The sequence below is a fragment of the Vibrio sp. TRT 21S02 genome (genome assembly GCF_050113675.1).
Classification (GTDB): Bacteria; Pseudomonadota; Gammaproteobacteria; order Enterobacterales; family Vibrionaceae; genus Vibrio.
This window is the reverse complement of sequence record NZ_JBNJOI010000008.1, coordinates 1-115,343: the sequence shown is the minus strand read 5'-3', so window position 1 is coordinate 115,343 and position 115,343 is coordinate 1. Positions and strand designations below refer to the sequence as shown.

The 115,343-nt window shown below is 45.7% G+C and carries 99 protein-coding genes and 1 tRNA gene (1 of these 100 running past the window's edge); 68 read left to right on the top strand and 32 right to left on the bottom strand.

Annotated features, from left to right (window positions below):
• Positions 1–593, bottom strand: partial view of an O-succinylhomoserine (thiol)-lyase gene (locus tag ACQEXU_RS12545; protein WP_367987907.1) — the 5' portion only. 574 nt of this gene lie to the left of the window's left edge; 593 of the gene's 1,167 nt are visible here — the first part of the coding sequence; its start codon is at positions 591–593; its stop codon lies off the left edge, out of view.
• A gap of 238 nt (positions 594–831) precedes the next feature.
• Here ACQEXU_RS12545 and metJ point away from each other — a divergent pair, with 238 nt between their 5' ends.
• A complete protein-coding gene (gene metJ / locus ACQEXU_RS12540; RefSeq protein WP_004415993.1) occupies positions 832–1,152 on the top strand; it encodes a met regulon transcriptional regulator MetJ in 321 nt (106 codons plus the stop codon).
• Between the two features lie 102 nt (positions 1,153–1,254).
• On the opposite strand, the gene ACQEXU_RS12535 is transcribed toward metJ, so the two are convergent.
• Both ACQEXU_RS12535 and rpmE read right to left on the bottom strand, forming a co-directional pair.
• The gene (locus ACQEXU_RS12535) at positions 1,255–2,529 is read right to left on the bottom strand and encodes a malic enzyme-like NAD(P)-binding protein (protein WP_427011053.1); all 1,275 of its coding nucleotides are present in this window, start codon (positions 2,527–2,529) and stop codon (positions 1,255–1,257) included.
• Between the two features lie 239 nt (positions 2,530–2,768).
• Positions 2,769–2,987, bottom strand: a complete 219-nt coding sequence (rpmE, locus tag ACQEXU_RS12530) for a 50S ribosomal protein L31 (protein ID WP_367987908.1) — start codon at positions 2,985–2,987, stop codon at positions 2,769–2,771.
• A gap of 272 nt (positions 2,988–3,259) precedes the next feature.
• Between rpmE and priA the strand changes: the two genes are divergently transcribed.
• From priA to ACQEXU_RS12500, 6 genes are all read left to right on the top strand, one after another.
• Positions 3,260–5,461, top strand: a complete 2,202-nt coding sequence (gene priA / locus ACQEXU_RS12525; protein WP_427011052.1) for a primosomal protein N' — start codon at positions 3,260–3,262, stop codon at positions 5,459–5,461.
• 283 nt (positions 5,462–5,744) lie between these two features.
• Positions 5,745–6,752 carry a DNA-binding transcriptional regulator CytR gene (gene cytR / locus ACQEXU_RS12520; protein WP_427011051.1) on the top strand — a complete coding sequence of 336 codons (1,008 nt, stop codon included), beginning with the start codon at positions 5,745–5,747 and terminating at the stop codon, positions 6,750–6,752.
• A 112-nt stretch (positions 6,753–6,864) separates the two neighbouring features.
• A complete protein-coding gene (ftsN, locus tag ACQEXU_RS12515; RefSeq protein WP_367987911.1) occupies positions 6,865–7,413 on the top strand; it encodes a cell division protein FtsN in 549 nt (182 codons plus the stop codon).
• 166 nt (positions 7,414–7,579) lie between these two features.
• Positions 7,580–8,122 carry an ATP-dependent protease subunit HslV gene (gene hslV, locus ACQEXU_RS12510; protein WP_004415984.1) on the top strand — a complete coding sequence of 181 codons (543 nt, stop codon included), beginning with the start codon at positions 7,580–7,582 and terminating at the stop codon, positions 8,120–8,122.
• A 51-nt stretch (positions 8,123–8,173) separates the two neighbouring features.
• Positions 8,174–9,508, top strand: a complete 1,335-nt coding sequence (hslU, locus tag ACQEXU_RS12505) for an HslU--HslV peptidase ATPase subunit (RefSeq protein WP_427011050.1) — start codon at positions 8,174–8,176, stop codon at positions 9,506–9,508.
• Positions 9,509–9,791: 283 nt separating this feature from the next.
• A complete protein-coding gene (locus tag ACQEXU_RS12500) occupies positions 9,792–11,390 on the top strand; it encodes a BCCT family transporter (protein ID WP_427011049.1) in 1,599 nt (532 codons plus the stop codon).
• 58 nt (positions 11,391–11,448) lie between these two features.
• On the opposite strand, the gene frdD is transcribed toward ACQEXU_RS12500, so the two are convergent.
• Genes frdD through frdA form a run of 4 tightly spaced genes read right to left on the bottom strand, consistent with a single transcriptional unit; the run spans position 11,449 to position 14,803 of the window.
• Positions 11,449–11,826: a fumarate reductase subunit FrdD gene (gene frdD / locus ACQEXU_RS12495; protein ID WP_367987915.1), complete on the bottom strand. Its 378-nt coding sequence runs from the start codon at positions 11,824–11,826 to the stop codon at positions 11,449–11,451.
• Between the two features lie 12 nt (positions 11,827–11,838).
• Positions 11,839–12,222 carry a fumarate reductase subunit FrdC gene (frdC, locus tag ACQEXU_RS12490; RefSeq protein ID WP_367987916.1) on the bottom strand — a complete coding sequence of 128 codons (384 nt, stop codon included), beginning with the start codon at positions 12,220–12,222 and terminating at the stop codon, positions 11,839–11,841.
• A gap of 2 nt (positions 12,223–12,224) precedes the next feature.
• Positions 12,225–12,983, bottom strand: a complete 759-nt coding sequence (locus tag ACQEXU_RS12485; RefSeq protein ID WP_367987917.1) for a succinate dehydrogenase/fumarate reductase iron-sulfur subunit — start codon at positions 12,981–12,983, stop codon at positions 12,225–12,227.
• Positions 12,983–14,803 (bottom strand): fumarate reductase (quinol) flavoprotein subunit, encoded by a 1,821-nt coding sequence (gene frdA / locus ACQEXU_RS12480; RefSeq protein ID WP_427011048.1) that lies wholly within the window; start codon positions 14,801–14,803, stop codon positions 12,983–12,985. The genes ACQEXU_RS12485 and frdA overlap by 1 nt, the downstream gene beginning before the upstream one ends.
• 392 nt (positions 14,804–15,195) lie before the next feature.
• On the opposite strand from frdA, the gene epmA reads away from it, so the two are divergent.
• The 6 genes from epmA to cysE all read left to right on the top strand — a co-directional run bounded on the left by epmA (position 15,196) and on the right by cysE (position 20,685).
• Complete coding sequence (gene epmA / locus ACQEXU_RS12475) at positions 15,196–16,161, top strand: elongation factor P--(R)-beta-lysine ligase (RefSeq protein WP_427011119.1); 966 nt, start codon at positions 15,196–15,198, stop codon at positions 16,159–16,161.
• Between the two features lie 163 nt (positions 16,162–16,324).
• Positions 16,325–17,287: a DHH family phosphoesterase gene (locus ACQEXU_RS12470; protein WP_427011047.1), complete on the top strand. Its 963-nt coding sequence runs from the start codon at positions 16,325–16,327 to the stop codon at positions 17,285–17,287.
• Positions 17,288–17,473: 186 nt separating this feature from the next.
• Entirely contained in the window at positions 17,474–17,908 is a 435-nt protein-coding gene (locus tag ACQEXU_RS12465) for a rhodanese-like domain-containing protein (protein WP_367987921.1), read from the top strand.
• Positions 17,909–18,067: 159 nt separating this feature from the next.
• Positions 18,068–18,538 carry a protein-export chaperone SecB gene (secB, locus tag ACQEXU_RS12460; RefSeq protein WP_427011046.1) on the top strand — a complete coding sequence of 157 codons (471 nt, stop codon included), beginning with the start codon at positions 18,068–18,070 and terminating at the stop codon, positions 18,536–18,538.
• Positions 18,539–18,768: 230 nt separating this feature from the next.
• Positions 18,769–19,803 (top strand): NAD(P)H-dependent glycerol-3-phosphate dehydrogenase, encoded by a 1,035-nt coding sequence (gene gpsA / locus ACQEXU_RS12455; RefSeq protein WP_427011045.1) that lies wholly within the window; start codon positions 18,769–18,771, stop codon positions 19,801–19,803.
• 60 nt (positions 19,804–19,863) lie between these two features.
• Entirely contained in the window at positions 19,864–20,685 is an 822-nt protein-coding gene (cysE, locus tag ACQEXU_RS12450) for a serine O-acetyltransferase (RefSeq protein WP_427011044.1), read from the top strand.
• 146 nt (positions 20,686–20,831) lie between these two features.
• On the opposite strand, the gene ACQEXU_RS12445 is transcribed toward cysE, so the two are convergent.
• The 3 genes from ACQEXU_RS12445 to argE form a co-directional block, all read right to left on the bottom strand.
• Positions 20,832–21,371 carry a PadR family transcriptional regulator gene (locus tag ACQEXU_RS12445; protein ID WP_367987925.1) on the bottom strand — a complete coding sequence of 180 codons (540 nt, stop codon included), beginning with the start codon at positions 21,369–21,371 and terminating at the stop codon, positions 20,832–20,834.
• Positions 21,372–21,815: 444 nt separating this feature from the next.
• Positions 21,816–24,449 (bottom strand): phosphoenolpyruvate carboxylase, encoded by a 2,634-nt coding sequence (gene ppc / locus ACQEXU_RS12440; RefSeq protein ID WP_367987926.1) that lies wholly within the window; start codon positions 24,447–24,449, stop codon positions 21,816–21,818.
• A gap of 220 nt (positions 24,450–24,669) precedes the next feature.
• Entirely contained in the window at positions 24,670–25,806 is a 1,137-nt protein-coding gene (argE, locus tag ACQEXU_RS12435) for an acetylornithine deacetylase (RefSeq protein ID WP_427011043.1), read from the bottom strand.
• A 153-nt stretch (positions 25,807–25,959) separates the two neighbouring features.
• On the opposite strand from argE, the gene argC reads away from it, so the two are divergent.
• The 4 genes from argC to argH all read left to right on the top strand — a co-directional run bounded on the left by argC (position 25,960) and on the right by argH (position 31,172).
• Complete coding sequence (gene argC, locus ACQEXU_RS12430) at positions 25,960–26,964, top strand: N-acetyl-gamma-glutamyl-phosphate reductase (RefSeq protein ID WP_427011042.1); 1,005 nt, start codon at positions 25,960–25,962, stop codon at positions 26,962–26,964.
• A gap of 20 nt (positions 26,965–26,984) precedes the next feature.
• Entirely contained in the window at positions 26,985–27,776 is a 792-nt protein-coding gene (gene argB / locus ACQEXU_RS12425; RefSeq protein WP_427011041.1) for an acetylglutamate kinase, read from the top strand.
• 80 nt (positions 27,777–27,856) lie between these two features.
• Positions 27,857–29,077: an argininosuccinate synthase gene (locus tag ACQEXU_RS12420; RefSeq protein WP_367987930.1), complete on the top strand. Its 1,221-nt coding sequence runs from the start codon at positions 27,857–27,859 to the stop codon at positions 29,075–29,077.
• A gap of 220 nt (positions 29,078–29,297) precedes the next feature.
• A complete protein-coding gene (argH, locus tag ACQEXU_RS12415; protein ID WP_367987931.1) occupies positions 29,298–31,172 on the top strand; it encodes an argininosuccinate lyase in 1,875 nt (624 codons plus the stop codon).
• Positions 31,173–31,368: 196 nt separating this feature from the next.
• On the opposite strand, the gene ACQEXU_RS12410 is transcribed toward argH, so the two are convergent.
• The 3 genes from ACQEXU_RS12410 to ACQEXU_RS12400 form a co-directional block, all read right to left on the bottom strand.
• Complete coding sequence (locus tag ACQEXU_RS12410; protein WP_427011040.1) at positions 31,369–31,632, bottom strand: DUF3624 domain-containing protein; 264 nt, start codon at positions 31,630–31,632, stop codon at positions 31,369–31,371.
• 375 nt (positions 31,633–32,007) lie between these two features.
• Entirely contained in the window at positions 32,008–33,465 is a 1,458-nt protein-coding gene (locus ACQEXU_RS12405; protein ID WP_427011118.1) for a dihydrolipoyl dehydrogenase, read from the bottom strand.
• A 197-nt stretch (positions 33,466–33,662) separates the two neighbouring features.
• Positions 33,663–34,391: a glutathione peroxidase gene (locus ACQEXU_RS12400; protein ID WP_367987933.1), complete on the bottom strand. Its 729-nt coding sequence runs from the start codon at positions 34,389–34,391 to the stop codon at positions 33,663–33,665.
• Positions 34,392–34,542: 151 nt separating this feature from the next.
• Between ACQEXU_RS12400 and oxyR the strand changes: the two genes are divergently transcribed.
• Positions 34,543–35,433 carry a DNA-binding transcriptional regulator OxyR gene (oxyR, locus tag ACQEXU_RS12395; RefSeq protein WP_367987934.1) on the top strand — a complete coding sequence of 297 codons (891 nt, stop codon included), beginning with the start codon at positions 34,543–34,545 and terminating at the stop codon, positions 35,431–35,433.
• Positions 35,434–35,472: 39 nt separating this feature from the next.
• Here oxyR and ACQEXU_RS12390 read toward each other — a convergent pair whose 3' ends face one another.
• Positions 35,473–37,968 (bottom strand): penicillin-binding protein 1A, encoded by a 2,496-nt coding sequence (locus tag ACQEXU_RS12390; protein ID WP_427011039.1) that lies wholly within the window; start codon positions 37,966–37,968, stop codon positions 35,473–35,475.
• A 142-nt stretch (positions 37,969–38,110) separates the two neighbouring features.
• On the opposite strand from ACQEXU_RS12390, the gene pilM reads away from it, so the two are divergent.
• From pilM to ACQEXU_RS12225, 33 genes are all read left to right on the top strand, one after another.
• On the top strand, positions 38,111–39,106 hold the full coding sequence (gene pilM, locus ACQEXU_RS12385) for a type IV pilus assembly protein PilM (protein ID WP_427011038.1): 996 nt from the start codon (positions 38,111–38,113) through the stop codon (positions 39,104–39,106).
• A complete protein-coding gene (locus ACQEXU_RS12380; RefSeq protein WP_427011037.1) occupies positions 39,096–39,686 on the top strand; it encodes a PilN domain-containing protein in 591 nt (196 codons plus the stop codon). Before pilM ends, ACQEXU_RS12380 begins: the two co-directional genes overlap by 11 nt.
• Entirely contained in the window at positions 39,679–40,269 is a 591-nt protein-coding gene (locus ACQEXU_RS12375; RefSeq protein ID WP_367987938.1) for a type 4a pilus biogenesis protein PilO, read from the top strand. The genes ACQEXU_RS12380 and ACQEXU_RS12375 overlap by 8 nt, the downstream gene beginning before the upstream one ends.
• Positions 40,259–40,777 carry a pilus assembly protein PilP gene (locus ACQEXU_RS12370; protein WP_367987939.1) on the top strand — a complete coding sequence of 173 codons (519 nt, stop codon included), beginning with the start codon at positions 40,259–40,261 and terminating at the stop codon, positions 40,775–40,777. Before ACQEXU_RS12375 ends, ACQEXU_RS12370 begins: the two co-directional genes overlap by 11 nt.
• Before the next feature lie 85 nt (positions 40,778–40,862).
• Positions 40,863–42,533, top strand: coding sequence for a type IV pilus secretin PilQ (locus ACQEXU_RS12365; protein WP_427011117.1), 1,671 nt, complete (start codon positions 40,863–40,865; stop codon positions 42,531–42,533).
• A 175-nt stretch (positions 42,534–42,708) separates the two neighbouring features.
• Positions 42,709–43,227, top strand: a complete 519-nt coding sequence (gene aroK, locus ACQEXU_RS12360) for a shikimate kinase AroK (RefSeq protein ID WP_367987941.1) — start codon at positions 42,709–42,711, stop codon at positions 43,225–43,227.
• Positions 43,228–43,260: 33 nt separating this feature from the next.
• Complete coding sequence (aroB, locus tag ACQEXU_RS12355; protein WP_427011036.1) at positions 43,261–44,355, top strand: 3-dehydroquinate synthase; 1,095 nt, start codon at positions 43,261–43,263, stop codon at positions 44,353–44,355.
• 97 nt (positions 44,356–44,452) lie between these two features.
• On the top strand, positions 44,453–45,970 hold the full coding sequence (locus tag ACQEXU_RS12350) for an SPOR domain-containing protein (RefSeq protein ID WP_427011035.1): 1,518 nt from the start codon (positions 44,453–44,455) through the stop codon (positions 45,968–45,970).
• 69 nt (positions 45,971–46,039) lie between these two features.
• Positions 46,040–46,864, top strand: coding sequence for a Dam family site-specific DNA-(adenine-N6)-methyltransferase (locus ACQEXU_RS12345; protein WP_427011034.1), 825 nt, complete (start codon positions 46,040–46,042; stop codon positions 46,862–46,864).
• Positions 46,865–46,967: 103 nt separating this feature from the next.
• Positions 46,968–47,639 (top strand): ribulose-phosphate 3-epimerase, encoded by a 672-nt coding sequence (rpe, locus tag ACQEXU_RS12340; protein ID WP_367987945.1) that lies wholly within the window; start codon positions 46,968–46,970, stop codon positions 47,637–47,639.
• Between the two features lie 4 nt (positions 47,640–47,643).
• The gene (locus tag ACQEXU_RS12335) at positions 47,644–48,324 is read left to right on the top strand and encodes a phosphoglycolate phosphatase (RefSeq protein WP_427011033.1); all 681 of its coding nucleotides are present in this window, start codon (positions 47,644–47,646) and stop codon (positions 48,322–48,324) included.
• A gap of 123 nt (positions 48,325–48,447) precedes the next feature.
• On the top strand, positions 48,448–49,485 hold the full coding sequence (gene trpS, locus ACQEXU_RS12330; protein ID WP_427011032.1) for a tryptophan--tRNA ligase: 1,038 nt from the start codon (positions 48,448–48,450) through the stop codon (positions 49,483–49,485).
• 324 nt (positions 49,486–49,809) lie between these two features.
• Entirely contained in the window at positions 49,810–52,440 is a 2,631-nt protein-coding gene (locus tag ACQEXU_RS12325) for an ExeM/NucH family extracellular endonuclease (RefSeq protein WP_427011031.1), read from the top strand.
• Positions 52,441–52,884: 444 nt separating this feature from the next.
• Positions 52,885–54,216 carry a cadaverine/lysine antiporter gene (gene cadB / locus ACQEXU_RS12320; RefSeq protein ID WP_367987949.1) on the top strand — a complete coding sequence of 444 codons (1,332 nt, stop codon included), beginning with the start codon at positions 52,885–52,887 and terminating at the stop codon, positions 54,214–54,216.
• A 125-nt stretch (positions 54,217–54,341) separates the two neighbouring features.
• Positions 54,342–56,477 (top strand): lysine decarboxylase CadA, encoded by a 2,136-nt coding sequence (locus ACQEXU_RS12315; protein WP_427011030.1) that lies wholly within the window; start codon positions 54,342–54,344, stop codon positions 56,475–56,477.
• Positions 56,478–57,238: 761 nt separating this feature from the next.
• The gene (locus ACQEXU_RS12310; RefSeq protein WP_367987951.1) at positions 57,239–57,637 is read left to right on the top strand and encodes a hypothetical protein; all 399 of its coding nucleotides are present in this window, start codon (positions 57,239–57,241) and stop codon (positions 57,635–57,637) included.
• Between the two features lie 21 nt (positions 57,638–57,658).
• Entirely contained in the window at positions 57,659–59,389 is a 1,731-nt protein-coding gene (locus tag ACQEXU_RS12305) for a polysaccharide biosynthesis/export family protein (RefSeq protein WP_427011029.1), read from the top strand.
• A gap of 3 nt (positions 59,390–59,392) precedes the next feature.
• The gene (locus tag ACQEXU_RS12300; protein WP_427011028.1) at positions 59,393–60,700 is read left to right on the top strand and encodes a phosphoribosylamine--glycine ligase; all 1,308 of its coding nucleotides are present in this window, start codon (positions 59,393–59,395) and stop codon (positions 60,698–60,700) included.
• The gene (locus ACQEXU_RS12295) at positions 60,697–61,686 is read left to right on the top strand and encodes a KpsF/GutQ family sugar-phosphate isomerase (RefSeq protein WP_427011027.1); all 990 of its coding nucleotides are present in this window, start codon (positions 60,697–60,699) and stop codon (positions 61,684–61,686) included. Before ACQEXU_RS12300 ends, ACQEXU_RS12295 begins: the two co-directional genes overlap by 4 nt.
• Positions 61,686–62,468 carry an ABC transporter permease gene (locus ACQEXU_RS12290; RefSeq protein ID WP_427011026.1) on the top strand — a complete coding sequence of 261 codons (783 nt, stop codon included), beginning with the start codon at positions 61,686–61,688 and terminating at the stop codon, positions 62,466–62,468. Before ACQEXU_RS12295 ends, ACQEXU_RS12290 begins: the two co-directional genes overlap by 1 nt.
• Positions 62,465–63,118 carry an ABC transporter ATP-binding protein gene (locus ACQEXU_RS12285; RefSeq protein WP_427011025.1) on the top strand — a complete coding sequence of 218 codons (654 nt, stop codon included), beginning with the start codon at positions 62,465–62,467 and terminating at the stop codon, positions 63,116–63,118. The genes ACQEXU_RS12290 and ACQEXU_RS12285 overlap by 4 nt, the downstream gene beginning before the upstream one ends.
• Positions 63,115–64,260: a capsule biosynthesis protein gene (locus tag ACQEXU_RS12280; RefSeq protein ID WP_427011024.1), complete on the top strand. Its 1,146-nt coding sequence runs from the start codon at positions 63,115–63,117 to the stop codon at positions 64,258–64,260. Before ACQEXU_RS12285 ends, ACQEXU_RS12280 begins: the two co-directional genes overlap by 4 nt.
• Before the next feature lie 31 nt (positions 64,261–64,291).
• Positions 64,292–65,035 carry a hypothetical protein gene (locus ACQEXU_RS12275; RefSeq protein ID WP_427011023.1) on the top strand — a complete coding sequence of 248 codons (744 nt, stop codon included), beginning with the start codon at positions 64,292–64,294 and terminating at the stop codon, positions 65,033–65,035.
• Entirely contained in the window at positions 65,035–67,338 is a 2,304-nt protein-coding gene (locus ACQEXU_RS12270) for a glycosyltransferase (RefSeq protein WP_427011022.1), read from the top strand. The genes ACQEXU_RS12275 and ACQEXU_RS12270 overlap by 1 nt, the downstream gene beginning before the upstream one ends.
• Before the next feature lie 49 nt (positions 67,339–67,387).
• Positions 67,388–69,292 carry a capsular polysaccharide biosynthesis protein gene (locus ACQEXU_RS12265; protein WP_427011021.1) on the top strand — a complete coding sequence of 635 codons (1,905 nt, stop codon included), beginning with the start codon at positions 67,388–67,390 and terminating at the stop codon, positions 69,290–69,292.
• 21 nt (positions 69,293–69,313) lie between these two features.
• Positions 69,314–70,039 (top strand): HAD family hydrolase, encoded by a 726-nt coding sequence (locus tag ACQEXU_RS12260; protein ID WP_427011020.1) that lies wholly within the window; start codon positions 69,314–69,316, stop codon positions 70,037–70,039.
• A 40-nt stretch (positions 70,040–70,079) separates the two neighbouring features.
• Positions 70,080–70,844, top strand: coding sequence for a 3-deoxy-manno-octulosonate cytidylyltransferase (kdsB, locus tag ACQEXU_RS12255; RefSeq protein ID WP_427011019.1), 765 nt, complete (start codon positions 70,080–70,082; stop codon positions 70,842–70,844).
• A gap of 8 nt (positions 70,845–70,852) precedes the next feature.
• A complete protein-coding gene (gene kdsA / locus ACQEXU_RS12250; protein WP_427011018.1) occupies positions 70,853–71,704 on the top strand; it encodes a 3-deoxy-8-phosphooctulonate synthase in 852 nt (283 codons plus the stop codon).
• An 86-nt stretch (positions 71,705–71,790) separates the two neighbouring features.
• The gene (locus ACQEXU_RS12245; protein ID WP_367987964.1) at positions 71,791–72,024 is read left to right on the top strand and encodes a hypothetical protein; all 234 of its coding nucleotides are present in this window, start codon (positions 71,791–71,793) and stop codon (positions 72,022–72,024) included.
• Between the two features lie 61 nt (positions 72,025–72,085).
• On the top strand, positions 72,086–72,772 hold the full coding sequence (locus tag ACQEXU_RS12240) for a YjbF family lipoprotein (RefSeq protein ID WP_427011017.1): 687 nt from the start codon (positions 72,086–72,088) through the stop codon (positions 72,770–72,772).
• The gene (locus tag ACQEXU_RS12235; RefSeq protein WP_427011016.1) at positions 72,769–73,539 is read left to right on the top strand and encodes a capsule biosynthesis GfcC family protein; all 771 of its coding nucleotides are present in this window, start codon (positions 72,769–72,771) and stop codon (positions 73,537–73,539) included. The genes ACQEXU_RS12240 and ACQEXU_RS12235 overlap by 4 nt, the downstream gene beginning before the upstream one ends.
• Positions 73,536–75,734: a YjbH domain-containing protein gene (locus ACQEXU_RS12230; RefSeq protein WP_427011015.1), complete on the top strand. Its 2,199-nt coding sequence runs from the start codon at positions 73,536–73,538 to the stop codon at positions 75,732–75,734. The genes ACQEXU_RS12235 and ACQEXU_RS12230 overlap by 4 nt, the downstream gene beginning before the upstream one ends.
• Positions 75,735–75,938: 204 nt before the next feature.
• Positions 75,939–77,621 (top strand): mechanosensitive ion channel family protein, encoded by a 1,683-nt coding sequence (locus tag ACQEXU_RS12225; protein WP_427011014.1) that lies wholly within the window; start codon positions 75,939–75,941, stop codon positions 77,619–77,621.
• 60 nt (positions 77,622–77,681) lie between these two features.
• On the opposite strand, the gene ACQEXU_RS12220 is transcribed toward ACQEXU_RS12225, so the two are convergent.
• Both ACQEXU_RS12220 and ACQEXU_RS12215 read right to left on the bottom strand, forming a co-directional pair.
• On the bottom strand, positions 77,682–78,062 hold the full coding sequence (locus ACQEXU_RS12220; protein ID WP_367987968.1) for a hypothetical protein: 381 nt from the start codon (positions 78,060–78,062) through the stop codon (positions 77,682–77,684).
• A gap of 62 nt (positions 78,063–78,124) precedes the next feature.
• A complete protein-coding gene (locus tag ACQEXU_RS12215; RefSeq protein ID WP_427011013.1) occupies positions 78,125–78,493 on the bottom strand; it encodes a hypothetical protein in 369 nt (122 codons plus the stop codon).
• Positions 78,494–78,713: 220 nt separating this feature from the next.
• Between ACQEXU_RS12215 and ACQEXU_RS12210 the strand changes: the two genes are divergently transcribed.
• From ACQEXU_RS12210 to ACQEXU_RS12190, 5 genes are all read left to right on the top strand, one after another.
• Positions 78,714–79,292 carry an aminodeoxychorismate/anthranilate synthase component II gene (locus tag ACQEXU_RS12210; RefSeq protein ID WP_427011012.1) on the top strand — a complete coding sequence of 193 codons (579 nt, stop codon included), beginning with the start codon at positions 78,714–78,716 and terminating at the stop codon, positions 79,290–79,292.
• Positions 79,293–79,661: 369 nt separating this feature from the next.
• On the top strand, positions 79,662–80,873 hold the full coding sequence (locus tag ACQEXU_RS12205) for an aspartate aminotransferase family protein (protein WP_427011011.1): 1,212 nt from the start codon (positions 79,662–79,664) through the stop codon (positions 80,871–80,873).
• 51 nt (positions 80,874–80,924) lie between these two features.
• The gene (gene astA / locus ACQEXU_RS12200; RefSeq protein ID WP_427011010.1) at positions 80,925–81,944 is read left to right on the top strand and encodes an arginine N-succinyltransferase; all 1,020 of its coding nucleotides are present in this window, start codon (positions 80,925–80,927) and stop codon (positions 81,942–81,944) included.
• 13 nt (positions 81,945–81,957) lie between these two features.
• A complete protein-coding gene (gene astD / locus ACQEXU_RS12195) occupies positions 81,958–83,415 on the top strand; it encodes a succinylglutamate-semialdehyde dehydrogenase (protein ID WP_427011009.1) in 1,458 nt (485 codons plus the stop codon).
• Between the two features lie 170 nt (positions 83,416–83,585).
• A complete protein-coding gene (locus ACQEXU_RS12190) occupies positions 83,586–84,377 on the top strand; it encodes a DUF1338 domain-containing protein (protein WP_427011008.1) in 792 nt (263 codons plus the stop codon).
• Between the two features lie 43 nt (positions 84,378–84,420).
• On the opposite strand, the gene ACQEXU_RS12185 is transcribed toward ACQEXU_RS12190, so the two are convergent.
• The 7 genes from ACQEXU_RS12185 to ACQEXU_RS12155 form a co-directional block, all read right to left on the bottom strand.
• Entirely contained in the window at positions 84,421–85,428 is a 1,008-nt protein-coding gene (locus tag ACQEXU_RS12185; protein ID WP_427011007.1) for a sugar-binding protein, read from the bottom strand.
• Between the two features lie 216 nt (positions 85,429–85,644).
• Positions 85,645–86,277, bottom strand: a complete 633-nt coding sequence (gene crp, locus ACQEXU_RS12180) for a cAMP-activated global transcriptional regulator CRP (protein WP_005381432.1) — start codon at positions 86,275–86,277, stop codon at positions 85,645–85,647.
• 242 nt (positions 86,278–86,519) lie between these two features.
• Positions 86,520–87,389, bottom strand: coding sequence for a phosphoribulokinase (locus tag ACQEXU_RS12175; RefSeq protein ID WP_367987976.1), 870 nt, complete (start codon positions 87,387–87,389; stop codon positions 86,520–86,522).
• A gap of 117 nt (positions 87,390–87,506) precedes the next feature.
• Positions 87,507–87,719: a YheU family protein gene (locus ACQEXU_RS12170; RefSeq protein WP_367987977.1), complete on the bottom strand. Its 213-nt coding sequence runs from the start codon at positions 87,717–87,719 to the stop codon at positions 87,507–87,509.
• Between the two features lie 41 nt (positions 87,720–87,760).
• The gene (locus ACQEXU_RS12165; protein ID WP_427011006.1) at positions 87,761–88,735 is read right to left on the bottom strand and encodes a hydrolase; all 975 of its coding nucleotides are present in this window, start codon (positions 88,733–88,735) and stop codon (positions 87,761–87,763) included.
• Positions 88,736–88,747: 12 nt separating this feature from the next.
• On the bottom strand, positions 88,748–89,224 hold the full coding sequence (locus ACQEXU_RS12160) for a TIGR02444 family protein (protein WP_427011005.1): 477 nt from the start codon (positions 89,222–89,224) through the stop codon (positions 88,748–88,750).
• 248 nt (positions 89,225–89,472) lie between these two features.
• Positions 89,473–91,395 (bottom strand): ABC transporter ATP-binding protein, encoded by a 1,923-nt coding sequence (locus ACQEXU_RS12155; RefSeq protein ID WP_427011004.1) that lies wholly within the window; start codon positions 91,393–91,395, stop codon positions 89,473–89,475.
• Positions 91,396–91,543: 148 nt separating this feature from the next.
• Here ACQEXU_RS12155 and kefG point away from each other — a divergent pair, with 148 nt between their 5' ends.
• The 7 genes from kefG (at position 91,544) to motX (ending at position 98,189) form a co-directional block, all read left to right on the top strand.
• The gene (gene kefG, locus ACQEXU_RS12150; RefSeq protein WP_367987981.1) at positions 91,544–92,119 is read left to right on the top strand and encodes a glutathione-regulated potassium-efflux system ancillary protein KefG; all 576 of its coding nucleotides are present in this window, start codon (positions 91,544–91,546) and stop codon (positions 92,117–92,119) included.
• On the top strand, positions 92,103–93,908 hold the full coding sequence (gene kefB / locus ACQEXU_RS12145; protein ID WP_367987982.1) for a glutathione-regulated potassium-efflux system protein KefB: 1,806 nt from the start codon (positions 92,103–92,105) through the stop codon (positions 93,906–93,908). The genes kefG and kefB overlap by 17 nt, the downstream gene beginning before the upstream one ends.
• 38 nt (positions 93,909–93,946) lie before the next feature.
• On the top strand, positions 93,947–94,141 hold the full coding sequence (locus ACQEXU_RS12140) for a YheV family putative zinc ribbon protein (RefSeq protein ID WP_427011003.1): 195 nt from the start codon (positions 93,947–93,949) through the stop codon (positions 94,139–94,141).
• Between the two features lie 89 nt (positions 94,142–94,230).
• Positions 94,231–94,812 carry a peptidylprolyl isomerase gene (slyD, locus tag ACQEXU_RS12135; protein ID WP_367987984.1) on the top strand — a complete coding sequence of 194 codons (582 nt, stop codon included), beginning with the start codon at positions 94,231–94,233 and terminating at the stop codon, positions 94,810–94,812.
• 148 nt (positions 94,813–94,960) lie between these two features.
• Entirely contained in the window at positions 94,961–95,902 is a 942-nt protein-coding gene (locus tag ACQEXU_RS12130; protein WP_427011002.1) for an isoaspartyl peptidase/L-asparaginase family protein, read from the top strand.
• A 137-nt stretch (positions 95,903–96,039) separates the two neighbouring features.
• Complete coding sequence (locus tag ACQEXU_RS12125; protein ID WP_367987986.1) at positions 96,040–97,356, top strand: adenylosuccinate synthase; 1,317 nt, start codon at positions 96,040–96,042, stop codon at positions 97,354–97,356.
• A gap of 197 nt (positions 97,357–97,553) precedes the next feature.
• A complete protein-coding gene (gene motX / locus ACQEXU_RS12120; protein ID WP_367987987.1) occupies positions 97,554–98,189 on the top strand; it encodes a flagellar protein MotX in 636 nt (211 codons plus the stop codon).
• A gap of 56 nt (positions 98,190–98,245) precedes the next feature.
• On the opposite strand, the gene ACQEXU_RS12115 is transcribed toward motX, so the two are convergent.
• Complete coding sequence (locus ACQEXU_RS12115) at positions 98,246–99,655, bottom strand: amidohydrolase (protein WP_427011001.1); 1,410 nt, start codon at positions 99,653–99,655, stop codon at positions 98,246–98,248.
• A 249-nt stretch (positions 99,656–99,904) separates the two neighbouring features.
• Between ACQEXU_RS12115 and rnr the strand changes: the two genes are divergently transcribed.
• The 3 genes from rnr to ACQEXU_RS12100 are packed head-to-tail and all read left to right on the top strand — an operon-like array spanning position 99,905 to position 103,508.
• Complete coding sequence (rnr, locus tag ACQEXU_RS12110; RefSeq protein ID WP_427011000.1) at positions 99,905–102,358, top strand: ribonuclease R; 2,454 nt, start codon at positions 99,905–99,907, stop codon at positions 102,356–102,358.
• 20 nt (positions 102,359–102,378) lie between these two features.
• On the top strand, positions 102,379–103,116 hold the full coding sequence (rlmB, locus tag ACQEXU_RS12105; protein ID WP_427010999.1) for a 23S rRNA (guanosine(2251)-2'-O)-methyltransferase RlmB: 738 nt from the start codon (positions 102,379–102,381) through the stop codon (positions 103,114–103,116).
• 38 nt (positions 103,117–103,154) lie between these two features.
• Positions 103,155–103,508, top strand: coding sequence for a tRNA-binding protein (locus ACQEXU_RS12100; protein ID WP_367987991.1), 354 nt, complete (start codon positions 103,155–103,157; stop codon positions 103,506–103,508).
• Between the two features lie 66 nt (positions 103,509–103,574).
• On the opposite strand, the gene ACQEXU_RS12095 is transcribed toward ACQEXU_RS12100, so the two are convergent.
• The 7 genes from ACQEXU_RS12095 to rsgA all read right to left on the bottom strand — a co-directional run bounded on the left by ACQEXU_RS12095 (position 103,575) and on the right by rsgA (position 113,459).
• Positions 103,575–104,723, bottom strand: a complete 1,149-nt coding sequence (locus ACQEXU_RS12095) for a murein hydrolase activator EnvC family protein (RefSeq protein ID WP_367987992.1) — start codon at positions 104,721–104,723, stop codon at positions 103,575–103,577.
• 146 nt (positions 104,724–104,869) lie between these two features.
• Positions 104,870–106,402, bottom strand: a complete 1,533-nt coding sequence (gene gpmM, locus ACQEXU_RS12090; RefSeq protein ID WP_427010998.1) for a 2,3-bisphosphoglycerate-independent phosphoglycerate mutase — start codon at positions 106,400–106,402, stop codon at positions 104,870–104,872.
• Positions 106,403–106,664: 262 nt separating this feature from the next.
• Entirely contained in the window at positions 106,665–107,552 is an 888-nt protein-coding gene (locus tag ACQEXU_RS12085; protein WP_427010997.1) for a DMT family transporter, read from the bottom strand.
• 115 nt (positions 107,553–107,667) lie between these two features.
• Positions 107,668–109,548 carry a methyl-accepting chemotaxis protein gene (locus tag ACQEXU_RS12080; protein WP_427010996.1) on the bottom strand — a complete coding sequence of 627 codons (1,881 nt, stop codon included), beginning with the start codon at positions 109,546–109,548 and terminating at the stop codon, positions 107,668–107,670.
• Between the two features lie 275 nt (positions 109,549–109,823).
• Entirely contained in the window at positions 109,824–111,239 is a 1,416-nt protein-coding gene (locus tag ACQEXU_RS12075) for an SLC13 family permease (protein ID WP_427010995.1), read from the bottom strand.
• 168 nt (positions 111,240–111,407) lie between these two features.
• On the bottom strand, positions 111,408–112,301 hold the full coding sequence (gene asd / locus ACQEXU_RS12070) for an archaetidylserine decarboxylase (protein ID WP_427010994.1): 894 nt from the start codon (positions 112,299–112,301) through the stop codon (positions 111,408–111,410).
• Between the two features lie 102 nt (positions 112,302–112,403).
• Positions 112,404–113,459, bottom strand: a complete 1,056-nt coding sequence (rsgA, locus tag ACQEXU_RS12065) for a small ribosomal subunit biogenesis GTPase RsgA (protein WP_427010993.1) — start codon at positions 113,457–113,459, stop codon at positions 112,404–112,406.
• A gap of 142 nt (positions 113,460–113,601) precedes the next feature.
• On the opposite strand from rsgA, the gene orn reads away from it, so the two are divergent.
• The gene (gene orn, locus ACQEXU_RS12060; protein ID WP_367987999.1) at positions 113,602–114,147 is read left to right on the top strand and encodes an oligoribonuclease; all 546 of its coding nucleotides are present in this window, start codon (positions 113,602–113,604) and stop codon (positions 114,145–114,147) included.
• A 49-nt stretch (positions 114,148–114,196) separates the two neighbouring features.
• Here the strand turns inward: orn and ACQEXU_RS12055 are convergent, their stop codons facing one another.
• Entirely contained in the window at positions 114,197–114,895 is a 699-nt protein-coding gene (locus ACQEXU_RS12055) for a hypothetical protein (protein ID WP_427011116.1), read from the bottom strand.
• 373 nt (positions 114,896–115,268) lie between these two features.
• Here ACQEXU_RS12055 and ACQEXU_RS12050 point away from each other — a divergent pair.
• A tRNA-Gly gene (locus ACQEXU_RS12050) sits at positions 115,269–115,341 on the top strand.
• Positions 115,342–115,343 lie beyond the last annotated feature (2 nt).

Here is a 115,343-nt window from a genome sequence, read left to right as displayed (position 1 = left end):
GTGGTTGAATGAATAACAAAATCAGCACCTAGCTCGAGGGGCTTTTGGAATACAGGAGTCAAAAAGGTGTTATCGACCGCAACCAATGCGCCAACTTGTTTGGCTTGCTCGCATACTTTCGCGATATCGACAACGCGCACCAAGGGGTTGGAAGGAGTTTCAAGTAAAATCAATTTAGGCTTAAGAGCAATAGCGGCTTCGAATGCTTGTTCATCTGATTGATCAACAAACAAGACCTTAAAGTCGCCTTTTTGTGAGCGTGTATTGAACAGGCGGTATGTGCCACCGTAGCAGTCGTGAGGCGCGACGATCAGATCGTCAGGGCCAAGAAAGGCGGAGACCCACAAGTTTAAGGCAGAGGTTCCACAATTGGTTACCACGGCGCCTTTACCTGACTCCAGCTCAAACAAAGCGGTTTCTAACAGGCCACGATTGGGGTTACCCGAGCGGGTGTAATCGTATGTCGGCACTTCACCAAAGGCGGGAAATCCATAATTTGTCGAGAGGTAAATAGGTGGCACAACGGCATGATGTTGAGTGTCGGACTCGATACCAGTACGTACCGCGATAGTGGCTGGTTTGCGGGTGCTCATAGATGTTTCCTTTCGAACTGTGGTGATTTTTAAACAGTAATACGTTGCAACTTTGCTGAATTTGGTTATACCTGTTAACAGCAAATCACGTATTCTTAATCCTTATCTCACAACTTTACTTCTCAAAAATGAAGACGTCAACACTTCTAGACGTCTATATGTCTTTGCTTATAGCCTTAGATCCCGCTAAAATCTCGGTTTGTGATTTTTATATAACTGATGATAATGAAGGTGCGCAATGGCTGATTGGAATGGGGAATATATAAGCCCATACGCGGAGCATGGTAAGAAAAGTGAACAGGTGAAAAAAATTACTGTTTCTATTCCTTTGAAAGTGCTGAAGGTGCTAACTGATGAGCGTACTCGCCGTCAGATCAATAACTTGCGCCACGCGACAAACAGCGAGTTGTTATGTGAAGCGTTTTTACATGCCTACACGGGTCAGCCACTGCCAACGGACGAAGATTTACGTAAAGATCGCCCAGACGATATTCCGGCAGAAGTGAAGAAACTGATGACCGAGATGGGCATTGAGTTTGAAGCGTTCGATGAAGAATAACTAACAATACGCACCGTTTTTCGCTGGAAGCCGATGTCTTGTCTATCGATAAGAACAATAAAAAACCGCTGAGACTATCAGCGGTTTTTTTATTGAGATAATTTATGCCATGTAGTTTTCTGGCATCTCAATTCGAGCCACACCTGAGTCAACCGCGGCTTGTGCGACGGCTTTAGCTACACGTGGCAGTAGGCGTGGGTCCATTGGTTTTGGAATGATGTAACCCGGACCAAATTCCAGTTTATCAACCCCTGCGGCTTTGAGCACATCAGCAGGAACTGCTTCTTTTGCTAGCTCACGGATCGCATCAACTGCAGCGAGTTTCATCTCATCATTAATTTCACTGGCACGAACATCCAATGCGCCGCGGAAGATGAATGGGAAGCACAATACATTATTCACTTGGTTTGGATAGTCTGAGCGGCCTGTTCCCATAATCAGGTCATCACGTACTTCGTGTGCCAGTTCTGGTTTGATCTCTGGATCTGGGTTTGAGCAGGCGAAGACGACTGGTTTGTCTGCCATTAGCTTCAAAGCTTCGGCTGGAAGCAGATTTGGACCAGATACGCCTAAGAACAGATCGGCACCTTCAATGACATCTTCCAGTGTGCGTTTGTCTGTGTTGTTCGCAAATAGTTGCTTGTATTCGTTCAAGTCATCGCGGCGAGTGTGGATAACACCTTTACGGTCAAGCATGTAGATTTTTTCACGCATTGCACCACATTTTATCAGTAGCTCCATACATGCCACGGCTGCCGCACCAGCACCTAAACAGACGATCGTTGCTTCTTCAAGCTTTTTACCCTGAAGCTCAATTGCATTAAGCATACCTGCTGCCGTAACGATCGCTGTACCGTGCTGGTCGTCATGGAAAACAGGGACATCGCAGCGTTCAATCAAACGCTTTTCAATTTCAAAACAATCTGGTGCTTTGATGTCTTCGAGGTTAATGCCACCAAACGTGTCTGCAATGTTAGCGACGGTATCGACGAACTCATCGATAGTACGGTGCTTAACTTCAATGTCAATCGAGTCTAGACCTGCAAAGCGCTTAAATAATAGCGATTTGCCTTCCATCACTGGTTTTGATGCCAGTGGCCCAAGGTTGCCAAGACCAAGAATCGCAGTACCATTTGAGATCACTGCAACCATGTTACCTTTCGCCGTGTACTTATAAACGTTATCTGCATTTTGTGCGATTTCACGCACTGGCTCAGCAACGCCTGGGCTGTACGCCAATGCCAGATCATTCGCTGTTTCAGCAGGCTTGGTCAGTTCAACGGCAATCTTACCCGCGGTTGGGTAAGCATGGTAATCCAGAGCCTGTTGGCGGAATTGTTCTTCTGGGCTCAGTTCTTGGTGGTTGTCATCGGACATAGATGTGGGTACTCGTTTGACTTTATGATTAACAAGGGAGTTCATTCTAGTAGAAGCCAGTCAAGCTGCAAAGGTAAGAATGCGACTCATATCAGCAAAATGCGCAGACTCTCTACAGATTAGACCAGATTTATTGCGATTGGATGATGGGCGAGGGGAAAGTGAGAAAGAAATGAGTGATATAGGGATCAAAAAAGGACGCCGTAGCGTCCTTTTCAATTTTAGCTATAAAGCAGAAATTATTTCTTGCTTGATAGAGCACCGAAACGCTTGTTGAAGCGATCAACACGGCCGCCTGTATCAACGATACGTTGCTTACCAGTGTAGAATGGGTGACATTTGTCACATACGTCTAGGTGGATAGACTCTTTAGCTAGAGTTGATTTGAACTCAAAAGAGTTACCGCAAGAACAAGTTGCGTTAACTGCTTTGTATTCTGGGTGAATACCTACTTTCATGGGAAAACCTCAAATTCAGGCCGTGTCGCTATCCGAATCTCAGCCGGACACCACACGTAGTTAATAAAAAATAGCATCGTGATACCGCTTTCTGGTTTAAAAAAACAGCAAGCCATATCACTAAGGCGCGATATAGTAATGAATCATGGTGATTCGATCAACCAATTTGCTAATTATTTCGCCACTTTTTTCACCAAATTTTATTTTCACACAGCGCCATCAATCCATTAGACTGTGTTTTCGTAAATATAGTAATGAGTTAAGCGATTCTTATGCGACCAACCATAGCTCGCGTTGCCTTGCCTGTCCCTTTAGATAAGCAATTCGACTACCTGATCCCGCCATCCCAATTTCCTATTATTGGTGGACGTGTATCAGTGCCTTTTGGTCGCCAGACTTTAGTTGGGATCGTTGTATCGCTGGTTCATCAGTCAGATTTTCCTGTTGAACAGCTTAAACCAATCAAACATGTACTGGATAATGCGCCACTTTGGCCTGACGAGCTCTACAGTTTATTGCAATGGTGCAGTTTGTTTTACCAATACCCGCTCGGGGAAACGCTGTGCAATGCGATGCCAGCAGCATTACGGAAAGGGAAACCCGCGGATTTTGCCACCTTGGTTGAATGGCAATTGACGACGATGGGACGCGATCAATTGATGCAAGGGTTTGGTCGTGCGGTAAAGCAAGCGAAAGTGATGCATCTTCTCGAACATGGGCCTGTCGCGCATCAAACTTTTATTAATGAAGAAATTACTACAAGTGTACTGAAAACCTTGCAAGAAAAAGGTTGGATCGAATCGGTAGACAAGAAGCCTACTCGCCAACGCTGGTCCGCTCAGGTGGAAGCTGACGTTGATAAACCTAAGCTGAACCAAGAACAAGCAGTCGCCATTGCCAGCGTAAATAGCCAAGATGGCTTTGGTTGTTACTTGTTGGAAGGGGTGACGGGATCGGGCAAAACCGAAGTCTACCTCAACTTAATCAAACCAGTTTTAGAGAAAGGGCGACAAGCGCTTATTTTGGTACCCGAGATTGGCTTAACGCCCCAAACCATCAACCGCTTTCGAAGCCGCTTTTCTGTTCCCGTGGAAGTGATTCATTCCGGGTTGAATGATACCGAGCGTTTGAATGCTTGGTTATGTGCTCGTGATCGGCAAGCTGGCATCGTGATTGGTACCCGTTCTGCTTTGCTCACCCCTTTTGCTGATTTAGGTATTATCATTGTTGATGAAGAGCATGATGCCTCTTATAAACAGCAAGACAGTCTGCGCTATCACGCCAGAGATGTGGCCGTGATGCGGGCAAACAAAGAGCAAATCCCAATCGTATTGGGCTCTGCCACGCCTGCGTTAGAAACGTTGCACAATGCTTTGAGCGGCAAATACCATCATCTGCACTTAACCCAGCGCGCCGGTGTCGCGGTACCAACCACGAATAAAGTTTTAGACGTTAAAGGCATGTATCTCGAAAGCGGTTTATCAGCGCCGTTGATTGCAGAAATGCGTCGTCATCTCAAGGCGGGTAATCAGGTGATGTTGTTCCTAAACCGCCGGGGGTTCTCTCCCGCTTTAATGTGTCATGAGTGTGGCTGGATTGCAGAATGTAAACGCTGTGATGCTTATTACACCTACCATCAGTACTCAAATGAAATCCGCTGCCATCATTGTGGTTCCCAGCAACCCATTATTCACCAGTGTCAGGGATGTGGTTCTACCAATTTAGTGACGGTTGGGGTGGGAACCGAACAGTTGGAGAATCAACTAGAGAGCTTGTTTCCAGAATACAAAACGGTGCGAATCGATCGTGACAGTACCCGTAGAAAAGGCAGCCTCGAAAGTGCATTGAGTGCGATACGCAAAGGGGAGTATCAAATTTTGATCGGTACTCAGATGCTGGCAAAAGGGCACCATTTTCCCAATGTGACGTTGGTGGCTCTGTTGGATGTCGATGGCTCCTTATACAGCAGTGACTTCAGAGCATCGGAGCGGTTAGCGCAACTGTTTATTCAGGTTGCGGGGCGAGCCGGTCGTGCCAGTAAGCCAGGAGAAGTGGTACTGCAGACGCATCACCCAGAACATAGTTTATTGCAGGCATTGCTGAATAAAAGCTACCGTTCATTTGCTGAAACGGCGTTGCAAGAGCGTCAACTGGCCATGTTACCTCCTTATACTTTCTTAACGCTATTTCGTGCCGAGGCGAACCAGTCGCCATTGGTGGAAGCGTTCCTACGTCAAGTCCGCCATACCTTAGAGTCCCATCCTTTGTTTGATGATGCCTGTATGGTGCTCGGGCCAACGCCAGCCCCACTCGCTAAACGGGCAGGTAAATTCCGCTGGCAATTGTTATTGCAAACGCAAAATCGCTCGTTAATGCAAAAATTACTGACCAGTGCTAGGCCTGTTATCCAGATGCTACCGGACGCAAAGAAAGTGCGTTGGTCATTAGATATTGAACCGCAAGATTTGAGCTAATGAAGTGATGAAAGTCGCTAGGGCTCGATTTCGGGCATTTTTCATTTATTTGTGATTGATATCTCACTTGCGACGCAATTTTTGTTAATCTCCCCGTAACTTTATGTTTCGAAATGAATAAACTAGGGGCGCTAGTACAAAACATGTACGGTATCTCGATAAAGTAAACGATTGCTTATTAGTGGTCGAACACAATTAGAGTGGGTTTGAACTCATCACTTTTCATTGATTAGTTTGGGTGGCAGGTGCTGCCGTATTGGGAAATTAAGAGGGTTATTTTTTTATGGCGACAATGAAGGATGTTGCCCAGCTCGCAGGAGTCTCAACAGCGACAGTATCTAGAGCGCTGATGAATCCGGAAAAAGTCTCTTCTGCTACCAGAAAGCGAGTAGAAGATGCAGTATTAGAAGCTGGCTATTCACCAAACTCTTTGGCGCGTAACTTGCGCCGGAATGAATCAAAAACGATCATCGCTATCATTCCTGATATTTGTGATCCTTATTACACGGAAATTATTCGCGGTATTGAAGATGCTGCCATGGAACACGGCTACATTGTGTTACTTGGTGATAGCGGTCAGCAAAAAAAGCGAGAAAGTTCATTTGTGAACCTCGTCTTTACCAAACAAGCTGATGGCATGCTGCTACTGGGAACCGATCTACCTTTTGATGTCAGCAAACCAGAGCAAAAGAACCTGCCACCAATGGTGATGGCGTGTGAGTTTGCCCCTGAACTGGAGCTGCCTACCGTCCATATTGATAATCTCACATCAGCATTTGAAGCGGTCAATTACTTAACTCAACTTGGCCACAAACGTGTGGCTCAGCTTTCTGGGCCTGAGTCAGCGGTACTATGCCAATTCCGTCATCAGGGATACCAGCAGGCGCTGCGCCGCGCTGGTATTACCATGAATCCAACGTACTGCACGTACGGTAACTTCTCTTTTGAAGACGGTGCCAAAGCGGTGCGTCACTTGTTAGCTTTACCAGAGCCGCCAACGGCTATTTTCTGTCACAATGACGCGATGGCCATTGGTGCGATTCAAGAAGCGAAGAAGTTAGGATTGCGCGTGCCTCAAGATCTTTCAGTGGTGGGCTTTGATGATATTCATTTTGCGCAATATTGCGATCCACCGCTAACCACTATTTCCCAACCTCGTTATGAAATTGGCCGTCAGGCGATGCTGATGATGTTGGAGCTTTTACGTGGTCATGACGTTCGTGCTGGCTCTCGTTTGCTCGAAACCAGTTTAGTGGTGCGCGAAAGTGCAGCACCTCCTCGTGTGATTTAATCAAAAAAGATTCAGCGGCGCATTTTGATGCGCCGCTTCCATATCAGCTCTGTAATCCCTGAGCAATCTGCATTAACATGTGTAGCAGTGTTTTTTACTCAGACGTAAACTAGTGGCAAATAAAGATTATGTAAGGCGCGGTCGCGGTAACAGCAAGCCGCCTGCGAAGAAAAAGAAACAAGCCCCACGTCGCAAACCTTGGCGTAGCGGCCTGTTAGCGATCTCTTTGGTCGGTGTGTTTGGTTATGGTTTATACACCTTAAGTCAGGATCCTGAGCCGCCAGCACCTGTTGCTGAAACCGAGCCTGTTTCAAAACCGAAACCTAAGCCAGAAAAAGTGATCCCACCTCCACCAGAAGAGAAGTGGGATTACGTCGACACCTTGCCAAATCGTCAGGTTGAGGTGAAGGCGAAAGAGCAAGTGGTTTCAGATATCCCATATATCATGCAGTGTGGTGCTTATAAGAATAAGCAGCAAGCTGAAGAGCGAAAAGCATTGATTGCCTTCCAAGGGATCAAGAGCCACATTCGTAAAAAAGAAGACAGCAGCTGGTACCGTGTGGTGCTTGGGCCATATAAATTTAAGCGTGATGCCGAGCGAGATAAGCACAAGCTTCAGCGCGCTAAGATTGAGCCTTGTGCCATTTGGAAAGATCAGTAATCTCCTATTCAAAACGGACTCTTCGGAGTCCGTTTTTTTATTCATCTTATTGCGCGATGCCAGATGACTCCTCTAGAGGCTGCGTATCCTTCCCCCTTGATTTTTTGCGCTGTCATCCTCATATAGTTTTTAACTCCAAAGTGAAAACAAATTAAGAGGTCGACTCGTGACTACTATTGTATCTGTACGTCGAAATAACAAAGTTGTCATCGCAGGTGATGGACAAGTATCGCTGGGTAATACCGTGATGAAAGGTAATGCGCGTAAAGTGCGTCGCTTGTACAACAATAAAGTTCTAGCGGGTTTTGCTGGTGGTACCGCCGATGCTTTCACACTGTTTGAGAAGTTTGAAAGCAAGCTACAAATGCATCAAGGCCACCTAACTAAAGCGGCGGTTGAACTGGCCAAAGATTGGCGTAGTGATCGTGCGCTGCGTAAATTGGAAGCACTACTGGCTGTAGCGGATGAAACGGCATCTTTGATCATTACTGGTAATGGCGATGTGGTTCAGCCTGAAAATGATTTGATTGCAATCGGCTCAGGAGGCAACTTCGCTCAAGCGGCAGCAACTGCATTGCTTGAAAATACAGAATTAGACGCTCGTGAGATCGCCGAGAAATCACTGACCATTGCGGGTGATATCTGTGTATTCACCAACCATCACCACACTATCGAAGAACTAGAAATCCCGGCTGCTCAAGCAGAGTAAGTAACGGCTAAAAAGCAAAGATAGTGCTAACAGAATTTAAGGAATTGAATTATGTCTGAAATGACTCCTCGCGAAATTGTTCACGAGCTTAACCGCCATATCATTGGTCAAGAAAATGCGAAGCGTTCCGTAGCGATCGCGCTGCGTAACCGCTGGCGTCGTATGCAGCTTGAAGAGAGCTTGCGTGTCGAAGTCACGCCAAAGAATATCCTAATGATTGGTCCAACGGGTGTGGGTAAAACCGAAATTGCTCGTCGTTTGGCTAAACTGGCGAATGCTCCGTTTATTAAGGTGGAAGCGACCAAGTTTACAGAAGTCGGTTATGTGGGTAAGGAAGTCGAAACCATCATCCGCGATCTAACTGATGTCGCGATTAAAATGACTCACCAACAAGCGATGGAAAAAGTGAAATTCCGCGCTGAAGAGCAAGCCGAAGAGCGCATTCTTGATGCACTACTGCCGCCAGCACGTGATGCTTGGGGTCAGAATGAGCAACAAGATGAAAGCTCATCAAACACGCGTCAGGTTTTCCGTAAGAAGTTACGTGAAGGTAAGCTAGACGACAAAGAGATTGAAATCGATGTTGCTGCGCCGCAAATGGGCGTAGAGATCATGGCGCCTCCTGGTATGGAAGAAATGACCAACCAGCTTCAAGGTATGTTCCAAAACCTTGCGGGTGATACCAAGAAAAAGCGCAAGATGAAAATCAAAGAAGCCTTTAAGGCTTTGACTGAGGAAGAAGCGGCGAAGCTAGTGAATCAGGAAGAGCTGAAAGAGCAAGCGATTTTCAATGTGGAAAACAACGGTATCGTCTTTATCGATGAAATCGATAAGATCTGTAAGCGCGGTGAAAGCTCGGGTCCTGATGTTTCTCGTGAAGGTGTTCAACGTGACTTACTGCCGTTAATTGAAGGCAGCACGGTATCAACGAAGCACGGTATGGTGAAAACGGATCACATCCTATTTGTTGCATCTGGTGCATTCCAAGTGGCGAAACCGTCTGACTTGATCCCTGAGCTGCAAGGTCGCCTGCCAATTCGTGTTGAACTTGAAGCGCTATCAAGCAATGACTTTAAACGCATTCTGACTGAACCAAAAGCCTCTCTGACTGAGCAATATGTTGCGTTAATGAAGACGGAAGAAGTGGATATCGAATTTACTGAAGAAGGTATCACTCAGATCGCGGAAGCTGCATGGACCGTTAATGAAACGACAGAAAACATCGGTGCGCGTCGTCTGCATACGGTGATGGAGCGCTTAATGGATGAGATCTCATTTGAAGCGACGGATAAAGCGGGTTCTAAGCTAATGATTGATGCTGAGTACGTGAAAGCGAAACTTGGTGACACGATTGAAGATGAAGATTTAAGCCGCTTTATTCTTTAGAGTTCAATGTAATTTTAAAGCCCGCTCAAGTGAGCGGGCTTTTTTATTGCTGTGATATAACACGCTGTTTTTACTATTTTTATTTTGTTTTGCTAGAGCAGGAGTGAATGGTTTTTTGTTTTACATCAGAACTATCTGTATATAAAAACATCGATAATGTAGTGTGCAAGTAGCATTTTTCTCTGTATGATGGCTCGCTTTTATGATCGTCCTCACATTCTTGATAGGTTTGAGAGGTAAATACGCCTAACCCGATTTTCGGGCCATGAAAAGCGAGACTCTAATGTCTAGAGCCAGTTTGGCGGCAGGGACTTCCTGCGTTTCTGATGTCGATAATTCGACAACTCCTTGTGATCCTTCCACGAAAAAAAATATCCGCTCGCAATTAGAGCTCTCTAATCCGGTATTGTGGCTCAGTGGTAGCTTTCTTTCTCTTTTTGTTTTACTTGCCCTGTTTGATGCAGAGCTGCTGACATCACTCGTGAATAGCGGCTTTGGCTATGCGACTCAATATTTCGGTGGTTACTGGCAGATCTTGCTGCTGGTTAATTTTGTGATTGGATTATGTATTGCTTTAGGGCAGACGGGCTACGTGCGCCTTGGGGGGCTTGATACTCCCGAGGTAGAAACCTTTAAATGGCTGTCTATCCTGCTTTGTACGCTTCTGGCTGGAGGCGGTGTTTTTTGGGCAGCAGCTGAGCCGATCGCCCACTATGTCTCTGCACCACCAATTTATGGTAATGATACGCCTCGTGAGATGGCGATTAATGCATTGTCTCAGTCGTTTATGCATTGGGGATTTCTTGCTTGGGCGGTTCTTGGCTCACTTTCTTCCATCGTCTTGATGTACCTTCATTACGAGAAAGGCTTACCTCTAAAACCACGAACTTTACTGTATCCTGTGTTTGGTCAACGTGCGCTGCATGGTTGGCTCGGCAATGCGGTGGATGCGTTAAGTATTATCGCAGTGGCTGCCGGAACCATCGGACCAATCGGCTTTCTTGGCTTACAAATCAGCTACGCTCTGAATGCGTTGTTCGGAATCCCGGATGAGCTAACGACCCAAATCGTGGTGGTGTTGTTTGCAATGGCAATCTATACCTTGTCAGCGCTGAGTGGTTTGAGTAAAGGGATCCAGATTGTTAGTCGTTATAACATCATGCTGTCATTGGCGTTGGTGATCTTTATGCTGATAGCCGGACCGACTAATTTCATTGTTGATGGCTATATTCAAGGCGTTGGGCGTATGATTGATAATTTCGTTCCGATGTCTTTATATCGGGGTGATACGGAATGGCTTGGCTGGTGGACGGTTTTCTTCTGGGGATGGTTCATTGGTTATGCGCCGATGATGGCTATTTTTATCGCAAGAATTTCACGAGGCCGAACCATTCGACAGTTAATTTTAGCCATTAGTATTGCGGCTCCATTGATCACTTGTTTTTGGTTCAGTATTGTTGGTGGCAGTGGGCTAGCATTTGAGTTAGCTAACCCGGGTAGCATTAAAGCTGGCTTTGAAGGTTTTAACTTGCCAGGGGCGCTACTGGCTATCACTCAGCAATTGCCATTTTCACTGTTGATTTCGATCCTATTTCTGATTTTAACCACGACCTTTATTGTCACCACTGGTGACTCGATGACGTACACCATCAGCGTAGTGATGACCGGCACTAGCCGACCAAATGCATTGATCCGCTCATTCTGGGGGATTGTGATGGGGGCGGTTGCCATTGTGTTGATTTCGATGGGAGAGGGAGGGATTTCTGCACTTCAATCGTTTATTGTGATCACGGCAGTGCCTGCGTCTTTCATTATTTTACCGTCATTGTGGATGGCACCTAAAGTTGCTCATCAGATGGCAAAGAAACAGAATTTATTGTAAGCGTGAACAAAAAAGTCCTCCCAATTGGGAGGACTTTTTTTATGCGTGGCACTTGAGCTTAGATCATAAAGATAAAGATCACCGCCAGTGCAGAGATAAGGCCGGCAAATGCGTAGCACGCAATTTTACCTGCAATACCAGTGTGGAACTTAAGATCGTGCATGCCATGGTGTACACGGTGCATCGCATGCCACATTGGTAGCGCGAGCGTACCAATGATAAACAGTGCGCCAATAATGCTCGTAGCAAAATCAGTGACGCGTTCGTAGCTCAACGCCTCAGCATCAATTACACCCATAGGTACTAAGATACCAAGCACCAAAATAGTGACTGGTGTGATCATAGCGAACCAGCTACCGCCAGCCCCAAACAGACCCCACCATACCGGTTCATCAGAGCGTTTAGGAGCTCGGTCTACTTTGTAATTCGTATTCATCGTTCGAACTCCTTACACAACAACAAGAACAATCAGAGAAATGAAAGCAACCGCTGCCCATTGAGCAAGTACGATAAGCTTCTTATCTACTGGTTTACCTTTCAGGCGCATTGGCATTACCTGAGGCATCATGCTGAAGAATGTTTGAGCATGGAACAAACTGCCCGCTAACGCGACGATGTTAATTGCGATCACGATAGGGTTAGCCATGAAGTCTAACCAACCTTGCCACGCTTCAGGACCTTTCACTAACGAGCCTAAACCGAAAGTCAGGAAAATAGTGAATAGGATCAATGGAAGCACGGTTGCTTCACGCAGCATGTAAAAGCGGTAGAATGGATGATCTTTCCACCAAGTACGTTTTACTTCACGAACGTAGGGTTTACGGTTACTCATCCTTATGCCTCCTCTTTTGCTGGTGTGCCGTCAGGCTTAAGCATGGCGATAACAAAGTCCATTGAAGACTCAATCTTGCCTTGGTTAACTGCAGCCGCAGGGTCCACATTTTTCGGGCAGACTTCAGAGCAGTAACCCACAAAGGTACAACCCCAAGCGCCGTTTTCACCGTTGATTAGGTTCATACGCTCAGCTTTACCGTTGTCACGGCTATCAAGGTTGTAACGGTGTGCTAGTGTTAGCGCAGCAGGACCGATGAACTCTGGGTTTAGACCAAACTGAGGACATGCCGCGTAGCACAGGCCACAGTTGATACAACCAGCGAACTGCTTGTATTTCGCCATTTGTTCTGGCGTTTGCAGGTTGGTGCCGTCTTCTGGTTTACGGTCATTACCAATGATGTAAGGCTTGATCGCTTCTAGGCGCTCAATGAATGGCGTCATGTCGACAATTAAGTCTTTCTCAATTGGGAAGTTTGCTAACGGTTCGATCTTCACACCATTTGGGTAATCACGTAGGAAGCTCTTACAAGCAAGCTTAGGCACGCCGTTTACCATAATGCCGCAAGAACCACAGATCGCCATACGACAAGACCAGCGGTAAGACAGATCTTTATCAAGGTTATCTTTGATGTAGCCTAGCGCATCGAGCGTTGACATGGTTTCGTCAAACGGTACTTCAAAGGTTTGAAAATGTGGTTCTGCGTCTTGCTCTGGGTCGTAACGCAGAATCTCCACTTTCTGAATGCGGTTTGCTGACATTATGCTTGCTCCTCTGCGTTATTCTCTTGCGCCGCTTTAGCCGCTTCTTCAGCTGCTGCTTTTTCTGCCGCTTCACCATATAGACGTGCTTTTGGCTGTGACTTAGTGATGGTTACACCGCTGTAGTCAATGCTTGGTGCCGCTTCTGGCTGGTAGAAAGCAAGAGAGTGTTTGAGGAAGTTCACGTCGTCACGTTCGGTACAACCATCATCTAGACGCTGGTGTGCACCACGAGATTCTTTACGTAGAATTGCAGAGTGAACCATTGCTTCTGCCACTTCTAGGCCGTAACCGACTTCGATCGCGTACAAAAGGTCAGTGTTGAATACTTTGCCTTTATCTTTGATGCTGATTTTCTTGTAACGCTCTTTCAGCTCAGTGATTTTCTCGATGGTTGCTTGCATCAAGTCTTCTTGGCGGTAGATACCACAACCCGCTTCCATGGTGTGGCCCATTTCAGTACGGATATCAGCCCAGTTTTCTTCACCTTCTTGGCTCATCAGAGCAGCAATGCGCTCTTCAACGGCTTTCACTTGAGTCGCGATAGACTCTTCGTTCCAACCTTTGAATTCTGCTGCGCGTTTCACGGCTTGTTCACCGGCAACACGACCGAATACCACGAACTCAGCCAGTGAGTTAGAACCTAGACGGTTTGCACCGTGAAGACCAACAGAGGCACATTCGCCCACTGCGAACAGACCTTTAATGCGAGTTTCACATTCGCCATTGGTTTCAATACCACCCATGGTGTAGTGAACCGTTGGACGAATTGGAATCGGCTCTTTTGCAGGGTCAACGTTCACGTATGCTTTCGCAAGCTCACAGATGAACGGTAGACGCTCTTGTAGGTACTCCTCACCAAGGTGGCGAAGGTCTAGATGCACCACATCACCAAGAGGGTGTTTGATGGTGTTGCCTTTCTGCTGTTCATGCCAGAAAGCTTGAGAAACTTTGTCACGAGGACCCAGTTCCATGTATTTGTTCTTAGGTTGACCCACTGGAGTCTCAGGGCCCATGCCGTAATCTTGTAGGTAACGGTAGCCATTTTTGTTGACGATGATACCGCCTTCACCACGACAACCTTCGGTCATCAGAATGCCTGTGCCTGGAAGACCCGTTGGGTGGTACTGAACGAATTCCATATCACGTAGAGGAACGCCGTGGCGGTACGCCATCGCCATGCCGTCGCCCGTTACAATACCGCCGTTGGTGTTACAGTGGTAAACGCGACCTGCGCCACCTGTTGCTAGCACAACCGATTTCGCTTTGATGGTTACCAGCTCACCTTCAGACATATGGATAGCGATAAGGCCTTGAACTTCGCCTTCATCAACCAACAGATCGACCACAAAATATTCATCAAAGCGTTTGATGTTGTCGTACTTCATTGATGTTTGGAACAACGTATGAAGCATGTGGAAACCAGTTTTATCAGCAGCGAACCAAGTACGCTCGACTTTCATACCGCCGAAGCGACGTACGTTGACTTCACCGTTTTCTTTACGGCTCCATGGGCAGCCCCATTGTTCCATCTGGATCATTTCGCGAGTTGCATTCTCAACGAAATATTCAACAACATCCTGTTCACATAGCCAGTCACCACCGCCAACGGTATCGTTGAAGTGATTGTCTAAGCTATCTTCATCCTTGATAACTGCTGCTGAGCCACCTTCCGCTGCGACCGTGTGAGAACGCATTGGGTAAACTTTCGAAATAAGCGCTACTTCTAAGTCCGGGTTTGCTTCAGCCGCTGCAATAGCAGTACGAAGACCAGCGCCGCCTGCGCCGATGACTGCGATATCTGTGGTGATAGTTTGCACAGTTATCCTCCAGTGAGTGTGCGGAATTATCCGCTTGTTATAGTTAGTCGGGGACTCTCCCCAAAAGTGGTAGAACTAGTGTAGAAGAGCTGCTTTTAGGAAAAATTGATGTATTTAGGTTTTTGCAGCGGAAATGCAAACGAGAGCATAGATTTTCTAGGTTATGTGATTGCAGTCACGGCATTGCGACAATAGATGATTCTGCTGTCTACTCTCTGAATCTATAGGGAATTTAACGAATCAATAGCTTGCGTCATGACCACTCATTGGATTTATCAAGTGTAACAATTCAACAACCCAGTTGGTGTTTTTGAGCTGGGATTGTTTCTCCCTTTTCTAGCGCTACAATGTGCGCTTCTTCTCTATGATAAAGATGCATCAAAATGCCTGATATGAACTGGAAACCGACCGCAACGACTGAGCAGCTAAAACAGCGCGCAAGTTTACTTCGCACCATTCGTCAATTTTTCCATGGACGTGATGTATTGGAAGTGGATACGCCAGCGATGAGCCATGCAACCGTGACGGATATTCATCTGCATACTTTTCAGACGGAATTTGTTGGCCCGGGCTATGCTGATGGCAGCAAGCTATTTTTAATGACCAGTCCTGAATTTCATATGAAGCGCTTGCTTGCCGCAGGCAGTGGTTGCATCTACCAAATCAACAAAGCTTTTCGCAATGAAGAGAATGGTCGCCATCATAATCCGGAATTCACCATGCTTGAGTGGTATCGAGTTGGTTTTGACCACCATAAATTGATGGATGAGATGGATGAACTGCTGCAATTGGTGCTGCAATGTGGCGCAGCGCAGCGCATGACTTACCAACAAGCTTTTATTGATGTGCTCGGTGTGTGTCCATTAGAAGGTTCAATGCAAGAGCTAAAATCTGTTGCTGACAAGCTCGGGCTGAGTGATATCGCTGAGCCCGAAGAAGATCGTGATACCTTGCTGCAGTTGCTATTTAGCATGGGTGTTGAAAGCAAGATAGGCCAACAGATGCCGGCATTTGTTTATGATTTTCCAGCATCACAAGCGGCACTCGCGAAAATCAACCCACACGATCATCGCGTAGCGGATCGTTTTGAGGTGTATTTCAAAGGCATTGAACTGGCTAACGGTTTCCATGAGTTAGACAACCCGCAAGAACAGCTCATGCGTTTTGAACAAGACAATAGCAAGCGTCTCGAAATGGGTTTAAAACCTCAGCCGATTGACCATCATTTGATTTCAGCTCTGGAGGCGGGGTTGCCTGAGTGTGCAGGCGTCGCACTAGGTATTGATCGCTTAATTATGTTGGCATTAGATTGTGAACATATTGACCAAGTCACGGCGTTTCCATTTCCAAGAGCATGATTTGTTAGTTAAAAATCAGTAAAGGTGTTATCTGTCATGGGTTACATCTTTTTACCATGGCTTATGCCATAGCGATCTAATTCGTGACTTGGTTTAACGATATGATGCGTAATGCAATCGGCAAGGGATTGTGACCGATAGGAACATAAAACAAGGGATAATCATGCATTACGATGTATTCAATGGAGACGCTGATGGCATCATCGCGCTATTACAACTGCGCTTGGCACAGCCGAGAGAGAGTCAGCTGATCACGGGTGTAAAGCGTGACATTAAGTTGCTTGAGCATGTTGTTGATGCGGGCGATGCCTCCTCAGTGACGGTGCTTGATATTTCGATGGAAAAGAACCGAGAAGCGTTGGATACGTTACTTGCGGGCTCAGTTCCGGTTTTTTATTGCGATCATCACCGTAGTGGTGAGCTGCCGAGTTCTAATTCGCTTGAAGCATTGATCAACCTCGACGCAGAAGTGTGTACGAGTCTCTTGATTAACGAGAAACTGAATAACCAATACGTCCACTGGGCCATCGCCGCGGCTTTTGGTGATAACCTAAATCGTGTGGCAGAGACATTGGCACAAAAGCATCATCTAAGTGAGGCTGATACGGCGTTTTTACAGCAGCTAGGTGTATTGATTAACTACAATGGTTATGGGGCCACACTGGATGATCTGCACATTGCGCCTGCAGAGCTGTTTCTTCAGCTATTGAACTACCCAGACCCATTTGCTCTGCGCTCTGATCAACAGTCGCCGTTTTATCAACTTCAGCGTGGCTACCAAGACGATTACCAACAAGTGGCAGCGTTAAAACCCATTCATCAATCTCAGGCTGCAACGGTTTATGAGCTGCCGTGTGAAGCATGGGCACGTCGCATCAGTGGTGTTTATGGCAATGAACTTGCTAACCAATCGCCATCTCAGGCGCATGCAGTGATGACGCTAAACCCAAGTCAAGCTGACTATACCGTGAGTGTGCGTGCTCCGTTAAATAACCGCATTGGAGCCGATGAAGTGTGCAGCCAATTTGCTACAGGTGGAGGACGTAAAGCTGCTGCTGGGATCAACGCGTTACCTCAATCTGAGAAGAGTACCTTTATTGCAACCTTAGATGCGTTTTATCGCTAGTTTGGCCTCATAGAGCGAAACAAGTCACGGCTATCAATGCATTAACTGAAGCGAGACGCTACTTAGGTCACGAGATTTACATCTAGTTATCATTGACGCTATAGCCTCTGCCGCCTATCCCCGTTATACTTCTTGACTGATTTTATCGTCCGATTTTTAACGACAAACACTGCAAGAGCACAGGATATGCAAGAATACATTGAGTTTTTCCAACAAAATATGATTTTATCTTTGGTATGGGTTGGCCTACTTGTTGCCCTTATCATGAATATTTTCAAATCGTCGACTGCCGCTTACAAAGAAATCGGTGCTTCCGAAACCACTCAGTTGATGAACCGTGAAAATGGTGTTGTTGTGGATATCCGCGCTAAAGATGAGTTCCGCAAAGGACATATTACCGATGCAGTTCACATTTTACCTTCGGATATCAAAGCAGGTAGCTTTGGTGCCCTTGAAAACCGTAAATCTGACCCAATCATTGTGGTATGCAAAACAGGTCAAACAGCTCAAGAAAGCGCTAACCTGCTAGCAAAAGCGGGTTTTGAAAAAGTGAACCTGTTGAAAAATGGTCTAATCGCTTGGAATGAAGCGAACCTGCCACTTGTTCGTGGTAAGAAATAACCATTGATGAGGCGAGAGATTAGGCGCTGAGTAAAAAAGCAGCGCTTAAGTCCAATGAGTTGTGAAACTGAGCACGAAAATTAGTGAACTATTCGTTTCCACCGCCTCTCTCAGTTAGTCTCACATCAGACTGTATTTTACGGAATAAAGGATTCAAAAATGGCTGAAGCAGCACCACAACAAGAAGCACAACAATTTGCAATTCAACGCCTCTTCTTGAAAGACGTTTCTTTCGAAGCACCTAACTCACCAGTAATGTTCCAAAAAGAGTGGAATCCAGATGTGAAACTGGATCTAGACACTCAAAGCCGTGAGCTTGGTGACGGTGTTTACGAAGTGATCCTACGCCTGACAGTGACAGTGAAAAATGCAGAAGAAACTGCATTCCTATGTGAAGTTCAACAAGGCGGTATCTTTACTGCAGAGAAAATGGAAGCGGGTCAGCTAGCGCATTGCCTAGGTGCATTCTGTCCAAACATCCTGTTCCCATATGCACGTGAAACGATTTCTAGCCTAGTGGTTAAGGGTACATTCCCACAATTAAACCTAGCTCCAGTTAACTTTGACGCGCTATTCATGAACTACCTACAGCAACAAGCTGAGCAAGGTGAAAGCCAACCTGAAGCGTAAGCTGAAGGTGGGTCTGACTTCAGTTTATTGAGGTTAGGTAAACAATGATAAAAATGCACAAAGCATCTTCAATAACCGATGCATTGTGCATTTTTTGTTTAATATATAGCTAAGTTACTTCATCTTGCGTAGGTGCTTTAGCTATATACCCATGTGATTTCAAGATGCAGAACTCAGAGCTTTATGAACGAGTTCAATACAAGAACAAATTATTAAATTCGGGCGGAACTATGACAGATTCTCAAACCAATAATGCCTATGGAAAAGAGATTGCGATGACAGTGATCGGGGCGGGCTCATACGGCACGTCTTTGGCGATCTCGTTAGCTCGTAATGGTGCCAATGTGGTTATTTGGGGCCATGAAGCTGATCATATGGCGCGTTTGCAAGCGGATCGTGCTAACCATGAATTTTTGCCGGGCATTGATTTCCCAGAAACGCTGATTGTTGAATCAGACCTTGAGAAAGCAGTTCAAGCAAGCCATGATCTGCTTGTTGTAGTGCCTAGCCACGTTTTTGGTATTGTGCTGAATAACCTCAAGCCTTACCTGCGTGAAGACACTCGAATTTGCTGGGCGACAAAAGGATTAGAGCCGGAAACGGGACGCCTGTTAAAAGACGTCGCACACGATATTATTGGAGATGCTTATTCACTGGCCGTATTGTCAGGCCCAACGTTTGCAAAAGAACTAGCCGTTGGTATGCCGACGGCGATTTCTGTCGCTTCGCCAGACGATAAGTTTGTGAAAGATCTGCAAGAAAAAATCCACTGCAGCAAAACATTCCGCGTTTACGCCAATAGTGACTTTACCGGTATGCAATTGGGCGGTGCAGTGAAAAACGTGATTGCAATTGGAGCCGGGATGTCTGATGGCATTGGTTTTGGTGCAAATGCTCGTACTGCACTAATCACGCGCGGTCTAGCTGAAATGTGCCGCCTCGGCGCCGCTCTTGGCGCTCAACCAGAAACCTTTATGGGCATGGCTGGTTTAGGTGACTTAGTGCTGACATGTACCGATAACCAATCACGTAACCGCCGCTTTGGCCTTGCTCTAGGGCAAGGGAAAGATGTCGATACAGCTCAAGACGAAATTGGTCAGGTGGTCGAAGGTTATCGCAATACCAAAGAAGTATGGTTGCTGGCAGAACGTATGGGTGTAGAGATGCCAATAGTTGATCAAATCTATCAAGTATTGTATCAAGGAAAAGATGCTCGCATGGCAGCGCAAGATTTGCTCGCCCGTGATAAGAAAGCAGAAGGATAATTAACCGGCTTAGCGGTTGGCTGTGTCGAGGTGAATCGCTAGGTATCCAGGGAATTGCACATGAAGAATTGTGAGAAACAGAAAGTCTGGCAAGCGATTGTGAAGGAGGCTCGTGAGCTTTCTGAACAAGAGCCAATGCTAGCGAGCTTCTATCATGCCACCATTATTAAGCATGACAGCCTAGCCGCGGCCTTGAGCTACATACTTGCTAACAAGCTGAATACCGCCTCAATGCCAGCGATGGCAGTACGTGAAGTAGTGGAAGAGGCCTTTAACTCTGACCCCTCTATTACCGAAGCTGCGGCTTGTGATATCTGTGCCACAGTGAATCGAGACCCGGCGGTTGCGATGTATTCAATGCCATTACTTTACCTAAAGGGCTACCATGCGCTACAGGGCTACCGAGTTGCGAACTGGTTGTGGAAGCAGGGACGTATGGCCTTGGCTACCTACCTGCAAAACCAGATCTCAGTCGCCTGTCAGGTAGACATCCACCCAGCTGCCCGTATTGGTCGCGCGATCATGCTCGACCATGCTACTGGGATTGTGATTGGTGAAACGGCTGTTGTCGAAAATGATGTATCAATCCTGCAAGATGTGACCCTAGGTGGTACAGGTAAAGAGTGTGGCGATCGACATCCCAAGATCCGTGAAGGGGTGATGATTGGAGCTGGCGCTAAAATCTTAGGCAATATCGAAGTTGGAGAGGGTGCAAAGATTGGTTCTTGCTCTGTCGTACTTCAGCCAGTCCCTCCTCATACCACTGTGGCAGGTGTCCCAGCTAAGATTGTCGGAAGGCCGAAAACAGATAAGCCTTCTTTGGATATGGACCAGCAATTCAATGGTCGCTCTCAGAGCTTTATTGGTGGTGATGGAATATAGACTTACACCAAAAAATCAATAAACGAACGCCAATTACCTTTGTGATTGGCGTTTTTGTATGCGCTAAAAATAAAAAAACCGATACTAATGTATCGGTTTAAACTTGTTGTTGTGTCTGCAGCATCTTGGCAGAGCGGCACCTGTTATTAAGACAATGCTTCTAGCTCTTCAAGAACTTCTTCTGCCCATGCAATCCATGCTTGGCGTGCAAGGAGATTGCGGCGAAGGGTCAAACGCTCCAAGCGTTGCTGCTTGTCGAGTGTTGCAGGTGTTGAGTAGTACGCTAGTTCAATATCTTTATAGTGATTAACGAGTTTACGGGACTCTTCAACAAGGTCTGCGAGTTGTAGGCGGTATGGTCCAGAATCTTGAACCGAACAAGCCATCAGCTTTGCTGAAAACTCATCGCGTATAGTTGGGTGCGCTGTAGGTTGATCAAACCATTCACCTAGGGCAATGCGGCCTGCGTCGGTGATGGAATAAACTTTACGATCCGGCTTTCCTTCTTGAGGCTCTAAAACGCAAGTGACCAAGCTATTTTGAGCCATTTTATTCAATTCACGGTAAACTTGCTGGTGGCTTGCTTTCCAGAAGTATCCGATTGTTGCGGAAAACTCTTTAGTGATGTCGTATCCAGTTGCATCGCGTGTGCTCAGAACTGTAAGAATAACGTGTGGTAATGACATGTCTTCAATCCAAAAGGTCAATAAACTTTAACAACTGCCTGAGTGTCTGTTGTGCTTCTAAAGGCACTAATCATCAGTTATCACTGGGCATACCAACAAAGTTGGTCATGTCACCTTAAAGCCGTTTATCACCTAATCTCGATCTAGACGTTATCGAGGATATGCGGATTGTTGATTTTATAATGTTCCGCAGAAGTGGATTAGTATATCTAAATAATAAGCACAAAGTAGAATAGAAAAACAGAATAAATCAAAAAACTAACAAAAAGCTCAGTAAGTAATACTTTTGGTATTTTGTTTTTTAGGGGTGGTTTAGTCTGTACCGTTTGTAGGATTATATTCTGACATGTGTAAGCCATTGAATGGCATACTGCTATGATGATATGTGCTACAGGATAGAAAAAAGGCTGGTGACAACACCAGCCTTTTTGATTTACTAGCAGATTATCCGGTATTGCGCATACCTGCTGCGATACCTGCGATTGTCACCATGAGGGCTTCTTCAAGCTCTGGTGAAGGCTCTTCAGTTTGACGTGTCCGGTATAACAATTCTGCTTGTAGCATGTTGAGTGGCTCAACATAGATATTGCGTAGACGGATAGATTCTTTACCCCATGGGTCGCTTTGCATTAAGTTCTCGTTGTTTTCTACATTCAGTACAACTTTAATGTCTTTTTGCAACTGTTCACGCAGGCGATCACCTAATGGAAGCAGTTCTGGTTGTGCGAGACGTTGGTCATAGTAGCGAGATATCTCAATGTTACACTTCGAGTACACCATCTCTAGCATACCAAGGCGAGTTGAGAAGAATGGCCATTCACGACACATTTCTTCCAGTAGTGCTTGGTGGCCTTTATCAATCGAATACTGGATCGCTTCACCTGCGCCAAGCCATGCAGGTAGAACCAAGCGGTTTTGACTCCAAGAGAAAATCCAAGGGATCGCACGCAAACTTTCTACACCACCATTTGGGTTGCGTTTAGCAGGGCGTGAGCCCAGTGGCAGTTTGCCAAGTTCAAGCTCAGGTGTTGCTTGACGGAAATAAGGAACAAAATCCGCTTCACCACGAACCACGCTTCGGTAAGCTTCACAGCTGACTTCAGACAGTACGTTCATGAGATCGCGCCAGTCTTGTTTTGGTTCTGGTGGTGGCAATAAGTTTGCTTCAAGAATCGCACTGGCGTACAGGTTAAAGCTATTAACAGCAACATCCGGTAGACCGAGCTTAAAGCGGATCATTTCCCCTTGCTCAGTAACGCGTAAGCCGCCTTTCAAGCTTTTTGGTGGTTGAGATAATAAGGCTGCATGTGCTGGAGCACCACCTCGGCCAACAGTGCCGCCACGGCCGTGGAATAAGGTGAGCTCAACCCCTTCCTCTTCTGCGACTTTCACCAATGATTCCATCGCATGATATTGGGCCCAGCCAGCTGCCATAACGCCGGCATCTTTCGCTGAATCCGAGTAGCCGATCATGACCATCTGATGATTCTGAATGAAGCCACGATATAAGTCGATGCTCATCAATTGTTTGATCACCGCTTCTGCGTTATTCAGGTCATCAAGGGTTTCAAACAGAGGGCATACATCCATACGGTAAGGGCAACCTGCTTCTTGCAATAGCAGATGGACAGCTAAAACATCAGAGGCAGTACGGGCCATTGAAATCACATACGCTCCAAAGGCTTCACGTGATTGGCTAGCAATGATCTTACAGGTATCTAGAACTTCTTTAACCGGTTCTGATGGTTCCCAGTCGAGAGGAAGCAGTGGACGCTTCGAACTTAGTTCATTAGTTAGGAAAGCGACTTTATCTTGCTCGCTCCATTGATCGTAGTCGCCAATCCCTAGGTAGCGAGTCAGCTCAGACAGTACATCTGAGTGACGTGTACTTTCTTGACGGATGTCGAGACGAACAAGGTGAACACCAAACGCTTTAACGCGACGTAGTGTATCCAGTAGTGAGCCATCAGCAATGACACCCATGCCGCACTCATGCAGAGACTGGTAGCAAGCGTAGAGCGGCTGCCAAAGTTGTTCAACTTGCTGTAAAGGGGCTTTCACTGCCAATTTCTGACCATTGATTTTTGCATCAAGGATCTCTTTCGTGTCGTTAAGTAGCGTACGTAGTTGCTTTAAAATGCCACGATAAGGTTCATGTTGATCATCACCAGCAAGCTCTCGAACCGCGTCGTTGCACTTAGTCATCGACAGTTCACTGATCAACTCATTGATGTCGTTCAGGTACAGATCAGCGGCTTTCCAGCGTGAAAGCAGTAACACTTCACGAGTGACGGTATGAGTGACAAATGGGTTACCATCTCGGTCACCACCCATCCACGAAGAAAAGTGAACAGGGCGCGCATCAATCGGAAGACCTTCACCAAGGTAGTTTTCTAAGCGCTCATCCATTTCACGTAGGAATTCAGGAACGGCTTGCCAAAGTGAGTTTTCAACCACAGCAAAGCCCCATTTCGCTTCATCTAGAGGCGTTGGGCGCTGTTGGCGAATGACATCAGAGTGCCAGCTTTGGGCGATCAATTGCTCTAAACGACGCTCAGTCTTATGGCGCTCTTTAGGTGATAGATCGCTTAACTCAAGTTTTGATAGGCATTCATTGATCTTCACCAATTTGTTGATCATGGTGCGGCGAGTAATTTCTGTCGGGTGTGCAGTCAGTACCAGCTCAATGTTTAAGTCTCGAATGGCTTGTGCTGTATCGAGTTTGCTGACATTGCTTTGGCTGAGCTTAGAAAACAGCGTATTGATCGCATCCGGCTCACACACATGTGACTCACAATGACGTGAGATGGTGTGGTATTGCTCTGCCATATTGGTGAGGTTGAGAAATTGGTTAAATGCACGTGCAACGGGGGTAAGCTGCTCGTTAGGCAGGTTTTTAATTTCTTCGATCAGATTATCTCGATCTGCCTGATTGCCTGCTCGGGCGGATTTGGAGAGTTTACGAATGGTTTCTACTTTATCGAGAATCGCATCCCCATGCGCATCGCGAATGGTGTTACCGAGCAAGTGGCCCAGCATACTTACATTGCTTCTCAGTGCAGAGTATTTCTCGTTCATTGTCATCCTGCCTTGTAAAAAAATTACATCCATTGTTCCTGAATAGGTAAACAATCTAGCGAAAAATATTGCCCCGAGTCAAATGGTGCAGGCTAAGTTTGCAAATATTGTGCAAAGAGATGTAACGAATATAAGATGCCCATTTTTACCGTAAATGTTGAAAATTTATTACAGAATTTCAATGAAAAGTAAAACGAGGTGGCAATGCCACCTCGTGATATTAGAAGCAATACTGACGAATCGATTTTTGCAGAATTTGGATCGTAGGATCGATGAAATCAAATGCAAGGAACTCATCGGGTTGATGAGCTTGGTCAATAGAGCCAGGGCCAAGTACTAAGGTTGGACACAGTGTTTGTAAAAATGGGGCTTCGGTACAGTAATTGACCGTTTGTGATGAGGTTTCACAGATGGTTTCAACACCAGCGATAAAAGGGTGATCATGTTGACACTCGTAACCTGGAATGGGTTCATGTAATGGGGTAATGCAGATCCTGTCCGGCCATTTTGCTTCCACTTCTTTGAGCGCATTTCGCAGCATGTTGTCGAGTCCGTCCAAACTGATCCCTGGAAGAGGGCGAACATCATAGTGAAGTTCACAACAGCCACAAATACGGTTGGCACTATCCCCACCATGAATGTGGCCAAGGTTTAAGGTTGGACTTGGAATCGCAAAGCCGGGGTGGTGATATTCTTTAATCAGTTTGTCACGTAGCTGCATCAACGCGAAAAGTACCTCATGCATGATTTCTATCGCGTTGACACCCAGTGCAGGATCGGAGGAGTGTCCCGATTTTCCGGTAACGCGCACTGCGTTAGCGACGTGTCCCTTATGGCCTCGAATCGGCACTAAACTGGTGGGTTCTCCGATAATGCAATAATCGGGTTTGATTGGCGCATTATCAGTAAAATGACGAGCACCCAGCATGGTCGTTTCTTCATCACAGGTGGCAAGAATATACAATGGCTTGGTTTGCTTACTCCAATCCATGTTCTTGACCGCTTCAATGATAAAGGCAAAGAATCCTTTCATGTCTGCCGTTCCTAAACCATAAAAGCGGTTGTTGTGCTCCGTTAAAGCATGAGGGTTGAAGTTCCATTGCCCCTCGTCATAAGGAACGGTGTCGCTGTGACCCGCCAGCAGTAAACCACCTTCTCCTTGGCCTTTTTTGGCGATCAGGTTGTGCTTGCCGGGCTCAACTTGGGTTATTTCTACTTCAAAGCCGACATCTTTAAGCCAAGTTGCCAACTTTTCTATTACGTTTGCGTTGCCCTCGTCCCAGCTCGGATCGGTAGAGCTTATGGAAGAGGTTGAAATAAGGCCTCGATAGACCTCGAGGAAACTTGGTAACTGCATATTATCTTCGCTTTGCCTGTTGACATGAAAGTTTCAAAAAGGTAAAACACATATTAAATCATTTTTTGTGAATAAAAAATCGATTAAAGCTTGATTTTGTAAATTTATAGTCATCGTGGCTATGTTGTTTCTCTTTGAAATGGATGTCTTGAAATGCTGAAAACCACCATTATTGGAGCTAGCGGATATACCGGAGCAGAACTTGCCTTGATGGTGCATAAACATCCAGAGCTCACGCTAGCAGGTTTATATGTTTCCGCCAACAGTGCTGATGCGGGCAAACCTATTTCTGCGCTGCATGGCAAGTTAGCGGGCGTCATTGATGTGGCGATACAACCTTTGGTTGATGTGACAAAAGCGGCACAGCAGTGTGATGTGGTGTTCTTAGCAACGGCTCATGAAGTCAGCCATGACTTAGCACAGCGCTTTCTTGAACAAGGATGTCAGGTGTTCGATCTCTCGGGTGCCTTTCGGGTCAAAAGCCAAGGTTTTTACGATGAATTTTATGGTTTCACGCATAACTATGAAGATTTGCTCGATAAAGCTGCTTATGGCTTGGCTGAATGGAATAGTGAGGCGGTAAAAAATAGCCAATTAGTCGCGGTGCCTGGTTGTTATCCAACGGCTTCTCAACTTGCTATCAAACCATTGCTCGAGTCAGGTTTGTTGGATGTATCGCAATGGCCAGTGATTAATGCAACCAGCGGTGTTTCCGGTGCAGGGCGTAAAGCGAGCATGGCCAATAGTTTTTGTGAAGTGAGCTTACACCCATACGGTGTATTTAATCATCGTCATCAGCCGGAGATAGCGACACACCTAGGTTGCGATGTCATTTTCACGCCACACCTTGGTAACTTTAAACGTGGCATCTTAGCCACGATAACGATGAAGTTGGCTGAAGGAGTTTCTGCTGAGCAGATCGAACAGGTATTTGAGCACGCTTATGCCAACAAGCCCGCAGTTCGTTTAGTTAAAGGCGCTTTTCCAACCTTACAAAATGTTCAATTTACCCCTTTTTGTGACATTGGCTGGAAGGTTCAAGGAGAGCACATCATCGTGGTCTCAGCGATCGACAATTTATTAAAAGGCGCATCGAGTCAAGCGATGCAATGTTTAAACCTCCACTACGGATTTTCTGAGTTAACGGCACTGCTATAAGCGGTCTGGAAGGAAACGTTATGACAGATAACAAACAAATGCCATTGGTGATCAAGTTAGGCGGTGCAGCACTTTCAAGCACCGATACATTAAGCCAAGTTTTTACGGCCATTGCAGATTATCAAAAGCAAGCTCAGCGACGAATCGTGATCGTTCACGGTGGTGGTTATCTGGTGGACGATCTCATGGCGAAACTGCAACTTCCAACAGTGAAAAAAGAAGGGTTGCGTGTGACGCCTTATGACCAAATCCCGTTGATTGCTGGTGCACTGGCTGGTACAGCCAATAAACAGCTTCAAGGGCAAGCGATCAAAGATGGATTAAATGCTATGGGGTTAAGCCTTGCTGATGGTGGTTTGTGCCAAGTGGAAGAATTGGATCCGGAGTTAGGAGCGGTAGGGAAAGCAATTCCGGGTCAATCTCAAGTGCTGCAAGCTATTTTGGAACAAGGTGCGCTGCCGATCATTAGCTCAATTGGCTTAACGGCAGAAGGCCAGATGATGAACGTCAATGCGGATCAAGCCGCGGTGGCTGTTGCTGGTGCATTAGACGCCGAGTTGGTATTGCTATCGGACGTCAGTGGTGTGCTTGACGGAAAAGGACACTTGCTCACCAGCTTAGATGCGGCTCAAGCCAACAAGCTGATCGAAGGCAAAGTGATCACCGACGGTATGATCGTCAAAGTGAAAGCAGCATTGCAAGCGGCGAATGACTTAGGCAGACCGATTGAGGTTGCCACATGGCGCTACCCAGAAAAACTTGCACAGCTGTTTGCCGGCAACAGCATTGGTACTCAATTTGTACCGCAATAATTATTCAGAATTTTAGTTAAAAAGAATGGAAACCTGAGCACTGACCGCCAAGCGCAGAGCCAGGATCATGGAGAAGTAAAATGAGCAAAGTACAAGTAAATAAAGTGGTTGTCGCATACTCTGGCGGTCTAGATACCTCGGTGATCATCCCTTGGTTAAAAGAAAACTACGATTGTGAAGTAGTGGCGTTTGTTGCTGATGTAGGCCAAGGTGCTGAAGAACTGGAAGGTATTGAAGAAAAAGCCAAAGCTTCAGGAGCATCAGAGTGTTATGTGGCTGACCTAAAAGAAGAAATGGTAGCCGATTACATTTATCCAACGTTAAAAACAGGTGCTTATTATGAAGGTAAATATCTGTTAGGTACTTCGATGGCGCGTCCGATTATCGCCAAAGCACAAGTAGAAGTGGCTCGTAAAGTTGGTGCCGATGCGCTATGTCACGGCTGTACCGGAAAAGGCAATGATCAGGTGCGTTTTGAAGGTGCATTTGCTGCGCTTGCACCAGATCTTCACGTTATCGCACCTTGGCGTGAATGGGACTTAGTCAGCCGTGAGCAATGCCTTGATTACTTGGCTGAACGGAATATCCCATGTAGTGCTTCCCTTACAAAGATCTATTCGCGTGATGCGAATGCATGGCACATTTCCACAGAAGGTGGGGTATTGGAAGACACTTGGAATGCACCAAATGACGATTGTTGGGTATGGACCGCTGATCCTGAACAAGCACCAAATGAAGCGGAATATGTGACGCTAAAAGTAGAGAAAGGTGCCGTTGTTGGTGTCGATGGTGAGCAAATGACACCATACAATGCGTTGGTTTATCTCAATGAAAAAGGCGCAAAGCACGGTGTTGGTCGTATTGATATCGTTGAAAACCGTTTGGTTGGCATGAAGTCTCGTGGCTGTTATGAAACGCCAGGGGGCACTATCATGATGGAAGCACTACGTGCTGTTGAACAATTGGTATTGGATAAGAGTTCATTTGAGTTCCGTGAAGAGCTAGGCGTGAAAGCTTCTCACTTGGTGTACGACGGCCGCTGGTTTACACCGTTATGTAGCTCAATAATGGTTGCAGCTGAAGAGCTTGCACAAGACGTGAATGGTGAAGTGGTCGTGAAGCTATACAAAGGCCAAGCGACGGTGACTCAAAAACGTTCTGATAACAGCTTGTATTCTGAAGAGTTTGCAACATTTGGTGAAGATGAAGTGTATGACCAGAGTCATGCTGGTGGTTTCATCCGTTTATACTCACTGGCGAGCCGGATTCGAGCACTCAACGCAGCTAAGAAAAATCAATAAACACTCATTCATTGTTACTGAAAGCCCGCTGGATAGACAGCGGGCTTTTTTATTAACTGGCGGTAAATATATTTATATAAAATTCCTGAATAATTATGTGAAATAAGTGAATTTTTACTTTATTTTTAAATGGAATTACCGTAACGTTGAAGCATATCAAAAAAGACGCTGAATTCAGTCAAAACACAAGCAGTGATATCGAGCAATTAGGAGAGACGCGATGGCATTATGGGGCGGAAGATTTACCCAAGCGGCAGACACAAGGTTCAAAGATTTCAATGATTCACTTCGCTTTGATTACCGATTGGCTGAACAAGATATCGTGGGCTCTATTGCTTGGTCAAAAGCGTTATTGTCCGTTGATGTGTTGACGGAAGAAGAGCAGCAAAAGCTCGAATTAGCACTGAATGAGCTCAAGCTTGAAGTGATGGAAGATCCGCATCAAATACTGCGTTCTGACGCTGAAGATATCCACTCTTGGGTGGAGCAGCAACTGATTGGTAAAGTAGGGGATCTAGGTAAGAAGCTGCACACTGGTCGCTCGCGGAATGATCAAGTGGCAACCGACCTTAAACTTTGGTGTCGTCAGCAAGGTCAGCAATTGCTGATGGCTTTAGATCGTTTACAGTCACAAATGGTTGATGTTGCCAAAGCGCATCAAGCCACCGTATTACCTGGATACACCCATCTACAACGTGCGCAGCCTGTTACTTTCGCTCACTGGTGCCTAGCTTATGTTGAAATGTTTGAGCGTGACTACTCGCGTTTAAATGATGCAATTAAAAGACTGGATACCTGTCCGTTAGGCTCTGGTGCCTTAGCAGGGACAGCATATCCTATTGATCGTGAAGAGCTGGCCCACAACCTAGGCTTTCGCCGTGCAACAAGAAACTCACTCGATTCAGTGTCCGATCGCGACCATGTGATGGAGCTCATGTCGATTGCATCGATTTCTATGCTGCACCTATCTCGTCTTGCTGAAGATATGATCTTCTACAATTCTGGTGAGTCTAACTTTATTGAGTTAGCTGATACAGTGACTTCCGGCTCTTCATTAATGCCACAAAAGAAAAACCCTGATGCTTTGGAGTTGATCCGGGGTAAAACCGGTCGGGTTTATGGCTCATTGGCTGGCATGATGATGACTGTGAAAGCGCTACCTCTTGCTTACAATAAAGACATGCAAGAAGACAAAGAAGGGTTATTTGACGCGCTGGACACGTGGAATGATTGCATGGAAATGGCTGCGCTCTGCTTTGATGGTATCAAAGTTAATGGCGAGCGTACCCTTGAAGCAGCGAAACAAGGCTATGCCAATGCAACGGAGCTTGCGGATTATTTGGTTGCTAAAGGGATTCCTTTCCGTGAAGCGCACCATATTGTCGGCGTAGCCGTTGTTGGCGCGATTGCGAAAAGTTGTGCATTAGAAGAGCTTAGTATCGCGGAATTGAAAGAGTTCTCACCTGTTATTGAAGACGATGTGTATGACATTCTGACGATTGAATCGTGCCTAGAGAAACGAAGTGCATTGGGTGGGGTGTCGCCTCAACAAGTCGCGTACGCTGTTGAACAAGCAGATCAACGTTTGGCACAACGAGACACATCCACGGTCAAAGTTCGCCCAGCACGTTTGACGGACATTGAAGCATTGGAAGGTATGGTGACTTATTGGGCAAACATGGGTGAGAATTTACCACGTTCACGTAATGAGCTAGTCCGTGATATCGGCTCGTTTGCCATTGCAGAGCATCATGGCGAAGTCACAGGGTGTGCATCACTGTATGTATATGATTCAGGTTTAGCTGAAATTCGTTCTTTGGGGATTGAAGCCGGTTGGCAAGGGCAAGGACAAGGTTCTGCTATCGTAAAATATCTGGTTGATAAAGCCCGCCAAATGGCAATTAAGAAAGTCTTTGTTTTGACTCGTACCCCAGAATTCTTTATGAAGCAGGATTTCTTACCGACGTCGAAATCACTATTACCAGAAAAGGTGTTGAAGGATTGCGATCAATGTCCTCGTCAGCATGCATGCGATGAAGTTGCGCTGGAGGTAAACCTAGCAGAACAGGTGATTGCAAAAGTAAATGTCGCATAACGTTCTGAAAAGAAAAGTGTTTTAAAATTAAGGATAAAAAGATCAAAAAAGATCGATTTGTTTGGGAACAAAGTTGGAAAAGTAGGGTCTATTAAAGTACCACTGCTTTTTCTTAGAAGAATCTAAGAGGGCCCCAGACCGAGATATTGGTTTTGGGGCTTTTTTGTATCTGCACGCCACCCCCAGCCATGTTTGATTAAGGTTTTTGAGCTCTTTTCTCTTTACGCTTGCGCCAAGGCAAAATGACAAAGTGCATCCATAAATGAAGAAACAATAAGCCATTGAAGGCGAAACCAGCAAAGAGCAAGGCGATCGACTCGATCGACTCAGGTGTATTGCGAAATAACCACCACCATATGATCCAGCAAAGTACCGATAATACCGTCAATTGATCCATGCAGCGTTTGCATCGGCCAATCTTTTTCCAAAACCAGTGATCACGACAAGTCTCACATGTCATGTCATCTACTCCATTATTTTGTTCGCTTTAATTATACTCAAGTGCTGTTCAGTGGGGCAATCACATCGTATCTTCATTGCGTGCAGAGCATGCAGATTATGTTTTGATGGTAAAAATGAAAACTTAACGTCATCTTGATTTTGTAGCACGTAATTGCTGTATGGTGGCGCTTGGCTCAAAAGGAATATAATAATGACAACAGAACTTAAGTTTGCTCTTGGGATCGCTGGTACTTTTTTCGTTGTTGGTGCAACGGCCATCGGTTTGGTCAGCCACTATGCAATGATAACGACAATGTGATACCGATTAAGGTGTAAAGTAAAAGCCTCGTTGATGACGAGGCTTTTGTTGTTTATAGGGCAAGCAATATGATGCTTAGCAACCCGGTCCGCAATCGAGACAATGTTTGATCATTTCAGGACCAAGATGCAGTTTTGCGTTCAAGTCTCGTAATGCTGTTCGCACGCCTTCTTCAATCACTGGGTGATAGAAAGGCATATCGAGCATTTCTGATACGGTCATCTTGTTTTGGTGCGCCCATGCAAGTAGATGCGCGAGATGCTCTGCATTCGGACCCATCATTTCGGCGCCAAGGAATCGACCTGTTCCTTGCTCACCATAAACATGCAAAATGCCTTTATTTCGCAACATTACGCGAGAGCGGCCTTGGTTTTCAAATGAAACTTCACCAGTTGCAAAGCAACCACAATTGCCCAAACGCGTTGATAATTGTTTGTAGGTTTCTCCGACCATCGCAATTTGTGGATCTGAGAATACTGCCGAAATTGGAGAACGGCGCAGACCAGCTCGAATATCTGGGAATCGGCCTGCATTGTCACCTGCAATACGTGCTTGATCCGCGGCTTCATGCAGTAACGGAATTTGATTACTCGCGTCACCAGCGATGAAGATATTTTCTACTGACGTTTGCAGTGTGTAATGCTCAGCTGTTGGCACGCCGCGTTCATCAAGTTCAAGAGTGGTGTTCTCTAAGTTTAAGTTGTCCACATTTGGACGACGCCCTGTTGCCGCAAGCACGTAGTCAACAATAAAGCTTTCTAATTCGCCATCATGGTTGATAAACAGAATCTCGACTTTATCTGTCCCCTCGATGCGCTTCATACTTTCAACTTTTACATCGGCGTCGAGATAGAATTCTTGTTTAAATGCTTGGTCAGCGTATGCCATAACTTCTGGATCTGTCAGTGGCCCTACTTGACCGCCAAGGCCAAAGAGTTTTACTTTCACACCAAGGCGGTACAGTGCTTGCCCAAGTTCAAGGCCGATAACACCAGGACCGAATACTGCCACTGATTCAGGGAGATCATCCCAGTTAAATACGTCATCATTAATGATCAGGCGATCACCCAATTCATTCCATACGGCAGGGTAAGCTGGGCGAGAACCCGTTGCGATCACAATGCGCTTTGCAGTGATCTGTGTATGATCGTCAACCATTAATGTGGTGTTGTCGATGAATTTTGCATAGCCTGCCACTTTGTCTTCTGCAGGGATCTCATCCACACCTTCTAAAACGAAACCGACGAAACGATCTCGTTCACGCTTCACGCGATCCATTACTTCTCGGCCGTTAATGACGATTTCACCTTGAGGATGAACACCAAAGCCAGGCGCTTTTTCAATTTGATGGACACTTTCTGCTGCAGCAATCAACAGCTTTGAAGGCATACAGCCAACGCGAGCACAAGTTGTGCCGTAAGGGCCACCTTCAATCATTACAACACTATCAGTATGCGCTTTTGCCGCACGATAGGCGCCTAAACCTGCTGTACCACCACCAATAACGGCAACATCGACATTTAACTGTTTCATCATGGATTCTCGCTTTTTTATTCCCACGTCATGCTAGGGGCGTTGACTGGGGGTCATGAATTTTATTTGAATGTTTAATCTAGATAAGTAGTCGGACTGCACTGAGACGACGACTTATCTAGACTAGGAGAGATGTGATTAAGGTGTCCCCCGAGCTACGAAGGCATCGGGAGACTGAGCGTTTTCGCTTTAAAGATTTAGCCTAGGTAAGTTTCAAGCTCTTCACTACCACCGATGTGTCTACCACCGATGAACACTTGAGGTACCGTGGCGCGACCAGTGACTGCACGTAGGCTAACAGTCGTTGCATCTTTACCCAGAATCACTTCTTCATACTGAAGACCGTGATCAATCAGATTTTGTTTCGCCTTAGCACAGAAAGGACAGCCAGGTTTTGTAAATACTGTGATGGATTCCTGTGTTTTAAAGTTTGGTGCGATGTACGACAACATAGTGTCTGCATCTGAAACTTTGAACGGGTCGCCCGGCTCGTTTGGTTCGATGAACATTTTCTCAACGACACCATCTTTTACCAACATGCTGTAGCGCCATGAGCGATCACCAAAACCAAGATCTTTTTTCTCAACCAGCATTCCCATGCCATCAGTAAACTCGCCGTTACCATCAGGGATAAAGGTGATATTTTCAGCTTCCTGATCGGCTTTCCAAGCGTTCATCACAAATGTGTCGTTAACTGAAACACAAAGGATTTCGTCGACACCATGCTCTTTGAATACAGGGAACAATTCGTTATAACGAGGTAAGTGGCTTGAAGAACAAGTTGGTGTAAATGCACCCGGCAAGCTAAAGACAATGACCGTTTTGTTTTTGAATAGGTCGTCGCTTGTTACGTTAACCCAAGCATCACCTTGGCGAGTCGGGAAAGTAACCTGTGGAACATTTTGACCTTCTTTCGATGCGAACATAGTGTTTTCCTTCTGATTTTAAATTCGTTTAGAGCTTAATCTTTTTGCTGGCTCTGTTTCGTTTTGTTGCGCTCATTATTGAAAAAAATCTTTGATAGCTCTAATCGTTTGATGCTATGGTTTCGATAGGTTTTTTCTATCGAGGTAAAAAATGAATATCCGCGATTTTGAATACTTGGTGGCTTTGGCTGAACACAAACACTTTCGCAAAGCCGCGGAAGCGTGTTTTGTTAGCCAACCAACGTTAAGTGGTCAGATCCGTAAGTTAGAAGATGAGCTTGGCACGGCTTTGTTAGAGCGAAGCAGCCGTCGGGTTTTGTTTACGGATGCGGGGTTACAACTTGTTGATCAAGCTCGATGCATTCTGAATGAAGTGAAAACATTTAAAGACATGGCAAGCGGCCAAAGTGGTGCGATGTCTGGTCCAATGCACATTGGCTTTATTCCAACCGTTGGGCCTTATATCCTTCCTCGCATCGTCCCTGCTTTAAAAGAACAATTCCCTGAACTAGAGTTGTTTTTGCATGAGGCGCAAACGCAGCAACTGGTGCGTCAATTAGAAGATGGTAAGCTCGATTGTTTGGTGTTAGCGTCAGTTGCAGAGACGTCACCTTTTAAAGAAATTGAGGTATACAGTGAGCCTCTGAGTGTTGCGGTACCGTGCGATCATGAATGGGCGACGCTAGACAGTATTGATATGCTTGAGTTGAATGGTAAGACGGTGCTGGCTTTAGGGGATGGTCACTGCTTACGTGATCAGGCGTTGGGCTTTTGTTTTGCCGCTGGGGCAAAAGATGATGAACGCTTTAAAGCAACCAGCTTAGAAACCTTGCGTAATATGGTCGCCGCAGGTGCAGGCATTACGTTATTACCTGAGCTTTCTTTACCCAAAGAAAAGCAAAAAGACGGCGTTTGTTATATTCGAGCCGTCAACCCTGAACCATCACGCAGTATCGTTCTGGTGTATCGTCCGGGGTCTCCGTTAAGAGCGCGTTTCGAGCAACTGGCCTCGACCATTTCTGAGCAATTGGCTGCTCGATAGTTGAAAAAAAGGTTGACCTTATGGTCAACCTTCTTTGCATTAGAACAATTCTTCACTTTCTGATGTGGTATAGATACTGTCGGTAATTTCATCCACCGCATATTCGGTTGGCTCTGTACCTTCAGTAAAGTATTCAAACATCGAGCTGCCATCATTCTTGTTGGTGAGTAAGCCAGTATCGCGGTCGATACGAACGCGAACTACGCCCTCAGGGATCTGTTTTTGGTGTTCTGGTTTGTCAGCAAGCGCAGCTCGCATGAAATCAACCCAAGCTGGCTGTGCGGTTTTTGCACCTGCTTCAGCACCAGAGATCTGACCATTACCTAAATTCGCATTTGGTGTAGTTTTACCGAGTGCGCGGTTATGGTTATCAAAACCAACCCAAGCGACAGCGACAATGCCTGGACCGTAACCGTTATACCACGCATCTTTAGAATCATTTGTAGTACCGGTTTTGCCGCCAATGTCACGACGTTCTAATTTCTGACCACGCCAACCCGTGCCATTCCAGCCTGTACCATCGCGCCAGTTACCACCACCCCAAATGTTGCTATACATCATCTCTCGAACGAGGAACGCAGTCTGCTCAGAGATCACTTGCGGTGCGTATTGCTGTTCCTCAGTAGTTGTCACATCTTGCTCATTAAACTCGTTATCGCTGACAAGTGTTGGCTGACAATTTTGATGGCAAATGGTTTTTGGTGTGGCTTCAAATTCAATATCACCATATGGCCCTTCGATTTTTTCGATGTAGAACGGCTCAACGTAGTAGCCACCATTGGCGAAAACAGAGAATCCTTGCGCCATTTTGACCGGTGTTAAGCTACCAGCACCCAGAGCGATTGTTTCAGAGCGTGGCAGTTGGTCGATATCAAAACCAAAACGAGTTAGGTATTGACGGGTTTCATCGAGACCAACTTCGCGCAGCACGCGAACAGCCATTACGTTTTTCGATTGTGCTAAGCCAATACGTAAACGAGTTGGGCCAGAGTAGGTTGGTGGTGAGTTCTTCGGACGCCATGCCGTGCCTTGACCACGATCCCACTTATTAATAGGTGCATCGTTAATCAAGCTCGCCAGTGTCATCCCTTTATCAATCGCTGCCGAATAGATAAACGGTTTGATACTTGAACCCACTTGACGAACGGACTGTGTTGCTCGGTTAAATTTATTGTGAATGAAGTTAAAGCCACCAACTAATGACAAAATAGAGCCATTTTCTGGGTCCATTGCCACAAAAGCTGTGTTCGCATTTGGTACCTGACTTAAAGCCCAACTAGTGGATTGTTCATTGGTGATCTGACGTACCCAAATTTGCTCTCCGGCGATCAGGATATCTTTCGCAGATCTTGGCGCGGGACCTTGACGGTCGTCTGTACGGAACTTACGTGCCCAATTCATACCATTCCATTCAATGGTTTGCTCGCCCTGATTCTTAACTTCAACAACGGCTGACTTAGCATTGACTTGTGTAACAACGGCTGGAATTAGAGAGCCATAAGTTGGGACATCATCTAAAATCTCATCGATTTGATCACGATTCAGAGGCGTTTGTTCTGCTTTCCACAAAACTTTTTCTGCACCGCGATAACCGTGGCGTTCGTCGTAAGAGAGCAGATTGTTGATGGCAGACTTATTTGCTGCGTTTTGTAACTTTGAATCAATGGTGGTGTAGACGTTCATGCCTGAGGTGTAAGCATCTTCGCCATAGCGCTTAACCATCCATGCGCGCGCCAGTTCTGCCACATAAGGAGCACTCAATTCGATTTCAGCTCCATGGTAATAAGAGACAATCTCTTCAGAGCGGGCTTGATCGTATTCTGCTTGCGTGATGTATTTTTCGTCGAGCATACGCATCAAGACCACATTACGTCGATGTGTTGCACGTTCAACCGAATAGATTGGGTTCATGGTTGAAGGCGCTTTTGGCATACCGGCAAGGGTCGCAATTTCACTTAAGGTTAGGTCTTTCAGATTTTTACCGAAGTAAACACGGGCCGCAGCACCAAAACCGTATGAGCGGTAGCCAAGGAAGATCTTGTTAACATACAACTCCATGATCTCTTGTTTACTTAACAGTTGCTCAATGTGAATCGCAATAAATACCTCTTTCACTTTACGCATCAATTTCTTCTCATTGGAGAGGAAGAAGTTACGTGCTAGCTGCTGAGTAATGGTACTTGCCCCTTGTTTTGCTGAGCCAGAAAGGGCAACAACAACGGCCGCACGAGTGATGCCAATAGGGTCTATGCCTGGGTGATCATAGAAGCGGCTGTCTTCTGTCGCGATCAGAGCATCAATTAGATGCTGAGGGATCTCATCGTAACGGACTGGAATACGACGCTTTTCGCCGAATTGAGAAATTAACTTCCCATCCTTACTAAAGACCTGCATTGGAGTTTGCAGTTTGACGTCACGCAAAGTTGCTACATCGGGTAGGTCTGGCTTGACGTACAAATAGAAGCCGAAAATTGTACCGACTCCAAGAATCATGCAAATCAATGCAAAAATGAACAATCGCTTTATGAACTTCACCGGAGAATCCCTGATTAGTTAAGGCTTGAAAGATACAAACCCTTGTACTCTAAGCTAAAAATTTAGCTCGATTTCATTTGTATGCTCGTTAAACCACCAATTAAAGCATAAGAGCTAAGCAGTAGTCACGGAGCTGAGTTGTATGGGTAAATCACTAGTCACTGGCATTGACATTGGTCACCACAGTATAAAAGCAGTGGTGTTAAAGCCAGTTAAAGGCACATTCACACTTGCTGGTTACAAAGAGTTGCCAATTGAAGCAGACATTTTCTCTGATAACCACATGTTAAATTATCAGAAAATTGTAAAGAAACTCAAAGCGCTAAGGAAGGGTTTACCATTATTTAGCAGCAGAGTCGCGCTTTCGGTACCCGACAACACCGTAATAAGCAAAGTATTACAAATAGATAGTGAGCTCGATGATAGAGAAAGAGAGTTCGCTATTTTTCAGAATTTTTCTCATCAATCCCCATTTCCAATTGAAGAACTGCATTTGGATTACATCGAACTACCGAAAAAATCGGTTAGCCAGACCACGGTAAGCTATCAAGTTTATGCCACAAAGAAAGATCTGGTGGAAAGTCGAGTTAATGCGGCTGAAAAAGCGGGATTTCAGCCTTTTTTAATGGAGATGCAAGCACACAGCCTTACTCACGTGTGGCAAAAAGTGTCGCAGCAAGAAAATAAGTCAGACTGGTTATTAGTTGATATTGGATTAAGTCAGACTTTGATGTGCATCGATTTTGCAGATAAAGCCCCTTTTCATAAAGAGCTGGCATTAGGTACACAAGTGATTGATGCAAAAGGGGAGTATGAGCATCTCATGCACAGCAGTACCGAACGCTTCATTTTTGGCTTGATTGAAAAACTACAACGCAACATTCAGATCCTTGGCTCTGTCCACGGCACGCCCATTAAAGGCATTTGGCTGACAGGGGGAGGGGCAGCAACCCCGATGTTAGTTGAAGAGATTCAGCGCCGATTAGAAGTGGAATGCGAAGTATTGAATCCCCTGCACCTATTTAAAGGCAAACGCAGTAAACATACGGCAGAAATGGAAAATGGTTTTGCCTTCAGTACCGCTGTTGGTCTGGCATTAAGAGGCATTGACTGGATGGAGCAATCTCATGCTGCATAGTGTTAACTTACTTCCTTGGCGTGAAGAGTTACGTGAGCGCCATAAAAAGCGTTTCTTATCGTTACTTATCCTCGGGATCCTCGTGGGGATAGGTATTCAATGGGGAATTGGCTTGTATATCAGCAACGAGACAGAAAAGCAGCAATCTCGTTTGTCTTATCTCAATAGTTATATTGCTGAACTTGACCGCCGCATTGCTGCACTTAAACAAGTTGAGCAAGATCATGCGGCATTGCTTACTCGGCTAGCGGTGGTCGAGAAGCTACAAAAACAACGCAATAAAACCACGGACTTTATGAACTTGATGCCAGGCTTGATCCCGGAAGGTGTCTATGTCGATAAGATCAAAATGGGTGGTAATGAAATCGAGATTGCTGGGATCAGTGATACCACTTCACGCTTAGCTACGATGCTCGATAACCTTGAGAAATCGAGTAAGTTGAATGAGGTCGAAATGCACTCGATTGTGCATGGTAAGGTTCGTTTCGGTAAGAAATTTCAAACCTTCAAAGTCTCATTTAATTTCCTGACTGATGAGCTGCCGCAAACTCCAGAGAATGGAGGTAAACGTAATGGCTAGTTATCAAGATCTTGATATTGAAGAAATCGCGGAATGGCCTTTAGTGCCACAGGTTATCGTCATTACGGTGTTGGTTATTATCCTGCAAGGGTTTGGTTATTGGTTCTATCTCAAGCCTCAAGCGGAGCAGCTCGAATCATTAATTCAAAAAGAACAAACATTAAAGACGACGCTTACCATCAAAGCCAATAAAGTCGCCACACTACCGAAGTTACAGGCGCAATTGGATGAACTCTCAGAGCGATATGATTTTCTTTCACGTCAGCTTCCTGTTCAGAAAGAATTAGCCAGCATGTTGGCATCTGTAAATGAACTTGGACTGAAAAACTCGCTTACGTTTACACGAATTGATTGGGGTGAAAAGCAGAATCAGGAATTCCTGTATCGCTTGCCGTTGAACATCGAGTTGACAGGGGATTATCACAATATTGGTGATTTTTCTCAGGCGATTGCTGAGCTACCACGGATCATCCATTTTGACGATGTGTATTGGCAGCGAGTGAGTCAGGAGAGCAGCACGCTTCACTTCCGTGTCCGTGCTTACACCTATCAGTTTAAGCCGGAGGTAAAAGATGAAGGTTAAGCTGTCATTGGTTCTTCCTTGTGTACTGATGTTGTTGTCTGGATGTAAAGCCAATCAAGATTCTCTTAGTGACTTTGTCAGTCAAACTGAGCAGAAAGCACGCAAAGATGTGTCGGCATTAACGCCGTTGAAAGAGTTTAAAGTCGCCGAGTATTCACAACACGCTATGCGTGAACCGTTTGTTTTGCCGCAAGCGGCATTGGTACTCAACCAACCGAATGTAAAGAAAGACTGTTGGCAGCCTGCACCACGACGCAAGACAGGACAGCTAGAGCGTTTTCCTCTAAGCAAATTGCGTTTAAAAGGTGTGATGAGTAGCAATGGTCGAGTCTCGGCCTTAGTGCAGACGCCAAGAGGTAACGTTGTAAAAGTGAATGCAGGTCATTATGTCGGTTTGAATAACGGCAAAATCACACGCGTCACCAATCAATATTTACAGATTAATGAAACTTTACCCGATGGGTTAGGGTGTTGGAATAAACGCAACGTCAAGTTAGCGCTTAAATAGATGTCATTGATGAGATGAAAAAATGGTAAAAGGATTAAAAGATCGGCTAGTTTACCGCAGTCGCATGATGTGGTTAGTTGGAGCAATGCTGATGTCAGCGGTTAGTGTTGCAGCGGAAGATAACCCTTCCAATACCCTGAAAAATATTGATTTCAGAGTAGATGGAAAGCAAAACTCAAAAATCATTATTGAGTTAGAAAGTCCTCGTTTAGCGGTTGACTTACAAAAAGCGCAGGAAGGGTTGAGTATTGAGTTACTGAACACGCATGTTCCGGACGATAAACTCTATCTACTTGATGTAAAGGATTTTGCGACGCATGTTGAGTCCATCGAAGTATTTCGCAAAGAACCAAGTGCTTTATTGGTGGCCAGTATTAAAGGTGACTACACCTACAATTACACACTGAATGGTAAGTTCTTAGAAGTTGTCGTTTCTAAAGTTGAAGCCGATGCGGTACCTAAACAAAAGAGCATTTTGGAAAAAGAAGGGAAAAAAATCTCGATTAACTTCCAAGATATTCCGGTACGAAATGTCTTACAGCTCATTGCAGACTATAACGACTTTAACCTTGTGGTTTCAGACTCGGTAACAGGCAACTTGACGTTACGTTTGGATGGTGTGCCATGGCAACAAGTGTTGGATATTATTCTGCAGGTCAAAGGGTTAGATAAGCGTGTTGATGGTAATGTGGTGCTGGTTGCGCCTAAAGCTGAACTTGATTTACGTGAGAAACAGAAACTAGAGCAAGCGCGTATGGAAGAAGAGTTGGGCGATCTCACCTCTGAAATCATCAAAGTGAAATTCGCGAGTGCTTCTGAAATTGCTGAAATGATTGGCGGGGAAGGCACAGTCAACATGTTGTCTGAACGAGGTTCAATCAGCATCGATGAGCGCACTAATTCATTGTTAATCCGAGATTTAAAAGAAAATATTGATGTGATCCGTGAAATTGTGGATTCACTCGATATTCCGGTTAAACAGGTGCAGATTGAGGCTCGTATTGTTAGCGTCAATGAAGGTGACTTAGATGAACTTGGCGTTCGCTGGGGCGTGATGTCTACCAATGGGAGCAATTCGGTAGCGGGCTCCATTGAAGGTAATCTGTGGCAAGCTGGACTTTATGGTGGCGATGGTGAGTCAGGTGATGGTGCGCTACCCATTGATGATTTCCTTAACGTGAACCTAGCGGCGACGGCGGCCAATGCGTCTTCTATCGCCTTCCAAGTGGCTAAGCTTGGTTCCGATACCTTATTGGATCTGGAACTCTCGGCGTTGCAACGTGAGTCGAAAGCGGAAGTGATTTCCAGTCCGCGGCTGATCACAACTAATAAAAAGCCCGCTTACATTGAACAAGGTACCGAAATCCCTTACTTAGAATCCTCTTCGAGTGGAGCAACCAGTGTAAGCTTCAAGAAAGCAGTACTAAGTTTGAAAGTAACGCCACAAATAACGCCAGATAATCGTTTAGTCCTTGATTTGAGTGTCACTCAGGATAGGCCTGGTGATGTGGTGAAAACCGGTACCGGAGAAGCGGTTGCCATCAATACTCAGCGGATTGGGACGCAAGTCTTGGTCAACAATGGTGAAACGGTTGTGCTTGGTGGTATCTTCCAGCACAGCATTACGGATACGGTCGATAAAGTGCCGCTATTGGGCGATCTGCCGCTATTAGGTGCATTATTCCGTCGTAGTTACCAGCAAATGGGTAAAAGTGAACTCTTGATTTTTGTCACACCGAAGGTGGTTGTGCAGTAATATCGGCAATGAGTTAAAAATAAATTTGCATTAGTGGCACCATATCTAGATAATTTCGGGTCTTATCACGAATTATCTGTGAGGAATAGGTGCCACAAGCATTTTCTGAGCTGGTAGAAAACCAGCACGTCTTGTGGCGATGTCATTGAATTAACGTTGTAAATTACTGCTAAACATGGCTGAGAAACGCAATATTTTCCTTGTTGGCCCTATGGGAGCCGGCAAAAGCACAATCGGTAGACACCTGGCTCAACAGCTTCATATGGAGTTTGTTGATTCCGATACCGTTATTGAAGAGCGCACTGGCGCAGATATCGCTTGGGTATTTGATGTCGAAGGTGAAGAAGGTTTCCGCGTCCGTGAGGAAAAGGTGATCAACGACCTGACTGAAGAGCAAGGTATCGTACTTGCGACAGGTGGCGGCTCAATTAAGAGTAAAGATAACCGTAATCGACTTTCTGCTCGCGGTATTGTTGTTTATCTAGAAACGACCATCGAAAAACAGTTGGCACGTACTAACCGCGATAAAAAACGTCCTCTGCTTCAGACTGATAACCCACGTGATGTATTGGAATCACTAGCGGAAGAACGTAATCCTCTGTATCAAGAAATTGCAGACTACACCGTACGAACTGACGATCAAAGTGCAAAAGTGGTAGCCAACGAGATCGTAAAAATGCTAGAAGAACGTTAAGGCGTTTTTAATTTCTAGTATTTGGAGTCTCCCATGGAACGGATAACGGTCAGTTTAGGTGAACGTAGCTATCCAATCTCAATTGGTGCCGGATTGTTTAACGATCCGGCCCTCCTTTCTTCTCTATCTGCAAAACAAAAAGTTCTGGTTATCTCTAATGTCACCGTTGCCCCATTGTATGGCGATAAGATCTTAGATCTGCTCGCTCAGATTGGTTGTGAAAGTGACTTATTAGCGTTGCCAGACGGTGAGCAATATAAATCGCTCGATACCTTCAATACGATCATGAGTTACCTTCTGGAGAAAAACTACAGTCGGGATGTTGTGATCATTGCGCTAGGTGGCGGTGTTATTGGTGATTTGGTCGGTTTTGCGGCAGCTTGCTATCAACGTGGTGTTGATTTTATTCAGATACCAACCACCTTGTTGTCTCAAGTAGATTCATCGGTTGGTGGTAAAACGGCGGTAAACCATAAGCTAGGCAAGAACATGATAGGGGCATTCTATCAGCCTAAATCTGTGATTATTGATACAGATTGCTTAGCTTCGCTCCCTGAGCGAGAGTTTGCAGCTGGCATGGCTGAAGTGATCAAATATGGCATCATTTATGATGCGCCATTCTATGATTGGCTTGAGGCTAATTTGGATAAGCTGTATGCCCTAGATGAGGCGGCACTGACGTATGCCATTGCTCGCTGCTGTGAAATCAAGGCTGAAGTCGTTGCGCAAGACGAGAAAGAAGCTGGTATTCGTGCGTTGCTGAATTTAGGCCATACTTTTGGTCATGCGATAGAAGCAGAACTTGGCTATGGCAATTGGCTCCATGGCGAAGCGGTTTCTGCGGGTACGGTTATGGCTGCAAAGACGGCTCAGCTGCAAGGGCTGATTTCTGAGCAGCAGGTTGAGCAAATTATTTCTATACTCAAAAGAGCTAAATTGCCAGTCCACACACCAGAGAGTATGTCATTCGATGACTTTATGCGTCATATGATGCGTGACAAAAAAGTGTTGGCGGGTGAGCTGAGACTGGTGCTTCCTACCAGTATTGGCAGTGCAGAAGTTGTGAAAGGTGTGCCTGACTCAGTGATTGAACAGGCGATTGATTTCTGTCGTAATATTCCCAAGTGATCCCATTTTTAATCATTTCGCATTACACCTTGAGATTACTTGGGTATAACTAGTTATCCAATCTTTGTTGACAGTTAACTGTCTGTAGGACGGCGTAATGAGTTTAACGCATGCATCTCATGTGTTGGATCTGGAATCTCAAACAGAGCTGCTTGAACGCTTGCAGCTCTTGACTGATTTCGGTTCAAATTTGATCACCGTAGGTGGTACAAATGGAGCTGGAAAGTCGTGGTTGGCGCAACGTTACCTTGAAGTATGGGCGGAAGATAAAAACCAATCGTTGTTGATGTGTCACCCTAACCAAGATGATGATCAGCGCCGCTCAACCATCCTTACCCAACTCGTCTCTGATCCTCTGTTTAATCCTGCCGATAGTTTACTGGACAGTTTTAGCCGTCTGTTTGATGGCGTGTCGTGTGATATTGCCATTGTGGTGGATGATGGCCACTTATTGAGTGAAACATTTATTTCTGAGCTATGGATGTTGGTGCTTGAAGCACAAACCAACCCTGCTTGGAGTATTAACGTTGTGTTATTTGCTCAGGCCAGCAGCTTAGGGCCTTTACTCACTCGCTTAGGTTATGGTCAAGAGCATAAACCCATTGATTTGGAAATTGATGCGTTATCAAAAGAAGAAGCTGACCGTTTTTTCGAGCAATTGGTCATGCGCTACATTGAAGATGACATGGAAAAGCGTATTCGACATGCTTATCGTAAAGTAAACCGATTACCAGGAGAGATCATGGCACTGAGTGAACATAAGCCAGAAAAACGTATCATCATTCGTTCTATTGTCGGCTCTCCAATGAATATTCTGCTAGTTATTCTAGTGCTGCTACTACTCATCGGGGGAGGGTACTGGTGGCTGATGAACCAACCTACGCCAGATGAGAAAGCAGAACAAATCAATCAAACTGTTGAGCAGACAGTGATTCCTACATTGGCAGAAACAGAAAGCCAGAATGCTTCAAACCCTCAATCAGCTGAATCTAGCGATGTTACTGACCCGCTATTAGCTGATGCAGAAGATGACTCAGCGGCACTACCACCTGATGTTACCTCTGAAACGGCGAGTGTGGGCTCTGACAGCGATGATAATCAACGTGTTGTGATCACTTCTGAAGTGGTGGATGCGTTGTTGGAAGACAAGCCAGAAAGTGTTGATACGAGTGCTATTGATGACGTCGTTGAACAATCAAAAGTACCGGAAACAGAAGCGGTGACGACTGTTCAAGAAGCTGCGGAGCAAAATACTTCTGTTGATGAGCAGCCCGCAGAAGCAACGCCTCCCTCTGCCAACACCGCCATTGAATTTTCATTTGCCCGTGAAGAATTGAAAGCATTTTCAGCACGCAGCTACACATTGCAGCTGGCAGCGGTGAATACCTTAGCCGAGGTGCAAACCTTTATTAACCACTATGAGTTAAAAGATAAAGTGTATGTGTACCCGACCATTCGAAATGGGGTGGAGTGGTTTATCGTTACCTATCAAAATTACCCAACGATTCAGCTTGCTAGGGATGCGGTAGAAACACTACCAAAATCACTACAACAACTGGATCCGTGGGCGAAATCAATGAATCAGGTTCATCGAGAGATTGATCGTGCGAAATAACGCTGAGCTTCGTTGCAAAATATGTTACATTCCGCTCCCTTAACTTGTGGTTGATAGATAGAGCAGTTGATGAAGAAGCAGCGTGCCTTCCTGAAATGGGCAGGTGGAAAATACGGACTTGTTGAAGATATCCAGCGTTACTTACCTGAGGGACGTAAGCTGGTGGAACCGTTCGTTGGCGCTGGTTCGGTATTCCTTAATACGGATTACGACCACTACCTGTTGGCAGACATCAATCCAGACTTGATTAACCTGTACAACTTGCTCAAAGAACGTCCGGAAGCATACATTGCTGAAGCAAAGCGTTGGTTCTGCCCAGAAAACAACCGCAAAGAAGCCTACTTAGATATTCGCGCCCAGTTTAACGCGACACCTGATGATGTAATGTATCGTTCGGTGGCTTTCCTCTACATGAACCGCTTTGGCTTTAATGGTCTATGCCGTTACAACAAGAAAGGCGGCTTTAATGTGCCGTTTGGTTCTTACAAAAAACCATACTTTCCAGAAGCTGAACTGGAGTTTTTTGCAGAGAAAGCTAAAAAAGCCACTTTTGTCTGCGAAGGCTATCCTGAAACGTTCAAGCGCGCGCGCAAAGGGAGTGTGGTTTATTGTGATCCGCCGTATGCCCCGCTTTCCACGACAGCAAACTTCACCTCATACGCGGGAAATGGCTTTACACTGGATGATCAAGCGGCTCTCGCCGATGTTGCTGAAAAAGCGGCGAATGAGCGTGGTATTCCCGTACTGATTTCTAACCATGATACAACGCTAACGCGACGCTTATACCATGGGGCAGAGCTGAATGTGGTGAAGGTGAAGCGTACCATCAGCCGCAATGGGGCTGGACGCAATAAAGTCGATGAATTGCTCGCGCTATTCAAACCGATAGAATAACATTTCTTATACAAATTCTATGATCTGACCTAAGGCTTATGTAGAATTGCGCGCAGAGTTTCTTCAGTGTGCAATGATGCCCAACTAAACCTAGAGGTCAGGTATGAAAGATTTCCTTATCGCTCCATCGATTCTGTCTGCAGATATGGCTCGCTTAGGCGAAGACGTAGAAAAAGTACTCGCAGCAGGTGCTGATGTGGTTCATTTCGACGTAATGGACAACCACTACGTACCCAACCTAACCTTTGGTGCGCCAATCTGTCAGGCGCTACGTGACTACGGTATTACGGCACCCATTGATGTTCATCTAATGGTGAAACCTGTTGATCGCATTGTTCCTGATTTTGCAAAAGCGGGCGCATCGATGATCACATTCCATATTGAAGCTTCTGAGCACGTTGACCGTACACTACAACTGATCAAAGAGCATGGCTGTAAAGCGGGTGTGGTTCTCAACCCAGCAACGCCACTCTCTCATCTAGAGTACATCATGGATAAAGTTGACCTGATCCTACTGATGTCAGTGAATCCAGGCTTTGGTGGTCAGTCGTTTATTCCTAAGACGCTGGATAAGCTGCGTGCGGTACGCAAGATGATTGATGAATCTGGCCGTGATATCCGCTTAGAGATCGATGGTGGAGTTAAGGTTGATAACATTAAAGAGATCGCGGAAGCGGGTGCAGATATGTTTGTCGCCGGTTCAGCTATCTTTAATCAGCCAGACTACAAAGAAGTGATTGACCAAATGCGCGCTGAGCTAGCAAAGGTTAAGTAATTCGATGAGCACAATTAAACTAATCGCATTTGATTTAGACGGCACGCTCTTAGACAGCGTACCTGATTTGGCGGTTGCGGCAGACCAAGCGGTACAAGCTTTAGGTTATCCTGCCGTCACAGAAGAGCAAGTGCGTGATTACGTTGGTAACGGCGCTGATATCTTAATTGGCCGCGCTTTGAGTCGTAGCCTGACGGTCTCACCCGATCTTGACCCTGAGTTACATGCCAAAGCACGAGAGCTTTTTGATGACTACTACGAAAAGAGTGGCCATAAGCTCAGCCATCTTTACCCTGCGGTAAAAGAGACCTTGGCTGAACTCAATAGAGCTGGCTTTACTATGGCGCTTGTGACCAACAAGCCATCGAAGTTTGTCCCGGAAGTTTTAGCCAAGCACGGCATTGATAAGTATTTTGTTGATGTGATTGGCGGCGATACCTTCCCTGAGAAGAAGCCAGACCCGATGGCTTTGAATTGGCTGCTAGAAAAACACGGTTGCCAGCCACAAGAGATGCTGATGGTTGGTGATTCAAGTAACGACATCAAAGCAGCGAAAAACGCAGGCTGTCACTCGTTTGGTTTGACTTACGGCTACAACCACGGTGAACCGATCTCCGCTGCTTCACCGGATTTTGTCGCAGATAATATTGGACAATTGCTCGATGTGGTGCTCGTTTCTGCGTAAAGCAGTGAAAACTTCATCACTACATCTAGCAAAATAGTTGCTAATAAGTACACTGAGTAAACCGCACAATTAGGCGTGCGGTTTTTTTCATTTTTAGATTAAGAAGTCAAAGGAATCATTCTCATGAGCAAACCCATTGTATTGAGTGGTGTTCAACCGTCAGGTGAATTAAGTATCGGTAACTACCTGGGTGCTCTACGTCAATGGCAACAGATGCAAGACGACTATGATTGCCAATACTGTGTGGTAGACCTTCACGCAATTACGGTTCGTCAAGATCCGAAAGCGTTACATGAAGCGACGCTAGACGCACTGGCAATTTGTCTCGCAGTTGGTGTTGATCCAAAGAAGAGCACGCTATTTGTTCAGTCACATGTACCAGAACATGCTCAACTTGGTTGGCTTCTTAACTGTTACACCCAGATGGGTGAGTTGAGTCGTATGACTCAGTTTAAAGACAAATCAGCACGTTACTCAAATGACAGCTCAAGCCAGTTTGGTGATGTAAACGTGGGTCTGTTTGACTACCCAGTACTAATGGCCGCAGACATCCTGCTTTACGGTGCACACCAAGTGCCAGTGGGTAGCGACCAGAAGCAACACCTCGAGCTAGCACGTGATATTGCAAATCGCTTTAACAACATCTACTCGCCAGAGCAGCCAATCTTCCAAGTGCCTGAGCCATACATTCCAACGGTAAACGCGCGCGTAATGAGCCTTCAAGACGCAACGAAGAAGATGTCGAAGTCAGATGATAACCGCAAGAACGTGATCACCTTGCTTGAAGAGCCGAAGTCGATCATTAAGAAGATCAACAAGGCGCAGACTGACACAGAAACACCACCGCGTATCGCTCACGATTGGGATAGCAAAGCAGGCATTTCAAACCTAATGGGCCTTTACTCTGCAGCGACAGGTATGAGCTTTGAAGAAATTGAAGCGAAATACCAAGGCGTTGAAATGTACGGCCCATTCAAGAAAGATGTGGGTGAAGCTTTGGTGGCGATGCTTGAGCCAATTCAAGCGGAATACCGCCGTATCCGTGAAGATCGCACATTCATGAATGAAGTGATGAAGCAAGGTGCTGAAAAAGCGTCGGCTCGTGCAGCGGAAACATTGAAGAAGGCGTACGAAGCCGTCGGTTTTGTTGCTCGCCCATAATTTCCTCTCTTAATAAAAAGCCCCGCACAGGAAACTGTGCGGGGCTTTTTTGTCTTAAATTTTAGAAAATTCCCATACAAATCAATTTGTAATATCGAATGCCTAGCGGTTTGTTACTTTGAGTGTTGAAACCTTGCGCTGGCTTCAAGTATTTACTCTATTAATGAGACTTTGTTCTCGATATGAAGTGTGAATGGTTTGAGTTTGCAGTGAAAAGTCCAACACTGTACGCGCAAAATTCAAAGGTAAATTCTATTAACGTGATGATGAGTGCCTTTTCTGATGGATGAGCGACATATCAGAAAGGGCGATAAGAGGTGGGAAATGGATACCAAACTTACTCGCAATGTTCTTGCGCTAGCAATCGGCGCAACCTTAGCTGCACCTGCGATGGCTGATGTAGTGATCTCTCAATATGTCGAAGGCGGTAGCTACAATAAGGCAATCGAGATTGCGAACACAGGTGATAAAGCCGTGTCTTTAGATGGCTACGACCTAGTGAAGTCTGCAAATGGAGGCAATTGGGGGGCACCACTGTCACTCGATGGCAAAGTGCTGCAAGCTAAAGAAGTCCTTGTAGTTGCCAATAATCGTGCAAGCGATGAAATCAAAGCATTGAGCGACATTGTTGAAAACTCGATCACCAGTTTTAATGGCAACGATCCTATCGCTCTACGTAAAGATGGTGAGGCTGTTGATGTTATTGGTCACATGAGCAGTGACTACTGGGGTAAGGACACCACGTTAGTACGTGCTGACTTAACACCATCTGCAGCTTATCAACCGAGCCAGTGGAGTGCGCTGGAAAAAGATAACATTGAGGGGCTGGGTTCATTAGATGCGGGTGAGCTACCACAGCCATTTGCGTGTACCGACAATGGCAGTGAACCTAATTTCACCTCAATTCAAGCGATCCAAGGTGAAGGCGACACTTCACCATTTATTGATGGTTACCCTTACATCACTGATGAAGAGTTCTTTGTACGTGGGGTCGTGAGTGCAGTGACTACGGGACTCACTAAAGGTTTCTTCTTACAAGCACTTGAAAATGACTACAACCCAAATACTTCGGAAGGCTTATTTGTTCATACCAACCAATCCAGCTCTGAATTGAAGCCGGGCGATGTGGTGTGTGTGAAGGGTAAAGTGCAAGAATTTTACAGCCATACGCAGCTGAAAGCTGACAACAACAATTGGGTGAAGCAATCAGAACAAGCAGCACCAGAAGCATCTGAGATTGAAATTTTAGCCACAGATGACAACTTCGATCGCACACTTGAGCGTTATGAAGGCATGCTGGTGAAAACCACAGAAGCGCTGGATATGCGTGTTACCCGTACCTTCGGTTACGACTACCCAGCACGTCGCAACAATATGGTGTTGGCTCAAGGTCGTATCAACATGCAGCCAAACCAAATGTTTGCTGCTGGATCGGAACAAGCGCAGCAGCTGACGCAAGAAAATGCGCAGCGTCGTTTGTACGTTGAGTCTGATCAAAAAGCATCGAATGGTCAGATCCCTTACTACCCTGAGTTTGGTCGTACTGATGTTGACCAAGATGGCTCAACGGAAGATTACATCCGCATTGATGACACGGTTGTTGGCCTTGAAGGTGTGTTGCACTACAGCTACGGTGATTACCGTCTGACAGTGACGAATCAGCTGACAGCAGATAACTTTGTCCACAACGATCCTCGCACTGCAGCGCCAGAGTTAAAAGAAGGCGATTTACGTATCGCTACATTCAATGTGCTGAACTATTTCAATTCACCATACGGCGGTGATGCGAACCTGCATTGTGGTAATCAAAGCCTAGAGAAATGTAACCGTGGCGCTGATAACGCAGAAGAGTTTGCGGTTCAACAAGCGAAAATTGTGGATGCTATCGTGCGTTTGGATGCGGACATTGTTGGCTTAATGGAGATCGAAAACAACGGTTTTGGTGATGATTCAGCGATTAATCAGCTAGTGACCGCACTGAATGATCGAATTGACGAAATGTACGCTCACAAAGTCGCGCATAAGAAACATTATACTTTTGTTGCTATCGACTCGAATGATGATGGCCGCACGGATGAAATGGACTCTATCGGGACTGACGTGATCACCACGGGAGTTATTTACCGTAAGAAAGTCGCGAAACTGAAGCAATCCCGTGTTATTCCAATGCCAAGTCAGCAAGCGCCAGAAGTGGTTGACGACAATGGTAAGGTGATTGAGAGCGGTAAGAACTACCAGCGTGATTCACTGGCACCAACCTTCAAGATAAAACACGCGAAAGATCCACTGACCGTTGCCATTAACCACTTTAAGTCGAAAGGCTCGAAATGTTGGGAAGATGCCGCTCCTGTTGAACAAGGTGGCCAAGGCATGCAAGATGCGGATAAACAAGGTTCTTGTGAAAATTTCCGTGTTGCAGCCGCTGTTGCATTGGGTGATGCTCTGGAGCAAATCAAAGGTCATAAAGTGATTTTGGGTGACATGAACTCGTACGGCATGGAAGACCCAATGCTGGTTCTGACGGATTACTCCCAAGAGAAATACGGCAAAACGATCAAGGCAGCACGTAATACCTTCATCAATGGTGTGGAACAATATGGTGATGAAGGTGCAGTGATCAACCACAACTATGGTTACATCAACGCAGTGGCAATGAAACACCCAACGAGCTGGAGCTACTCATTCAATGACGAAGTGGGGGCACTAGACCACTTACTTGTAAGTAAGAGCTTAAAAGGCAAAGTTGTGGATGCGACTGACTGGCATATTAATGGTGGTGAGTCGACCTTGTTTGACTACAACGATGAGTTCAAAGGTGACATGCCGAAATACAACGACCATTTCCGATCTTCTGATCATGACCCAGCGGTATTAGAGCTGAAGATGGGTGGTTCATTTGGCTTTGCTGCACTGATGTCATTGTTTGGCATTGCGGCTTGGCGACGTCGTAAGTAACAGCGAAAATCATTTTATTTAAAAGCCAGCATCTGCTGGCTTTTTTATGTTTCACCGCTATTCGTGCAGGGGTTAGGAAGGGAGAGGGCGCTTTTCTTGGAGGTAAACCCGCTTGGTTGATATCAACTTAAGATGAAAGGACAACCTTGAGTGTGGTTTAGCACTAGGTTGATATTTTTATGTCGAGGCGGATGAGTTTTTAGGTTTTTGTCTATTGCATTGAAATTAAAGGGGTTATTGTCTTTTGTTTATCATGTTTATATCAAGAAGGTGATGATTAGCTAATCATTTTATTGATAACGGTAAGTTTATTTTTTTTCTGACTTTTCGGCGTAGTCTGCCTCTCGAAATGTAGCGAGGGGTTAACGCTGATGAGGCACAACATCTTCGCTAACAGATTGAGCTTGAGCGGATTCGCTCGCTTAGAATTGATTTGGAGATGTTATGTCATCTAATACAAAAAAAATCGGTGTGATTGCCTGTACAGGTGTGGTCGCCGGTAACATGATGGGCAGTGGTATTGCCTTATTACCTTCGAGCTTGGCAACCGTCGGCTCTATTTCTCTATACAGTTGGCTGATCTGTATTATCGGCGCTCTAAGCTTGGCGTTTGTGTTCGCTCGTCTGGCAACCAAAAACCCACAAGAAGGTGGCCCTATTGCTTATGCAGGTGAAGTGTCTCCGGTGTTTGGTTTCCAAACGGGCGTGCTGTACTACCACGCGAACTGGATTGGTAACCTTGCGATTGCCATTACTGGTGTTTCTTACCTATCGGTGTTTTTCCCAATCCTGAACAACCCAATTCCAGCAGGTATCGCGACGATTGCATCGGTTTGGATTTTCACTTTTGTGAACCTATTAGGTGGTAGCTGGGTCAGCCGTTTATGTACGCTTGGTCTCGTTCTTATCTTGGTTCCAGTACTGGGTACCGCATTTGTTGGTTGGACTCACTTCAGTCCTGAAATCTACTCACAAAACTGGAATGTGTCTGCGGGTAGTGACAGCCATGCAGTGATCACCGCCGTCCTAATTTGCCTATGGTCATTCGTGGGTGTGGAATCGGCAGCGGTTTCTTCGGGTATGGTTGAGAATCCTAAACGCACAGTACCACTGGCAACAATGTTAGGTACCGGTTTAGCGGGCATTATCTATGTTATTTCTACTCAGATGATCAGCGGTATGTTCCCTGCATCTGAAGTGGCGGCATCCGGTGCGCCATTTGCTTTGGCTACCACTGAAATCTTCGGCAGTTGGACTGCACCATTTGTTGCTGCATTCACTGCGCTAGCGTGTTTCACATCACTGGGCTCTTGGATGATGTTAGTGGGTGAAGCAGGTAAACGTGCAGCAAGTGATGGCAACTTCCCTAAAGTCTACGGTGAAACTGATAAAAATGGTGTGCCTAAGAAGGGCTTGGTTCTGGCTTCAATCAAAATGACAGCGTTAATGTGTGTGATGATGATGTTCAGCTCTAAAACTGCCCACGCAGCCGATCTGTTTAACCAGCTAACTACTGATGCAGTTCTACTTACTATGCTGCCTTACTTCTACTCAAGTATTAACTTGATCCGTTTTGAAGGGATGACCACTCGTAACGGCTTTGTCATGTTGTTCTCTGGTATCGCTTGCCTATTCTGCATGATTGCTCTTGCTGGTGCGGAAGGCACCACACTGACAGCGACCTTCATCATGTCACTGGTTATTTTGATGTTCTACAGCAAAAAAGCTGGCTTAGCCCAGTACATGGAACGTCAACAGAGTGAAACAACGGCTTAAGCCAATCACTTACTCAATTCTCGCTGGCGTATAGCGCGCCAGCCCCTGATTTACCTCTCGGCGCTCGTCTTACTCATTACCTGACTCAGGTGAAGAGCGCCTTTTTTCGCCTTGGAGATGTCCAAATGAATATTTTCGCTATCTTGAACCACATGGGTGTGTTCTTTAAAGAAGAGCCAGTTCGTCAGTTACATGCAGCACTTGAGAAAGCTGGTTATGACGTGGTTTACCCGGTTGATGATAAAGATCTGATCAAGATGATTGAGATGAATCCACGCATTTGTGGTGTGCTATTTGACTGGGATAAATACTCGCTAGAGCTGTGTGAGCGTATCAGCACCATTAATGAAAAATTGCCGGTGCATGCTTTTGCGAACGAGCAATCCACGCTGGACATTTCACTGACGGATCTACGCTTAAATGTGAACTTCTTTGAGTACGCACTTGGTATGGCCGATGATATTGCTATCAAGATCAACCAAGCGACAGAGGCTTACAAAGATGCCATCATGCCTCCATTTACTAAAGCGTTGTTCAAATATGTTGAAGAAGGCAAATACACCTTCTGTACACCAGGGCATATGGGAGGCACCGCTTTTCAGAAGAGCCCAGCGGGTAGCATCTTCTATGATTTCTACGGCCCGAACACCTTCAAAGCGGATGTGTCTATTTCAATGCCTGAATTAGGTTCGTTGCTTGATCACTCTGGCCCGCACAAGCAAGCGGAAGAGTACATTGCGCACACGTTTAATGCAGATAGCTCTTACATTGTGACTAACGGTACTTCGACCTCAAATAAAATTGTCGGCATGTTCTCTGCACCCGCAGGTAGCACTGTGCTAATTGACCGTAACTGTCATAAATCACTGACTCACCTGATGATGATGAGCGATGTGACACCAATTTACTTCCGTCCAACACGTAACGCCTACGGCATTTTAGGTGGTATTCCACAAAGTGAATTTAGTCGTGAAGTGATTGCCGACAAAGTCGCAACAACACCGGGTGCAACGGCGCCAAGCTACGCTGTGGTGACGAACTCGACTTACGATGGTTTGCTCTACAATACGCAATACATCAAAGAGTCACTCGATTGTAAGCATATTCATTTTGATAGTGCTTGGGTGCCTTACACTAACTTCAACAAAATCTATGAAGGCAAGTGTGGTATGAGTGGTGACGCGATGCCGGGTAAAGTGTTTTATGAAACCCAGTCAACCCACAAACTGTTGGCCGCGTTCTCACAAGCTTCAATGATCCACATTAAAGGTGATTTTGATAAAGAGTCATTCAATGAAGCCTTTATGATGCATACCTCGACTTCTCCTCAGTACGGTATTGTGGCATCAACAGAAACGGCAGCAGCAATGATGCGTGGTAATACTGGTCGTAAGTTGATGCAAGATTCCATTGACCGTGCAATTCGTTTCCGTAAAGAGATCAAACGCCTGCAAGGTGAAAGTGACGGTTGGTTCTTTGATGTTTGGCAGCCAGAGAACATCGATACCACTGAATGTTGGAAACTGGAGCCAAATGATAACTGGCATGGTTTCAAGAACATGGATGATGATCACATGTACCTTGACCCAATCAAAATCACCTTGCTAACGCCGGGGATGAGTAAAGATGGTGAGCTGGAAACATCAGGTATTCCTGCATCACTGGTAGCGAAGTACCTTGATGAGCGCGGTATTGTGGTAGAGAAAACGGGCCCTTACAACCTGTTGTTCTTATTCTCAATTGGTATTGATAAATCAAAAGCAATGCAGTTGTTACGTGGTTTGACAGAGTTTAAACGTGGTTACGACTTGAACTTAACGATTCGCAACATGCTGCCTTCACTGTACCAAGAAGATCCACACTTCTATGAAGGTATGCGCATTCAAGAGTTGGCTCAGGGAATTCATGATCTGACGAAGAAATACCAACTGCCAGAACTGATGTACAAAGCGTTTGATGTGCTTCCTGAAATGAAAGTGACGCCTCACGCAGCGTGGCAGCAAGAGTTGCGTGGTAATACGGAAGAGATCCAGCTTAATGACATGGTTGGCCGCGTTAGCGCGAATATGATCTTGCCATATCCTCCAGGCGTGCCTTTGGTTCTACCTGGTGAGATGGTTACCGACAGCTCGCGCCCAGTACTCGATTTCTTGCAAATGTTGTGTGATATCGGCGCGCACTACCCAGGTTTTGAAACCGATATTCATGGTCTCTACCGCCAGAAGGATGGCAGCTACACCGTAAAAGTACTGAAAGACTAAATCTCCCCTAGATAGCTTCATCGGGAGTGCTGGTTATGCTCCACATGCTGGTACGAAGCTATCGCCCTACATGACAGGACTACCCCAATAATCTGTCGTAAAGAGAAGGAGAGGGAACTCCGACTCTTTTATCTATATCTGAATCATGAATTGAATCTCAGGATTTTTATTTAAACCTGTCGGAATTTTCTGGTTGCTTTTTCCTACATAATTAAACTTTCTAATAATAAATATATATTCTCACGTTATTGTTTCTTGTTGGTATTATTTGTTTTGATATTTTTGTAATTCTACCAATATTAAAATTGTGATAATGCTTCCTTAAGATAAATTATGTTTGGATACTTTAAAATATAATCTTGAAACTACAATTATATAAACAATATCTCATTCCATAACTAATGAAATGGTTTGGGTGTTTTTCTTTTTATTCACTCGTTAGATACTTTAATGTTCATATCCTTTTGATTTTTAAAGTTATTTATTTTTGACTCAAAACTAACTCATCTCTCTTTCTCATTTCTGCCTCTCCAGTCTTATGTTTGAGTTGCATATGCAATTAATCTCCTCGTTAATTTCAAAAGTGATAATTTAAAAATAGCAATATTTAAAGTTATCAATTTATCTATAAATCGATTTCTTTCTTACAAAAGTTTTATCAGTGCAATGTATTTGTTTCACTAATATGTGTCACTGATTTTTATTATTAATTTATGCGTGTGACAGATTACGCAAATACTGTGTGGCGGTAGCGTACCTAAATGAAAAGATTATTTAAAAAATACGGAGCCCTTATTGGCGTCGTGTCAGTCATAGCATTGTCAGGTTGTTCTTCACAGCCAAGAGAAGTGACCGCAGAGACACCACTGGTACAACCTTCTTTAACCGTTCCGGGGAAGTTGATCAGTGAGAAATATTGGGATGCACTAAGCCAACCTTCTACGGTTCAGTTAACGCACAATTCGTATCAGATTGAAACGTCACCGTTGTACATCTCTGCTTTGGGTAATTATTGCCGAAACGTCAAGATCACTTCTGAAACCATGACAACAACACGTGTTGCCTGTTCGGCACCACGAACTCATTCCGAGCCAAACAAGCGCCGTCCTTGGTATCTGGTGAATAACGTTATTAATGAAAAAGCATCGATAGAGCTTTAATTATCGATGAGAGAGCAGGTTATGACTCGAAAGTTACTTCTTCCATGTTCGTTGCTGTTTAGTTTGTCCGGACATGCCTTTGCCAACAATCACGATATTTCTTCTCTGCAATTGAATCCGGATTCAGCGACGACCTTGTCTGCGATGCAGCATTCAAAAGTGCCTCAGGTTGAACAGACGGAGCAATATAAAAAGTCAGCACGTCAGGGGCTATTGTTACCAGGAGAAACGGATGTCAGAAATCTCTTGCCGAGCAGTGAAGATGCCTCCTTGCCACCGCCGTACGGTGCCAACTTGTTTGCTGGTGGTTATGAGAGTGAAAGAACAGATGGATTACACGATAACTACCTGATTGCCGCGGGCGATAAGATCAATATCTGGCTTTGGGGCGCGGTGAACTATTCCAATGTGGCAACGGTTGATAATCAAGGCAATATCTTTATTCCTGACATCGGTCCTATCTCTGTTAAAGGCGTACGAGCGAGCCGAGTCAATGACTACGTCAGTGAGAAGGTGCGTCAGGTCTATGTGCACAACGTGAATGTTTACGTCAATCTGATGACGTCAACGCCCATCAGTGTGTTCCTCTCTGGTCCCGTGATCCGTCCTGGGCAATATGCCGGTATGGCATCTGACAGCGTGCTTTACTTCTTAAAACGTGCTGGTGGGATTGACCCAGAGCGTGGCAGCTATCGTGAAATCGATGTCTTACGTAATCAGCAAGTGATCGCAACCATTGACTTGTATGAGTTTATCCTCAGTGGCCATATGCCATCGATCAGTTTTAAAGATGGCGATGTTTTGTTGGTCAAACCGCAGAAATCGGCAGTGACGGTATCGGGCGCTGTGCGTAACCCATTCCGTTTTGAAATGAAGGATGCGAAGACACTTGGCGATCAATTAATGGCGTATGCACGACCATTAGCGAAAGTGAGCCACGTGGCAGTGATGGGCAATCGAGCGAGTGGGCCATTTTCTCAGTACATGCCTTATGCGGAGTTTAAGCAATTTGATCTCCAAGATGGTGATAAGGTCATCTTTAACGACGATCTTCATGCACAGGTGATGGATATTCAAGTGTCAGGTAGCTACCTTGGCCCTTCGTATTTCGCAGTAAATAAGAGTACACGTCTGCATGAACTGTTAGAACATATCCCGGTCGATCCGAAGCTGGCAGATTTCAAATCGATTTATATCTTGCGCAAGAGTGTGGCTGAAAAGCAAAAAGAGATGCTGGAAGAGTCACTGAATCGTTTGGAAAGAAGTGTATTTACCGCTCCAGCCTCATCGGATGGTGAAGCCGCTATTCGAGCGAAAGAGGCTGAAATGGTGCTGCAATTTACCGAGCGCGCACGCAAAGTTCAGCCACTGGGTAAAGTGATCGTGTCAGACCGAGCGAACACCGCCAACATACTGTTGGAGCAGGGCGATAAGATCATAATTCCGTATAAAACGGATTTAGTGCAAGTGAACGGTGAAGTCTTGATGCCGCAAGCTGTGGTGTATAACCCGGATGCGACCATTGATGATTACGTCGCTTGGGCAGGTGGCTTTACCGATCGCGCGGAAGACAGCCGCATTGCCATTGTTCGTGCTAATGGACTGGTTGAATTTGGTCATGGTGCGAAGATCCAAAAAGGCGATCAGATCTTAGTATTACCGAAAGTCGACACCAAGATTATGCAAGCGGTGAAAGACATCACCCAAATCATGTATCAAATCGCCGTTGCTGCGAATGTGGCGGTGAACTAACACATGCATAAGACGTTCACGGTACTTTCGCTTGACCCGATGTATTCGTTGCTTCACGAACGCATGGCGGAGCTATTAGCAAAAGAAAAGTATGCCGTGACGTCTTGTATGTCGAAATGGGTCTATTTGCCGACCTTTCAATGTTCATTGGTCTCTAAACTGGTTTTAGCCCAGCGAGATGCGACTATCGACCCAAGGCTACGAGAGACCATTCGTGCCAGTCATAGCTATTACCATGCTTACGTGGGTAAGAAGTTGCAGCGGGCGATGAGTGACGATGAGCTTGATTATATGGCGCGTTACTATCTTGGGTTAAAGCAGTTCATTGTTGAACGTGGGATTAACTTACTGCTGATCCACAACGATACCTTGTGGTACCACGCCATTGCCATCTTGTTGTGCAAAGAGCTCAATATTCAATACTTGGTGACAGAGCTAGGCTTGATTCGTCCGTACACCACTGTGATTGATAATCGGGGTGTTAACGCGAATGGTAGCCTGTTTTATCACCCCCAGAGAGACGTTCAAATACAACGCAGAAAACCTAAAGGAAGCGCGTTTACTAAACACGATGGCGTGTTATCAATGTTGTACTTTTCTGTGTTTCTACTTGGCTTTTTTGTCGAACGTCTTCTGTTTAATAAAACCATTGCCCGTTATTTACATAATGATTACGGATTGGGTAAATACACCAAAAAGCTTGCCAGTAAACTGCTTAGAGATTTTAGACACTCGGCACTAGAGACCTGCCAAGGTGATGCACTACTGCTATTGCAGTTAGAAAATGATTCACAAATTTTGGTGCACAGTGAGCTTGCCAACAATCAACGCCTGATTGCCGACGTTGAAGCTGAAATGAACAAGCTTGGTATACGTTTGGCGATCAAACGTCATCCGTTAGATGAGACTAGCTATCAGCTTGGAGAACAGAGTTACTGGGTTGATGGCAAGTTGAACCAACTGATCAAACCTGCGCAGTTTGTGATTACCGTTAACTCCAGTGCCGCAACCAGTGTGATTGAAACGGATACCCCTTTATTTTTGTTGGGAGAGTCTATTTACGCTCACCCCGGCGTGGCGAAAAAAGTCACGCTATCTCAACTTCATGCTGAAGTGAATGCGATGTCTGCCAGTACCGATACCGCGAACCGTCAACACTTTCTCGCCTTCTTAAAGCACCATTACTTAGTTTCTGGCGCTGGATTTTCTTTTGACCAACATGTGTTACAGGAAAGATTGGATGTGCTCTTGCATCCACCTGTTTTCTCTCAAGACGTTAGTTCGCACGACAATAAGGCTTTACCGCTATGAATACCTTAGACATTCAGAAGTATTACACCCAAACGGAAGGAGATATCTCACCGATTGACTCCATCATGACGACATTTACTCACCAGTCTCAGGCGTTGGCTAAGATGGCCAAAGAAGCGGATACTGAGCAGTACCAACGTGCGATTGGTTACATGCTTAAATGTAAAGGACATGTAATTGTATGTGGTATGGGGAAATCTGGTCATGTGGGTAAGAAAATCTCAGCAACGTTAGCGTCGACGGGAACACCGAGTTTCTTCTTGCACCCAAGCGAAGCGTTTCATGGTGACCTCGGTATGATCACTCGTGATGATGTACTGATCTTAATTTCCAACAGCGGTGAAACGGATGAAGTTTTGAAGCTTATCCCGTCTCTCAAGTCGTTCGGCAATAAGGTCATTTCTATCACTGGGGATGAAACCTCGACGTTAAGTCAAAATTCCGATGCATCACTAATTTTAGTGAGTGCGAAAGAGTCTTGCCCAAATAACCTTGCTCCAACCACATCGACCACGCTGACCATTGCATTAGGAGATGCGTTAGCAGTGGCGCTGATGCAAGTGCGTAAATTTGAACCGAATGATTTCGCCCGTTTCCACCCGGGAGGCTCTTTAGGGCGTCGTCTGTTAACCAAAGTCGAAAACGTGATGGTGAAAAAGAACCTTCCGTTGGTTGATGTGGACACACCGATGGCTGATGTCGTTCTGCGCATGAATGAAGGGCGCCAAGGGGTAGCGATTGTCACTGAAAATGACCACTTAGTTGGCATTATTACCGATGGCGATTTGCGTCGAACATTAACTAATATGGCGATGTTTAGTGAGATTAAAGCCAAGGATGTGATGACGTTCCGTCCTAAATCTTGTTACCAGTCTGACATGTTGTCTGATGCGGAGCAAAAGATGCGTCGTTATGCGATTTCGACGCTCGTTGTGCTGAATGATGAAGACAAGGTCGTTGGTTTAATTCGCATTTTTAATACCTGATGAGTGAAGTACGTCAAGCCCTGCGAGTTCAGGGGCGAGTGTTGTATGCGCTGATTTTACGCGAAGCACTCGGAAAATACGGCAAGAGTAAGATTGGTTACTTGTGGGCGCTGTTAGAGCCAGTACTTCAAGCACTGGTTTTGATTTCGATCTTTACGGCATTTGGCCGTCAGTCACCGGTCGGTGGTGATCTATCGGTATTTTTTGTTACAGGGATCATCCCGTGGATGATTTATAACAATCTAGCCAACCGAATCTCAGGTGCTCTTGGAGCGAATCAAGCGCTGATGGCATACCCACATGTGACACCAATGGATGTACTGTTAGGTCGAGCCTTGTTGGAAGGCATCACTATGCTGGTCGTTTTTGTTGTCTTAGTGATCTCATTACAACTGATGGGAAAAGCCATGGCAATTTATGACCTATTCAATGTGTTGGTAGGGTTGTTATTACTGATTTTATTCGGTGTGGGGGTTGGGCTGATTAACTCGGCGATTCGGATTTATTTTGATAGTTGGGACAAGGTGTTTTCGGCACTAAACCGACCTCTTTATTTTGTGTCTGGCATTTTCTTTACCGCTGCAAGTTTGCCTCATGAAGTCCGAGAGTGGCTCCAGTGGAATCCAATATTTCAATATGTTGAATGGATTCGTGCCGGCTTTTTCTCAAGTTATCAAAATACTTATATCTGGTCGGGTTTTGCTGTTACTGCGGCATTTAGTGTGTTGGCCCTTGGACTCGCCATGATTCAGATGTCGAAGCATAAAGCGCGCAATTTATGATAGAGCTAATCAACGTATCTAAGAAATACAAAACACCGAAAGGCCATAAACATATTCTTAAGCCTTGTTCTATGAATTTTCCTATCGGTCGGAATATCGGTTTGTTAGGGGTGAATGGGGCAGGGAAATCCACCTTGTTACGTATGATCGCGGGTTCAGAATCACCGACTACTGGGTCAATTAAACGACAAGTGAAAATGTCTTGGCCTCTGGGTTTTTCTGGTGGCTTCAACGGCAGTTTAACTGGGGCAGAGAACTTGCGTTTTGTCAGTCGGATTTACGGTTGTGATATTAAACAAGTAACTGACTTCGTAAAGGATTTCTCTGAACTTGGGGATTATCTGGACATGCCAATTCGCAGTTACAGCTCGGGAATGAAATCTCGCTTGGCTTTCAGCCTCTCAATGGCAATTGATTTTGAGTGTTACTTGGTGGATGAGATTACTGGTGTTGGTGACCGCCGTTTTCAAGAAAAATGTCGTGATGCATTCAAAGAGCGCAGTGAAAAATCCAATCTAATCATGGTGTCGCACAGCATGCCTACCTTGAAAGAACACTGTGATATGGGGGCCGTCCTCTCTGATGGTGAACTCAAGTTTTACGAAGACATTGATCAAGCTATAGAAACTTACATGAATCTCTCGAAATGAAATTAAAAAGACAACATAAGATTTTCCTGAATAAATTTTGGAAAAACCGCAAACCCAAACAACGCTCTTTTATCGTTATGGTTTTGCTGCCTACTTTAATCGCTTCGCTATATTACGCCTTTATTGCATCGGGCTTATACGTGGTCGAAAGTCGTTTTTCAGTCAAAGGCAATGAGTTACAGCAAGTTGATCTGCTGAGTGGTCTAGCTGGAATTCCCGCACAAGGGGGGAGTGCTGCAGATTCTTATATTCTTCAAGATTACATATCTTCGGCAGAAATCTTGAGAACGCTAAGTCAAGATATCGATTTAGATGCCATTTTTAATCGCCAGAATGCGGATTGGTTCTCTGCTCTAGGTCATGATCAAACGCAACAAAAGCTACTCGATTACTGGCGTGAGCGCGTCAGTATTTCTTATGACCCAACGACGACAATTTCAACATTAAAAACACGTGCATTTAGTGCTGATGACGCGAAAGCATTGGCTGAAGCTATTTTGCATCGCAGTGAAGTTTTAGTGAATGACTTATCTGAACGTGCTCGGAATGATGATTTGGAGTTTGCCCTTGCAGAAGTTACACGTGCGGAAGAACGCGTAACAAAAGCTCGTTTGGCAATGAATGATTTTCGCAATGAGTCACAAGATCTCGATCCAACGCAGACGGCTAGCGCCAAAATGATGCTCATTGGTGAACTTGAAGCGCAGTTAGCCAAGGCACAAGCTGAGTTAAATGCGCTACGCAGCTATATGGATCGAAATGCACCAGCAGTACAAAACCTTCAGCGTCAGGTTAATGCCTTAACCAACCAAATTCATAACGAGAAAAAGAACATCTCGGGTGATAGCAGCACACAACCTGCATTGGCAGGGATGTTTGCGGAATACGAACCACTGATTGTTGAGCGTACTTTTGCCGAAAAAGCCTATACCTCAGCACTGGCTTCACTGGAAGCTGCACGTGTGGAAGCGGCTCGCAAGCACCGTTATTTAGCCACATTTGTTGCGCCGGCATTGCCTGATGAGGCAACGGAGCCATATCGAATGAAGAAAATTGCAACGGTATTTTTTACTTGCTTAATTGCTTGGGCTATCGGTTTGCTTGGTATTGGCATTGTTAAAGAACACGTTGGTTGGGTGTAACTCTCACAGGAATAATTGCATTAGGCTGTATATGAAAAAAAATATTGTTACTCATGGGAGCTGCTTGTCGATCAAGGTGGCAGATAGTTTAGTCGAGCGTTTCAACTTTAAACGTGTTTCATCGACACAACATGTTCGAACAGATGTGTATGTAGACACTTACATAAAGCAGATTCTAGACCCAATTAAGTCATATGAATTTCACTTCCAGTACAAGGAGCAGTACAAAGATACTGGCTTAGTGGAGAACCAAATTATTGACATGAAATTTGGTCGCTCGTTGCCAGGAAAGTTAGCCAATGCAGATTTGGTAAACCACAGGGATGCCATTGAAAGTGGAAAAATAGATCTACTATTGATTGATAACTTTCCGGATATCTACTTCAAAGTGTATAAAAATCAAATAGATAACCAGAAATTATTCCTCAACAAAGAGTACTTTGAGTACTTCGATGACAATTTTGTTTTTGAAAATGAATTTCTTGCCATAGATAAGTATGTCGAGAGCTTAGAAATGCTGATCAAAGACTTTAAAAAGCACAACCCTATTTCTGAAGTGGTGTTTATCAACTTCCCGGTGAACCTCAATAGTAATGAGTTTCTACGAAACAGAGCGCTTGAAATGTATAAGCGAGTACTGAGTATTCCGGGTATCTGTGTGATCGACCCTATTGGCGTTTACCGCCACGATTTGACTATCGCCAACGATATTCATCACTTTACACCTAAAAAATATAGACAAATTGCATCCACTGTTTTTGGCGAGGTTTCGTAGTGAAGTATTTAATTATTGATCCTTTGGGTAATGCGAGCGGTATTAGCTCATACACTCATTTTCTTGGAAATGTTCTTTCTGAACTAGATATTGATTTCGAGGTGGTTTCAAACACCAAGAAGCTCAATCCGCAGAAATTCCGAGAGTTTATCTACGAACATGTGACAACCAAATACGGTTTTAACGATGTGATTATTGAGGCTCCAGAGGCAAAAGCGTCAACCTTATTATTGCCAAAAGAATACAATGTTCATATTCGACTTCATTGCCCACTATCGATTGCACAAAAGTATGATTCACAGGTAGTTAACCAAGTGGAATATTCCAACGAACTTCGTGTGATCAATAAATCCAAGTTAGTCTCGTCACCATCTTACGGGTTGCTGGAAGAGCTAAAAAGTGAGATCGATACGGATCGTGTCTTTGTTTATAAAAACCCTATCACATTGAGACCTGATTTAATTAAGCCGGTAAATACCAAGAAGTACGATTTAGTATTTATGGGAAGAATGCAGCACTTAAAAGGATACGACTACATCCGAAAAATCGTAGAAAGACTACCTAAAGACTTTAATGTGCTGGTGTTTGGTAACAACTCGCATCGAGTAAAACTTGGCAAGAACTACAAATGCAAAGTGGATATTCGTCAGCAGATCGTTTCTGATGAGAAATTCAAACTTATCGCCGACTCGAAAGTATTGATGCAATTAAGCCGATTTGAAAACTGCAGTATGGTGATTTTAGAGGCAATGTCAGTTGGTACACCTGTTGTATGTTGGAATGTTGGCGGTAATGCAGAAATTCCACATAAGGGTGTAGTTCGCCCAGTAACGAAAGGTGATATCAGTGAAATTGTGGACAATATCGTGTCAATGGCGTGCCAAGAAAAATTTGTTAGAAGCGATTTCATCGACGCTCTTGAAGGGGTAAATGGTGACTTCAAAGAAGGGATTGTTTCCGTATTGTCCTTCTTCAAACAACCTTCAATAACACCAGTCTATAAAGGGATTGATCATTCTGCTGAAAACCTGTCATCGGTGCGACGTACGGATGTGGTTCAGCTTGATGAACGTTATAAACCGAAACGTGTGATGGGGATTGCTTATTCCAATGAACATGTTGAAGAATTATGGGCGCCTATCGTGGATGCGCTCGGTTGCGAATACCGTTATGTTTCTCGCCGACCGGTTGGTTTCCATTCTGTGTTTAAAAAACAAGAGCCGAAATTTAACCAAAAATACTACTGTGTGTTTGATTGGGTTAAAAACCCAGAGCGTTTGATCACTCAGATCTTAAGTTACAAGCCTAACGTTATTTTGTTCCATAACGGTGCTCACCCTGTATACAAGTCGGTCATGGAACGGATCAAAAATCTTGGTATTCCGGTGATATACAGTGAATTGGGTTGGTTCCCTCAATACAACCATGTTTACTTCGATCAAGATGGTGTGAATGGGCAGTCTCAGCTAGCCAAATTAAGTTTTAGTGAGCTGGTGAAAGAAGCTGAAGTAGAGAGTGTGAACCAGAGAGCGAAAAAACTGCGTGGTAAATACCACTTGGTTGCGACCCAATTAGAGAACGATACTAACTTGATCGTGAACTCTAATCGCTTTAAGAGTCGCGATTCGTTCATCAAATATGTGTTAGGACAAATTGATGAAAATGAGCGAGTATTGCTCAAGCTTCATCCATTAGATAAAGCACCACTTGGTTTTGATATTGAAGAATATAAAAATGTGACTGTTGTGACAGACAACATCACTGACTTGCTTGAAAAGGCAAAGAGCGTTATTGCCATTAACAGTACCGTGTTGTTACAAGCGTTAGAGTATGATTGCAATATCTATTACTGTGGTGACAGCATTCTGGATAACAAAGGGATCGCAGAAAAGTTTGACCACAGTGAGTTACGCGACTTACTCAGTGACAAGCTTTACTGCTCACAAGAGAAAAAATCAAAGTTGGTCAGTGCGCTTAAATCAATTCAAATCAACTTAGATGAAATTAGAACGATGGATAAAGAGCAGGTTCTTGCTCACCGCGGTATCCGCGCTTTCTTTGATATGGACAGACAGGATTTCTCGGAGATCATTGATTTAGAGAAAAAACGTCGAGAAGATCAGAAGAGTAAGCCAACTTCGGTTGCTGTTGTTGCTCAACCAGCGACGACGGTTGGTGCGACGCAGAATCCAGCGCAGCCGAAGAAGACGGTGATCAATGATCTTGTGAAGACCATTCCAGAGCACTGGCGCAAAAAAGTTCCGGTGAATATTCGTCGGATCTTTGTAAAACGTGCTTCTTAATTCAACGAATTTTGTTGTTTTTTCATCAGGGATAAAAAAAATCCCCAACTTGCCTTTATTTATTGCCGAAGACGATTCTGACAATACACAAGTGCTTGGTTGGGGATTCAAGCCCACTGCCCACAGAGCGCGTAATTATGCAGCAAAACATCAACTGCCTTATATTGCACTTGAAGATGGTTTTCTTCGCTCTGTTGGACTGGGTGTTTCCGGTGTACCGCCGCTTAGCTTAGTCGTGGATGAGGTGGGTATTTATTACGATGCTCACCAGCCTTCGAAACTGGAGCAGTTGATTGCCGCCAGCGAGGTACTGTCAAACGAGCAACTTGCGCGTAGCCAGCGTTGTATTGATGCGTTTCGCCAGTATCGATTGTCAAAATATAACCAGTTAACTTGCGATCCAAAGTTGACCAAAGTGTCGCCTAAAGTCGTGGTGCTTGATCAAACCCTAGGCGATGCGTCGGTTTCCGGTGCTTTGGCAGACAAAACCAGTTTCGTGGAGATGCTTAAGCAAGCCTTAGACGCTCATCCTGAAGAGGCGATTTGGGTCAAAGTGCATCCTGATGTTGTGGCTGGGAAAAAGCGAGGCTTTCTCTATCCGTTGCCGTTTGAACATCCACGGCTGAAGTTGTATAGCCAGAGCGTCAATCCGTGGGCCTTTTTAGACAGTGCTGAACATGTTTACACCGTGTCTAGCCTGATGGGGTTTGAAGCCCTGTTGGCAGGTTGTACTGTCCACTGCTTTGGGTTGCCATTTTATGCGGGTTGGGGGCTGACACACGATCACTTGGATTGTGAACGACGCAATCAGCCTCGTAATCTAAGACAAGTTTTCCATGCCGCTTACATTGGCTATGCCCGCTATGTGGATCCTATCTTAGGCGAGCGCTGTGAGCTTGAAGATGTGATGAATTATTGTATCGATGAAAGCCGTCGTTTGTCTCGGCCTAAGATCGCGGTGCAATACCAAGGCATTACCATGTGGAAGCGGTGTTGGCTAAAGGACTTTCTAAAAGCTTGGCATTTTGACTTGCGGCGCAGAACAAATGCGACTCCACTGGCTTGGGGGCGAAAAGGGTTAGCTGAAGGCACCATTTGTGTTGAAGACGGTTTTTTGCGCTCTGTTGGGCTTGGTGTGCACTTCCAGCGCCCAATCTCTTTAGTGCGTGATGGCAGCGGTATCTATTTTGATGCCACCAAGCCCAGTGATTTAGAGCTGGCTCTAAATGGTGCATCACATTCATCGTGGCAGCTGCAACGTGCTCGACGACTGATTCAAAAGCTTAATGCTGCTCACCTCACCAAATATAACGTGGGTGACGACACCACACTTTCTCTGCCCGATAACGCCACTATTATTTTAGTGCCGGGTCAGGTTGAAGGGGATGCTTCCATTGAGTTTGGTTCTCCAGAAGTCAAAAGCAATGCTGAGCTGTTAAAACGAGTGCGTTTGAATCATCTGGATGCGTACATCGTTTACAAACCTCATCCTGATGTATTGGCGGGTCAACGCGACGATGGTCAGTGGCAAGGCGAATTTCTTCAATATGCTGATTGTGTTGTGCAGCAGACCAGTATGTCCTCCTTGCTATATTGTGTTGATGAAGTGCATACCATGACCTCATTGGCGGGTTTTGAGGCGTTACTACGCGGCAAAAAAGTGGTGACTTATGGTCTGCCTTTTTATGCCGGTTGGGGGCTAACACATGACAAGGTGAATTGCCCACGTCGCACCAATCGTTTAAGCCTTGAAAGTTTAGTGTATGAAGCGTTAATTGCTTACCCGACCTATGTTGACCCGTTGACGCGTCAGCCATGTACAGTGGAACAAGCGGTGAGCCGTTTGGCTTTGCTTAAAAATGGCGATCAGCAAATTAGCGACAAAAAACTGCAATTATTATTGGCTTTGAAGAGGACAAAACGCTGGGTAAAGCGTAATCTGCTTGGCAGATGAACATCAAAAAGGATACCCAGTGTGAAAAAAGCCATTTTCCTCGATATGGATGAAACCTTGTGTGCGACATCTCAAGCGGATGTGGTCGCCAGAGAGAAGTTGCAGCAGTGGCTAGGTGAGCAATACCCAAGTCTTGATGTTGCGTTATTTACCGAGCGCTATCTCCAAGGTGTGTATAAAAATCTCAATGCAGAGTTCCCGGAGCTGGTTGCATTGTTGCCCGATGAGCATACGTTTCGTTGTCGCCTAATTCAAACCTTGCTGGCTGAGCAAGATATTGTGGTTGAGTTAGCGCAAGCGCAACAGGTGCAGCACTACTTTGATCAAGTACGCATGGCGGCATTTGATTTCTATCCAGGTGTGAAAACGTTGCTGGGTGAACTGCGCCAACACTACACCTTAGTGGTGATCACCAATGGTCCGGTCTTTTCACAGCACCCGAAGTTGGCAGCTGTAGCGATGGAACAGTGGGTCGACCACATCATCGTGGGTGGTGAAGAACCCGAAGAAAAACCAGCGGCAAGTATTTTTAATAAAGCGCTCGCCCTTGCAGGCTGTGAAGCCATGCAGGCGATTCACGTTGGTGACTCACTCAGTAGCGATATTGTGGGGGCCAACCAAATGGGGATTACCAGTGTCTGGGTACGTCAACCTGACGTGACACCTACGGCAGAAAACGCCCCTGATTTCACCGTGAATCACCTTACCGAATTACCTCAAATCTTGGCTGAATGGGCAGAGAAATAAACTTCTCTTAATGACATTCAGCCTCTTTAATGGAAGCTGTATGTCAAAAACTCATATCGTAATCCCAGCCAGATTCAACTCAAGCCGCCTGCCGGGCAAATTGATGTTGGATCTCGCTGGTGAACCCGTGATCGCCCATGTGGTGAAACTGGCCCTTAAAATAACAGACTCCGTCTTTGTTGCTACCGACCATCAAGCGATTTTTGAATTGGTTGAAACCTTAGGGGCAAAAGCGGTAATGACCTCTGATACGCATAACTCAGGAACCGATCGCTTAGCCGAAGCGGCGCAAACTTTGGGTTTTGCCGAGCAAGACATCGTGGTCAATTTACAAGGGGATGAACCTCTGATGCCAACGGCGTTGCTCAGTCAGGTAGCGCAGCTACTTGAGCAACATCCTAAGGCTGGTATGGCGACACTAATGCAGCCAATCCACGCGGTTGACGATTGGCTCAACCCTAACGTGGTAAAAGTGGCCGCAGGTGCGGATAAACGTGCGGTGTATTTTAGTCGAGCGCCGATTCCATTCCCCCGCGATGAATATCAAACCCCAATGACTGAGCTGCCACAAGGGGAGTTCTATCGCCACCTTGGCCTGTATGCGTACCGTGTGAGCACGCTGCAAGCCATTACTCAATTACCAGAACATCCACTTGAGGCCGCAGAAAAACTTGAGCAGTTAAGACCGTTGGCTCACGGCATCGACATTGTGGTTGATGTGGCTTGTCAGGCTCCTCAACATGGCATTGATACGCTGGATGATCTTGAGCGTGTTCGCCACTACTTATCTCAACATAATCACTAAGGTATTCCATGAAACAGAAAATTGTTCGTGTTGGCGAGATTGATGTCGCTAACGATAAGCCCTTTACGCTGTTCGGCGGTATGAACGTTTTAGAGTCACGCGATTTGGCGATGCGCATCTGCGAGCACTATGTCACGGTCACAGACAAACTGGGCATTCCTTATGTGTTTAAGGCGTCTTTTGATAAGGCGAACCGTTCTTCAGTGCATTCCTATCGTGGCCCGGGTCTTGAGGAAGGGATGAAGATCTTCCAAGAGCTAAAACAGACATTTGGTGTGAGCATCATTACCGATGTGCACACTGAAGCGCAGGCTAAGCCGGTTGCAGAAGTGGTTGATGTGATCCAGTTACCTGCTTTTCTCGCGCGCCAGACTGATTTGGTCGAAGCAATGGCCAAAACAGGTGCTGTGATCAATGTGAAGAAGCCTCAGTTTATGAGCCCAAGTCAGGTTGGCAATATCGTTGAGAAGTTTGCTGAGTGCGGTAACGACCAAGTGATCTTGTGTGAGCGAGGCGCAGTACACGGTTACGACAACTTAGTGGTGGACATGCTTGGGTTTGGCGTGATGAAGAAAGCGTCACAAGGCAGTCCAATCATCTTTGATGTAACCCATTCACTGCAATGTCGAGATGCAATGGGGGCGGCTTCGGGTGGTCGTCGTGAGCAGACTGTAGAACTAGCAATGTCAGGCATGGCGACTGGCATCGCAGGACTCTTCATGGAGGCGCATCCAGAACCGACACAAGCAAAATGCGATGGTCCATCTGCGTTTCCATTGGAGAAACTTGAGATGTTTTTATCTCAGGTGAAACAACTAGATGATCTCATTAAGGGTTTTGATCCAATCGAAATTCAATAGAGTGAGATATCTGGTTTCGGGGGGTATCGATGCTTTTTAGGCATCGATACAGATAGAAACAGCTATATTTGCTATTGGAGGTAAATATGAAAAAAACAGCACTCGCGCTTGTTGCGACCATGTTGTTTAGCGGTGCGGCTTTAGCATCAGACGGTGAGCATGTTGGTGCTGCTGCGGGTGACAAAGCGGCTGCAACGGCAGCTGTCGGCACGGTATCTAACACAGCAGTGGGTATCGGTGCATTGGCTGCTGCTGGTGTTGTCGTGGTTGCGAGTAACTCAGACTCAAGCACGACAACAACGGTAACGACCGCTAAGTAACCTTTCAAATCAAGGCAACCTCTCAGGTTGCCTTGCTCATTTTCAGCGGATTTAAGTTTCAATGATGCGTTTTATCTATCCGACACTTGTGACAACAAGTGTACTTCTTAGTGGCTGCACGCAAAACATGCGTGATCTGTCAGATTCTTTTGAGCTGGCCATGTTTGGCGTTGGGGACCATTCCATTACCTCCGAGATGGTGAACCAATCGCCGTATGCCAGTATCTACGCACGCCAAGGTGATGAAAGTCCGTTGGCATTATTGGTATTAGCGTGGGCGGAACCTGGGCTTCCAGAGCAGGCTCAAGCATTGAAGTGGCTTTCAGCCAGTGAAGAAATGTTGGTTACTCAAGCAGGGCGAATCACAAAAACCGTTAACTTGCCAAACAGCAATCTGATCTCCGTTCAGGCGACGTCTCCTGATCCACTTAAGCTGGGTTTGCACCTGGCGAGCACGCCGAAAGTGTGGACGTATACGTTAAGCTGGCAACCTGGGTACCATTTTGGCTACCAAGTTCAATCGCAGTTCAATGTGCATGGCATTCAGAATAAGATGCTACCGAATGGTGAACGCGCTTTATTGTACGTCACGGAAGAGGTTCGCATTGCTGCAATTGAACAGCATTGGCAAAATCAATACTGGTTAGATGCCAGCAACGGCAAAGTTGTGGCCTCGGTGCAAACACCTGCTCCGGGTATCACCCAGATAGCGCTGAGTGTCGCAAAGCCTTATGGGAGTCAGTCATGAAACGTAAATGGATAAAACACAGCTGGTTGCTGGGTTTGCTGGGCAGCACTTCCTTGTTCGCTCATGCCGAAGCCGTGAATACGCTTACTGCAAAATTTGAGCAGCAGCATCAAACCACGCTGACTTTCTCACAAGCACCTCGCGCGGATCTATTGGTCCAAGCTGCGCTGCAGCATTTACAGCTAAACATGGCTCAAATTGACTGGCACAATTCGGCGCTGTTTGACGTGCAAGCACCCTATGACTTACCGCAACACGTTTTTGTCATGATTGAACAACAAAGCCAATCAAATGATGCTGATCAGGCAACATGGCAGCAGCTATTGGCTAGTCTGAAAACGTATCAGTTTGCTCAACGGATTTTCACACCATTGGATCCCGATACCACGCGCTTATATCTAAAGGATAACCCAGTACTTGCTGGCGAGCTCCGCTTGCAGCTCAACCGACAGCCGTCAACTGTCACCATCCTTGGGGATGTTGCACATGCTGGCCCAGTGACATGGCAAGAGCGCCATAGTGCATTGGCGTATATTGGTGAAGACAATCTACGTCATGCTCATTCTAATGTTTGGGTTATTCAGCCGGATGGCCATGTAGAGCAACATGCCATTGCTTATTGGAATCAGCAATTTAAAGAAGTCGCGCCAGGGGCCATAATTTATGTGCCAATCAAAACTCGTGCAGTTAAGTCGTCAAATCCGACGTTAAACCAAGATCTCACCCTTGCCATTGTTGAACTTTTGAGAAATCGACTTCCTCTATGAATACACTACGACATAACCCGTCACGGCCAAAGCGTCACTGCTTGGCCGTGCTGATCGCTAGCAGCTTACTAAGCTCTTTCGTTTCGCATGCAGATGAATTCAGTCAGCCACAGCTCAAGCATTCTCAATCTGATTTCGGTGGCGTTGGGTTAATGCAAATGCCATCGGCGCGGATGATGGAAGAAGGCCAACTCGATTTTAGCGCCAGTTATACCGACGAATATCTTCACTACACTGCCGCCTTGCAGTTATTTTCTTGGCTGGAAACCACTATTCGTTATACGCAGGTTCAAGATGTGTTGTACAACAACAATGAAGACTTTAGTGGCGATACCAAATACACCGATAAATCCATCGATGCCAAGGTAAGGTTATGGCAAGAAAGCTACTGGTTACCACAAGTCTCGCTCGGTTTTCGCGATATCGGTGGCACTGGCTTATTTGACGGCGAATACCTCGTTGCCAGCAAACGGTACGGGCCATTAGATTTCACCCTTGGTATAGGCTGGGGATATTTAGCCAACCGTGGCAACTTATCCGGAGATAAGTCGAACTCGTATGACTGTGGTCGAGACAGTTCCTATGATGGTGGCGTGATTGAAGTCGGCCGTATGTTTACAGGGTGTAGCTCCGTATTTGGTGGGGTAGAGTATCAAACGCCGTTTGAGCCGCTGCGCCTTAAACTCGAATACGATGCCAATGATTATTTAAGTGACAGACCGGTACTGAAGGGCAAAGTGAGTATGCCTGTATCAACGCCTTGGAACGTCGGTGTTGTGTATGCATTGGCCGATTGGGCCGATCTGCGCCTGAGTTATGAGCGCGGTAATACCTTTACCGCAGGACTCACGCTGGGCACCAACATCGGTGAAATGGCACCGACATGGGTGGATACGCCAGCTCCAGCCTATAAACCGAAGACCTTGAGAACGGATCTGAGTGATGAAGAGTGGCGTAAGTTGAGCCAAGATCTTAATCAGATCGCAGGTTATGAAGAAAATGCCGTTTATTATCGCGATGGTGTGGTTTATATCGAAGGAGAACAAAGCAAATATCGTGACCGAAAAGAAGCAGAAAAACGTGCGGTGACCCTGCTTGCGAATAGTGGATTGAAAGCTAGCCAGTATCGGATTGTCGAGACAGCGCAGTTCCAAGCGTTAACGGAAATTCAAATTGACTCAGCCGCTTTTGCTAAAGTGGCCCAACATCAATACCCCGGTGCGTCAATCGAGGATGCGCGTAGTGTGCATGACCCTTTACCGCCGACTGGAGAGAAGCGTGTAGAGAGCCGCAGCGCATGGGATTACGGGGTGGCTCCGGTATTGCAGCAGTCTTTTGGCGGTGCGGAAGACTTCTATCTCTATGCCATCGGTGTTAGTGCTAATGCTAGCTACCGTCTAGGACGCCATTGGCTGGCTTCGGGAAGCCTCTATGCGAATATCACCGACAACTACGATAAGTTTAATTATACGGTGCCACCTGATGGTACTGATCTCAAACGTGTTCGCACCTTGAATCGTCAGTATTACGAAGATCCCGTACGTATCGACCATTTGCAACTGACGTACTTTGATGCGTTGGCTTCGGGTTGGTATACCCAAGCGTATGCCGGGTACTTGGAAACTATGTTTGCCGGGGCGGGGACTGAATTACTTTACCGCCCATTGGCATCAAACTGGGCGCTCGGGCTGGATGTGAATTACGTGAAACAGCGCGATCCGGACTCCATATTGGGCTTATATCAACAAGAACTGCATTACGATCCACAGACCGAACGTGATTATCGGGTTCAAACCGGAGCCGTGACTGGCCATGCGACGATGTATTGGCAGCCACAATTCTGGTCGATGCTAGATAATACCTTGTTAAAAGTCAGTGCAGGGCGTTATTTGACCGAAGATGTGGGCGTGACGATCGACTTTTCTAAACAATTTGATAGTGGCGTGATTGCTGGTGCCTTTGTTACCAAGACGGATCTGTCTGCAGAAGAGTTTGGTGAAGGAAGTTACTCGAAAGGCTTCTACATCTCGATTCCTATTGATTTATTGACTGTGAAACCGAGCACCAATCGAGTTGGTGTATCATGGTTGCCATTGCAACGTGATGGTGGTCAGATGCTTAATCGACGTTATAGCTTGTACGGGATGACAGATGCTCGCTCGGCTTGGTTTACTAGAGAAAGTTCTACTGATTAAACGGAAAAGAAAGGTCTGCAATTGCAGGCCTTTCTTTTATCCTTAACATTGATAAATTGTCCTTTCGCTGAATTATTGACCTCAGCTTCTTATTTCTATGACTTTGCATGTTGTAGAATGTGCCGCCATATCTTGAAGCCTTTATCAGTTCGCCTGAAAAAGAGATTCAAGCCTAGTTTCCGATAATGTCCCCTGTGAGGTTTTATGAACGCGTTGGTTGGTCGCCACTTTCTTTCTGGGCGAGCTATGTTCTTGCCCGTCTTATTGACTTTTATCTGTTTGTTTTCTTTGCCATCTTGGGCTGAAAAACAAGAGGAGCCTGAAATTCCGTTGACAGCCGAGCAACGAATTGAACAGGTAAACCAAGATCTGCGTGAATTGGTAGAGAGCCTTAACGCGGCAAAAGGTGTTGATAAAGATGCTATTCAGCTGCAGCTATTTCAAAAGAATGAAGAGCTAAGGGAAGAGATCGCAAAAGCGGTTGGTGCTGATGGGGTAACGAATACGTTGCTGGTTGAGCAGGTACGTTTGCAACAGAAATACAGTGAACATGCTCGTGTATACATTGAGCGAAAGTTGGAGAAACTGAGTACTGAACTCGATGATGCAAAAACGGAAGAAAAGCTGGTTATCCTCAACAAATTTCAAGAGTTGCAGCATTACCTAGGGCTTGCTTACACCTCAATGTGGCAAGATATAGAATGGTTAAACGATCTGGGTAAAGAGAGTAAGAAAACGGAAGAAATTTTTCGTGATCGTATGACGAAACGTTTGCGATTACTCTCGGCGTCGATTGAGTATTTTGGTCAGCAACAAGAACTACTCACGACTCAAATATTGAGTGCTCCAGAGTCAGAAAAACCAGGTTTGCAGTTAAACCAATTGATCCTGAAAAAGCGCCTTGATATTGCCACAGAGAGCTTAGGTGATTTGTTGTCAACGGCTGACGACATGGGGCTGACGACGGCTGAATACAAACGCTTAATCTTTGAGGTTACAGGCAGTGTCACTAGTGACCTACTGAATACGCATGTTATTTTTGCGATTCTTACAGACTGGTCTGATAAAGCGATCGCATGGTTTACTGACAATGCACCGCAACATGTTTTCAAATTGTTTATCTTTATTGCCATTTTACTTGTTGCTCGTGCGTTGGCTAATGTTGTACGCAGTGTGGTGAAAAAAACGGTTACCTCGAAAAACCTGAAGTTTTCTGTGCTGATGCAAGATTTCTTCATCTCGATGTCCGGCAAGATGGTGATGTGTCTGGGGATCTTGATTGGTCTGTCTCAAATCGGCCTGAACCTTGCGCCTATCTTAACTGGTTTCGGTATTGCCGGTGTGATTGTCGGTTTTGCATTGCAAGATACCTTATCTAACTTTGCAGCGGGCATGATGCTACTGATCTATCGCCCGTTTGATGTAGGTGATTTTGTTTACGCAGGTGGCGTTGATGGCAAGGTAAGCCATATGAGCCTTGTAAACACCACAATTCGCACGTTTGATAACCAAATCATTATTGTGCCAAACAGTAAAATTTGGGGGGATGTGATTAAGAACGTTACTCATGAACGCATTCGTCGTGTTGATATGGTATTTGGTATTGGTTACGGCGATGACTTATTGAAAGCAGAAAATGTGCTGCACGACATTGTGACGGCGCACCCAGCCGTTTTACGTTCACCAGAACCAATGATCAAAGTCCATACATTAAATACGTCGTCGGTGGATTTTATTGTTCGCCCTTGGGTAAAGACTGATGATTACTGGGACGTTTACTGGGATGTGACTAAAGAAGTAAAACTGCGCTTTGACCGTGAAGGCATTTCTATTCCATTCCCTCAACAAGATGTGCATCTGCATATGATTGAGAAAAACGAAGCGTAATGACTATAAATGAAGGCCAGCATTTGCTGGCCTCTTTTTATGGTGAAATTTGATTTCTGTTTAGCTGTTACTTTCAAGTAGATTTGTTGGTATTTCTGTTTGACAACGATTTTGGTCATAATCATTAATCATGCCACGCCGGCCTTTAAAATTTATACGTACAGTCATACCTTTATCTACATACCATTTTAGCTCCTCACATGCGATGCGGAAGCTAAGCTCCTTCGTTACGACAGGTTTCCAAAAGTAACCAATCTCAGCGACCATTTGATAAACAATGACACCGTTATCTGTAACGTTGAAGTTTTCGTAAGACATCAAATTGTTTTTGGCGATTTGGATGGTATCAGGGCTTGCTGAGGTTTGGATATCGGAAAGGTTAGTTGTTTGACAACCTGCAAGAAACAGTAATGAAAGTATAGAAAGTTGGCTTATTTTCATACGTCTACTCTTGTTTTACTGCTGCCCACGTTATTACATAGAGCGATAACGTGGACACAAGATTAATTCTCCAAGTATTTATCTTCCGCTAAGCAGCGGTTTTCATCGTAGTGATCAAAGCGACCTTTCGGGCCTTTGAAATGGATGCTAACGACCATGCCTTTTTCAACAAAGTAACGGAGGTTGTCACAGGACAACTGGCGGCCTTGCTTTTTGATCACGCTGGTGCGCCAAACATAACGATTTGGCAGCGTCTCAACTAAGGAAATTACACCATCATCACTGACGCTGAAGTTTTCATATTGAGCGAGGGCTTTGCGGGCCTCGGCGATGGTTGTTTCATCAGCCGAAGGGATAAGTTTAGTTTCTTGAGTTGATTGACAACCGGATAATGCCACTGCGGTAAGGGCGAGTAATAATTTTAGTTTCATTGTTAATTTACTGCTCGTTGTTAGTTTCATTATGTAAACTATCAACGAATGAATCAATTGCTAAGCTAAGAACTATTTTTATTTAGTATCTTTTGATCGGTTAGACATTTTTTGATCTTAGTTACAATTTTCTATCGCTATGACTTTCCACTTGCCTTTCTCATTGGGTACTGCACAATACCGCCTCTAGCTGTATTGATAAGGATGTTTTGGGTAAGCCATGCTGTTAATCATCGACAATTACGATTCATTTACTTACAACCTATACCAGTATTTTTGCGAGCTGGGCACTGAGGTTCGAGTTGTACGTAATGATGAGATCGATATTACAGGCATCGAGTCGTTAAACCCTTCTCACCTTGTTATCTCTCCCGGACCTTGTACCCCCAATGAGGCAGGGATTTCGCTTGCAGCAATACAACATTTTGCTGATAAGCTACCCATCTTAGGGGTTTGCTTAGGTCACCAAGCCATTGCACAAGTATTTGGTGGGGAAGTCGTGCGTGCACGTCAGGTTATGCATGGGAAGACCTCTCCGATCCGTCATAATGGTCGAAGTGTTTTTCGAGATTTGAATAACCCCTTAACCGTGACTCGCTATCATTCATTAGTCGTGAAAAATGATTCCCTACCAGATTGCTTTGAGCTCACTGCTTGGACAGAATTTGCTGATGGCAGTATGGATGAAATTATGGGTTATCAGCACAAGACTCTGCCGATTGATGCCGTTCAGTTTCACCCTGAGTCGATTAAAACAGAGCAGGGACACCAGCTTTTGGCGAACTTTTTACGTCGCTAGTGAGCTAATTAACCTGACATTGATCACTTTTTTTAACATTTCTATCAGCTGTTAACTCTGCATAATTCCATGCAAGTTTATTCTCGATTGCTTCTCCTCATTGCTATTGACCCCTTTTGATGACTCACTTCATCTCTGCTTATACTTGGCATAAGTAAATATTGCTTCATAAAAGCAGTAGCTTGGTGCATAAATAATCATAGGTGATGTATAGCGCACGGTTTCGTGACGTTTAAAAAGAATAAATCACTATTGAAAAGGTTAATTAAATGTAAATACAATGCCGCATTGGCGTAAATGCCAGACAAAATCATTTTGTTTGGTTTGCGTAACGTCAGTTATGCATGCGGTATCAAGAGGGAATGTGCAATGACAGTGGAAAATAAAGTAGAGCGCGGTTTATTCGATGAGGTGATGGTGCCTTGTTATAACCCAATGGAAATGATCCCGGTAAAAGGTGAAGGCTCACGAGTCTGGGATCAAGATGGCAATGAATACATCGACTTTGCTGGTGGTATTGCTGTGAGTTGCTTGGGGCACTGTCATCCTGCCATGGTGAGCGCATTAACAGAGCAAGGTAATAAGCTTTGGCATTTAAGTAATGTGATGACCAACGAGCCAGCATTGCGCCTTGCGAAAAAGCTAACGGAAATCAGCTTTGCAGAAAAAGTGTTTTTTGCCAACTCTGGTGCAGAGGCCAATGAAGCGGCATTGAAGTTAGCACGCCGTTATGCAGCTGATGTGCATGGTCCGGAAAAATCAGAAATTATCGCCTTTAAACAAGGATTCCATGGACGCACTTTCTTCACCGTGACGGTGGGGGGACAAGCTGCATATTCTGATGGCTTTGGCCCGAAACCAGGCGATGTGACCCACCTGCCTTACAACGATGTTGAAGCGCTCAAAGCGCATATCTCAGATCGAACCTGTGCAATTATGATGGAACCGCTACAAGGTGAAGGTGGCATTATTTCGCCAACCGCTGAGTTTGTTCAAGCCGTTCGTGAGTTGTGTGACAAGCACAATGCGCTCCTTATCTTTGATGAAGTGCAAACCGGTAATGGTCGTACTGGTGAGTTTTATGCCTATCAAGGCTTGGGGATCACGCCAGATATTTTAAGCACCGCTAAATCACTTGGCGGAGGCTTCCCAATTGGCGCAATGCTAACCACTGCAAAACTGGCAGAGCACCTTAAAGTTGGAACTCATGGTTCAACTTACGGTGGTAATCCATTGGCATGCGCGGTTGCAGAAGCGGTGGTGGATCTGGTCAGCCAGCCAGAAACCCTTGAAGGGGTGAAAGCACGTGAAGCGCTTTTCCGTGAAGGCTTGACTAAAATTAATGATAAATACCAGATCTTCAGCGAAGTTCGCGGGAAAGGTCTACTACTGGGGGCGGCATTGAATGAAGAATGGCAAGGCCGTGCCCGTGATGTCTTGGTGGCTGCTGGCCAGCAGGGACTCATGATACTGGTTGCGGGAGCAAACGTTGTACGTTTCACACCGTCACTGGTCATTTCACAACAAGAAATCGAGGAAGGATTAGCGAAACTGGATAAAGCTATCGCTTCACTCGTTTAAGACAGCATAGGGCCCGTCCCGGGCCCTTCTTAGCATCAGGAGGGAGTATCGATGCTGGTTGTTCGCCCTATCGCAATGTCGGATTACGAAGCACTGCACACATGTGCGGTCGAGTCGGGTCACGGGTTCACATCATTACCGGTTAATGAAGAATTGTTAACCAATCGTATTAAACATTCAGAGTACAGTTTTACCAAACCGGACGTTACCCAAGCGGGTGATGAAGGCTACCTTATGGTGGGCTTTGATAGCGAAACTGGTGAGGTTGCTGGCTGTACGGGTATTGAAGCTTCCATTGGTTGGGATGTACCGTTTTACTCATATCACATCAGTACTATTGTTCATTCATCACCCAAACTGGGTGTGAATAATGTGGTGAAGCTGCTGACCTTTGGTAATAACTACACCGGGTGCAGTGAAATTTGTACGCTGTTCTTACGCCCCACTTTTCGTGGTGGATTGAATGGACGTTTGATGTCGAAATGCCGTTTTTTGATGATGGCAGAGCACCCACATCGTTTCTCTGAAACCATTTTTGCAGAGATGCGTGGTGTCTCAGATGAAGAAGGCAACTCGCCATTCTGGCAATGGTTGCAAGAGCACTTTTTCTCCATCGATTTCACCATGGCTGATTATCTTACTGGGATTGGTAAAAAGGGCTTTATTGCGGATCTGATGCCGAAGCTGCCAATCTACATTAATTTGCTCAGCAAAGAAGCGCAGGCTGTGGTTGGCAAGGTGCATGAAAACACCAAACCGGCGTTAAGACTGCTGGAGAAAGAAGGTTTCACCTGCCGTAACTACGTCGATATTTTTGATGCAGGCCCGACAGTGGAGTGTGATTTGCGCAATATCGAGTCGGTGCGCCACTCGTTCCGAGCCAAAGTCTCGATTGCAGAGCATACCAGTTCGCAAGATTACCTGATGTGCAATACCTCATTTGAGCACTTCCGCGCTGCGGCTGCGAAAGCGGGATACGATCAGGCAACCGAAACCGCCATCTTATCACCAGAGGTCGCTCAAGCACTGCAAGTGCAAGAAGGTGATTACGTTCGTATGTTGGCTCAGTAAAAAGGAAACGGTTATGACACATTGGATTGCAGGCGAATGGGTCGCTGGGCAAGGTGAAGCGATGACATCGTTAGCACCCTACAACAATGAAGTGATTTGGCAAGGCGATAGTGCAACGCCTGCTCAAGTTGAAGCTGCGGTTAAGGCGGCTCGCGAGGCATTTCTTAGTTGGAAAAAACTGAGCTTTGAAGCGCGTGAAGCGGTCGTCGTGAAGTTCGCTGAGATTGTGAAGCTCCACGCAGAAGAGATTGCTGAAACTATTGCTAAAGAAACAGGAAAGCCGCTATGGGAAACGCGCACTGAAGCGGCGGCGATGGCGGGTAAAATCGCGATTTCTATCCGTGCCTATCACAGCCGTACTGGTGAAACCACACGTGAAGCGGCTGGCAATCAGATCGTCCTGCGTCATCGACCACTCGGTGTGATGGCGGTCTTTGGGCCTTACAATTTCCCCGGGCATTTGCCCAATGGACACATCGTTCCGGCCTTGCTCGCTGGGAACACTGTGGTGTTCAAACCGTCAGAACAAACCCCTCTGACGGGTGAACTTGCGATGAAGCTGTGGGAGAAAGCGGGCTTACCTGCGGGTGTGATCAATCTTGTCCAAGGGGCAAAAGAAACTGGCATTGCACTGGCGGATGCCAAGGGCATCGATGGTGTGCTGTTTACGGGGAGTGCGAACACTGGCCATGTACTGCACCGTCAATTTGCTGGTCAGCCTGAGAAAATGCTGGCTCTTGAAATGGGGGGTAACAACCCGATGGTTATTTCAGAGCAGTATGGCGAGTTAGACGCGACGGTATATACCATTATTCAATCGGCATTTATCAGTGCGGGTCAGCGCTGCACCTGTGCTCGTCGTTTGTATGTGCCAGTGGGAGAAAAGGGTGATCGCTTAGTAAGCCGCTTAGTGGAAGCGACTCAGCAGATCCGCGTTGATGAACCATTCGCGCAACCAGCACCATTTATGGGGCCTCAAATTTCCAAAACGGCGGCGCAGTTTATTCTTCAGGCACAAGCGAACTTGCAACAGCTTGGTGGGTTGAGTTTACTCGAAGCTAAAGGTGGCGAGGCTGCTTTTGTCACTCCGGGCATTATTGATGTCACGGCTATCGAGGAGCTACCGGATGAAGAGTATTTTGGGCCACTCTTGCAGGTCGTACGATATCAGGGACTTGAACAGGCTGTTGCGCTGGCCAATGACACCCGTTTTGGTTTGTCGGCAGGTTTAGTTTCTACTGATGACGGTGAATGGGACTACTTTGTTGACCACATCCGCGCTGGCATCGTTAATCGTAACCGACAACTGACCGGTGCAAGTGGTGATGCGCCGTTTGGTGGACCGGGAGCCTCGGGCAACTTAAGGCCAAGTGCTTATTACGCCGCGGACTATTGTGCTTATCCAATGGCATCGATGGAAGGTGAAACAACGCTACTTCCTGAAACACTCAGTCCCGGGATCACGTTATAAAAAATGGGCTGCTTGCAGCCCATCTCCTTTTGCGCAGTTAAGTGGTCGCTGCAAAAGGGATCACAACAAAAAATAACTCTAATATCTACGTCACAGGTTGAAGGCTATCTCAATCTATTTGGGTAGTCGATTATTTCCAATAACCGAAAACACCTTAACAAGGAGGCGTTATGACGCCAGATACATTGTTCCAGTTGTTATGGAATGACTATATTCATCGCTTGTGTCCCTCTGCTGAAAAAGTTCATTACCTATTGGAAGAGGGTGAACCTCTGATTAATGACCACATTGCGCTGCGCACGTTTAATGTTTCCCCGTTAGGGATTGATACCTTAGCTAAACCATTTTTAGAGTTAGGCTATCAACCTAAAGGGGAATACCAGTTTGAGGCAAAAAAATTAGCTGCGAAACATTTTGAACACCCTGACCCAAAGCAACCTAAAGTGTTTATTAGTGAACTGAAAGTGGAAGAGTGCTCATTAGAGATGCAGCAGATCATCCATAAGCTGGTAGCGCAAGTAGATGCAACGAAACTCAATGATCCAGCGTTCCTCTATAGCGGACGTCTATGGAATTTGAGCCACAGTGATTTTGAGTTGCTGGCAAAAGAGAGCGAGTATGCTTCTTGGCTAGCCGCACATGGTTATGGCGCAAACCACTTTACGGTCAGCGTGAATCAACTCAATGCGATGGAAGAAGTTAAACAGGTGAATGATCATTTGCGTAAAGCTGGCTTCTCAATCAATGAGTTTGGTGGTGAAGTCAAAGGATCTCCGGACGTTCTGTTGGAACAATCCTCTACCATGGCTGATCGTGTTTTGGTGGAGTTTTCTGAAGGGCCAGAGATGATCCCAGGCGGATTTTATGAATTCGCTAAGCGCTATCCTATGGATTCTGGGGAGCTGTATCCTGGATTTGTTGCGGCGTCAGCAGACAAAATCTTTGAAAGTACCAACCAGTAAGTTGCCGTTTAAAGCAAAAAAGCCGCATTATGCGGCTTTTTTATTAGGGGAGGCGTGTCCAATCAACGCTGTGTGCAGGGTGCTGGCCTTTGGTTTTCCAGTTTGCCTGATAAATAACATCATCCATACTGACCTGATCGCCCGCTAAGTAATACAGATTGGCATTGTAAGGGGTTGGGATGTCGCTGAGCATGCGCCAGTTGTCCAGTGTCGATTCGCCCGGAGCCGCGGTCGCACTGTAGTGCTCAGCTTGATAAATGTTTCCCTGATAAGCCACTTGCTCTCCTGCTTGATATGTTTTGGCTTGCCACTGTGGCACATCCGAGAAATTTAAGAATGCAAATGTGTCAGGTTGGTGAAAGCCAAAAGAACCAACAGGACTCCAAGAGAGCCAAGCATAAGCTTCCCAGTCAGGGGCATAGCTTTTGTAATTGGCTCTAAATAAATTAAAGCGCCATTGCTTGTGCTGATACTCTTCATTACCAAGATAGTTGAGAGACTTTAGTGGGATTTTAACTTCGACGCGGTAGCCTTCATCGATATCACTGTCATCATTCACTGTGCCTTGCACAGTAACAGCATGCTCCAATCCTTCAATGTTCCATGCTAAATCGTCAGACCAAGGTGACGGTTGGTGGATCACCACGTCATAAGCCGTATTGAGTGAGATGCCCAGTTCATAATAGTTTTTCCCATCACCATCGGGGTCCAAAAATACTTCAACCGTATCATCGTTCTGGTAGGTCGGATCATCGTGGTTTTGGTAGCTGGCAGAAAGGTGGCGGTCTTGCGCCCAATACGCGATATACAAATTGTCTGCATCATAGGTGACTTTGGCCCATGTATCAGAAAGCGCGATGTATTGCCCATTATTATGCAAAACAAACAACGAAGTGGCTTTTGCATTGTGCCAACTCGCATCGTCCAACACGCCATCAATGGCGGGAGGGGTATCAGTTTGTAGCGCATTATAGGTGTAGGGCGTGTTGGCCATGGCACTGGTCGCAAGGCCACTTGCGATGAGAATAGACGAGATGTTTAATCGCTTCATAGAACTTCCTTTTCATATTGTCCGTGCTACAAATTAACACCGAATGACATACTTAATATGAGGAGTTGTATGATGAGTAAAAAAGTTCAGTCTCTATTCACAGCTTCCACCGAGATGAAACTTTACCTTTAGGTGAATGTTTGAGCCCTGCCACAGGGTAAAGCAATAAAAAACCCGGCAAGAAGCCGGGTTTTTGAGAACGTTTCAAGCGTTTGCTTAACGAGTACCGTAGACCACGATAGTTTTACCGTGTGCAGAAATTAGGTTCTGCTCTTCAAGCATTTTCAGGATACGACCCACTGTTTCACGAGAACAACCAACGATTTGGCCAATCTCTTGACGAGTGATCTTGATTTGCATGCCGTCTGGGTGTGTCATCGCATCTGGTTGCTTCGCTAGGTTTAGTAGCGTTTGTGCAATACGGCCAGTTACGTCTAGGAACGCTAGGTCACCCACTTTCTGGCTAGTCACTTGTAGGCGACGAGCCATTTGAGCAGACAGGCGCATTAGAATGTCTGGGTTTACTTGGATAAGCTGACGGAATTTCTTGAATGAGATTTCTGCAACTTCACAAGGAGATTTTGCACGAACCCAAGCAGTACGCTCTTGGTCTTCTTCGAACAGACCAAGCTCACCGATAAAGTCACCTTGGTTTAGGTAAGAAAGGATCATTTCCTTACCTTCTTCATCCTTGATTAGTACCGCTACAGAACCTTTGACGATGTAGTACAAGGTTTCCGCTTTCTCGCCCGCGTGGATCAGCGTGCTCTTAGAAGGGTACTTGTGAATATGACAATGTGAAAGAAACCACTCTAGTGTTGGGTCGGTTTGAGGTTTACCTAGAACCATAATATCTCACTTCCTCTGCAGGGTACGCTTGTCGCTTTCCATGTTTTAGCGAAGCCTTGAATCAGGCTTACTAGGATAAGAGCACTTCACCAGTGCTGCAAGCTATCTTGTGTTTCGGCTACAAATAGTATCCTTTTTCGAAAACGATTTCTTGATTTTAATCGTGTCGAAGCTCGGATAATTTACGCAAAAATGTGCACATGATCACGGTATGAAAAGTAATCGCAATCGACTAGCACTTTTTATCCAATTTTTCCTGTTTCGATTAACTGTTGTAGTATCGGCCTTACTATGAGCTCCATTGCAAAGCTCATCTTGCCACCAGGTACAACGATGGTGTTGTGTCGAGACATAAACGATCCATCAATCATGGCGAGTAGGTAAGGGTAGTCAACATTTTTAATGCCACGCAAACGAATCACAACGAAACTTTCATCCAAGCTTGGTATGCCTTTTGCGTTCAAAGGGTTGGATGTATCGACCGTTGGGACGCGTTGAAAGTTAATGTGTGTTCGGGAAAATTGCGGGGTAATGTAATTCAGGTAGTCGTCCATCGAGCGGACAATGGAGTCCATCACGGCTTCACGTGAGTGTCCGCGATCGCGCGTATCGCGGACAAATTTTTGGATCCACTCTAAGTTTACAATCGGGACCATGCCAATCAAAAGGTCAACATGTTGTGCCACGTTGACGTCACCATCTACGACTCCACCATGTAAACCTTCGTAAAACAAAACATCACTGCCTTCAGGCAGATCTTGCCAAGGTGTGAATGTTCCGGGCATCTGGTTATAAGGGACGGCTTCATCAAACGTATGTAGGTAACGGCGTACTTGGCCAGCACCTTCATGGCCATATTTACGGAAGAATTCGGCGAGGGCGGGAAAGTCGTTGGCCTGAGGACCAAAATAACTGATGTGACGGCCTTGCTCACGAGCTTTACGAATTTCGACGTCCATTTCAGGACGAGTGAAACGGTGAAAGCTATCACCTTCTACCCATGCAGCTTTAATGTCCATCATATTGAACATCTTACGAAAAGCTTCCGAAGTTGTGGTGGTTCCTGCACCGGATGAGCCTGTTACAGCGATAATCGGATGTTTTGCTGACATGACAACCCTTGTCGTTAACTAACTTACCTGTTGGATTTCATCGTACACTCAGGACGATGAATCGTTTGCCACTATAGCATGGATTATAGCGCTGTCATCGTCTGCTGTACGGTATCATTAAAACTTTTGGCGTAATTGAATATCCACCGTTTCGTGTAATTCAGAGAAAACAACGACGGCTTCACCCGTTTTGAGCTGGGCCTTAACTTGGTCAATTTTGTCTTGAAGAGAAACCTCTTCTGTGCCGTAGTCAGTCCCTTCACGAAGGACAAATTCTTTGATCAGGTTGTCCAGCGCATCTTCAGAGATTTGTTGCCAAGGAACAATCATAAATACCTCACTCGTTTATGATCTTCGTGTTGAAGGCGTCATTATGCCGTTTTCAGGCTTTCATAGTAAGCGGGGAGCATCTCTTCAAGCCAAAATCTCGGTTTAAGCACCGAGCCGCTGACAAACCCGACATGGCCGCCTTGGTCATACAATTGATAATCGATGTTTTCTGGCAGGACAAACTTGGGTATGACGGCATCGGTCATAAATGGGTCGTCCTTGGCATGAATGATTTGGGTTGGTAAGCGGATTTCTTTTAGGCGATGGATACCAGAGCAGCGTTGATAGTAGTCATCGGCATCTTTAAAACCGTGTAGTGGTGCGGTGATCAAATCATCAAAGTCATACAGACGAGTGACCCGATGGATATGTTGATAGGAGATACCCAATTCACCTTTGAGCAAATGGTGTTTGCGTAGCGCATTGCGCTTTAATGAGCCGAGTAAGTAGCGTCGATATACTTTGGAAAAGCCTTGTTCGATGCGAGTAGAACAGGCGGATAGATCTAAGGGTGCTGAAACGATGGTAGCAGCATTAAGTAATGGTTCGTCGGCATATGTGGCAAGGTAATTCGCCAACATATTTCCGCCGAGAGAAATGCCCACTGCGACTTTAGGATTGTCAGGGAACTGTTGTTGAACATGCTGTAGAAATTGGCGTGCGTCTTCCGTTTCTCCAGAATGGTAAGCACGTGCTCGTTTGTTCGGTTTGCCGCTGCAACCGCGAAAGTGCATCATGACCGCGAGCCAACCTTGCTTCGAAAACGCGTCCATTAATCCATTGGCATAAGGGCTATAAAAGCAACCTTCCAGCCCATGAAATAAGATAAATAGAGGCTTCTTGCTGACTGACGGCGTACGCCAATCTTCACTCCACGCGAGATCCAAAAAATCACCATCCGGCGTATCGAGTGTTTGCCATACAGGCTCAAACAGGGCTTTCTTGCGAATAAACCTTGGAGCCAGAGTCTGTAGGTGAGGGTTGGTTAACCCTGTAGCAGCGGTGAAGTGAGTCATGGGTTTGTATGCCTAGTGTTGATGAGGTTCGGCAGGTTTAGCAAAAATAGTGGCGAGGTGTTCGCCTCCGAGCTGACGGCAATATTTTAAGGTTAATGCGTCCCCTTGATTATTCTTTAATGCTAGGTGGTTGACGCAATCAACCAAGTCCGCTTGTTGCTGCTTTTCCAGTTGAAGCTCAAATTGCAATGCCTCACGATACAAGGTATCCGGCAACTGGAGTTTGAGTTTGCGTCTTAGCTCACGATAGCTGTGTAATAGTGTTTCCGAGCGCCCTAAACACGCTTCAACTAAATGCCAGTCTTGCTCATTGAAGCTCACCGCTTGTTCATCAAGCCATTTGAGCAACAGCAACAGATTGACGTTCCCACCATAGTTATTTTGCAAGCTCAAGCACGCTTCTTTAACTTCTCGCATGCTGTAATACTGCAAGCTAAATTGCCATAAACGTTCCAGTGTTAGTGATATACGTACCTGCTCTTGACTCATTAGCATTGAACTCCCACAGCTTTGGCTCACGTTATTTCTGGGCCGCTATCCGTTGTAGATGATTAGGATAGATAAAGTCCAGTTTAGCGTTGTTCGGCCTATCTTACAGCGAATTGCTTGAAAAGTGTGCAATATGACTGGTTGGTATTATGTAAAAGAATGTAGCTAGTTTCCTACATGACAATGTCAGCCCAGTGCGAATTGCTGTTGGGAGAAAGCAAAAGAGCCACGAATGTGGCTCTTTGTCGTTAGGCTTGGTTGAAGTCTTGTTCCATCTGCTCAAGCTCTTCTTGCAATGACATCCATTCCATCTCGACTTCTTCTAACTCGCCTTTGCTGTCAGCCTGCAGAGTAAGAACCTGATTCAGTTTGGCTTTGTTTTCGGCTTCGTACAGGCTGTTATCTGCTAATTGCGTTTCTGCTTCAGCAAGCGCAGCGCCTAATTTGTCCATCTTTTCTTCAAGTTTGGTGAGCGTTTTACGCAGTGGGGCCGTTTGTTTACGGAACTCGGCTTCACGGCGTTTCTGCTCTTTCTTCGCTGCTGCACTGTTGGTGCTGCTTTTCTCTGGTTGTGATGCTTGCGCTTCACGACGTTGTTCTTTTTGCTGATCCGTTAGCCACTTATAGTAGTCATTCAAGTCACCATCAAAAGGTGCAACTTGGCGATCATGGACTAAATATAAGTCATCGGTGGTTGCGCGAAGTAAATAACGGTCGTGCGAGACGATCACCATTGCCCCTTCAAAGGTCTGCAGTGCCAGCGTTAACGCTTGACGCATATCCAAATCAAGGTGGTTGGTCGGCTCATCGAGTAGCAATAGGTTTGGTTTCTGCCAGACGATCAAAGCTAAAACTAAACGCGCTTTTTCACCACCGGAGAAAGGGGCAACCTTTTCTAACGCTTTGTCGCCTTGAAAGCCAAAGCTACCGAGATAGTTACGCAGTTCTAATTCTGTCTTTTGTGGTGCGATTTGCATCATGTGCTGCAATGGTGTTTCTTCTGGATGCAATGTTTCCAATTGATGCTGGGCGAAATAGCCAATTTTCACACCTTGAGAATAGGTGAGTTCGCCACCCTGAGTATTGAGCTCTCCTGACAGCAATTTAATCAGAGTCGATTTACCGGCACCATTGCGACCAAGTAGGCCAATTCGGCTGCCTGGAACGAGGTTAAGGCGGATTTTTTCCAAAATCAGGTTGTCACCGTACCCGGCGGAGACATCATCCATCATAATGATTGGGTTTGGCAGCGCATCCGGATCGCGGAACTGGAAACTAAATGGGTTATCAAACTGCGCAGGCAGTACTTTCTCCATGCGCTCCAAAGCTTTAATTCGGCTCTGCGCTTGGCGGGCTTTGGAGGCTTTATAACGGAAGCGATCGATGTAGGACTGCATGTGCGACATCTGCTTTTGTTGCTTTTCAAACATCGCTTGTTGCAACACCAGTTTTTGCGCTCGTTGCTCTTCAAATGACGAGTAGTTGCCGGTGTACTCGTTGAGGCTTTGATTTTCGATGTGGATGATGCGACCTACGATAGGGTCAAGAAAATCGCGGTCGTGTGAGATAAGAACCAGCGTCCCTGGGTAATTCTGTAGCCAGCGTTCTAACCACATGACTGCATCCAAATCCAAGTGGTTGGTTGGCTCATCGAGCAAAAGTAAATCAGAGCGACACAGTAGTGCTTGAGCAAGGTTGAGGCGCATACGCCACCCCCCCGAAAACTGGGTCAGACTCCAGCTCATCTGCGCTTGACTAAAACCCAGACCATCAAGTAACTCAGCGGCACGCGCTCGGATGCTGTAACCGCCAATGGTTTCGATTTGGCCGTGGATTTCGGCTACTAAAGTGCCGTTATCTGCTTGCTCTGCTTGTGCCAGTTTCTGTTCGAGAGAACGGTATTCACGATCCCCGTCGATCACATATTCCAGTGCACTGCGCTCAAGGGCAGGCGTCTCCTGAGCAACCCAAGCCATCTCCCAATGCGCAGGTTTGCTAAAATTACCAGCATCGACAGACAATTCGTCTTTGATCAGAGCAAACAGGGTTGATTTACCGCAGCCATTTTTACCCACCAGACCAATCTTGTCTCCGGGATGGATAGTTGCAGAAGTTTGATCCAACAATGGCTTGCCGCCACGTAGGAGCTGAATGTCTGAAAAGGTAATCATAGTCTGTCGCTTTGTCTGTAATCGTGTCGCGGTGAATAGTAGGGGGATTAGGATAAAAAGTCGATCATTGCGTTATGCGCGCCAACCACGTATAACGATCTGATAACGAAAAGATTGCATAATGTTACAAAGGAATGCTGCCCAAAGGATGACTACTAGCCAAACCCTGCCAAAAATTTTAGTGATTTTTGCACACCCAGAGCCCAATGCCTCCATTGCTAATCAGGTGATGACTAAGAAAATTGAGTCTCTGGAACATGTCACGCTTCACGACCTGTACGGTTGTTACCCAGACTTTTTTATTGATGTCGCGGCGGAGCATCAGTTGCTGCTTGAACATGACATCATCGTTTTCCAACATCCACTATTTATGTATTCCTGCCCAGCATTATTGAAAGAGTGGATTGACCGCGTCCTAGGCAAGGGGTTTGCCTTTGGGGCGGGTAGCGCACTACAAGGAAAATACTGGCGCAGCGTGATCACCACGGGAGGCAAGCAAGAAGCCTTTGGTGAAAAGGGATATAACAAGTACCCGCTGGCCGATATTTTACAACCTTTTGAGCTGACGGCAGCGCTGTGTCAGATGCATTGGATCGAACCACTGGTGCTGTATTGGTCACGTAACGTGACCGATATCGAACGTTACCAACATGCCGAGCAATACCGCCGCTGGTTACAAGACCCACTTTCGATTGTAGGAGGCTGCGATGGCGATGGAATCTGATTTTCTGCAAAGCAGCTTTATTTTTCTTACCGCAGCGGTGATTGCTGTTCCTTTAGCTCAGCGCGCAGGTTTGGGCTCTGTTTTGGGGTATTTGCTGGCTGGCGTAGCAATCGGTCCATGGGGGCTGGGTTTAATTAGCGATGTTGAAGCCATTCTGCACTTTGCTGAATTTGGTGTTGTATTGCTGCTGTTTCTGATTGGTCTTGAGCTGAATCCGAAAAAACTGTTCCAGATGAAAGGCCCAATATTAGGGCTGGGTGGGGCACAAGTAGTATTGACCACTTTAGCTTTATCTCTGATTGCTCACTTTGCTGGGATTGGTTGGCAAACCAGCTTAGTGATTGGGATGGGACTGGCGCTGTCATCTACAGCGATTGCGTTAAAAGTTATTGAAGAGCAAGGTTTGGGGGGCTCTGAAACGGGGCAGTCAGGCTTTGCTGTATTGCTGTTTCAAGATATCGCCGTGATCCCAATGCTGGCCTTCCTTCCCATGTTAGCGGGTAATACCGCGGGTAATTGGTGGGATGCAATCTGGATGTTAGCAGGGATCACTGGCTTGATGGTGGGTGGGCATTTCTTACTTCGTCCATTATTTCGCTATATCGTACTCAGTGGTGTTCGTGAGCTCTTTACCGTAGCGGCTTTGCTGTTGGTCATTGGTATTGCTCTGCTGATGAAAAAACTCGGACTCTCAATGGCATTGGGCACATTTTTGGCGGGTGTTCTGCTGGCGGAGAGTGAGTACCGCCATGAGCTGGAAATCGCCATTGAACCGTTTAAAGGTCTATTGCTGGGATTGTTCTTCATTGCGGTGGGCATGGCTGTGAATTTGGGCCTACTGGCACTGCAACCACTGCAAGTTTTAGGGGCAGTAATTGGTCTTATCGTCATCAAAGGGCTGATTTTATACTTTCTGGCTAAACTCGCCGGGACACGAGCAAAAGCACGCAGCAAGATGGCCGCAATTTTAAGCCAAGGCGGTGAATTTGCGTTTGTCATTTTTACCGCTGCTAGTGCAGAAGGGTTACTTGATCAGCAGCAAACCGCATTCTTATTGGTGGTGGTGAGCCTTTCGATGGTGACAACGCCTTTATTGCTGATGTTGCAAAAACAGTGGTTTGCTAAAAAGCTGAATTTCGATGAAGGCACCACAATTAAAACAGATGTGGTTGATAAAAGCCCACGGGTGATCATTGCGGGTTTTGGTCGTTTTGGACAAATTGTTGGACGCTTAATGTATGCCAACAAAATGAAAGTGACCGTATTAGAGAGCGATGCCAGCCAAATCCAGCTACTGCGCAAGTATGGCTATAAAGTTTTTTATGGTGATGCTACCCAATTAGATCTATTGCGGGCCGCCGGGGCTGCAAAAGCGGAAGCGATAGTGCTTTGTACCGACTCACCCGATGAGATCATGAAAATCGTAGACTTGTGTAAACATCACTTCCCTAAAATGAAAGTATTGGCTCGTGCGCGCAGCCGCGTTGAAGCCTATCAGTTGCTAAGTCATGGGGTTGAAAGCTATTCACGTGAAACCTTCCTCGGCGCGTTAGATTTAGGTCGTCAAGCCTTGGTTGAACTCGGTATGCATCCTTATCAAGCCAAGCGAGCAGAAGCGCATTTCCGTAAACTGGATAATGCGATGCTGAAAGAGCTGTTGCCACAACATATTGAAGATAAACAGCTGGCCTTGAGAGCCAAAGAGGCTCGTAAAGAGCTGGAAGAAATTTTTGGTCGTGAAATGGAAAGTGACCAACAATCGAAAAACTTTTGGAATGAATCACCCTAGCATTTGCTTGGGAAGACAGAGCTAGACTGAGACGTGAAATGAAAAAAAGATTTATCGCAGGCGCCAGCTGTCCTAAGTGTCAACACCAAGACACATTACGCTGGTGGATAGAGAATAATATTGAGTTAGTAGAGTGTGTTGAGTGTGATTACGCCGAGCAACGTAAGCCCCAATCGGTTGAGAAAACAGGGCATGCTCAGCAAGACATGATCGGAATTTTTAAACCCGATTGATTGAGTTTCCGAGATTGATCCCCATAATACCTAGGTAATTAGTTTGTCCTCAGGTATGTCACCTGGGCTAAAACCGCCTTGGAGCACTTATGAAAATCGAAAAGAACGTAGTCGTTAGTCTTGCGTACCAGGTAAAAATGGAAGACGGCGTTGTTGTTGATCAATCAACAGCGGATGCCCCTCTAGATTACCTGCACGGTAACAACAACCTGATCACAGGTCTTGAAAAAGAATTGGAAGGTAAAGTTGCTGGCGACAAATTCTCTGTAACAGTGGCTCCAGAAGAAGCATACGGTGAGCACAACGATGCTTTGGTACAACGTGTACCAGCGAACGTATTCCAAGGTGTTGATCAAATTGAAGTCGGTATGCGCTTCCTTGCTGACACTGACCAAGGTCCGATCCCTGTTGAAGTAACAGAAGTTGATGGCGACGAAGTTGTGGTTGATGGTAACCACATGCTTGCTGGTCAGACACTGTCTTTCGATGTGGAAGTGGTTGCGGTTCGTGAAGCGACTGCAGAAGAGATCGAACACGGTCACGTACACCAAGCGGGTGGTTGTGGTCACGACCACGATCATGAAGGCGGCTGCTGTGGTGGTGAAGGTCATGATCACGGTGAAGAGAAGAAAGACGGCTGCTGCGGTGGCGGTAGCTGTGGCTCTCACTAAAACGGCTTGCACTGACTGAGGTCAGTCAACAATCCTTCAAAGCGCTGAACAAGTCATTGTTCAGCGCTTTTTTATTACTGGATTTGATTGACTCTTGGGTAGGTACTGGCAAACTCCAATGACTATCTGAGCGTCCACAGGAGTCGATATGTCTCAGCCATTTTCTATTGCTATTCATGGTGGTGCTGGCACCATTTTACGTGAGCAAATGAGTGAAGAACTTAAACAGGCCATTGTTAATGATCTTACTCGTTCTGTTGAGGCGGGGCACCAAGTCTTAACACAAGGTGGGGATGCGCTTGATGCGGTTGTCGCGGCAGTGAAAGTGATGGAAGACTCGCCTCACTTCAACGCAGGTAAAGGCTCAGTGCTGACAAACCGCGAAATGGTTGAAATGGATGCTTCGGTCATGCATGGCAACGGCATGAATGCGGGCGCGGTCGCTGGCGTTCGTCATATTCGTAATCCGATAACACTGGCCCGAGATGTGATGCTTAACAGTAATCATGTTTTGCTAATTGGTGAAGGAGCAGAAGAGTTTGCTTTCGAACATGGGCATGAATATACCGAACAAGATTACTTCTTTACCGAGCGGCGCTACGAACAGCTGCAATCGATGAAAGAGAAAGGCCTATTCGCCCTGTCAGAAGCCAAATATCCTGATGATCGTAAACATGGCACTGTCGGCGCGGTTGCATTAGATCAACACGGTAATCTAGCGGCTGCCACCAGTACTGGTGGCGTTACAAATAAAAAATACGGTCGTGTTGGCGACTCCGCGTTGATTGGTGCAGGTACGGTTGCGGAAAACGGTAACGTGGCGGTTTCGACGACTGGCATGGGGGAGTTCTTCATCCGAAAAATGGTGGCCGGTGATGTGGCTGCACGAATGCGATACCTCAATGAAGACATTCAAACCGCGTGTGAGACCGCCATTCAAGGCGAATTGAAACGAATGGGCGGTGAAGGTGGACTGATTGCTGTGGATGCTAAGGGCACGATCCATTTTGCTATGAATAGCTCGGGTATGTACCGTGCGGGCATGGATCATTTGGGGAATTTCAGTGTAAAAATCTATGCTGACGAGTAATCAATAAGATATTTGTTTTTTTATAAAGCATCTTCAGTGAGTTACTTCTGTATTATATTTCTATGCTTAAAAAATGACTGCAAGAAATGTGATTCAGTGCTAGAATCCATTTTTAATCAGCAATCAGACTTGGAAAGATGGGTAATAACGTAGTCGTTCTGGGCACCCAATGGGGTGACGAAGGTAAAGGTAAAATCGTAGACCTTTTAACTGAAGATGCAAAATACGTGGTTCGCTACCAAGGCGGTCACAATGCAGGCCACACTCTAGTCATTGACGGTGAAAAAACCGTTCTTCACTTAATTCCATCAGGTATCCTTCGCGATAACGTAAAATGCGTTATCGGTAACGGTGTAGTTCTATCACCTGAAGCTCTATTAAAAGAAATGAAGCCTCTTGAAGAGCGCGGTATTCCAGTACGCGAACGTCTTTTCATTTCTGAAGCATGTCCTCTAATTCTTCCTTACCACGTTGCAATGGACCAAGCTCGCGAAATCGCTCGCGGTAAAAAAGCTATCGGTACAACAGGCCGCGGTATCGGTCCAGCATACGAAGATAAAGTGGCTCGTCGCGGTCTACGCGTTGGCGACCTATTCGATATGGCGACTTTTGCAGAGAAACTAAAAGAAGTGATGGAATTCCATAACTTCCAACTAGTTCACTTCTACAAAGCTGAGCCTGTAAGCTACGAAGAAGTACTTGAGCAAGCAAAAGGCTATGCTGAGCTACTTACTTCAATGGTTATCGATGTTACTGACGAACTAGACGCAGCACGTAAGCGCGGCGACAAGATCATGTTCGAAGGTGCACAAGGTACGCTACTTGATATCGACCACGGTACTTACCCGTACGTAACGTCTTCTAACACAACGGCTGGTGGTGTTGCTGCTGGTTCTGGTTTTGGTCCTCGTCACATCGGTTACATCCTTGGTATCGCGAAAGCTTACTGTACTCGTGTTGGTGCTGGTCCATTCCCGACTGAACTATACGACGGTCTAGACAAGCAAGATCCAATCGGTAAGCACCTAGGTGAAGTTGGTCACGAGTTCGGCGCGACAACAGGTCGTCTACGTCGTACTGGTTGGTTTGATGCAGTGGCGATGCGCCGCGCTATCCAAATCAACTCTGTATCTGGTTTCTGTCTAACTAAACTAGACGTTCTAGACGGTCTAAAAGAGCTAAAAATCTGTACTGGTTACAAGATGGAAGATGGCTCTACGCTAGAAGTTTCGCCAATGGCTGCTGAAGCATTCGAAAAAGCAACGCCTATCTACGAAACAATGCCTGGTTGGTCTGAAAATACATTCGGCGCGAAATCAATCGATGATCTGCCACAAGCGGCTCTAGATTACATCAAGCGTATCGAAGAGCTAACGGGTGTGCCAGTTGATATCATCTCAACAGGCCCAGATCGTAACGAGACTATCATTAAGGTTCATCCATTTAACTCTTAATGTGATCGTGTAAGATTTTGAAAACCGGCGTTTATCGCCGGTTTTTTTGTATCTGATGCACAGGGAAGGTGGCAAGTCTTTGCCATAAAGCGGCAAATTTGATTAAAGTGTTATCACTGTTTGCCGATATAGGTATCAAGCCCATTGCCACAATGGTGGCTATACTGTTAGGGCTATCGATGTGAAAGAGTGCCGATATGAAGCTAAGGACGATAGCCGCTTCTTTGTGTCTGGTATTGAGCTCGCCATTTATCAAAGCCCAAGCGGCAGAAATTGGCGAGCCTGTGCCCATCTATACAGAAGCTGAGCTAATTAAATTAATTAATCAGAACAAACATTTAGAACGAGTCAAAGCCGACAGCTGTCAGTTGGTTGAAGATATCGTTGCGCGTGCAACGCGTATTAGCCTGCCGTCATATGAATTTCTCTATGGAGATATGCTGGCATGGGGCGTCTGCGTTGAGCAAGACGTCGAGTTAGGCTTGTACTACATGGAAAATGCGGCTCATCAAGGTCTCCCTGCCGCTTTGGAGCAGCTTGGGCGTTATTACTCCCGAGGCACCTTAGTACAACAAGATAAAGAGCGCGCGATTCCATACTTGCGTGAAGCTGCCGCGATGGGAAACCTCAATGCTCGTATCCACCTCGCGGAATTATTACTGCGGGATCATGGTAGTCCATTAGACTATGAAGATGCGTATCGATGGTTATATAACTCAGTGACGGCCGATCAACGTACTCACAAACGAATTAATATTCTACGGCAAGGATTAGAGCGTAGAATGCCACAAAACATCATCGCCAGAGCGAAAAAGCGCGACACATTCTGGTAGCAACAAACAGTACTCTTTCACACAAAAAAGCCCGGTTTGACCGGGCTTTTTTATGATTATTGAATCTTCTCTCCAGATTCGAGAACGGTTTTTCTTACCAAGTCAGTAAAGGCTAGCGCTTCTTGGCGCACTTTTTCTTCATTAATCGTCAGCATGTTGCGATCTTCCATTAAGATCTTTCCATCAACAATGGTGTGGCGTACGTTGGCAGAGTTTGCGGAATAAACCAATGCAGAATAAGGGTTATAGACTGGGATCATGTTAGGCGCTTTAGTGTCGATAACAATGATATCCGCCAGTTTCCCTGCTTCAAGAGAACCAATCTTATCTTCCATATGCAGTGCTTTTGCCGCGCCCATCGTAGCCATATCGATGACCTTTAACGGTGGCATGGCGGCGCGATCGTGATTCACCAGTTTGTGCACTTTCGCCACTTGGTTAAACTCATCGATGGTGCTGAGTGTGTTGCCTGACATCGGGCCGTCGGTCCCTAAGCCGATGCGTACGTTTTCGTCATACATTTTTAGTGCAGGTGACACCCCTTTAGCGGATTTAATGTTCGCACTCATATTATGTGCGACGCCCATATCCGCTTTTTTCACCAATTCAATATCTTGATCATCGACCAAGATCATATGGGCACCCAGTAAGTTTTTATTGAGTGCTCCAATACTATGCATGTATTGAACGGGGGATAACCCATTTGAACGCTCAGCAATTTTGTCTTGCTCACGTTTTGATTCAGCAAGGTGGATCATCACGGGCACATCTTTCTCTTGTGAAAGCTTAGCGATTTTCTGCAATGTTTCTGTGGTGTTGGTGTAAGGTGCATGCGGAGCAAAAGCAGGGGTAATACGTGGATGATCTTTATATTGCTCGATAAATTTCAGTGCATACTGGATACCTTCGTCAGCATTGGCTGCATCGGCTACTGGGAATTTAATCACCGTTTCGCCTAATATGGCCCGCATACCGATTTTATCGACCGTCTTTGCTACTTCATCCTCAAAATAATACATGTCTGCGTAAGTGGTGACGCCCCCTTTAACCATCTCAACATTGCCAAGGTTGGCACCGATACGCACCATATCACGGGAAACGAGCTTTGATTCTAATGGGAAAATATAACGATGAAGCCGATCTGGCACATCATCGCCTAAAGAGCGAAACACCGTCATAGAAACGTGAGTATGTGTATTAATAAGTCCTGGCATCACGATGTCACCATCGACATCCAGAACTTTATCTGCGCGATATTGTGTTGTGAGAGAATCATCACCGACGGCGATGATTTTATTCCCTTTCACCACAACTGTCCCACTTTCATAAACGGCTTTGTTGGCGTCCATGGTTAGGATGGTGGCATCAGTAATGATGAGGTCAACAGGTTTAGCAGCATGACTTGCGTAGGAAAATACGCTGATACCCGCAAGCAGACAGGCAAGCAGTGAACGTTTTGTATTCATAAAAATACCCTTAGAACAGGAAAGGATTTATCAAGGCGAATCTTATGCATCGCACGTTAATTTGCAAACGTTTGCCAACTCATTCGTTTAAGGTTGTGATCTCTACCTAATCCAACACAGAGTCTCCTTCGTTTGCTAAGTTATGAAAAATAAAAAGCAAAATGGCGAATTTCCTCTTGTGATGCTGTAGCTTCTTAGGGGAGTCGGATATACTTGCTTTAAACCCTTCTTTGCTAAGTAGCCATGCCTATGTCAGACAATATCTCGAACGATCCATTTGCGGATCGCGAATCTCAGAACTACGAAAACCCAATTCCAAGCCGGGAGTTTATCCTTGAGTTTTTGGAGCATGCGGGTGTGCCGATGAATCGTAATGATTTGTTTGAAGCGCTGCAGCTTAAAGGAGAAGATCAATATGAAGGACTACGCCGTCGTTTAAGAGCTATGGAGCGTGATGGTCAGTTGGTGTTTACTCGTCGTCAGTGCTACGCGTTGCCTGAAAAGCTTGAGATGGTCAAAGGCTATGTGATTGGTCACAAAGATGGGCATGGCTGGGTTCGTCCTGAAGGAAGTGTCGGCAAAGATAATGACATCGTGCTACCACACCATCAAATGAAGAACATCATTCATGGTGACTTTGTTTTGGTTCAACCAACGGATAACTCCAAACGTGGCCGTAAGGAAGGGCGTCTGGTTCGCGTATTAGAGGAACGTCAAACTCAAATCGTTGGTCGGTTCTTTATGGAATATGGTTATTCGTACGTGGTTGCGGATGACTCACGTATTGCTCACGATATTTTGATCCCAAATGATCTGCGTTCCGGTGCCCGCATGGGTAACGTTGTTGTTATAGAGATCACTGATCGTGGTTCTCGTTCGCGCGGCATGATGGGGAAAGTGGTTGAAGTGCTAGGTGAAAACATGGCGCCGGGCATGGAAACGCAAATTGCTATCCGCACGCATCAGATCCCACACGAATGGCCTGAAGAGGTTGAACAACAAATCTCCGGACTGGGTGAAGAGGTTCCGGAAGAAGCGAAAGTTGGCCGAGTGGATCTGCGAGCGTTACCTTTGGTGACGATCGATGGTGAAGATGCGCGAGATTTTGATGACGCGGTTTATTGTGAAGCGAAGAAAAGTGGTGGCTGGCGTTTATGGGTTGCGATCGCTGATGTCAGTTACTACGTACGCCCTGATTCAGCGTTAGACAAAGAAGCCATTAACCGTGGTAACTCGGTGTACTTCCCGTCTCAAGTCGTTCCAATGCTACCGGAAGTGCTCTCCAATGGTTTGTGTTCACTCAACCCACAAGTGGATCGCTTGTGCATGGTATGTGAAATGACCATTTCTGATAGCGGTAAGCTTTCAGGGTACAAACACTACGAAGCGGTCATGAATTCTCATGCGCGCCTGACCTACAACAAGGTCAATGCGATTTTAGAAGGGGATGCAGAGCTACGTGATCGTTATGAGCCGTTAATCCCTCACTTGGAAGAACTGCACAATATGTACAAGGTGCTCAAACACGCTCGCGATCACCGTGGAGCGATCGAGTTTGAGACCGTTGAGACGAAGTTCATTTTCAATGCGGAGCGTAAGATTGATCGTATTGAGCCTGTGATCCGCAATGATGCACACAAGATCATTGAAGAATGTATGATTCTGGCGAACATTGCGTCTGCATCCTTGGTCGAAAAAGCCAAAGAGCCAGCGTTATATCGTATTCACGAATCTCCAGGTGAAGAGCGCTTAATGGGCTTCCGTGACTTTTTAGGCGAGTTAGGCCTAGATCTAAAAGGCGGGCTGGAGCCTTCACCAACCGACTATGCCGACTTAGTAAAACAAATTGCCGAGCGTCAGGATAAAGAGCTGATTCAGACAATGCTGCTGCGCTCGATGAAGCAGGCGGTGTATAACGCAGACAATTGTGGCCACTTTGGCTTGGCACTAAAGCGTTATGCACACTTTACGTCTCCGATCCGTCGCTACCCAGACTTACTGTTGCACCGTGCGATTAAATACTTAATTGCGAAAGAAGAAGGGCGCAATCAAGATCGTTGGACACCGACTGGTGGCTATCATTACTCGTTTGATGATATGGACTTTTATGGTGAACAATGTTCGATGACAGAGCGTCGTGCCGATGACGCAACACGTGAAGTGGCGGATTGGCTCAAGTGTGAATACATGCAAGATCACGTTGGTGAAGTGCTTGATGGCGTGATTGCCAATGTCACCAGCTTTGGCTTCTTCGTCCGCTTAAGTGAGCTGCATATTGATGGTTTGGTACATATTTCAACACTTGCGAATGACTATTACCAATTTGATCCGATAGGTCAAAGACTTATCGGTGAAAGCTTCGGCGCAATTTATCGCTTAGGTGATGCGGTCAAAGTAAAAGTGCTGTCGGTGAACTTAAACGATAAGCAAATTGACTTTGAATTAGTCGAAACAAGTCGTAAGCTACGCGGCAAAGGAAAAACTGCTAAGAAACGCGCGGCTGAAGCAATGAAGAAAGCCAAATTGAAAAAGCGCACGGCAGAGAAAGGGCGCCGTTCGGAAGGTAAGGCGAAGCCAATGGTAGAGCCAACCAAACGACCTGATGGTTCAAGTGACCCTAGCGCCAGTAAAAAGAACAAATCAGACAAGGCTCGAAAGAAAAAGCCGCGCAATAAAAGCAAAGCGCGCGCTAAGAAAGCCTAAAGCGATAAAGTGGAATAACCATGAGTAACGAATTTATTTACGGCATCCATGCTGTAAAAGCTGTTTTGGCTAAAGAGCCAGAACGTTTTATTGAAGCGTTTGTATTGAAAGGCCGTCAAGATGATCGTTTGATGCCGATCCTGAATGAACTGCAAATGGTTGGTGTTTCAATCCAACAGATGGGCCGTAAGGCGCTGGATGACAAAGCCCACGGAGCCAATCATCAAGGTGTGATTGCGCGTGTGAAACCAGCAAAACAGCTGAATGAGAATGATCTGGATGACATTCTAGCGCAGCATGAAACACCACTACTGCTGGTGCTGGATGGTGTGACTGACCCGCATAACCTTGGTGCTTGTTTACGTAATGCCGATGCTGCGGGTGTGGCGGCAGTGATTGTACCGAAAGATAAATCGGCGGCGATGAATGCCACCGTGAGTAAGGTAGCGTGCGGTGCAGCGGAAACTGTGCCATTGGTTCGTGTGACCAACCTAGCGCGTACGATGCGCGCACTGCAAGAGCAGGGCATTTGGTTTGTCGGAACCGCTGGTGAAGCAACCCATGACATTTACCAAGCGAAACTGACAGGGCCGTTAGCGGTTGTGATGGGGGCAGAAGGTGATGGTATGCGTCGTTTAACCCGTGAAACTTGCGATGATTTAATCAAGATCCCAATGGCTGGTACTGTATCAAGTTTAAACGTGTCGGTTGCTTCCGGTATCTGCTTGTTTGAAGCTGTTCGCCAACGTGCTTTATAAAGCCGTTATGCGCTTTGGGTCGATTTGAGGATAGAAGTATGAAATATGCCCCAATCAAAGAGGAAATCACGTTTGATGATTTCTCAAAAGTTGATATTCGTGTCGGTCTAATCGTTGAAGTTTCTGAAGTGGCAAAATCAGACAAGCTTATGAAGCTGACAGTAGACTTTGGTGATCATCAGCGCTCTATTTTGGCTGGTATAAAACAAGAGCGTGAAAATCCCAAAGAAATTGAAGGAAAGCAAGCTTTGTTTGTGGTCAATTTGCCTGAAAGAAAAATGGCGGGTGAAGTGTCTCAAGGCATGTTATTCGACATTGGTTATGAAGATAAATTGCAACCATGTCTCGCTTGCCCAGAAACAGAAATGCCTAACGGTGCCAGAGCAGGGTAACATGCATAACAAGCAATTTAAGCATTAAAAAAAGGAGCCTCATGGTTCCTTTTTTGTTATGTTCAATTAGCGGGTTAACCACTGTTTAGGGTTTTGAGTCCGGCTATTGCGGCGGATTTCAAAATACAAAGAAGGTCGAGCTTGGCCCCCTGTGTCTCCAGCAAAAGCGATCGTTTCGCCTGCGACAACTTTATCCCCTTCTTTTTTGGTTAAGCTTTGGTTAAAGCCATACAGCGTCATATCCCCTTTACCGTGATCCAGCAATACAACAAGTCCATAGCCACGGAGGTAGTCAGCAAAAACCACTTTCCCGGAATAGACCGCCTTGATTGGCTGCCCGTAGTTGGCGTTAATGACGATACCTTTCCAGTTAATTTGACCTGTTTGACGTGTGCCATAGCTATGTAAAATACGGCCTTTCACTGGCCAAGGCAGTTTGCCTTTGTGGCGTGCTAATCCATTCATCGGTACCGCATTGCGCTTTGCCGCTGCGGCTTTTGCAGCTTTAGCAATTTCAGCTTTTAGGCGCGTTTCGTTGCGGCGCAGCTCCGACAGATACACTTTATCGTTGGAGATGCTTTTCTTGATCTTACCGACGGTTTGTTTTCGCTGGGACTGGGTTTTGGCCAATTGATCGCGTTTGGTGGTCTGCTGGGTTAGCAGCTTATCAATTTGCGCTTTCTCTAATTCCAGTTGGTTGCGGCTGTTATCCAGTTCTCTAACGGTATTTTCTAGTTCATCAATAGCTTGTGCACGCTGTTTAGCAAGGTGCTGAAAATACTGGCTAATACGATCATCTTCAACGCCGTTATTCAACATCTGTGTCGGTGCTTTCGCGCGTTTGGTGACGTAATAGGTTTTTAATAGCTCGGCTAAGTTGTCACTTTGGGTTTGTTTCTGCTCTTCTAATTGACGCACCTTGCCAGAAAGTTTGTTGATGTTGGCATTGGTACGAGCAAGATCGGACTTAGTCTCGCGAATGTCTTTCTCAATTCCATTGATATTCAGTTCATGTTTGCGTAGAGACTTTTGTAACTCATCCAGCTTCTTTTGTTGTGTGCCGAGTGACTGAGTTTGACGAGAGATTTCACCTTTCACTCCTTTAAGTTCATTCGGGGAGGCCGCATGGCTATATGGAATGACAGAACAGGCGCTAAGCAGAATAAAAGTAGTAACAAGCCGTTTTAAGCGCTGCGGGGTTCTGTGGTGTGCCATTGTGGGAAATCTATCCTAACTAATTGAGAGACAGCCAGTATACCCAAAGAAAATCGGTGGAAGAAAGAGTATTGTAAAAACTTGAGGCTTGAGAGAAACAAAAACGCCCAAGCATCTGCTTGGGCGTTTTAAAATCGATAAATCGATTACTTAACTAGTACTTCACCTGTCATTTCTGCTGGGATCTCTAGACCAGTTAGAGACAGCATAGTTGGTGCTAGATCAGACAGTTTACCGCCTTCTTTGAACTCAACGTCTTTGTCACCAACGTAGATTAGCGGTACTGGCAGGTTCGTGTGAGCCGTGTGAGTGCCACCTGTTTCTGGGTCTACCATCATCTCTGCGTTACCGTGGTCAGCCGTGATCAGCATTTGACCACCCACTTCTTCAATCGCAGCAGTTACTTTAGCAACACATGCATCGATTGCTTCGATTGCTTGCTCTGCAGCTTCGTAAACGCCAGTGTGACCAACCATATCTGGGTTCGGGTAGTTACAGATGATAGTGTCGTACTTACCTGACTTGATCGCTGCAACCATTTTCTCTGTTAGCTCTTCAGAGCTCATCTCTGGCTGTAGGTCGTAAGTTGCTACTTTTGGAGAAGCAACAAGTTGACGTTCTTCGCCTTCAAATTCGTTCTCAACACCACCGTTGAAGAAGAAAGTTACGTGCGCGTATTTCTCAGTTTCAGAGATACGTAGCTGAGTTTGGCCTTGCTTAGATAGCCACTCACCGTATGTGTTCTCTAGCGATGCTGGTGGGAATGCGATTGCTAGTGGGATGTCAGCCGCGTATTGCGTTAGCATCACGAAGTTGATTGCTGGGAATACAGCGCGCTCGAAGCCGTCGAATGCAGGTACAAAAGTACGGGTGATTTGACGAGCACGGTCAGCACGGTAGTTCATGAAGATCACTGCATCGCCGTCTGCGATGACTGCATCTTCTTGACCTTCAGCTTTAATTGCTGTCGCTTTAACAAACTCATCGTTTTCATCACGAGCGTAAGCTGCTTCTAGACCTGCTACTGCTGAGTCGAATGTGAATTCTGCTTTAGCTTGAGTTAGAAGATCGTAAGCAACTTGAACGCGATCCCAGTTGTTATCACGGTCCATTGCGTAGTAACGGCCAACTAGAGAAGCCACACGGCCTTTGCCTAGTTTAGCGAATAGCTCGTCGAAGCGTTTTAGCGAATTCTCTGCGCTGCGTGGTGGTGTGTCACGGCCATCTAGGAAGCAGTGTAGGTAAATCTTCTCTGCGCCACGAGCTGCTGCCATTTCAACGGCTGCGTAGATGTGGTCTTCGTGAGAGTGTACGCCACCTGGAGACATAAGACCCATGATGTGTACCGCTTTTTCTGCTTTCACTGCAGCATCGATTGCTTCTACTAGCGCTGGAGTTTCTACAAACTCACCGTCAGCGATAGATTTAGTGATACGAGTTAGGTCTTGGTATACAACACGGCCAGCGCCGATATTTGTGTGGCCAACTTCAGAGTTACCCATTTGACCGTCAGGTAGGCCAACATCCATGCCAGAAGCAGAGATTAGAGTGTTTGGTTTGTTAGCAAACAGGCTATCAAGGAATGGAGTTTTTGCGTTCGCGATTGCGTTGCTTGCTGTATCTTCACGGTGACCGTAACCGTCAAGAATAACTAGAGCCATAGGCTTCTTAGCTGACATAGTAATAACCTCGTCAAATTTTTAAGTAACTGTCGGTCTGAGCGACCTTGAAACAAAACTAGCGTAATTTTACTACACTTTTTAACCAAAACTGTAGGTTAAGATCAAATATTGTTTGCGATTTATTGTTGCAATCTTTCATATTGAAACGCCAATAAATCCTAGTTTAGCGCCATTACCGACAATGATTTGCTTTGTTAACTTCATTCTTATCAAAGTGACAACACAATGAAAGTCGGAATTAACTATTAAATTAATTGCTCTAACTAACCAAAATTGCAGTTCCTGTCACCGCAACGACTGCGCCGAGCCAAGCGTAACGATTTGGCCGTTTTTTGGTGTAGATCCAGAGAATCGGCAACAACATGATAGGGGTAGTGGAGGACAGTAACGCCACCATACCCACATTGCCTTGTTGTAAGGCGTATAGGATTAATGTCATCCCCACTGCCATAGCAAGGAAGCCATTAATCGCCGTAATGGTAAAAATACGTACATTCATTGGTCGGGTCGCTCTAGCGAGACGCGCCCCTGTGAATAAGAATAAGCAGTGTGCAGCAAAAGCGGTGATCATACGCATTGCGGATGCTGCCACGGGGTCAATGGCTGTTTGCATTACAGGTTTAGCGATAATGCCACCAAGGGCTTGGCAGAGGGCGGCGATTAGCCCTAACGAAATACCGACCCATACATGGCCTTTAATTGTTTCCAGTTTATTTTCTGTTTGTCCTTTTCGGCCAAAAAAGATTGCAGTAAGAACGCCAGAAAAGACCAGTGCGGCTCCAAGTAGCTCCATCGAGGTCATGCTTTCACTAAACAGAAAGTAACCCAAAACAGCGGAAAATACAGCGTGGCATGAGAATAGCAGCCCCGCTTGGCGTGGCCCCATGCGGTTAAGGCAAGCAAAGAGTGCGGTGTCACCGACAAAGATCCCGATAAATCCAGAGAGCATCATGGCTGAAATTGCACTGACTTCAACACTGCTCCAGCCACCGGTATACAGTGCCATCAATGATAAAATAATTGAGGTGCACCCCATGCGCCATCGGCTATATGCAAAGGTACCTAGGTGCTGAGCTGGGACGACGGAAAGTAAACTTGCAGCGGCCCAAAGAAAGGCGGCGCCTAATGCAAGCCATTCATAACCCATGATGTGTTCATCCTTGATAAAGCGAAATGATTCTAGCTATCAATATGCCTGAAAATAGTAGAGATACCAATAAATAACGGGCCGTTATGGCCCGTTAAGTTAGTAAAGAAAAGCGCTAAACCTTAAATCGGCCGACTTCTTCGCGCATTGAGTGCGCTGAGTCATACATCTCTTGCGCACTGCTGCTGCTTTGGGTAGCTTGTAGCGCGAGGGTATCAGAGGCATCTTTAATGCCTTGTGTATTGCGGCTGATGTCTTCACTTACTGCGCGCTGCTCCTCTGCGGCGCTGGCGATCTGCAAGGCCATATCATTGATTTCATTAATAGCACTTGTGATCTCTCCTAGGCTTTCAAAGGCTTGTTGAGCGTATTCCACACTGTTGTCCGCAAGGTGGGTACTGGTCTGCATGCTTGAAACGGCTTGCTTGGTATTATTCTGCAGCGTTTCTATCATGGTGCGGATCTCTTCTGTCGAGCCGTGGGTACGCTGACTTAACACGCGAACTTCATCTGCCACGACGGCGAAACCTCGTCCTTGTTCACCTGCACGAGCGGCCTCGATCGCGGCATTAAGTGCCAACAGGTTGGTTTGTTCTGCGATTTCTTGAATGGTTGATAAGATTTGATTGATGCTTTGTGTGTTGCTCTCCAGTTCTGTAATGATGCTCGATGCATTGGTAACTTGCTCTGCCAATTTGACGATGGCGGAGCGGTTTTCTTGAATAACACTTTGACCATTTTCACATGCAGAAGCGGAGCTTTGTGAGGCGCTTGCTGTCAGCTCTGCGTGACTAGCCACTTCCGCTGCTGTTGCCGACATTTCATGGATAGCGGTTGCGATCTGATTTACGTCGTTCTGCTGCTCCTCTACTTTTTGTGACGCTTGTGCAGAGAGTTGGTTGGCGCTTTCGGCTTGTGATGCGAGATGATTACTGTGTTCGATGATGCTTTTGAGCATGCTTTGCATCTGTGACAAGAACTGGTTGACGTGCTTGGCGAGCTCGCCGATTTCATCCATCCGTTCAATCTTGATGCGTTGAGTCAGATCCCCCTCACCTTGGGATAAAGTGCGCAATGCATCAGACAGAGTTTGAAGAGGAAGTAACAAGCGAGTGATCACCCAAGTGCTGGCTGATGCAATCACTAAATAGAGGATGAGTGATGCAATTGCAGTGAACTGGATTTGCTCTGAGACGGAAGCAAACGCCAACTCTTTGTCTACCACAATTGCTAGTGACCAATCGGTATCTGGCACGTTTGCAACGTAAACAAGCTTGTCGCCTTGCTCAGGCCAAGTTACGGTTGCTAAGTCGCGTTGATTTTGTAGCGCTTTCATTCGCTCAGGTGTCAATGCTTGGTTGATTGATGTTAGCGGTTTTTGGCTGGCGGCCTCATCCTGATAAGCGACGATATTATTGTTACCGTCCACCAACAAAGCAAATCCATCATTATCAAGGCTGACATTTAACACTTCTTTGATGATATTCGTGACGGGAAGGTCTGCTGCCAACACCCCTTGTTTGTTACCAGAAAATGCTTTAGCAAAGCTCACTACGATACTGCCGTCAAAATCTTGATAAGGCTCAGTAATGATGAGTCCAGGTTTTTCCATCGCATCTTGGTACCAAGGACGAGTGCGAGGGTCGTAATCGGCAGGCCAGTCTTCCGTTTTATCACCATAAGCGATGGAACCATCGGAAAAGCCTGCATACACCGAAAGAAACTGGCCAGAACGTTTGGTCAAAAGCATCTCGCGATCGGCATTGTCAGCATTGAGAATAATATCTTCATTGGTCAGCATCATCTGGCTACGGATGGCTAACCAGTCACTAATATAACGTGTGGTTGCTTGACTGACATTGGAAACTTCACCGCTTAAGGCGGAGGTGGTTTCTTGCTTTAATTGACTAACTGAAATCCATGCTTGAACGCCGCTTACAATGGCAATAATGATAGCGATAGCAATTTGTATCTTAAATTTGATGGTACTTCTCATGGCCTTCCCTTTACATACAGACAACAACAGAGAACGTTTATAAAAGCACTTTTTACTAGTTGATTAGACTAGATGTATAACTGTGCTCAATATAAAGACGTGGTTATGATACGCCTGAGTCGACGGTTATCTGGATGCTATAAAAATAAACTATGGAATTATTTGATCTGCTTATCCATTCAACGAATTGACTGGTCTAGGAAGGTGATGATTATTAATATTTATTATGGGAGTGTGACGCCCTACCCAAATTTTGGGTAGGGTATCGAGTGCGGTTAATGGAGTAAAAATACAGCTAAGTAAACAAGCAGCAGCCCAATAACACCGATTATGATGCCGGTTTTTGCCATGTCTTTGCTTTCGATAAGACCCGTCGAGTAGGCCAGTGAATTCGGTGGGGTTGATACGGGTAAGATCATGCCGAGAGATGCGGAGAAGGCGACAACCACCAACAAGCTCTGTAAGCCACCAAACTCGACGAGACTAGGCATGGATGCACCAATGGCGGCAGCAATGGGCATTAGCAAGTTTGCGGTCGCGGTGTTGGACATAAAATTCGCCATTAACCAACATACAATAGATAACGTGATAATGACGGCTGCCGGTGAAAGTGATTCATAGTCAATGGCATGTGCAAGCGCGACGGCAAGCCCCGTTTTGTCGAGGGCAATCCCTATCGCAATACCCCCCGCAACTAACCAGAGTACATCCCAGTTGATCTGCTTTAATTCTGTCTTGCCCATAATGCCTGTTAACGTGAACACGGCCAGCGGAATAATGGAAACCACATAAGTATTCATTCCATGTAGTTTCGTGGTCATCCAAAGCAAAATCGTGGCCGAAAAGGTGGCATAAACCACGATAGCCCGCCAATTACGCTGAAACTTTCCGTCCAGTTTGAGCGCCATGTGTTGCTGTTGGGATGGAAACAGCTTCTGCAACAGCAACCAAGCTATAGCCAACTGTACCGTGACAAAAGGTAGGCCCATAATCATCCAGCTCAGAAAATCAATGCTGTTTTCACCAGTAAGGTATTGCAATGCAATCGCGTTAGGTGGCGTACCGATTGGGGTGGCGATCCCGCCAGTGTTCGCTGCGATGGGGATACACAACACTAATGCTTTAATGCCTAAATCCCCTTTGGGCGCGGAAGCCACAATAGGGCCGAGTAGTGCAAGCATCATGACCGTGGTGGCTGTATTGGACATAAACATAGAAAATACGGCGGTAATTAGCATTAATCCAAGCATGATGAACTTGGGTTGGGTACCAAAGGGTTTCAGTAATACGCGAGCAAGGTTGTTGTCGAGTTGGTATTTGGAAGCGGCTATGGCCAGTGCAAACCCACCCATGAATAAGATAATGATGGGTGAGGAGAAGGCGCTAAAAATATCGGTGTATTTGATTAACTCGCCTAAATCATGACCTGTGGGTGGAGTGCGAAACCAATGCAACCCTTTATCTGAAATCATTACCAATTCCAGTGCGATGATCAGGATAGATGTAGCAAAAACCGGGACAGGTTCAAGTACCCATAACAAGGCTGCAAGAAGAAAGATCGCCAACAATCGGTGCTGAATTAAAGTGAGATCGTCGATAGGGATGGCATCGATGGGCAGCATGAGAAGCAGCAAAGGCAACCCAAAGCAGATTGCGAGTTTGAACAGTATGGCAGCATCGATTTTGGGCATAAGCAACACCGAACAAGAGAAGATAATTGCTAGATTAATCGAGATGGATTTTGCCTTCCTCGACGAGAGTTAGAGTTTTGAAAAATAATAAAATTTGTTGTTAATGGTTTGTTTTTCGTCAATAAAAAAGGCCTTGCTTAGCAAGGCCTTTAAAGTTCAGTCGACGTGTTATTCTGCTTGTTCGGTGCTGGCGTCTTGTTGCTCGATAGCTTGGTGGGCGTAAGGAGTTCCCATCACTGTGGCTTGATTGAGCTGCATGCTGTTGTCGAAGCATACACTGCCTTTCGCAAACAGGTTGATGACGGTTGAACCGAGTTTAAAGCGGCCCATTTCTTCGCCTTTCTTCAACACCACAGCGTTGTTGCCATCAGCTGGGTAATCCCAACGATAAACCGTATTACCACGTGGTGGTGTTACGGTTCCTGCCCAAATAAGCTCGATACTGCCTACAATCGTTGCACCTACCAAAATTTGCGCCATAGGGCCAAACTTGGTGTCAAAAATACAGACGACGCGTTCATTGCGAGCAAAAAGATTTGGGACATTTTCTGCCGTCAGTGGGTTTACAGAGAACAGATCACCAGGGATGTAAATCATTTGACGTAGCACACCATCACAAGGCATGTGTACACGGTGGTAATCACGAGGTGACAGATAAAGCGTCGCAAATTCACCATCTGCAAATTCTTCTGCAAGTTTATTGTCGCCACCAAGTAGCTCAAGCACTGTGTAATCGTGTCCTTTAGCTTGGATCAACTTACCGTCTTGGATCGGGCCAAATTGGCTTACACATGCGTCGGCTGGGTGAGTAATGAGTTGCTCGCCTTCAGCGATAGGACGCGCCCCGTCTTTGAGCTCGCGAACGAAAAATTCGTTGAACGTCTTGAAGTAAGCCGGATCTGAATGTTGGGCCTCTTCCATGTTGACGTTGTATTGTTTGATGAACCAGCGAATGATGGCGGTGGTCAGACTGCCTGCTTTTGCAGAAGCCAATTTACCCACCAGTCGGGTTAGCCCGTGTTGTGGGAGCCAATATTGCAGTCCAACTTTAAACTTATCCATGGTTACAATTCCAATGTTAACGTTATGCTTACTTTTGGGCGCGAGATACTACTCAACTTTTGTGCAAAAGTCAGTACTTACCGTAGAGCTTTTACTTAAGACTTAAAGATCTGCTTTCTTGTTGCGTGAGTATTGGCGATTGGCTTTCACTTCGACCATGCTCTCTAAAATTCGGTGGTAGTTTTCAAAACGAATTTCACTGATTTCACCGTTCTCTACCGCTTCTCGCAATACGCAGCCTGGATCATCTAAGTGTTTACAGTCTCTAAACTTACAGCCGCCTAAATAAGGTTTGAACTCAACAAATGCCTTGGTGACTTCTTCTGCTTCAAGGTGCCACAAGCCAAACTCTCGAACGCCTGGTGAATCGATAAGATCGCCACCACTAGGGATGTGGTACAAACGTGAAGCTGTTGTTGTGTGCTGACCTAAACCGGAGTTTTCCGATACTTCACCTTCTTCAACGTTCAGCTCAGGCAGTAGCGCATTGACGAGGCTTGATTTCCCAACCCCTGATTGACCCACAAAGATATTAATGCGGTCGGTCAACTGCGCTTCTAGCTCTGGAATGCCTTCACTTGTTTGTTTACTCACCAACAGCACTTTGTATCCGATCGCTTCATAATCGCTCAGCCAGTCTTGATACATCTCTAACTGCTCTTGATCCAATAAGTCGATTTTATTGAGAACAATCAACGGTGCAATACCAAGCACTTCGGATGCAACCAGATAGCGATCAATGATATTTAGAGAGAGTTCTGGAAGCACGGAAGAAACAATCACCATTTGATCAACGTTTGCAGCGACGGGCTTTAAGCCATCATAGTAATCGGGGCGTGTTAATATGGAAGTTCTAGGCTCTACCGCCTCAACCACGCCGGAGATCCCAGCCATAGACTCAAGGCCAGGACGCCACAGGACTTTATCACCAGAAACCAGCGTCTCGATACCTCGACGTAAGTTACAGCGATGAATTTCTTGGGTTTCGTTATCTTCGATATCGGCGTGTTGACCAAAACGTGTGATGACTAGGCCAGATTTGCTGCCACCCAGCATGGACTCATCCCATTGGACGGTCTCTTCTTGCTTGAGCTTACGTTTTTGGTTACTGCGCACACGTCGCACTTGACCTTTGGTCAACTTTTTCTTCTTTGCCACAATTCTCTACTTTGCAGTTATCGCTAATCAATAGATTGCACTGATGTGATGGTGCGAGTCGTTACGCATCAGCAAAACTATCTTGGGTATTCGAATTTGGGTATAGTACCTTTTTTATGAGTAAACAAATAGGCAACGATTTATGTCCTTTAGTGATCAGAACTTAATTTGGATTGATCTGGAGATGACAGGGTTGGACCCGGAAACCCACAAAGTAATTGAAATTGCGACCATAGTGACAGACAGCGAACTGAACGTGCTTGCAGAGGGACCAGTACTTGCTATCCATCAACCAGAAGAAGAACTGGCAAAAATGGACGAGTGGTGTACGACGACTCATACTGGCAGTGGATTAGTTGAGCGTGTGAGAGCAAGTCAGGTGACAGAAGCACAAGCTGTCACTGAGACCATTGAATTCCTTAAGAAATGGGTTCCTGAAGGAAAGTCGCCAATCTGTGGCAATAGTGTAGGTCAAGATCGCCGCTTCCTATACAAACACATGCCGGAACTCGAGCAATACTTCCATTACCGTTACATTGATGTCAGTACCCTTAAAGAGTTGACGCGTCGTTGGCAGCCAGAAGTGTTAGATGGGTTCTCTAAGCAAGGGAGCCACCTTGCATTAGATGACATCCGAGAGTCTATTGCCGAGCTGAAGTACTATCGTCAGACAATATTCTCGATTTAAGCGTATTAACGTTGATTGAAGCCAGCCCATTCGGTGCTGGCTTTTTTCATTATGGGACGGGTAAAAAGGCGAACTGAGCCACGCCATGGACCACTTTCGTGATACTTCGATTGGTGCTGTCTGCCACGATCAATGCCATCATATCTTGCACCATCACCATTTTTGCAAACAAGCGATCAAAGCTGGTGTCGTATTCGGTTTCGCTCATTCGGTTACTGAGTAAAAAAAGCTCACCATTGCTATCTCGGCGTTTATAGAGTCGCCAAACAAAAATTTCGATGTTTCTGGCGCTGTTATACAAGGCTTGTTCATCGAGTGAGTCGAGAATAAAAAACTCTTGCTGGTGGTTGTAGGAGCGACGCAACATTTCGGTTAAGCCTACAATCACGGCAAACACTCTATCGCCTTCAAACGTTTCATCAAATCCTAATAGAATGGCATCGACACCCGTTTTACCATTCAATTCATCGAAAACCAGCTTGGGAAGAGTAAGTTCTTCGGCTGGGCCAAAAATTTGTAACAGGCGATCATCGATGGTTTTTCCTGGTGACTTTTTTAGCTGATTGGGGTTACGAACATAGAGTTTTCGAGTGAGGGTCTCCATCATTTCTTTTTGTTGTTTTGCATGGACATCCATGACAAAGTCGATATCACTCTTACCAAGGTTTCTTACCGGTTTTGGAATAGAGGAACACCCGCTAAGCAAAAAGACAAGGCAGGTGAGTAGCAAAAAAGAATAGTGGGTCATTGTGCTAAAAAATCGAACCATGATAGCTGTTTAGATGTCCTATTCATTACGTCAAAAAATATGATGCTACGGTTGTTATAACGTAAAAGAGCCGCTGTGAGCCAGAATCTAGCTCAGAGTGATCGGCGATTTGTGTGTTTTGCTCGCATTTAGTTGATGAGAAAGAAAGATTTTTGGGTGTAAGATCACCGTGTTCATAATGGTATTAATCGATGTCTTTGAAGGATGTAAAGTCTTGTTGATTAGGAAATATACGGTTTTGTGTGCTTTTTCATCAATCAGAGAAAAAATAGATTTTTTTTGCTAGAAGGACTTGCATCACAAAAAAATGCTCTTATAATTCGCAGCCCTAAACGACGGAAACGTTGTTGATGCGACACTAGCTCAGTTGGTAGAGCGCAACCTTGCCAAGGTTGAGGTCACGAGTTCGAACCTCGTGTGTCGCTCC

Coding starts and splice junctions, on each gene's coding strand:
- rpmE (WP_367987908.1), bottom strand. CDS start 2,987: ATGAAAGTAGGTATTCACCCAGAATACAAAGCAGTTAACGCAACTTGT.
- ACQEXU_RS12300 (WP_427011028.1), top strand. CDS start 59,393: ATGCATAAGACGTTCACGGTACTTTCGCTTGACCCGATGTATTCGTTG.
- ACQEXU_RS12210 (WP_427011012.1), top strand. CDS start 78,714: ATGCTGTTAATCATCGACAATTACGATTCATTTACTTACAACCTATAC.
- gpsA (WP_427011045.1), top strand. CDS start 18,769: ATGACAGATTCTCAAACCAATAATGCCTATGGAAAAGAGATTGCGATG.
- ACQEXU_RS12080 (WP_427010996.1), bottom strand. CDS start 109,548: ATGAGAAGTACCATCAAATTTAAGATACAAATTGCTATCGCTATCATT.
- metJ (WP_004415993.1), top strand. CDS start 832: ATGGCTGATTGGAATGGGGAATATATAAGCCCATACGCGGAGCATGGT.
- ACQEXU_RS12185 (WP_427011007.1), bottom strand. CDS start 85,428: ATGAAGCGATTAAACATCTCGTCTATTCTCATCGCAAGTGGCCTTGCG.
- kefB (WP_367987982.1), top strand. CDS start 92,103: ATGGCGATGGAATCTGATTTTCTGCAAAGCAGCTTTATTTTTCTTACC.
- argE (WP_427011043.1), bottom strand. CDS start 25,806: ATGCAGTTACCAAGTTTCCTCGAGGTCTATCGAGGCCTTATTTCAACC.
- epmA (WP_427011119.1), top strand. CDS start 15,196: ATGAACTGGAAACCGACCGCAACGACTGAGCAGCTAAAACAGCGCGCA.
- ACQEXU_RS12535 (WP_427011053.1), bottom strand. CDS start 2,529: ATGTCCGATGACAACCACCAAGAACTGAGCCCAGAAGAACAATTCCGC.
- frdD (WP_367987915.1), bottom strand. CDS start 11,826: ATGAATACGAATTACAAAGTAGACCGAGCTCCTAAACGCTCTGATGAA.
- orn (WP_367987999.1), top strand. CDS start 113,602: ATGTCCTTTAGTGATCAGAACTTAATTTGGATTGATCTGGAGATGACA.
- ACQEXU_RS12350 (WP_427011035.1), top strand. CDS start 44,453: ATGAGTTTAACGCATGCATCTCATGTGTTGGATCTGGAATCTCAAACA.
- ACQEXU_RS12230 (WP_427011015.1), top strand. CDS start 73,536: ATGAATACACTACGACATAACCCGTCACGGCCAAAGCGTCACTGCTTG.
- ACQEXU_RS12400 (WP_367987933.1), bottom strand. CDS start 34,391: ATGTTCGCATCGAAAGAAGGTCAAAATGTTCCACAGGTTACTTTCCCG.
- ACQEXU_RS12055 (WP_427011116.1), bottom strand. CDS start 114,895: ATGACCCACTATTCTTTTTTGCTACTCACCTGCCTTGTCTTTTTGCTT.
- cadB (WP_367987949.1), top strand. CDS start 52,885: ATGTCATCTAATACAAAAAAAATCGGTGTGATTGCCTGTACAGGTGTG.
- slyD (WP_367987984.1), top strand. CDS start 94,231: ATGAAAATCGAAAAGAACGTAGTCGTTAGTCTTGCGTACCAGGTAAAA.
- ACQEXU_RS12170 (WP_367987977.1), bottom strand. CDS start 87,719: ATGATTGTTCCTTGGCAACAAATCTCTGAAGATGCGCTGGACAACCTG.
- rlmB (WP_427010999.1), top strand. CDS start 102,379: ATGAGTAACGAATTTATTTACGGCATCCATGCTGTAAAAGCTGTTTTG.
- astA (WP_427011010.1), top strand. CDS start 80,925: ATGCTGGTTGTTCGCCCTATCGCAATGTCGGATTACGAAGCACTGCAC.
- ACQEXU_RS12155 (WP_427011004.1), bottom strand. CDS start 91,395: ATGATTACCTTTTCAGACATTCAGCTCCTACGTGGCGGCAAGCCATTG.
- astD (WP_427011009.1), top strand. CDS start 81,958: ATGACACATTGGATTGCAGGCGAATGGGTCGCTGGGCAAGGTGAAGCG.
- asd (WP_427010994.1), bottom strand. CDS start 112,301: ATGGATAAGTTTAAAGTTGGACTGCAATATTGGCTCCCACAACACGGG.
- ACQEXU_RS12275 (WP_427011023.1), top strand. CDS start 64,292: ATGAAAAAAAATATTGTTACTCATGGGAGCTGCTTGTCGATCAAGGTG.
- priA (WP_427011052.1), top strand. CDS start 3,260: ATGCGACCAACCATAGCTCGCGTTGCCTTGCCTGTCCCTTTAGATAAG.
- ACQEXU_RS12125 (WP_367987986.1), top strand. CDS start 96,040: ATGGGTAATAACGTAGTCGTTCTGGGCACCCAATGGGGTGACGAAGGT.
- ACQEXU_RS12375 (WP_367987938.1), top strand. CDS start 39,679: ATGGCTAGTTATCAAGATCTTGATATTGAAGAAATCGCGGAATGGCCT.
- ACQEXU_RS12140 (WP_427011003.1), top strand. CDS start 93,947: ATGAAAAAAAGATTTATCGCAGGCGCCAGCTGTCCTAAGTGTCAACAC.
- rnr (WP_427011000.1), top strand. CDS start 99,905: ATGTCAGACAATATCTCGAACGATCCATTTGCGGATCGCGAATCTCAG.
- motX (WP_367987987.1), top strand. CDS start 97,554: ATGAAGCTAAGGACGATAGCCGCTTCTTTGTGTCTGGTATTGAGCTCG.
- ACQEXU_RS12100 (WP_367987991.1), top strand. CDS start 103,155: ATGAAATATGCCCCAATCAAAGAGGAAATCACGTTTGATGATTTCTCA.
- kefG (WP_367987981.1), top strand. CDS start 91,544: ATGACTACTAGCCAAACCCTGCCAAAAATTTTAGTGATTTTTGCACAC.
- ACQEXU_RS12225 (WP_427011014.1), top strand. CDS start 75,939: ATGAACGCGTTGGTTGGTCGCCACTTTCTTTCTGGGCGAGCTATGTTC.
- ACQEXU_RS12305 (WP_427011029.1), top strand. CDS start 57,659: ATGACTCGAAAGTTACTTCTTCCATGTTCGTTGCTGTTTAGTTTGTCC.
- ACQEXU_RS12290 (WP_427011026.1), top strand. CDS start 61,686: ATGAGTGAAGTACGTCAAGCCCTGCGAGTTCAGGGGCGAGTGTTGTAT.
- oxyR (WP_367987934.1), top strand. CDS start 34,543: ATGAATATCCGCGATTTTGAATACTTGGTGGCTTTGGCTGAACACAAA.
- pilM (WP_427011038.1), top strand. CDS start 38,111: ATGGGTAAATCACTAGTCACTGGCATTGACATTGGTCACCACAGTATA.
- ACQEXU_RS12420 (WP_367987930.1), top strand. CDS start 27,857: ATGAGCAAAGTACAAGTAAATAAAGTGGTTGTCGCATACTCTGGCGGT.
- ACQEXU_RS12325 (WP_427011031.1), top strand. CDS start 49,810: ATGGATACCAAACTTACTCGCAATGTTCTTGCGCTAGCAATCGGCGCA.
- ACQEXU_RS12410 (WP_427011040.1), bottom strand. CDS start 31,632: ATGACATGTGAGACTTGTCGTGATCACTGGTTTTGGAAAAAGATTGGC.
- ACQEXU_RS12310 (WP_367987951.1), top strand. CDS start 57,239: ATGAAAAGATTATTTAAAAAATACGGAGCCCTTATTGGCGTCGTGTCA.
- ACQEXU_RS12205 (WP_427011011.1), top strand. CDS start 79,662: ATGACAGTGGAAAATAAAGTAGAGCGCGGTTTATTCGATGAGGTGATG.
- ACQEXU_RS12280 (WP_427011024.1), top strand. CDS start 63,115: ATGAAATTAAAAAGACAACATAAGATTTTCCTGAATAAATTTTGGAAA.
- ACQEXU_RS12485 (WP_367987917.1), bottom strand. CDS start 12,983: ATGTCAGCAAACCGCATTCAGAAAGTGGAGATTCTGCGTTACGACCCA.
- argB (WP_427011041.1), top strand. CDS start 26,985: ATGACAGATAACAAACAAATGCCATTGGTGATCAAGTTAGGCGGTGCA.
- ACQEXU_RS12190 (WP_427011008.1), top strand. CDS start 83,586: ATGACGCCAGATACATTGTTCCAGTTGTTATGGAATGACTATATTCAT.
- ppc (WP_367987926.1), bottom strand. CDS start 24,449: ATGAACGAGAAATACTCTGCACTGAGAAGCAATGTAAGTATGCTGGGC.
- ACQEXU_RS12165 (WP_427011006.1), bottom strand. CDS start 88,735: ATGACTCACTTCACCGCTGCTACAGGGTTAACCAACCCTCACCTACAG.
- cysE (WP_427011044.1), top strand. CDS start 19,864: ATGAAGAATTGTGAGAAACAGAAAGTCTGGCAAGCGATTGTGAAGGAG.
- ACQEXU_RS12345 (WP_427011034.1), top strand. CDS start 46,040: ATGAAGAAGCAGCGTGCCTTCCTGAAATGGGCAGGTGGAAAATACGGA.
- ACQEXU_RS12445 (WP_367987925.1), bottom strand. CDS start 21,371: ATGTCATTACCACACGTTATTCTTACAGTTCTGAGCACACGCGATGCA.
- aroB (WP_427011036.1), top strand. CDS start 43,261: ATGGAACGGATAACGGTCAGTTTAGGTGAACGTAGCTATCCAATCTCA.
- trpS (WP_427011032.1), top strand. CDS start 48,448: ATGAGCAAACCCATTGTATTGAGTGGTGTTCAACCGTCAGGTGAATTA.
- ACQEXU_RS12240 (WP_427011017.1), top strand. CDS start 72,086: ATGATGCGTTTTATCTATCCGACACTTGTGACAACAAGTGTACTTCTT.
- crp (WP_005381432.1), bottom strand. CDS start 86,277: ATGGTTCTAGGTAAACCTCAAACCGACCCAACACTAGAGTGGTTTCTT.
- hslU (WP_427011050.1), top strand. CDS start 8,174: ATGTCTGAAATGACTCCTCGCGAAATTGTTCACGAGCTTAACCGCCAT.
- kdsB (WP_427011019.1), top strand. CDS start 70,080: ATGTCAAAAACTCATATCGTAATCCCAGCCAGATTCAACTCAAGCCGC.
- ACQEXU_RS12095 (WP_367987992.1), bottom strand. CDS start 104,723: ATGGCACACCACAGAACCCCGCAGCGCTTAAAACGGCTTGTTACTACT.
- ACQEXU_RS12365 (WP_427011117.1), top strand. CDS start 40,863: ATGCTGATGTCAGCGGTTAGTGTTGCAGCGGAAGATAACCCTTCCAAT.
- rpe (WP_367987945.1), top strand. CDS start 46,968: ATGAAAGATTTCCTTATCGCTCCATCGATTCTGTCTGCAGATATGGCT.
- ACQEXU_RS12295 (WP_427011027.1), top strand. CDS start 60,697: ATGAATACCTTAGACATTCAGAAGTATTACACCCAAACGGAAGGAGAT.
- aroK (WP_367987941.1), top strand. CDS start 42,709: ATGGCTGAGAAACGCAATATTTTCCTTGTTGGCCCTATGGGAGCCGGC.
- ACQEXU_RS12285 (WP_427011025.1), top strand. CDS start 62,465: ATGATAGAGCTAATCAACGTATCTAAGAAATACAAAACACCGAAAGGC.
- ACQEXU_RS12465 (WP_367987921.1), top strand. CDS start 17,474: ATGCAAGAATACATTGAGTTTTTCCAACAAAATATGATTTTATCTTTG.
- ACQEXU_RS12470 (WP_427011047.1), top strand. CDS start 16,325: ATGCATTACGATGTATTCAATGGAGACGCTGATGGCATCATCGCGCTA.
- ACQEXU_RS12245 (WP_367987964.1), top strand. CDS start 71,791: ATGAAAAAAACAGCACTCGCGCTTGTTGCGACCATGTTGTTTAGCGGT.
- ACQEXU_RS12215 (WP_427011013.1), bottom strand. CDS start 78,493: ATGAAACTAAAATTATTACTCGCCCTTACCGCAGTGGCATTATCCGGT.
- ACQEXU_RS12220 (WP_367987968.1), bottom strand. CDS start 78,062: ATGAAAATAAGCCAACTTTCTATACTTTCATTACTGTTTCTTGCAGGT.
- ACQEXU_RS12160 (WP_427011005.1), bottom strand. CDS start 89,224: ATGAGTCAAGAGCAGGTACGTATATCACTAACACTGGAACGTTTATGG.
- ACQEXU_RS12085 (WP_427010997.1), bottom strand. CDS start 107,552: ATGGGTTATGAATGGCTTGCATTAGGCGCCGCCTTTCTTTGGGCCGCT.
- ACQEXU_RS12405 (WP_427011118.1), bottom strand. CDS start 33,465: ATGAAACAGTTAAATGTCGATGTTGCCGTTATTGGTGGTGGTACAGCA.
- ACQEXU_RS12175 (WP_367987976.1), bottom strand. CDS start 87,389: ATGTCAGCAAAACATCCGATTATCGCTGTAACAGGCTCATCCGGTGCA.
- ACQEXU_RS12075 (WP_427010995.1), bottom strand. CDS start 111,239: ATGCCCAAAATCGATGCTGCCATACTGTTCAAACTCGCAATCTGCTTT.
- frdC (WP_367987916.1), bottom strand. CDS start 12,222: ATGAGTAACCGTAAACCCTACGTTCGTGAAGTAAAACGTACTTGGTGG.
- secB (WP_427011046.1), top strand. CDS start 18,068: ATGGCTGAAGCAGCACCACAACAAGAAGCACAACAATTTGCAATTCAA.
- ACQEXU_RS12315 (WP_427011030.1), top strand. CDS start 54,342: ATGAATATTTTCGCTATCTTGAACCACATGGGTGTGTTCTTTAAAGAA.
- ACQEXU_RS12130 (WP_427011002.1), top strand. CDS start 94,961: ATGTCTCAGCCATTTTCTATTGCTATTCATGGTGGTGCTGGCACCATT.
- ACQEXU_RS12380 (WP_427011037.1), top strand. CDS start 39,096: ATGCTGCATAGTGTTAACTTACTTCCTTGGCGTGAAGAGTTACGTGAG.
- ACQEXU_RS12370 (WP_367987939.1), top strand. CDS start 40,259: ATGAAGGTTAAGCTGTCATTGGTTCTTCCTTGTGTACTGATGTTGTTG.
- ACQEXU_RS12335 (WP_427011033.1), top strand. CDS start 47,644: ATGAGCACAATTAAACTAATCGCATTTGATTTAGACGGCACGCTCTTA.
- argC (WP_427011042.1), top strand. CDS start 25,960: ATGCTGAAAACCACCATTATTGGAGCTAGCGGATATACCGGAGCAGAA.
- ACQEXU_RS12115 (WP_427011001.1), bottom strand. CDS start 99,655: ATGAATACAAAACGTTCACTGCTTGCCTGTCTGCTTGCGGGTATCAGC.
- cytR (WP_427011051.1), top strand. CDS start 5,745: ATGGCGACAATGAAGGATGTTGCCCAGCTCGCAGGAGTCTCAACAGCG.
- argH (WP_367987931.1), top strand. CDS start 29,298: ATGGCATTATGGGGCGGAAGATTTACCCAAGCGGCAGACACAAGGTTC.
- gpmM (WP_427010998.1), bottom strand. CDS start 106,402: ATGTCAGCTAAGAAGCCTATGGCTCTAGTTATTCTTGACGGTTACGGT.
- kdsA (WP_427011018.1), top strand. CDS start 70,853: ATGAAACAGAAAATTGTTCGTGTTGGCGAGATTGATGTCGCTAACGAT.
- ACQEXU_RS12500 (WP_427011049.1), top strand. CDS start 9,792: ATGTCTAGAGCCAGTTTGGCGGCAGGGACTTCCTGCGTTTCTGATGTC.
- ACQEXU_RS12235 (WP_427011016.1), top strand. CDS start 72,769: ATGAAACGTAAATGGATAAAACACAGCTGGTTGCTGGGTTTGCTGGGC.